Genomic DNA, 111,604 nt, shown 5'->3' with positions numbered 1-111,604 from the left:
TAATACATACTATAATATGTTGTATAGTCCCGTGGGGTAGTGGTAATCCTTCTAGGCTTTGGACCCGGAGACGGCGGTTCGACTCCGCTCGGGACTATCAATTTTTTTAGAGGATAATTATAACACTGTTATATATTTTATGGCTATTTTTTATTATTATAAATTATTTTTTTAAAACTAGTTTTTTAAGTAAAATTTAATAAGTTCTTTTATGATATATTATATTGTATTCAATAAAGTTTTAAAATGGTGAAATTATGAGAAGAGACCCAATTCATCAATTTTTAAGAGATCCTGACAATAAGGCAAAATTATTCATGGGGATTACTGGTGCTATGATTATAACTACTTTCCTGGTGGTTATTGGTACTATCATGCTTATTTTAATATTAGTAGGAGTAATCTAATTTTAGATTATTTTACTTTTTTTAATTATCTCTTTCTTTAATTCAATTTTTTTAATTAGTCAATATTTTTATAAACTTCATCTTCCGCTATTTTTGCATCATCAATTGCAGTTTTCAAGTCTTCATTTGAGCTGATGATGGTTACTAAAGGCTGGTCTTTTTCTATTTTAACTCCTTCATAAGGAATGTCATATACATTTGGAATATTCAGATTTCCTATATTGACTTGTTTTCTTGCATAAATGATTTTCTTGATTGAATATTTGCTGGGATTTGGAATGTCAATGATTTCTCCTTCACAAGCCTGGATGTGTGCATTCAAGAGATTTATGCCAAGCACATTTTCAACCAATTCATATGTTCCTTGGAATCTTGGATTGATTTCAATGACTTCCAGTTCCCCGTCCTTATCTAAAATGTAGTCAACACCATTTGATCCGATAAGTTTGAATTGCCTTATCAAATCTTCAGATGTATTCTTCATCTCATCATTTAGTTCATTAAAATTAATGTTTTTAGTATTTCCATCATCACTATTTGTTTGATTATCATTAAACATTCTAAAGCTATTTTCATCCAGAGGTAAAATATTTCCAGAATATTCATATGATTCATTTCCCAAGTCATGTTCAGTTATCAATCTTGAATTGATCAAATTTTTTCTATCATTGTGACTTGACAATACTGATGATGACACATTAGTTCCTTCAATATGTTCCTGAAGTATATAGTTTTCAAGTGAAATATTTTGACAAATCTCATTCACTTGTTTTAATTCATCACAACTTTCATTATTTAGCAAGAAAATTCCTAACCCTCCACTTCCTTGAAGGGGTTTTAAAATAAATTGATTGTTGGTGTATTGTTGTAAAATTTCATTGAGTTCCCATACATCAGATGGTTGAAATGTAAGTGGAACGTTAAATTTGTTTTTCAGCTTATTGAAAAATTTGAATTTATTCTCAACACATTCAGTGTTCTTATTGCTACGAACAATTTTTCTAAATTTTTTAAATTCTCCAGAAAAATTTTTCGCATTTATTCCAGTGGTAAGTACAATCTTGTCAATTTCATTTTCATCATTATTTTGAAGAAGAAAATCCTTTGATAATTCAAGAAGTTTTTCCGGTGAATAATTTTCTTCAAACCTTCCACAGGATATGACACTTTCTTGATCTAAAACATGTTTCTCAGCATAAGGTACTTTAAAGTCTACAGTTTTAAAATAGCTTATAGAAAATGTTTTGTAATCTAATTTTAATGCAGAATTAACCATTGGTCTTGTGTCAATTCCCATAAGAAGCAAATTTTCCATATTATTCAATCCTTAATTCTTATTTTTCAAAATTCTAATTTTTATAAAATTTTCTAAGATTTCTAAAATTGATTTTCCTGTTCTCTTGCTTGATCATATACTGTTTTGATTGTGTCCATGTCTACACTGGTGTAAATCTGAGTTGTAGAAAGACTTGAATGTCCAAGGAGCTGTTGAATTACCCTTATGTCCACTCCATTCTTTAAGAGATGTGTAGCAAATGAGTGTCTTAATACATGAGGGGTGACTTTCTTTTTGATTCCTGCTTCATCTGCATATTTCTTAATCATCATCTGAACATATCTGGGAGTGAGACTATTTCCATTCTTATTTACAAAAATATATTCTGAATCCTGTTTATCCACTTCAAGGTAGTCTAATAAAAGCTTTTTTGTATGTTCATCAAAAAGAACAATCCTATCCTTATCCCCTTTACCTCTAACTCTAATGGTTCTTTCATCAAAATCTATGTCTCTTTTCAATAGCTTTACAAGTTCTGAAATACGAAGCCCTGTAGAGTAAAGCAGTGTTAGGATAACCTTATCTCTTCTTTTTGACTTTTGTTTAAAAGGAGTGTCATTTTCATCAATAGATACAGCCTCTATCAAATCCTTCACTTCCTTTTCATTTAAGGATTTAGGCAATGACTTTGTTCTCTTTGGATTTTTAATGTCCTCTAAAAAATAGATGTCATTGAATTCAAGGAATTTCTTTGAAACGACTGTAGTTAGGTAAATGTAATTTTGGGTAAGGTACTTGTCCCTTTTCAAGTCACGGATATACTTTCTGAAACTAGCTAAAAATCTTTTTCCATCATATAGGTTTTCCTCTTTTTTCATATAATTGATTAGGTTATGAATGATGGAACTGTATGTTTTTATAGTATTTTCTGAATAGTTTCTAATCTCTAGTTCAATTAAATAGTCTTCGAGCATGCTTTCAAAATCAAACACTTCCATCAAATGCTTTTTATCTCCATTTTCATCGATAACCGGCAGTTTGATTGGAGACTTTTGGATAGGTTCATTTGATAAGTTCAATTGCTCTGTAAAAAGATTCATGTTAATTCCTTCTTTAGATTCTTTCCAAACCCATTAATCTAAATTTAGGATAATTCTTTAAAAAATTTCTTTTCTTAAAATTGATTATTCAATTTTTTAGTATTAACTAATTAATTTATTAATTTTACTTCGTTATACCTAATTATATTCATGGTTTTATTTAAATATTTTTAAAATTAGTTTATTGAATCAGTAAAATAAGTAAAATAAGTTAAATAAGTTAAATAAGTAAAATAAGTTAAATAAGTAAAAATAAGTTAAATAAGTAAAAATAAGTTAAATCGTAAATTGTAAAAATTCGTAAAAAAATTAAAATTGTTAAAAAATAAAAAAAGAAAAAATATAGAAATAAAATAATTTATTTCTATTTGAATTTGGAATTAAATAGTCGAATAATCCATTTAGTTTAAAGTAACTATTCTGAGTTTGTCAGGTCTTTTAATTACTCTGCTTGATTTAAAAGCAACTAAGGTTTTGATTCCTTTGGAGTATGCAATGTCGACTAATCTTTGGCTGATTACACCATCGAAAATAACGGTGTCTGCATCAGGATTGTCTTGTTTTAAATCTTCGTAAAGGGTTTCAACATTAGTTTCTTTTAATAAGTTTAAAGAATCATCGTAGATTTCACTGTTTCCAGTTCCTTCTAAATCTTTTAACATGTTCTTTAATAATTTTATTCTACTATCTTGGATTCTGTCGTTTTGTCTGTCTCTACGGCCTCGGGAATTTCTATCTTTTCCTCTGCGATCGTTTCTTCCGTTTTTTCTTTCGAATTTGTCTTTACGATCGTTTCTGCCGTTTTTGTTTCCGTGAAATTTATCGGATTTGTTTAAGTTTTTTGCTCTTCTATCACTAGTTTTGCTAGTTCTGTTGATTTTGTTTTTTCCCACTTTGCCTTGAGTGTCTAAATTGAAATCAAGGTTGTTTATTACTTGTTCAGTAGGAGCTTTGTCTCTTAAAGCAATTAAAACTTCTTCTTTTTCTAAATCTTCAACTTCTTTGCCTCTTGGAGCTCTGGTAATGTAGTCCACATCTCCAACTTGCAAGAGTTCTTTTAAGATTAATTCTCCGCCACGGTCACCATCAACAAATGCAGTTACAGTTCTTTTTTTAGTTAATTCAGCTACACTGGTAGGGATATTAACTCCTTCAACTGCGACAGTGTTTTTAATTCCGTATTTTAATAAATTTAAAACATCATTTCTTCCTTCAACAACGATAATTGCATCGGAAGTGTGTACATTTGGACCTGCAGGAAGTCTTTCTGCTCCGAATTCAGAAATTTCATGAACTCTCATGGATTCTCTGATTTCTTCAATCATTTTCATGCTTTCAGGAGAGACAGTTTCCATCATGCCCATATAAATTTCTTTTGCACGATTAATAACTTGTTGTCTTTTCACAGCTCTTACGTCTTCAACTCTAAGAACTTCAATAGAAGCTTCACAAGGACCTACACGGTTAATGGTTTCTAAGGATGCTGCAAGGATAGCAGTTTCGATTCTATCTAAGCTAGATGGAATTACGATTTCACCTTTTGCACGTCCGCCATTTGAGTGAATGATAACTTGGATTCTTCCTATTCTTCCGGTTCTTTGGAGCTCTCTTAAGTCTAAATCGTTACTTAAAAGACCTTCAGTCTGTCCGAAAACCGCACCTACCACATCAGGTTTTTCTACGATTCCGTTTGCATTGATTTGAGCGTGAATAAGATATTTAGTTGTAGTTAATTCTACACCTTTTCCCATAATAAGCCTCCTTTGAGCTTTGTAATAGGATAATTTAAGGCTAGTTATTCGTAGAATTGTTATCATAACCAATATCTATCATGATAATTTAAAACCTTTGATTTTTATCCATAACACATGAATAATCTTGTTTTTTTTACATTCAGTTTTAAACATTTATAATTAATAATACCTCATTTTCTTAATTAAGCTCATCTTGAGCAATGATTTAAAATTAATTAGTCTAATTAAGATTTAGCATAATAACAATTTTACTACTAGCTTAATTATAATTAATTTTAATTAATAAATTGTAATCTATAATTTGTTAATTTATAATTGATTATAATTTTAAATTATACTGTAATTTGTAATAAATTGATTAATTAATTTTATAAATTAATTGATAAAAGCAGATACTAAGATTTATAGAATTCTTGAATTCAAATAGGCATTAGCTATTTAAAAACTTTGAAATATTCTATGATCAAATTCATATAAAAAAAGATATTTGTTTGATTAAAATTTAAAGAAAATCATTTAAATCCATAAATGGAATCAATGTTACCATTTTAATTTAGATTTGTTTTTTGTTTCTAAATTTGATAATGATCTTTTAATTAATCTCATGATTTTAATGATTGGTAAAAGTAGTTGAATATAATAGTTTAATTTATTTTTATATAAGCTAATTCAAATAACTCAATGAATAATTGTTCTTTTTATCTTATAATTAATGTAATCGTTTATTTAAGTAAAGATTTATTCTGAATTTATTTTATGATAATTAGTTTAATTTAATTAATAATAATCTATTTTCCTTTCACCTTAAGTCTTTAATTTTAATAATAATTGTAATAATCGTAATTAATAATGAATTAATTAATGTTTAAATTAATTAATAATGTAATTATAATTTCTATTATAATTTAATATCATTTTTATATGATTTTAGTATCCACATAATAATATCTTTATTATAATATATAAATTATTTTATATTTTTCTAATGAATTGAAAAATTTTTAAAATTTTTAGAAATATTTATTACATATCCTTTAGAAATTTAAGTGTAGGTAATTAATAATTGCATAATAATTTATTAATAATTTATTAATAATTTTATTTTTAAAAGAGGTGTTAAATTGGCTAAAATCACTCCTAAGACTTTATTGAAAAAATCATCCAAAGTGATTGACTTAGATGATGTAGATATTAGCAAATATGATTTTTCCATAGATGATTTGGATAATGAAAAAAGCAAGAATCATGCTTTATTGAAAAAGATTTTGGATTCAAGTTCTGCTTGTCAAGTGTCAGATGCTTACTCATCTGTCTCTGGCCGCAGTGGTGTTATAGATGGATTAAAACCTATGAATGACAATAAGGTTTATGGTAAGATATTCACTGCAAAGACCAATACTGATGATTGGGGAACTTCATTGATGGCTATGGACAATGCAGAAAAAGGTGAAGTCCTATTCATTTACACTTATGGAAAGCCTGCTTCAGTTTGGGGAGAGCTTGCTTCAACCTGTGCAGGTGAGAAGGGAATCGCTGGAACTGTTTTATACGGTTGGGCAAGGGATATGGATGCCCTTGTTGATTTGGATTATCCTGTATTTGCCCTTGATTACCTTCCAAATGCTGGAAAGGCATTAGGTCTTGGTGAAATTAACGTTGATTTGGAAATTGATGATGACATTATAAAACCAGGAGACTTCGTATTTGGAGACCAAAATGGTGTAGTGGTGATTCCTAATGAACTGTTTCATGAAACAATGGTGGCTACCTTTAACGTAAAGGTAAAGGAAAGCCATATCATTAAGGAATTGAAAAAAGGCAGATTATTATCTGAGATTATTGGTTTAAATAGATAATAATCTTTTTCTCTATTTTTTAAAGGCAAATTTTTCATTATTTTTTTATTTTATTTAATTTATTTTCTATTTTTATTCAATTATTATTCTATTTTCGTCTGTTCTAAAGTTTCTCCAATAGCGTCATTAATGACTAAACTTGCTAAATTGTCATAAGGGGTTTCGCTTTTATTGATTAAAACCAATTTTGAGCCATTGAAGTAATTTACCAATCCTGCAGCAGGATAAACGACTAGTGAAGTTCCTCCGATTATTAATGTGTCTGCATTAGCTATGTAATTGATGGATGAGCTTAAAACATCATTGTTCAGCGGTTCTTCATAGAGAACGACATCTGGCTTGATTATTCCACCACATTCACATCTAGGAACTCCATCGCTTTTTAAGATGAAATCCAAGTCGTATTCACTTTTGCAGAACTCGCAATAGTTTCTATGGATGCTTCCATGAAGCTCCAGAACATTCTTGCTTCCTGCCTTTTGGTGCAAGCCATCAATGTTTTGAGTGATGACTGCCTTTAGTTTTCCTGCTTTTTCTAGTTCAGCAAGCTTTAAATGAGCAGGATTTGGCTTTGCATCCTTGAAAATGAGATTTTCCTTGTAATAATTGAAGAACTCTTCGGTATGGCTTAAGTAGTAACTATGAGAAACAAGATATTCTGGACTGTGCCCATATTTTTCCAAGCTTTTAAACACTCCATTTTCAGATCTGAAATCAGGTATTCCACTTTCTGTTGAAACTCCTGCCCCTCCGAAGAATACAATATTATCGCTATTGTCTATAATTTCCTGTAACTCGCTAATTTTATTCATAATTTTATTTATGTTTTTGTTCACTATTATTTCTTATTATTCATCATTATTCTGATTATTGTCATTATTTCCTTTATTATCATTATTTCTTATTATTCATCATTATTCTGATTATTGTCATTATTTCCTTTACTATCATTATCTCTTTTTATTCTCTATCCAATTCCATAATCTTTATATATTACCCAATATAACTATTATTAATCAATTGTTTGTTGATTAGAGAATGAATATGGGATATATAAAGAGTTTTTATTAGGATTTTTTAGTAATCCTTTTTAAGAAGAAATTTTTTTATATATAAAGGCATCGAAATATTTATATACTATAATGTCATTATATTAAGATGTACTAATGTTTATTTTTAAGGTGATTTGATGAAATTTTTAGGAAACATCTCACACCTTGCCAATTCTGGAAAATTAATTGTCAAAACCACAAAGACTCCTCCTGCAGGAGCTTTTGTTTTTACTAATGATAAGCAGAAAATAGGTAAGGTATATTCTATTTTTGGCCCAGTTAAAAATCCATATGTTTCCGTAAATATTTTTAGGTCAGTAAATAGAAGAGATCTTGAAAGTAGACATGGTGAAAAGCTATTTGTTTCCACTAAAAGTGAAATGGAAAAGATGAATAGAAAAAATAAGAACTCTAAGTCTAAAAAGGGTTCAAAAGCTAATTCCAAAAATTCCAGGAATTCAAAAAATTCTAGAAGTAGGAAATCTTATTCAAGAAAAAGAAGAAACAAATAGTTTAATTTAAAAAACTTTTTTCTCTATTTATTTCTTAGAGAAAATTAAAAGTTTTTCTCTATTCATTTCTTAGAGAAAATTAAAGGCATTTCTCTATTTTTAGGGATAAAACTTAGTCAAATTGATATAATAGGAGAGATTAACACGAAAGAAGGATTATCTGATGAAGTTCTTCAAAATTCCAAAAGAACTTCAAGAAGAAGACAAAAAGATGACTCTGAGCCAGAAAAACAAACCGTATGTCCACAATGTGGTTCAACTGAATTAATTGGAGATTATGAAAGGGCAGAAGTGGTTTGTGCTAACTGTGGATTAGTTATTGATGAAAACCTTGTAGATATGGGTCCTGAATGGAGAGCATTCGACCATGAACAAAGAGACAAACGTACAAGAGTAGGTGCTCCTATTACTTACACTATTCACGATAAAGGTTTAAGTACAATGATTGATTGGAGGAATAAGGACATCTATGGTAGAGATATTCCTGCAAGAAACAGAGCTCAATGGTACCGTTTAAGAAAATGGCAAAGAAAAATCAGAATTTCCGGTGCTACTGAACGTAACTTGGCTTTTGCATTAAGTGAATTAGACAGAGACTCTTCAAGATTAGGTCTTCCAAGAAGTGTAAGGGAAGCTGCTTCTGTTGTTTACAGAAGTGCAGTGGAAAACAAGCTTATCCGTGGAAGAAGTATTGAAGGAGTTGTAGCTGCTTCTTTATATGCAGCTTGTAGAAGATGTAAAGTACCTCGTACTTTAGATGAAATCGCTGAAGTTTCTAGAGTAAGTAAAAAAGAAGTTGGAAGAACTTACAGATTCTTAACAAGAGAATTGAACATTAAATTACCTCCTACATCTCCAGTAGATTACGTTCCAAGATTCGCAAGTGAACTTGGTCTTTCTGGTGAAGTACAATCCAGATCCATTGAAATCATTGAAAAGGCAATGGAAAAAGGATTAACTTCCGGTAGAGGTCCAACTGGTGTAGCAGCAGCTGCATTATACATTGCATCTGTTTTATTAGGTGAAAGAAAAACCCAAAGGGATGTTGCAGAAGTTGCAGGTGTAACTGAAGTGACTATCCGTAACAGATACAAAGAACTTACTGAACAATTAGAAATGGGTGTAACTTTATAACACTCAATTCTTTTCTTTTTTTATTTCGATCATTTCATTTTTCAAGCTTTTTTTATCACATATATTTTTATTCGTATATTATGAAACTATTAAAAAAATTAAAATCATTTCTTAAAAAATTAATTAAAAAAAATTGATTTCATGTAAATCATGTAATTACATGAAGTATAAAAATAATAATTAAAAAATAGATTAAAAAGACTTATTTTTCAATTCAAGAGTTAATAAAGCTTTGAATATTTTTCAATGCTTAAGTCAAGATCTTTTAGGATTTCAGTATTGTCCCATGGTTCGACCTTGTTTAGATTTTCCTGATACTTGTCAAGATTATCTAAAAAGCCTTCAATCTTATTGACATCCAAGTCATCATGGGATTCTCCAAATCCTAACTTTTCAACATAGAAACCATTCAATATCTGTTCAAAGTTCTTATGGGCAGGAGTGCAGTAGATAGGCTTTTTAAGATATATTGCCTCTGAAATCATAGTAAACCCTCCGTTCACTATAATTGCCTTAGCTGTTCTCATGTCCTCAAAGATCTGCTTTTCATTAAATGACCTGTAAGTCAAGTTCTCATCGACATCATCCTTGTTGAAGCCATAAACGATGAATTTGTAATCAAGTTTCTTAAGCTCTTCCATAAGGTTTATGCTTGATTCTGCTGTTTGATAAACCAAAACATGGTCTCCTCCAACAGGTTCCAGTTTCATTATCTCTTCCCTTAATACTGGAGGGTAAAGTGCAGTCATGTTAGGATGCTTTAATGGAGGATAGAAGAATGTTGTGATTATGTGCCTTTTTGGTCTTAATATGTATGATTTGGTAACTGCCTTTGCAGTTAGCATATCCGCCCTGTGATGTGGAGGATAATCATATTCGCATTGGGTCAACATATGGATGTTGTCAAGACTGATCAATGGGATGTTCATGAGCTTGCTTAGCATACTTGCATAGTTCTCAAAGTCGGATATGATTATATTAGGCTTTATTCTCTTGCATTCCTTATATAAAACATTGTATCCTTCCTTTAAGTTTGTAGGATTTGCCTTCAATGCCTTAAAGAATGTTTTCTTGGTTCTAACCACGTTGTTCTCATAGACAGTATTGAATCCTCCAATCTCAAATACATTATCAAATTTATTGGATAGGAATTCATATGCCCTTTCACTGGAAAAGATATAAACATCATATTTTTTGGTTAAATGCTCTAGAATGACGCTGCTTCTGATTGCATGCCCCATTCCTTCTCCACAAACAGAATAGAAAATTCTCTTCCTGCCTTCAGATCCTGCTGCCTCTTTTATCACAAGGCCTGTTTCCTCTTCAGTGACTTCAATAAGTTCATTTTCTTTGATTTCTCTGTCCTTGAATTTATTGATTCTGTCTTTTAGCTTTCTGTTTCTGGATTTTTCAGCAATCTTTTCCATTTCCACACTATCAAGTGCAGATATTGGATCATGTCCAAACTCATAGCCTAAGTCTTCTGCTGTAGTTCTTTTTCCTCTAAAGTCATTTACAGTGCTTTTACCATATTGCTTAAGCAAGGTGTAAAGCCCTTCCTCTTCAAGCCTTCTGGTGGAAACCCCAATTCTTGCATTTCTAAGAACTTTAAATTCACTGATTTCAGCAACACGTTCAATATAATCAGTGTCTTCTCCGAAGTTCAGGTTCTCATCAAAACCTCCAACTTCATCATGCAATTCCTTTTTAGAGATTATTCCATAGCATCCCGCTCCATGGGGCTTTATGTTTTCAACAGCTATCATAAACCAGTTTGCAAGGTCATGAAGATACTTGTCTCTTTTCTTTTCAGAAAGGGGTGTCATTTGGGTAATTGCTATTCCCAATTCCTCAGACTCAAACTCTTCAACTACATTGCTTAAGTAATTTTCTGTCAATTCCAAATCAGAATCTAAAAATAGTAATATTTCACCTTGGGCGACTTCTGCACCTCTATTTCTTCCAGGTCCAGGAAGTCCTCCTTCCACAACAACACAACCATATTCCTTAGCAATCTCTCTAGTATTATCATTGGATTGTGCATCTGCGACAATAACTTCATAATCAGTAAAATCTTGGGATTTTATGCTTTCAAGCAATTTAGGAAGATATTCCTCTTCATTGTATGTGGGTATGATAATACTAATCTTCATTATAATCATCTCTGAATAATTAGATATGGTTGAATTGTTTTGTTTTTGTTATATATTTATTTAATAAAATTATTGTTTATAAATAATGATGATTTTTTTCATAATCTATTTATAAGTATGAATATATGTTCCAGCTAAGTGAGTACCAATCACATTTTCCATTCAAATCAATGGCTAAGTTATTTAACAATTCCATCTCATTATATTGATTTGAAAGATAAACTGTTGTTTTATTTTCATGATCTGTTAAATTTAATACATCGTATTGATTTAATCCATCAAGATCATGTGGGTAGCCTACATCTAATTCATAAGAATCAGGACAAGCTCCATAAAATGCAATTGAAAACCTTAAGATGATGATTAGAATCAAAGCGATATGTGGAATCAAAATCTTCAAATACTTTTTAACTGATTTTCCATTATCTCTTATTTTGCCTGTTAAAACATATTTAAGTACAGTCAATTCTTCACTCAATTGGCTTTTTATTTGATCTCTTTTTTCCTTTTCAGTAATGTAATCTGAAATTCCCTCTAAAATTTCATTATTATACATCAATATGAGTATTCCATAAATTCCTCCAACTGTTGGAGTTGCAAATAATCCCCCATCTATGAGTCCAATTATGCCGATTGTGCTTGTAACTGCTAAGAAGATTTTTGGTGCTGCTTTTCTCCTTTGCATTGAAATGATCATAGATAGATATGTGATAGGAATCAATATGAAGAGCAATCCAATCAAATCTGGAGTGTAAGCACTTAAAGAGCTTCCTGTATGGATTCCAGATGGGATGTAAGTTAAAAGCATTCCAAGAATCATTCCAAATATTCCTTTGTATAAGTGGGAATGGAGGATGCTTGTGCTTGTTTCACTTGGATTCATGATTACAAGGATTGTGTTCCAGTCTATTCCAAGTGAATTCCTTAAGTAGAATTCCATAACTATTCCTGCTATTGCAGTAAACAGTAGCAATATTAAAGATAATTTTAAGTAAAAATCCTTATCTTTTAGCATTTCTGGAATATGGAGATTTTTAAAATATCCATATATCTTTTCATTGTCTCCAAGTGTAGATATTATTATTGTTATTCCCAAAAGAACAAAAAAGAGAATGTCTTTTCCTTTTGAAGATCCCATTAGGATTGGTTGGGTAAATGGCCTTATGAATTGGTCTATTCCACTTAAGAAGAATAGCATTGCTCCAAAAACGATTAGAATTATTCCAAAAGGAATGTATTTGTTTATTTTCATAAGAATTTCCCCATATCAATTCATTTAATTTTTTTAATTTCTAATTTTGATATTAGTATCAATATTTTATTTTAATAATAATTAATTATTTATATTTTATTTTAAATATAAGTTTTTAGAGATTATTAATAAAAATGATTTTTTTTAAATATAAGTTTTTAGAGATTATTAATAAAAATGATTTTTTTTTAAATATTTGATGTGTAATCATGTTTCCAATTAGCTTTTATATAGGTTTGATTTTAATAGGAATATTTGCTGGATTCGCTTCAGGATTGCTTGGTGTAGGTGGGGGCTTCCTCATGGTTCCTCTCCAATTTTTCTTATTCAATTCTGTAGGGGTGGACCCTTCACTTGCTATGATGGTATCATTAGGAACCAGTTTGGCAATTATCATTCCAACTGCATCCTCTGGAGCTTATCAGCATCAGAAAAAGAATAAGTCCATTGTAAAGCCAGCTATCAGATTAGCTATTTTTGGAATCATTGGAGGATTTTGTGGAGGCCTTCTTGCAAATGTGGTTCCTTCAAGAATCTTGCAGATTATCTTTGCATGCCTGCTCTTTATTGTAGCGTTGGATATGCTCTTTGGCTCTAGAACTGATGGCGAAAATGCATTGATTGATTTCAATATATTTAGTGCAGCAATTGTAGGTTTTTCAATAGGAATTGTCTCTGGCTTGCTTGGTGTAGGTGGTGGAGTGTTCCTGATTCCAGCACTTTGCATATTGTTTGGATTCAGCCTGATTCAAGCTATTGGAACATCTTCAGTTTTCATTGCATTGACCGCTATTGGGGGGCTAATTTCATATATTTACACTGGTTGGTCTGTTAACCCAATGCATTATTCTTTAGGGTATGTAAGCTTGGTGAATTTAGTTCTTATTGTACTGTTTTCAGTTCCTATGGCAACATTAGGTGCAAAATTAGTTTATAAGGTGCCTAAGGAAAGATTAAAACAGATATTCTCCATAATCTTGATTTATATGGCAATAAAAATGATTGGATTTGACCCAATAGCTATTCTATTGGGCTTATAAAAATAGATATTTTCTTAATTTATTTCTTATTCTTTTTAGTAATTATAAGGAACTTACATCCTCTTTTTCTTCAAATATGACTCCAGTTCCTCTCATAACTACATGAGCTAAGTTTTCTCCCTTGCTTGGACCTAATGTTTCAATTGACATATTCAAGTTCAATAGGCCATTGCATCCATCTGCCCTTAATTGCTTGATTAATTTTAGCAATGCCTTGTCTTCAGCAATTTTTGTACAAATAAGCAATTCCTTTTCCATTGAGTCTTCAATTCCAGACCTTATTTCTTCTCTTCGTTTAACGGAAAAGATATGTGTTGATTCATAGACTCCTTTATATTCAATTATGTTCAATTCTTTAGGAGAATCTTCCATAGTCAATATCAAGACTCCTAAATTATTCATATCAAGTTCCCTGTCATAAAAACTGTGTATCTTTTTGGTTTGCTTTTCGTTATATATCTCTTTAGTTTTTGGCTCTTTCTTGAAGATTTTCTCATATGTATTCCATATGAAACGTGTAATCTTCTTGAAGACACCTGTAACATGGGAGATAATAGCTAAAATTGTTGCGATAAGGAAATAATTCACAGCAATAGGAAATGCAGCTTGAAGGATTATGACTATGCTTCCTGCTGTAATGACATTGAATCCTAAAGTTGGGTTTGCTATGATGAATCCATAGATAACTGTAATTAAGAAAAGAATAAATGCACTGATTGCACCGGTACTTTCTTCAAGATACCTTTTTGCAGCTAGGCTTTCAGCATATCCTGCAAAAAGTGGAGATAAGACCAATCCGAAGTTCCATCCGTAAATGTCAAAGTGAGTGTATAGGCAAATTACATAGGTGACTATACCTACTATTATCCCTATATCAATGCATCCTAGCTCTTTTAGGAATACTTTTCTCTCCTCTTCATCCTTGAGACGTTTAGAGATGGATAAATCGTTAACTTTCTGTTTGATTTTATTAAGCATTTATTCACTCATTAAAAGTTGGTTTGAAAAAAAGTTTAATGGATTATTTGTAACTTACAGCGGTTCCGTATACAGTTACTAAAATGGTGTTTCCCATGGTACCTCCGAGGTTGTTGTAGGATATCTTAAGTCCTATGATTCCATTGGCACCAAGTTCTTTAGCCTTGTTTTCCATAGTTTCGAATGCTTCATTTCTTGCTGATTCAAGCTCTTCAGCATAAGTGCTGGTTCTTCCTTCCACAACGTCTCTAACTCCAGAGAATAAGTCTTTATATATGTTGGATCCAATTAATGATTCTCCATTAACCAATCCATGATATTTTACAATGGTTTTGTTTTCTAAAGTACTTGTTGAGGACAATAACATTTTATCACTTAAAATTGTCTGATTTTAAAAAAATAATTATAATTTGACTTTTTGTTTTAAAAAATATTGTTAGCTATTAAGTTTAATTAATAGCTATTTACTTGTTTTTTAATTTTATTTATTAATAGTTAATTTATTTAAAGAACATGAAATATGCCCATACGAGAATAAATACTACAATTACACCAAAGAGCATTATTCTGCTTTTTCTGATGTTTTTCTGGTTTTGTTCTAATACTTTTTGACAATCTGCAGAGCAGACTCTTTCTTTCATTGGTATTGGGGTGCCGCATACTGGGCAATGTTTATGTGGTTCTACCATATTTCTCACCTTTTTATTTTTTGATATTTAATTAGTTTAATAGTTTAATTAATTTAATTGATTATTAATTTAAATTTTAATTAATTATGTTCTATTATTTTAATATTAATTTAATATTATTTAAAAATTGTCTAAATTTAGTTTAAACTTAGATATTAAAGAATTTTCTTGTTGTTTCACTTACCTTTTTGCCAAGCTCTTCACTATCCATTCCTTTGTACTCAGCTATTGTATTTAGGATATGTGGCAAGTATTCCGGTTTGTTTTTGTTTGATTTTGGCTTTTTAGGGAAGTTCCTTGGAATCAGGAATGGTGCATCAGTTTCTATCATCATCTTTTCAGGAGGAATCACGGTAACAGCTTCCTGCAGTGACTGGCCTCTTCTTTCATCGCAAATCCAACCTGTCACTCCAATGGAGCAGCCTAATTCTAGGTATTTTTCAGCTTCCTCTTTAGTTCCTGTAAAGCAATGGACACAAGCCTTTTCACACATATTTGGGTACTTTTCGAGTATTTTAACCAAATCTTCATGTGCTTCACGTTCATGCAGGAATAGTGGCATATCCAATTCCTCTGCAAGCTTCACTTGCTCTTCAAACCATTTTCTTTGAACATCCTGTGGTGAATAGTTTCTGTTATAGTCAAGACCGCATTCTCCAATAGCAACCACACAGTCCTCTTTTGCAAATTCCCTTAAAGTTTCTATTGTGTTTTCATCACAGGTCTTAGCATCGTGAGGATGAACTCCTGCAGTTGAGAATAGAACTCCTTTAAACTGGTCTTGATTTGCGAAATTGAGAGCTGTTTCGCTTGAGTGGATATTGGTTCCAGTAATGATGAACTGGCTTACTCCAACATCATTTGCATTTTTTATGATCTCTTCTCTGTTTTTATCAAAGGATTTGTGCATTAAATTTAATCCTATATCAATTAACCCAGTCATTTAAATCACTCAAAATAAGAATTAATAAAAAATAAAGTTGTTTTTGTTAGTTTATAAGAGATATTTTTAGAATAAAAAATATTAAAAAAAGTAAATGTGTTATTTATTCAGAAATAACACGGGTTCCTATTTTTTCACCTTTAATGGCTCTTATTAGGTTTTGAGGTTCATTACCATTAGCTATTACGGTTTCTAAATCAGAACGCTTAATCATTTGAATTGCAGTTGTATCGATGAATTCATAGGTTCCTGCCTTTACATCATTTCCGCTGATGATTTCCATCATGTCAGAAGCTGTGATTTCCTCAATCAATTCCGCATCATCATATTTTTTAGGATCTTTAGTGTATAATCCGTCTACAGCGGTTAGGTTAACTAAAAGGTCTGCTTGAACGTATTCTGCCAAGATTGCAGATACTGCATCGGTACTGTGTGCAGGTTCAGTTCCGCCCATAACAATTATTTTTCCGCTTGCAGAAAATTCCAAAGCTTCCTGGAAGTTATGGGGAACCCTTTGATAAGCTGCATCACCAAGTGCAAGCAATAAGAGCTTTGCATTCACTCTAGTAACTTCTATTCCAATATCATCACATTTAGCTTCTCCAGCACCGAGGTCCCTTACAACTCCTATGTATTCTCTTGCAGGTTTTCCTCCACCTACAACAACAAATATTTCATGCTCTTCACTTTGTTCCTTCAAGAGCTTTGCATATTCCTTAAATCTTTCAGCGTTGTAATCCTGTAATAATATTGATCCTCCGATAGCAGCTACGATTCTCATAAATTCACCTTTTAATTAAGTTTTAATAGTTTAGTTAGATTAAGTTTTTTTAAATAAATTTAAATTTAGTAGAAATTTAGTTAAATTACTTAATTTATTACTTTAATTTATCTATTTAATTATATTTAAATTTACTATTGTATTGCTCTAAACCAACTGAAATTTTCTCCACCAAAATAGCTTACCAAAATTGATGTGATGATTGCGAGAATCAATATTATGAGTGCTGATTGAGGAGCAAGTAATATGAAGAATATGATTGCTAAAACACATAATGCATAGAATATTGCTTTTGTATTTCCTTTTCCATTATCATTTAGGATTGTTAGAATTCCTAAAACTATTGGTGCAAAGATAAGCCCAAGTATTATCCATAAGCATTCTCCTAATGGAACCAAATTGTAAACCGGCATATTAAGCAAATCCATATAAAGATAAGCTTCCAATACAGTCATTATTAATCCAAACACTCCACCCGCTATTGCTTGAGCCATTGTATGCTTTTTAAGTGTGAATCTGCTCCAAATGAGTATTGGATAAAGCAATCCAACTAAAGCACCGATAGGTCCAAGAAGCATGATTAGAGCTGCTACAGGGCCTGTAAGTCCAGTTGTGTGGATGCTGATTTTCCATTTAGTGGTAATTAGCATTACAATGAATGTGTTAACAGCATAACAAAGTATTAGAACAATCAGGAAATTGGAGACTCCAAGAATCCATGCAATTATAAAACCTATTAAGTAAGACACGACTCCAACAATAAGTGGAACGAAACGGTCTTCCCTATTTGAAATGTCTTTGTCTGTGTCTAATTTCCTTGCCCAATGAAGGATGATTGCCATTGGCAATATGGATGCAAAGATAAGTGAAATCAATTCTGTTATGATGAATTGGGTCCAATTAAAACTGAATCCACTTGTAAATGGAGTTCCATCACATGCAAGAATTATACAAATAATTAAAAACAAAGGGATTGTAATTATAGGAGGATTTGTAAAAATAGAGATTGTATCAGCTATTTTAAGTTTCTTCTCATCAGTTTCATCATATCTGTTTTCAGTATTGATGTCTTTCAAGCCAAACAATTGTTTTCCTCCTTGAAGTTCAAAAAAAGTCTTATTTAAATAATCTTATATCATTTCAATTATTAATATTTTCTTAAAATATTTTGATTTTCATCATTACTTATATAAGTAACTTATACCAATATATAATATATTATATCAATTTAAGGTTATTATTATGGTTTGACAAAAATTTCTATTTTAGTGAATAATTTTCTTTAAAAGTTACGTTTTTAGTAATTTTTCTATGAATATTTTATTTTAAAAGTTTTGAATAATCTTAAATTATATTGTTTTATTTTAATTTTTTATATTAATTACTTATCAAAAAGTTATTTATCATTTTTATCAGGTGTTATAAATGAGTGAGGTATCCTCAAAGGAATTATATGAGTTTAAAAAGTCATTGAAGGAATTGGCGGAAAAGAAAGGAAAGGGAACAGAACTCGTTTCCATGTACGTTCCTCCAACTAAACAATTAAGTGATATCATCAAGCAGATGAGGGATGAATTGGGACAAAGTGCTAACATCAAGAGCAAAACCACTCGTAAGAATGTTCAATCAGCTATTGAGGTAATCATGCAAAGAATCCGTATGATTACAAACGACAACAAGGAATTGCCGAATGGTTTTGTATTGTTCGTTGGTATGATTCCTAAAGGCGGTCCTGGTACTGAAAAGATGGAAACTGTAGTTATCGAACCTCCTGAAGAGATCCAAACTTACAGATACATTTGTGACAGCACATTTTTCCTTGAGCCATTAGAAGACATGATTGCTTCAAAGGAAGTTTACGGTATTGCTGTAATTGACAGAAATGAGGCAACCATCGCTACTTTGAAAGGTAAAAGAATCAATGTTGTAGCAAACTTAACCAGTGGTGTTCCTGGAAAGCATAAGGCAGGGGGACAATCACAAAGAAGGTTCGATAGGGTCATTGACCAATTGGCTCACGAATTCCTGAAAAGGATAGGCACTCACATGGATGATGAATTCCTTCCAATCAAGGATGACTTGAAGGGAATTGTTCTTGGTGGTCCTGGAGGAACTAAAGAGGATTACTATAATGGAGATTACATGCATTATGAGCTTAAGGATAAGGTAATCACCACTGTAGACACTTCCTATACTGGAGAATTCGGTATCAGGGAAACCATTGACAAGGCATCTGGTGCTTTAGAGGAATTAGGAGTTATCCAAGAGAAAAAGCTAGTCCAAAGATTCCTTGCTGAGCTTAGGGATGACCATGGTTTATATTCTTATGGTGAAAAGGAAGTAAGAACCAATTTGCAAATGGGTGCTGTAGACATTCTTTTGCTTAGTGAAGACTTAAAATCCAAAAGGTTAACCTTGGATTGCCAAGCTTGTGGCTTCCATGCCGAAGTCACTCAAAAGGAAGGTCAAAAGGTAGAGGATTTAACTTGCCCTCAATGTAATGAGAAAATGAAAATCACTCAAGAGGAAGATCTAATCGAAGATTTGGCTAATATCGCTGAGGATTTAGGTTCTAGTGTAGAAATCATTTCCACTGAAACCGAAGAGGGAAGCCAATTGTATAGGGCTTTCGGTGGAATCGGTGCTATCTTAAGGTATAACGTAAGATAATTTCCGGGGGTGTTTTTTATGAAAAATGAAAATTTCGGTTTGGTTTTAAGCACTAAAGACAGTGATGAAAAAAAGACTGCCCGTATTATTGGAACAGATTACTTCATATTGATGGATTTGGACTTGAATGATGATGTTGAAGTTAAGGTTCAAGACAAGATTCCTCTTGGAAAGGATAGTGAATTTGTCAAGCAGGAAAGAGCTCATTTAAGTTATGATGACTTAAGCAAGGAACAGGAATTCGAAACTGAAAAGGCTGTTCACAGCATTGTAATTGCCAATGAACCTAAGTATGTAAAGTTCTTCAATGAGCAAAGCAAGGAAGCAAGCAAATTGCACTTCTTAGATGGAATCAGCAGAAAGTTAGGATCTAAAATCTTAACTGAGAAAGAGCTTAACGGTGACTTTGAAAGCTTTGAAGACATTGACAATAGAATCAGTTTCATTGAAAGCTCTGAGGAATTGATTGTAAAAAGAGTTCTTTATGAATTGGCTGAGCTTCCTAAAGAGAAAAAGGGAAGGCCTTCATATCTCTTTACAATTGTCAAAAGATCCAATAAAAAAGAAGTTCAAGAGTATGATGAATTCGTTACAGATGACAGTCGTTTCATTGAAATGATTAAGGAAAAAGGACTTCTTGAAAAAGAGGGAAAACGTATCAGATAATTGTTTTTCTCTTTTATTTTTTATTTTTATTCTATTTTTAGATATTTTTTATAATTCAACGGTTTTTTTTATTTAATGCTATTCTTGTCTGTTTTTTTATTTAATGCTATTTTTTTATAATTCATGGCTGTTTTTTTTTTATTTAATGCTATTTTTTTATAATTCTTAAACTATTTTTTAATACTATTTATTATTTTTTTAATTTTCAAAATTAGTCCTCTTTTTAATAGGGGGTGTGGGGATTAACAAATATATTGAGTTTAGGGTTTTTGTCAAATATGTAATTATTGAGTTTGATTCATTGAGTGAATAAATGCTTAATAAGTTGTTTAGTTTAAAATTCTTTAAAGGTATTTTATAAATGTTAATCCCATACCTTATTCTGTCATTATTCTAATTTAAATCTTTCTATTTGATTTCTAAACGATTATAATTTCTTCTTTTTGTCTAAAAATTAATTTTAATTTGTTATTTTTATTTTAATTAGCATATTGATTTTATTTCATTATTTTTATTCAGATTATTATATTGATGTCATTTTGTAAATTATATTGATGTCATTTTGTAAATTATGTTGATGATTTAGTAAATTGTGGATGTTATTAGTAAATTTTGATTTGATAAAATTTATATTTATAAAAAATTATAAAAAGATATATAAATTCAATATAAGAGGCTTTTTATGTCTAATCTAAACACATGTTCTAATGAAAAGTTATCATTCAAATACAGCGATGAGTGGGAATTGGAAGAAGTCCCATTGGAAAACAATCCTGATTGCATAGCTACTTTAAGCTATGAGGATGGCAGTTTATTGAATGTAATTGCATTCCAATCTGAGATGCCTTCACTTGAGGATTTCAAGGAAATCATTGAAGAAAGCCTATTGAATGATAACGCTCAAATAGTATCTTCTGAAATTGCAAATGTTGGCAAAAGGAAAAGCATTCAGACACATTCAAGGATTTCAATTCCCGAAATTGATTTTGAAATGTTTTCAGTTGTATTTTTAGAGGATGGTTTTGTTTATATATTTGAACTTAGGACAGTTAGTGATATAGTTTCCAAATTTATGGAAATAGTCAGAACTTTTGAAATAATTGAATAAATCTGTTTTTTTAAACAATTGGTTGTGGTGTGATTATGAAAAGATCAAATAAACTTATTTTGCTTATAGCTGTAGTGATTGCAATACTCACATTATTGATTGCTGCAAGTGAAATGGGATTATTAACTGATACTAATAATTATAATGTTAATCTCACAGAGTTGAATGATGAGTTAACCATTGATATGTCCAATTGGAAGTATGATGAGAAAAACAATATCTACTATCAAATTGGGCTTGTGTACTGTACAGACCCTGAAGCTACTGAATATGAGTCTTTAGGAATTTATGTTCCTGGAGATTACTTTAAAAGCGAACGGAATGATAATGGAACTTATACCTGTACAGTAATAGACGGTCATGTTGGAAATTATTCTGCATCTAATGCACCTATTGTAATGCCTATCAACACTGCAGGATATTCCGCTCAAAAAGCCCCAACAAGATATAATGCGAATGAGGTGAAAGATTACACAGATGCAGGTTTCATTTATGTTAATGCAGGTTGCAGAGGTAGAGAAAAAGGAGGAACCTACTCTGGTGGGGCTCCTTGGGGAGTGACTGATTTAAAGGCAGCAGTGCTTTACTTGAAATTCAATGATGATACACTTCCTGGAGACAGCCAAAGGATCTTTTCATTTGGTCATAGCGGTGGCGGTGCACAAAGCGCTATCTTAGGTGCAAGTGGTGACTGTGAATTGTACACACCCTATCTTGAATCCATTGGAGCGGCTCTTATAGACAGAAATGGAAACAAGTTATCTGACAGCATCTGCGGAGCAATGTGCTGGTGTCCTATCACTTCTCTAGATACAGCTGATGAGGCTTATGAATGGGCTATGGGACAATACACTACAGATGGAACACGTGGAAGCGGCACTTGGACTGGTGCGTTATCCGATGATTTGGCTAGTGCATATGCCAATTACATTAATGATTTAGGCCTTAGAAGTCCTAATGGAAGGCCTTTAAGTCTTGAAGAGTCTGAAGATGGAATTTACACAGCAGGATCATATTATGATTATATGCTTAAAACTGTAGAGGATTCCTTAAACAATTTCTTGAATGAAACCAGTTTCCCATACTCTCCAAGTTCCGGAGAGGGCATGGGCATGGGGCCTTTACCTGATGGTGTCTCTCTTTCAAGTGATGTTACTGGATCAAGTTCAGGAACTTACAGAACTCCACAGGAATATATTGATTCATTAAATGGTGATGAGGAATGGATCATTTATAACAGTTCAACAAACACTGCAGAAATCACAAGCCTTGAAGCATTTGTTAAACATTGCAAATCCCCAACTAAAGATGTTGGCGCTTTTGATGATTTGGGAAAAGGCCAAGCTGAAAATGAGTTATTCGGTACTGGTGAATATGGATCATTGCACTTTGATAGCATTATGGCAAATGTCCTAAATGAAAATTCAGACAATTACTCTGCATTCTCTGATTATGACTCATCTAAATCAAGCAGCTATGCAAATGATTTGAAAATATTGGACATGCTCAATTACACAACTCTAAACCGTTCCAATATGTATAATCCTTTGTATTATGTTTCCTCTTACTATGATGGAGTGGGATCATCACATCCTGCAAAATATTGGAGAATAAATGCTGGAATTGAACAGACAGACACTTCATTTACTGTTGAAACCAATTTGGCTCTGGCTTTGATGCAGATTGGTGATGTGGAAAGTGTGGAATTCAATGAAGTTTGGGGTCAAGGCCACACCCAAGCTGAAAGATCAGGTTCCGCTAATGGAAACTTCATAAATTGGGTCAATAAATGCATGAGCAATGAATCTGATTTCTTCTTAATAGATTTTTTTAATTAGGTTTTTAGAAATAATTTTATTTTTAATTATTTCTTACTTTATTTTTTAGTTATTTTTTAGTTATTTTTTAATTTTTCTTTTTTAATATTTTTTTAAATTCTTTCAATAATTTTTTATTTTTTTTATTAAATTTTTTCACATCTTTTTTTAGCAATTTTCATTACATGAATTTATTGCATGAAATTTCATGTTCATTTCATGTACTTTGTTTTAATTTATTTGTTTTTAGCTATTTTTTTCAAATTATTGTTTATTTTTTCATTTTTATTTTAAAATCGCTTTAATTTTTATATAATTTTTTTAAATTAAATAATAACCTTTATAAAGGCATAAATCATATTATTAAATATGATTATCAAGACTGGGAAAATTAATAAATCAAGAGGTAATATAAGTCTCACTATCGGTAAGGAAGATGTGAAAAAACATAATCTTGAAGAGGGAGATTTTGTAATCTTGACTCCTCAGGAATATGAGGAATTGAAAACTTCTTCTGAAATCGAAGTGTCCACTATGGAAGTAATCCCAGATGATGAAGCTGTTGTAAAATTAGAATACGATCTTAAGGAAGCAAAGTCTAAGGAAAAGATTCTTTTCTCAAAAGTGGAAGAGTTGGAGAACATTAATTTGGAGCTTACCACTAAATTGTCTCAACTTGAAAAAGCGAATTATATAAACAGCAGTGTTTTATCCGATTCTGAATCTAATTCTCTCATTGACGAAGTTAAAAAGTTAAATGGAGATATCGATGATTTGAATTCTGAAATCAAGCAATTGAATAAGGATTTGAATGAATCAAATGAAGAAAGAATTGAATTATTGCAGGATATGAATGTCTTGAAGACTAAAATGAGTTTTGATGCTGGAGAATTGTCAAGACTTAGAGAGCGAGAAGACAAGCATAGGGAAATCTTGGAGATAATCCTAAGAACAAACAAGAACATGCTTGATGAGGTTGTAAACAAGACATTGACTGCCACTATCAATGAGATAAATAAGGAATTAGGTGAAACCAGCATATTAAGAAGAATTAGAGGGTTGACCATTGTGAAAGAACCTGAAATTCACAAGTCCGCTATTTCAAGCAAGGCTTACACTCAATTGGAAGAGTTAATTCCAGATGAATATTTGCTTGAAAGTGGAGAATAAGTTTCCTTAATTTTTTAAATTTCTAATTTGCCTAGTCTATCTAATCTAAAATTTTTCAAAAATTTTTAATATTAAGCATTAATTCATATTATTCAATTATTCATATATTTCATATTTATATAGTTTATTGGGTATCAATTAAAATGGTGATTCTATGGATGAAATCCAATTTGATGAAGAAGGAATCAAATTCAGATATTTAAGTAATTGGAAAGAACAGAATAAAGAAATGATTGGTCCAAATTGTATCAAGGCTTTAGTGAAAGTGGTGGAAGGAAATCCATCCACCATTACAGTTTATAAAAATGATGCTGGAGAAGCCGAAGCAGTTGCACAAATTGAAGAGGCTTTTAAGGAAAGCTTTGAAGCTCAAGGTTGGACTATAGTCGAATCCAGAATTCTAAACCTTAATGGCATGCCTGTTTACAATATCATTACAAGTGCTGACGAAGGTGGAAGAACTTTAGAAAACAATACTTCTGCATTGATCAATGATGGAAACATGTATGTGTTTGAATTGATGCACTTCAAGGAATTCCCATATGCTTACAATGATTATTTAGCTATTATGGATTCCATTGAATTCGATTAATATCTATAATTAGATAATTATTCTTTTTTCTATTTTTTTATTTTACTTTTTAATTTATTTTTATTTTACAATATCTTTTTTAAAGGAGTTTAACATGTCCAATATATTTAAAAACTATGAATTAAGTTTTAAGTATCCAAATAATTGGAAATTGCTAGAAGCAGATGATATTGAAAATTGCATAGCAGTACTTGACTGTGACAGCAAATTCAGCAGAGTTATGGTGTTCAAATATCCTCAGGAAGGATTGTCTATGGAATATCTTAAGAATGCAATTGAAGACATTCCAAGGGAAGACAGCCTAATTGTTGAAGATTCTCATTTAACTATCATTGGAAACAAGGAAACCCACGAGCTCATAGCAAAGGATACAAGCCATGAACCTCCTTTGAATACTCATTCTCTCTCAACAATCAATGATAGGGATGCATACAGCTTTAATTTCTTCGGTTTTGGAGAAGATAATCCAGATAAAGAAGGATTCATGATGATGTATAGGACTTTAGAATTTTTATAGTGATTTTTTAGTTATTTTCATTTTACTTTATTTTACTTATTTTTATCTTATTTGATATTATGTCTTTAAAGGAAGAAAAGGATTCTATTAGAAAATCAATTTATGATAAATTGTTTAAGGAAGGCCAGTCTCTTAGACCTAATGGAGATTATGGCAAGATTCCTGATTTTAAAGGATCAGATATTGCAGCTGAATTGCTGGCGGGCACTGATGAATGGATAAATTCAAAAACTATTTTTTGCAGTCCGGATTCTGCTCAGATTCCAGTCCGATATCTTGCTTTAAAGGAAAATAAGAATCTTATCATGGCAAGTCCTAACCTTGAACATGGATATCTCTTTCTTGAGGGAAACCGGTTAGATGGAAAAGAAAGAGAAGCATCAACAAAGGAGTGGGCATTCGATCATTGCTCTAAGTTTTTTGATTTCGGTAAAGGAAGTTCATTTGACATAGCTATTGATATGGTAGTTGAAGGATCAGTTGGTGCAGATAGATGCGGAAATAGGATTGGAAAAGGAAAGGGATATGGAGATAGGGAAATCGAAGACCTTTTTAATAAGAATCTCATTAATGAAAAGACTCCTTTAGTCACCACAATTCATCCATTTCAATTGATTGATCATATTCCAATGGAAAGCCATGACAGAAGATTGAATATGATTGTAAGCACTGATGAAGTTATCAGGATTTGATTTTTTTACTCTTTTCAAAACCCTCACTTTTTTTTAGTCTTTTAACTCTTTTTAAAACCCCCATTTTTTTAACTTTTTTAACTCTTTTTTTAATTTTTTATTTTTTTCATTATCACTCATTTTTTATTATATATAAAATATTTTAGAAATATTTATTAACATTCAAAACTAAAATAGTTTTAAGTAGTTTAAACTACTACTGAATTCTTATTCATTTAAGAATTAACACATGTGTTAAAAAAATTTAGGTGATTATAATGGCAGATTTAAAAGGTACTAAAACCGAAGCTAACTTAGCAGCAGCTTTTGCTGGTGAATCTCAAGCTCATGCTAAATACCAATATTTCGCAAGTAAAGCTAAAAAAGAAGGATACGTACAAATCCACGATATCTTTATGGAAACTTCTAAAAACGAAAAAGAACATGCAAAAATTTGGTTCAAACTTTTACACGATGGAGAAGTTCCAGACACTATTGCTAACTTAAACGCAGCAGCTGATGGTGAAAACGAAGAATGGACTGCAATGTACAAAGAATTCGCAGAAACCGCAAGAGAAGAAGGTTTCGATGAAATCGCAGGTTTATTCACCATGGTTGGTAACATCGAAAAAGAACATGAAGAAAGATACAGAGCTTTACTCGCTAATGTTGAAGGCGAAACTGTATTCAAAAAAGAAGAAGAAATTGAATGGAAATGTATTAACTGTGGTCACATAATTAAAGGAACCGATGCTCCTGTAATTTGCCCAGTATGTAAACACCCTCAATCTTACTTCGAAGAAAGAGCAACCAACTTCAAATAAGTTGATTGATTTTCGCTATTAATGATTTATTCATTAATAGCATTTTTTTATATTTTTTAGCTATTTTTATTAAATTTCATTTAACATTTAAAAACAGTAATTATTTTAAAATTATTTGGGATCATTTAAGATTATTTTAAATCTATTTTTTGGTGATGAAAGTGTCTAAAGATGATAATTGTCAAATTGATGAGAATTGTTCCAATGGTACTTGCGCACCAGTAAGTCCGTTTTCAAAAGAAGGGGCTTTATTTTTAGTTTTCATTGCTGTTTTATTAGTAATTCTATTTTTTGTATTATCTGTTAGTGGTTACATTTAATGAATTTAACATGGTACATGTATGTAGTGTTCATTAAATTAAAAATCAGATATTTCATTTAAGATAATGGATTAATCCATCCATTAAATAATGATTTTTTAAGGAAAATATATTTTTAATTAATCAATAATTTGATTATTTTATATGTAATTTTTCATCCATTAATCCATATTTTCATCTTCAAGCATTTCCTCTTCAATCTCTTTCATCATGTCTTCAAATTCCCTTTCCTCATCAAAGAGACTTAAGAAGTCGTCAATGCTTATCTTGTATTCGTTTTCTGCACTTGGATTAATGATGATTTGATCAAAGTTATCTTGTATTGGAAGTATAGACTTGTACAAGTCTCTCATAAACAATGATCCGACTGTTGTGTTCATTTGAACATCCTGAATGTTTTCCTCATCTGTAAAAATAGGTATGACTTTAATCTCATTTGGGCCTATAAATGACTTTAAGTGAAACTTGACTTCCTTATTGATTTCATTCAATCCTTCCAGATTCATGTTTTCAAGGTCTAATGAATCAAGTTCAATTTGAAGGGGAACCAATAATTCTGATTTTCTGAATTCATTCAAGAAGTGTTCATTTTCCTCTTCGCTCATTTCTGATTGTATTTTCATTAATGATTCAAGTTTATCATTATAGAGTATGCTCATTTTTATCACGGAAATTAAGAATAATTTTAAAAGTTATTTTTCTCTAAAAATTCATCAAAGTCTATCTTATATGAATCAACGCTATATGGATTGATTACAATATAATTGAAATCAATGTCAAACTGTGCCAATATGAGAGATAATTCCATCACATTTACAGCTATTGACTTGATTTGGTATCCTGCCTTTTCCAATTCGTTTGTATCTGTAAACAGATAGATATTACGGTCTCCATTTTCCTCATCAAAGAAGCCAATCTGCAAGTCAAGTGTGTCTCCATCGCTTAATGATTCCTCATCTTTCATTGCAATAACTGGAACAAAGACTTCTGATTTTAGAAATTCCTTATAGAACAAGTCCGGATTCTGTTCTATTTTGACTCTTGACTTTGATTTTAATAGTTTCTTTAGCTTTTTATTGTTTAGTGTAGTCATCTAATCACTTTTGCTTATTCTTCACCCTCATCTTCTTTTTCAATATTATCATAAAATGGCTGTTTAATGCATCTCCATACTGAAGTGTCTCCATCTTCATCATAGAACTTTTGGAATTCGCATCCTGGAGCAATCATTACATTGAAATCAGTCACTTCCTCACTTTTCCCAGTGTACAATATTTTTTGCCCTTCCATCATCATTATCTTATGCAATATTGGAAGATTGGATTGGAAATTAGGGTCAGTGCATGCTCGCAGTGGCATTTTTGCTGTAAATATTCCATCTACAGCCTCATTTTCCATGAATTCATATTCTGATCTGATAAAGAACATGTAATGTTTGTCAAGTTCCACGGAATTGCTCTTCAATGTAGCTAATGTTTGTTCAAGTGAAGCGATAAATGGATTTTTTGCCTTTTCCTTAAATAGGTCTATAAGTGTAGAAGCGTTGACTATAATTGAATGCTCAGTTTGAGGGTTTATGATGATTGATGAGAAGGTATCGCCAAATCCATACAAGATCTTGGCAAGATCTCTCATATTCATTATGATATGGTCTTTCTTAAGCTTGATTTCCTTCATGATCTCTTTTCTGGTGAATGCTACAAGTGCTCTTTCATTGTCATTGACACTAAGTGAAATGAAATTGAATCCAAGTGGAGGCACAGGCTTAATAACATCTACAACACTTTGATCTTCAATATTAAATACCTCTTCCTTTTCCCAATGTATTGGAATGAATAGTTTAGCCTCTTTGAGTAGTCTGAAGAATTCCTCTTCATCTGCTATTGTCATCATGCCAGGTTCTATTAGCATTATGTCTTCAAGTTCACTGTTGTCTATTTCAATTTCTGCATTAACATTATAGTTGTCTATGATTTCATTCATTGCATTCACCTTTTCCACTTCTGATTAATGATTTGTATTTTTTATTAAAAATAGTTTTTTAAAGTGTTTAGGTGATTTAATTGAAAAGTAGATTAAAAATAGATTAAAAAATTATAAAAAAATAGATCGATAAGGTATTTTTAATTTGAAAAAATAGAAAAAAATAATAAGAGTAAAGAATTATTTTTTTTTTTTTAATCTGCAATTTAAAAGGAGAAAGGAAAAATGATTTTATTAATAAATTAAGATGAATAATTAAGAAACCTTTTAAATAACTCTTTTACTCTTATTCATTGAAATTTATATCTTGCCAGTCAATGGAGAGAAATCGTCTTCCTCAGAGGTGTCCCTGATTCTGAGAGTCTTTTCAACATCCATGGCAAGTGCATCACAGTCTGATTTGATTGCATTCATATGCATAAGGATTCTCATTCTTTCCTGATTGATCTGCTTGGTGTTTGTGTAAGGATAAATGCATTCCTTAAACATTTCGTAATCAATGGTTGCATATGGATATTTTTCAAGTTCACTACATACATCCACTAGGATGCCATATAGGAAATTATTCATTTCCACCTTGACTCTTTCCTTGATGTGTCTTTCTGGAGAAAGATTATCCTTCATTAAACGAATGATTTCCGCTTTAGCGAATGGCAATTTTTCTTCTTTCTTGTCTTCTAAATTTTTGTCTAATATTTCTTCTGACATATAAGTCCCCCTTTACATAAATCTAGAAAAGCAATGGGCTTGATGTATGGCGTTTTTTGCCCCTTTGCTTCTACAATATAATATTTGTTTTCGTAGTATATAAAAGTATCGATAATAATTAAAATATTGATTAATATTTTAATAACTTACAACATAAAGTATTAAAAATATTTAGTGATAATTCAATAATTTTAATACTTTATCTTAAATATTAATTTCCAATTTCATATATGTAGATAAAGAGCCAATATTTTTATCATAATTTCTATACCTATTTCATTAAATTTAACTTTCAATTAATTATTTTTATACTTTTGATATGAAATATGATTTTAAATGAGTATTTTTAAGTTTCATTTTTTTAGATAATTTTGAAAGTTTAAAAATAGATATCATAGTAAATACTTTTTTTAAAATTAGAAACTTTTTTATATATGTCAAAAATAGAGTATATTTGTGGTTTTAAAACCACAGAAATATCGGAGTTAATCATGTCTTTTTTAAACACAAAAACTGGTAAAAAGTACAGAGTGGTTGAATTAGATAAAGGCATATACTGCCTAAGCGATATTTTAGGAGGAAGAAAGACTTAAAGTCTTGTAGTTTGTTAGGTGATTATCAAGATCTATGCATCTTGCCCTAATAAAATTAGAAATGAAAGTCAGCTTAATGCTGTGCTTCAAGAGATTTTAGGCGAATCATTAATGGAATGGATATATAGAAAAGATTTCTTCAAATCTCTAAAGAAATTGGATAAAAGCGTTTTATCTCAATTATTGAAGAAGATTAAACAAATCTTTCAAAATCCTGATGTGGGCAAGCATTTGTCTTCTAACCGCAAAGGTCAGCAAGAAGTTTATGTTGCAGATTCATTCAGGTTATATTATTCATTCTGCAAAAAAGAGAATAGAATTGAGTTTCTTGAGTTTTCTCATAAGAAACATCAATGATATTTTTCTTTTTATCTTCCTCTTTTTCTCTTTTACAAGCTATTTTTTTCTAAAAGTGTATATCTTTCATATCTGAATATCTTTTAACATTTTTTAAATGACTGGAATATCTTTTACTTATGTCTCTATTATTGCCCATAAATACATCATAACATTTATATCCGTCTTCATCTACAAAGCAGATTAAGTCAGTATCCATTCTTGTCGATACATGGACATACAATATCGGCTTTTCATCTTCAATGACTAAAAAATAGGATAAGTATCCGAAGTGTATGTGAAATGCTTCCTGCTCTTCTAACAGTTCTTCAGTTATTTCAATTCCATTTATATCAAATTCTTTTTCGTTTATGCCATCCTTTAGGAATTCATGAAACTTTTTCTCTAGCTTTTTCAAATCATGCATCATATCACCCCTTTTTAAAAGTTTTAATGATTTTCACTTAATGCCAAATGAAAATCTTTAACTAATTCTTCAATATAATCTAATTTAGCCAATTGATTTATCCAATCATTAGGAATGTCCTCATAGCCATAGTAAATTCCAGCCAATCCTCCGACAATACAGGCGGTGGTATCAGTATCATATCCAAGATTTACTGCCTGAAGCAAAGTGTCCTTATAGTTTTCATTATTCAATAAACACCAAATGGATGCTTCAAGAGAAGATATGCAATATCCTCCACTTTTGATCTCATCTCTTGGAAGATTCTGAATATTTAAAGAGAATACTCTATCAAAATGATGCAATTCCCCTTTGAAGTCATCATTGTTGAAATAGTATTCCTTTGACTTGTTTATTCCATTTGCTATCAATTCCTCTAAACCTAAATTGCACTCATTTTCATAGTCTTCTATGAATTCAAGAGCAATGTTCACATAGATTCCACAGCATAACTGGGTTCTTCTATGCCTATGGGTAAGTGAAGACAAGTTATGGATAGCAGTCATCTTCTCATCTTCATCAAATGAGTATTTTTGAGAAAGATAATGGATGAAGAATGCTATTGGCAATATTCTCATGAGTGATCCGTTTCCATTGTCCCCTTCACCTATTCCTCCAGATAATATTGGCTCAGTGCCGTTATCATATCTTTGGATTCCATCCATGGTGGCACCACCTATGTCATAGGCATAGCCATATGGTGTGAATTCCCCTTCATTAAGCCATTTAGAGAAGTTTTTCATGATTATTTCATAATCGATAATCTCATTTAAGATTGAATCCTTTTCCTTTTTATTTTCCAAGCATTTGTTCAGTCCATCGATTGTTGCAAGAATTAATGAAGAGTCATCTGTCCAGCTTCCTGCTGGTTTGTCAAATACCCCATGTCCTCTCATATCAGTTACAGGGTCTCTGTCACGGTATTCCCTTGGTTCAAATTGCACAGCCAGTCCAAGTGCATCTCCTACAATCGCTCCAATTATCCCTTCTTTAATGCAATCCATATTATTCTCCCCCGTTTCGTTTTTTAAATTTATCAAATCTTGATTTGCTCTTTTTAATATTTTTCAAGTGAGCAAAGTACTTGTCCTCTATTTCAGAAGGATATCCGTCATAAATATCATAGCAATCATATGAATCTTCCTTAATTACATAAAGGTCATCTGAGCCCATTCTTGAAGCCATTTCAACATATAGTACTGGTTTTTCATCCTCAAGAGCTAAGAAGTATATGATTGATCCGAATGGAATTTCAATTATTTCTTTCATCTCAAATAGTTCTTCCCTTATCAATTCCTCATTTTCATGAATATTATTTGCTTTTAAGACTTTTTCGCTAAGTCTGCTCAATATAATCTCATTAAATGTTTTTTGAATATTTGTCAAATCATGCATCATATCACTCCTATTTTTACATATCTATTTATATTTGTTATTAGTATTAGAATTTTCCAATTTCAAAAGAAATTAAAGATATTGGATTTCAGGCCTATCTTTCTCTTCAAATCTGTACCTTGGATACTTCATCATAGGATATCCAACTCCTCCTTTTTTCCATTCAAATTTACCTGAAAAAATCAATTTTCCCTCTTCATTATATAAATTGCCTATATTAGGAAAATTAGGCCCATAGCCACTGTTTGCAAACATAGTTCCTTCAAATTTAAGCTGTCCATTTGAATAAAATTCCTTTCCTTCAAGCAATCCTTTTCTACCAAACACCCCTTCTCTGTATTTGTTGCCATTTGAGTAGTAAGCTGTTCCAAGCCCATAAGGTTTTTCAAGTACAGTATATCCTTCATAAATCAATTCATCATTATCTGAATATAATTCTTTGTGAATGGCGTATTGGCCATAATTGATTTTATCCAAAAACTCTTTTTCAGAAAGTTTCTGTGCGGATGGCAAATAGTATTTGTCAATTCTGAAGTAAATTCGATGAATGACATTAATTACAATCAGATAGTCTCGGCCCAATGAATCATTTTCAAAATACTTTTCATATTTGAAACCATTCTTTTTAAGAAAATTTATTAAGCAATTCTCATCTCTAATGCATGTTGGTAAAACTGCATAATCACCAGCTTGCATCATATCACCTCGATTGTATGCTAATTAGTTTAAAAAAAGTTTAATAAAATTAACCTTCTTGCAATATGGCAATGCATTTGCGGCCAACATATTTCTGACCTAATGGTATTCCGCTTGAATGATCGTTTTCAGGATGAATTCCCTTATTCAATATTTCATCTACTGCTACGATAACACCATCTTCAGTGTTTTTGCGATACATAGGAAATATTACATATACGCGTTTTCCAAGCATCTTATCCTTGAAACGAATGATTCCTTGGCCTCCGTAGGTCATTTTAACTTTACCGTCGTAGATGATTTCTTTTTTGTTAATTTCTAAATTTATAAAATCAACCATTTTAACAGCTCCTTCGTTTGTTTATTAAGAAATTTTCATGTAAAAGGAGTGAAGAGTATAAAATCTCTTTTTAAAAACACTGAGCTTCATTAAAAAAAATTATTATAATATATGGTAGTGGTTATTTCGATGTATGGTGAATAATTTTTTATATGGTGGCTATGTTTTTTTTAAAAATTCCCTTTACATTTTGTAATCATAATTTTGTAATATGTTATATATAAAGTTTTCCATAAATTATTACAAAATTGATTTTTTTTAATTTTTATAATTTTTTAAATTTATTAAATTAATTATTTTTATTAAAAAATAATTAATTTTACTTATTTTTTACTAATAACTATAATTTATTATTTTTTATTAATTATATTAATTTTAAATCATTATTTTTATTTTTTAAAAATTATAATTGATTATTACATATCTAATTTTTCATATTCTTGTTCCTTTTCATTGTTTTCACGAGATTCCGTGTGGGAATTCAAATAATAAACTTTATAAAAAACCATTACATAATCTTAATTATAACGTTAAGGGGAAAATCATATGGAATTTGTCGGAAATCAAAAAGATGTAATTGAATATGGTAAGGGAACTTTATTGGTTGAAGCAGGACCGGGTTCCGGTAAGACAACTGTTATTGTTGAGAGAATAAAACATTTAATCAATAATGAAGGAGTTAAGCCCGAATCTTTTTTAGTTATCACTTTTACAAACAAGGCTGCAGATAATTTAAAATATAAGTTGAGGAAAGAGCTTTCAAGTGAAGATGTCTTGAAAATGCAGATTTCCACAATTCATTCATTCTGCCTTGAGTATCTAAAGAACCATTGCAGAAATAAGGAATATTACTCCTCATTGACCTTGATTGATGACGATACTTCTGAAAGAAAGTCATTGTTTATTCAAAAATTTAAGGGAAAGCTTGGTTTTAAAGGTTATTCCACTATCCTTGATTATCAGATTTCAGATGTTTTGAAAAAATTCGGTGAATATACCTGCTTTAATGTTGATAGTCAAAAATTATTTAATGCTGTTTCAGATTCAAGAGTGATTACTCAAGAGTACATTGATTTCGTCCAATCAATGGATTATTTTTCAAAAAAGCGCATTGACGATTATGACAAGCCACTTAAAAATGAAAGAAAGAAGAATCCTGAAGAATTTGATGATACAAGATTATTCGGCAAATCCTGGTATAATGCAAGGTTCTTAAAAATTATTGAGGCATATCCTACATATTTGGAGCTATTGGATGAATATCATTATGTTGATTATGATACCTTGCAGAAAAAAGCATTGAAAGAACTTGAGGAAGATCCTAAAACTCCATTTAAAACAATTTTTGTTGATGAGTTTCAAGATACAGATCCTCTACAATTCAGAATCTTTCAGGAATTGAGAAAAACTTGCGATTACTTTACAGCAGTGGGGGATGTTGACCAGCATATCTATGCATTCAGAAGCTCTTTCAATGATTTCTTTGATGAATTAATAAGGTTGGAAGGTCTTAAACCAATACCTTTGGATGTTAATTTCCGTTCTACTGAGAATATTGTTAAGCTAACAGAAGCATTCATAGACCCTCAAAGAAAGGAAACTTCTGAAAAAGAAATGGTGAGCAATGGTAAACCATATAACAATCCTAATTTTTTAGTCGGAAGTGAAAACAGTGAAGAAGAGGCTTCCAAAGTTTATCAAATCATTAGCACTTTAATCGATAATGGTGTTAAAGAATCAGATATTGCAGTTTTATATAGGAAGCATAGTGACAAAACCATTGCTGATTTGGTTGAAAGATTCAATGAGGGAGGCATAAGCTTTTCAATTAAAGGTCAAAGTGACTTATCCAACCAAGCTGAGGTAAAGTCAATCATGACTTTGCTATGGTATATTGCCAGAAACATTGATGTTGGGCACATTCCATCAAAGGATGAATTAAAAGAGTTAAACCTTAAGGCATTCTGTGGAGAATACTTTGAAACATCACTTTTCTCACTCGATGATTCAACTAAAGAGTATCTTTGCAACTTGCAGGATGCCTATTATAATGATGTTCTTGATAAGGAATTTGCTGTTGCAGGGAAAAAAGGTGTAATTCATAATATAAAAAAAAGACGAGACCAAGATACGCTCTATGAAATATTTGAAAATCTTCAAATGCCTATTGTGGCCATTGAAGAAATCACTGACCCAACTGATAAGGAATTCTTCAGGCAATTGGAAATCATTAGAGATGAGATAAATTCAAATGATGAAAGTGAATTGGAATCATTAGTTGGTTCTGATGATGAAAGTGAAGAAAAGAAAGAACCCCTAACAATCTTAAAGGCGTTTTATAAATTGCTTGCATTAAGCAATCTTTATGATATTGAACTTTCTTATAAAGAGATTGCAAATCTTGCCTTATTGACTCAAACAATATCTAATTATGAGTCTTTTATTTACGAGACTGATTTTAGAGGAGCGCTATTCTTCTTAAGGAGAACCATTGGGGATTATGATTCCTATCACAAGGAAGGAAATGGTGTTCAACTAATGACAATTCATGCAGCTAAAGGTCTTGAGTTCCCAGTAACTATTATCACATCACTTGAAAAGGAAAAATTCCCTCCAATCGCTAAAGACCCTTATCGTGAAAAGGACTATATCTTCCCAAGTGATACTTATTACACTCCAAATGATTGTTTAGAATACAAAACAATATTAAAAGAAAATAAAAATGGTAAGTGGGTTCATAAAACCATTACACTTGATGAGGAAAATAGGTTAAATGAGGAAGAGGAAGATAGGGTTCTCTATGTTGCGATGACAAGGGCAAAAGATGTGTTGATATTGTCAACCATTGGAGAAGTCCCAGATCAAGTAAACTGGATTAGGGAGCATACCACCCCTTTAAGCCTTGATGGTTTAAGTCAAGTTGAATTTGAGAAAAAAGATGAATATGAAGAGGAATATGCAGACGAGCTTGAAGGTCTTGAAGAACCTGTTGTGCTCAATTACTCAAAATACACCCAATATCTTTCCTGTCCATTCAAATTTGATCTAAGCTTTAATTTAGGATTTAGACGTACCGGGTCTGCTAAAGCTGCAAATATGGGAACTGTTTTTCATGAGATTATGGAGGACCTTAACCTAAAGCTTTTAAAGGGCAAAGTTGTAGAGAAGAATGAACTGGAGGAAATCGTAATAGATTATTATAAGCCAATGTTTGACATTAAAGAGGATGATGAGGCATTTGAGGAATTTAAAAATAATGTTGAAGATTATTATTACAAATACTCAATAAATAGGGAAGTTTTAGAATCAGAATTTAATTTTGAGCTATTTAGGGACAATTATCTTCTAAATGGTGCAATTGATTTGGTTTATAAGGATTCTAATGATGAAGTGGTGATTTTAGATTATAAATATGCAGAGTATGATGAAGATCATATTGGAGGATATGAAAAGCAATCCTACATTTACACTTCAGCCCTTAGGGAAATTCCAGAATATAAAAAGTATGATATCAAAAAGGCAATCATTCATTTTGTCAAAAGCGATTATCAGCATGTAGTTGATATTGATGAAGACTTAATGGAAAAGGAAAAGGAGAATTTGACTGTTGTAGCTGATAAGATTAAGGATGAGGTATTTGAAAAAGAGCCTGAAAAACTTAAAAATTGTGAAAAATGTGCATATAGGACTTTCTGTAAACCAAAAGATTTCGCTCAGGAGTTGTATGATTAATTAAATTTTTGATTTCTAGTTTTCCACTATGTTATCTACACAATTGAAATTGCTTAAATTTAATACTAATTAGAAAATTAGTGGAAAATTATTCTTTTTTCATTTTTTTTAAAAAATTTAATTTTAATTAAATCTTAACCAAAATCTTCATCGCACATGTCTTTATAAAAGCAATATCTGCACAAAAATCCTCTTTCTTTCTTATAATAATTCCTATCAATTGTCTCATATAGGTTATCCACTACTGCATCCACATAATCAAAGTCACCATCATCAATATCCCCTTTTGACTGTGACTTAAAGTAATCCCCACTACGAGAACCAAAATTAGCTATTCTATATGCAGCAGAACCTGTAAAGTAAATCCCTGCGGATACAACATTTAAATCAGGATACTTGGATTCCAACAATATCTTATAAACACACAATTCCAATTTATACTTGCTTATGTTTCTTGGCTTTCCAGTCTTGTAATCAAATATGATAAGTTCATTATTCTCTTTATTCTTTATGACTATATCAACGATTCCATTCATATTGCTCTTATCATCAACAATGTACTCTTCAACGCTAAAGATCTCATAGCCATTTGAATATATGTCCTTGAAGAATTTCTCCAATCCCTTTATATGGTCTTCCAGTTTCTCATCATATTCAAGGTTTAAGAACACATCATCAATCTCGTTTCCTTCCATTAATTCAATAGCTATTTCTTCAGCTATTTCATGAACTTCTGTTCCAAGGAGCATGTATTTATTTGCTTCTTCAGTAATCTCATCAATGTACCTATATTTGAATTTACGAGGACATTCGATGAATGTGTTGATTTTGGATTTGGATAAAGTCAATTCATTAGTCATAAGTTCACTCCCTTTAATTATACTATTGTTTTTATTTTTAATAAAATCTATTATCCCTAACTTTTATATGTAAGTATGTATAAGTAAAATACGGGGATGATAAAATGAAATGTCCATTTTGTGGTGAAAATGTAAACAATGGAGACTTGATCTGCCCACATTGTGGAGCTGATTTAAGCTCCTTCGATGAGGATTGTCCATTTTGTGGAGCACTTGTGGATAGTGCTGAAATTGTTTGTCCTCTTTGTGGAGCTGACTTATATGAATATTGGTATGGTGAACGCTAATGGATAGGAAAGACATAATAATCATAATTCTCTCACTCATAATAATAGCGCTTCTAGCTGTTGGCGCATATAATCAAGCTAGAGAAGAGCAGATAATATACCACACTGTAAACATAACAGATACATTTTCATTGGATGTTCCAATATCTGACAATGTGACAAAGACACAAGTAAGTCCAGATATGCATATTGTGAATGATTCCCAAAATGGAATCGAGATAACATCATTCAATATGGGAAATGAATCTACATTTGACCTGATAGAGGATGGGTCCCAATACATATACACACAGGAATCATATAAGCTTGGAGCTGAACAGATCACCTTGTCCAATCATACCGTATGGTACAATAGAAAGGACAACAATTACATTGCATTCTTTTCTCCAGAGAAGACAAATGACAATGTAATAATTGTATGCAAGGACAATGAAACCATGGCTCGCATGATTTCAACTGTAAAATATTAACTTCTTTTTTTATTTTTTTAAATTATATTAAAATCAAATTCAAACTTTTTTTAAATTACTTTTCACATGCTCTTGTTTTTCATTTATAAGCAATCAAATCCAACTTTAATTTACATATGGTTAACTTTTTTTAAAATGGGTTAATTTATTTAGGAGGCTTTTTATGAGAAGAATAGATGAATTAACTGCAGAAATCAACGAATCCACTCTTGAACTTCAAAGAATCAAAGATCAAATGAGCAGGCAATTCAAGGAAATCTGGAAACTTCAATGCAAGAAGGACATGGGGCATGATTATGATAATGACAGATATGAATCATTGATGTATAATCATAAGCTGCTCCAAATGAAAAGAAGGCAATTGATTACCCATATCAATTATTTAAACAAGGAGTTTTTTGAAATTTTAGTTTAAATCAATATTTTGTTCAGCGAGTTTTCAATTTAAAATCAATATTTTGTGCAGCAATTTTTCAATTTAAAATTAATATTTTGTTCATTGGTCTTTCAATTCCATAAAACAATAATTTATTTATCTATCTTAAAATAGAATAATAATAAGGAAGTGAAAGATTTGAATTATATTGAAAAGCTGGATGCAACTCTCACAATACTGGTCATTATAGACATTTTGCTTATATTATTGTCTGTCCTATTTAACTTAAGCACTCGGTATGTGTCTTTTATTTTGCTCTTTGACACAATACTTTGTATTATCTTAATAATCAATTTCATAATGAAAATGCGCCGTGAGAGAAATAAAAAGCTTTTCTTTAATAATAACTGGCTGGATCTTTTCGCATCATTGCCTCTTGGAGTACTGGCTTTGCCTTTCCTATCCCTCACATTATACACTTATCCAATGATTATACTAGTTAGAACCTTAAGATTGATTCTATTATTAAAGCTATTTTCAAAGTTCTTTAAAAGATTTATGGAATCCACTTACCTGGATAAGATCATGGCTGTTTTCATAGTCATAATTCTAGGTTCAACCTTGGCATTATATTACTTTGAACCGAATGTGGGAGACATCTTTGATGCTCTATGGTATGTGTTCCAGACAATAACTACCGTGGGATATGGGGACATAATTCCATCAAGCCCTATAGGCAAGTTTGTTGGTCTGCTTCTTCTTGTGGCTGGTGTGCTGATGTTTTCAATATTCACTGCAAGCTTTTCATATGTCTTCACTGAAAAGGTATTCAGGCAGGAAAACGATGAATTCAATAAAAAGATGAATTTCCTTAAGGACAATTTATATAATACAAAGGTATCAATTGATGAAATCAGGGAAAATGCATCTTCCAACAATGAGGATTTGGAATTAATCAATAAAAGGTTGGATAAATTGGAAGAAAACACTGATAATTTATCAAAGAGTATGGATTACATAATAGAAATTATTGGGAAAAAGTAATTGTTTTGTTTAAATCTAAGAATTGCATAATTAAATTAATCAATTGATATAAATTATATAATTTAATTAATTATTATTTCATTTATTTTGCATCAAATTTTAGGGTCATAAAATGAATGATTTTTACAATGGTTTACATTAAGTTTTAGGGTCATAAAATGAATGATTTTCACAAGATAGCAAATGAAATTGCAAGGATTCCTGATGAAAACCGGTCTTGGGAAGAGAGGTTAAATGAATTAGTCAAATTCAGGGCTTATCTTAAAGAGTATTATGGTTCATACAATGACGACTATGTCTCTTTTTTGGAAAAAATAGGAGATGAAAAGGATTTGGAAGACAAATACATTTTGGAATATGACTTCAAGAAGGAAGTTTTAAGCAAGGACTATAATCTGGATGGATTGAATTACCTTCTTGTAAATATCCTATTCAAATACAAATTGACTATTGGAGACTATAATGAATATGTGAATCTGCTTAAGGAAAAGTATGATGTGGAACTTAAGGCAGATTGGGAGAAAATACTCTCAGAAAAAGATTTGGATTTGCTTGAAGCCTTAAGTTTGCTCAGCTTTATTCAAAGATCTGACTATTGGGATTATGAGCATATGCCTCTTTCCTATGCTATTTTTGATGGAACTGTTGATAATATTCTAGAATCAATTGAAAATCATATTGATAAGGAAAACATAGAGTTTTTAGAGATTTTTGTAAAATAATTACTTTTTTTAATTTGACTATAATATTCTTATTAAACTGTATTTTACTAAATAACTTTAATATTACTTTTATTTTAGAAAATAAGTCTTTAAAATTTGTTATATTTATTAATAAAGTCTAATAAATCTAATTTTGGGTTTTTGCCACCTAAAAAAATTATTTGGTCAAAACTTTTAGGGGGTGATACAATTAAAAGGGACTATAAACTGGTTTTAGATTTCGTCTTAGAAATTTTAAAAATAGTTTTATTATTCTTAGCTTAGATGTATTGCCTTGTAGAACTTTATAAAAAAATTTAGGTTAAAATTTTTCCTTAGGTGGCTTTTTCATCCCTTTCTCATATTTGATTATAATATTGATTTTAGTTTTTAGAAAAACTTTATATAATATCAAATTAATATTATAATTGAAAAGGATTTATTTCCTTTAAAATACAAAACCTAAAAGTTTTGGCCGAATAAATTGTTATTTGAATTCTTTTTAGAATTCATTTAACTTTTTATAAATAATTTACTATTTTTAACTTTTTTTAAGCATTTTTAACTTATTTTCAAATAGCATAATTTCATTTTTAACAAACTTATTATAACATTAAAAAAATAACTATAAGATAGCAAATATTTATAAACAATCAAATGTATAAACTTTGTATTAAAATATGGGGTTATGTAATGGAAGAGGAATATATTTCAGTATCAGAGCTTACAGACAATATAAAAAGATTGATCAATTCAGACCCTAATTTGAAAAATGTCTGTGTAAGGGGAGAGATATCTGGTTTTAAGCGTGCTTCATCAGGCCATTGCTATTTTAATCTGAAGGATGAGAATAGTGTGATTCCTGCAGTGATGTTCTATGGCCCTGCTTCCAGACTAAAATTTGAACCTGAAAACGGCATGAATGTTTTGGTTAGAGGATATGTGGATGTTTATAAATCACGTGGAAACTATCAATTGTACGCTCAAAGGATTACTGAAGATGGATTAGGTGAATTGCATATTGCATTTGAGCAATTAAAGAAGGAACTGGAAAGCAAGGGCTATTTTGATGAAGATTTGAAAAAGCCAATACCTAAGTTTCCTAAAAAGGTAGGGGTTGTCACTGCTGCTACTGGAGCAGCCATTAGGGATATTGTAACAACAATAAAGAGAAGATGGCCTTTATGCGAAATCATTTTATTCCCATCTCTCGTTCAAGGAAATTTGGCAGCGAACAATATTGTAAGGCAAATATTTGTTGCTGACAATGAATTTGAGCTGGACACTCTTATTGTAGGGAGAGGTGGAGGAAGCATAGAGGATTTATGGGCATTTAATGAAAGGATTGTTGCAAAGGCAATACTTGCATGTAAAACTCCTGTAATAAGTGCGGTAGGACATGAAATCGATTGGACCATTGCAGACTATGTTGCAGATAAGAGGGCAGCAACTCCAACTGCCGCTGCAGAAATTGCTGTTCCGGACATTAGAGAGATAAGTTCAAAAGTGGATGATTTTAATTCAAGAGCAAACAATGTGATGGCCAAGCAACTAAATGATAATCTTGATAAATTCGAAAGGATAAAAAATAGGCCTTTATTCAAGAATCCATATATGATTCATGAAAGGAAAGTGATGGATTTGGATTTTATTAAAGGTAGATTAGTCTCTTCTTCAAAAGAAATGATTCATTCAAATCAAATGAGATTATCTAAAGTCAAGAGTTCTAATGTTTTTAGAGATCCCCAATCAATTTTAGATGAGAAAACCAATACCTTATCAAGGAATATTGATAAATTAAAGGTTTTAAATCCTTTATTGACCATACAAAGAGGATATGCAGTGGCAAGATCTAATGGAAGGGTAGTGTCTTATGCAAAAGACTTAAATAAAGATGATGAAGTGGAACTTCAATTCAAGGATGGCAAAGTGAATACAAGAGTTTTATAATTTTAGAATTGATATTAAAAAAGATTAAATCAAAGGTGATATGATGGTAGAAGAAAAGGAAAATTTTAGCTTTGAGGAAAAATTGGCAGAATTGGAAAAAATCGTGAACAACTTGGAAACAGGTGAAGTTTCTTTAGATGATGCAATAGAGGAGTTTAAGAAAGCAATGGTTTTAGTCAAGGAATGTGACGAAAAACTAAACAGTGCACAGGAAGCTATTGCAAAAATAGTGAGTAATAATAAAGAAGTAGTTGATTTTGAAATAAAAGAATAATTTTTAAAAATAGAAATAAGAAGATATTAATCTTCTTTTTTTAATTTATTTTAACTTTTTTTAATAAACTTAAACGACACCTAATTAACATATTTTATAGATTTTTAATAGACTTGAGTATACTCCAATAAATACTCAGAGTAATTCTTATCAAGTATCCTTAGTGCAGAGGCATACTGTGGGCTTGTAGCAGACCTTTCCTCTACAAGGTTTCTCAAGCTGCTGTTTTTCATGTGTTCCCTAACTTCCCTTAAGACGAAGTCAATTGTAGTCTTATTGTATGCTTCAAGCTCTTCCCTACTCATTTCATAAAGATTGTAGCTTTCTAAATCATAGTTCTTGGTTGGGCTCATAAGCACATTGATATAACTGTAATACTCTCCTATGTCATCGAAGAAAGCATCCACTCCCATATATGCAAGAAGTGGGATGAATTGGGCTTCAGCAAATGGGAATATCAGATAACTGGATGGTTTCATGTTTTGCCTTAGTGCAACAATCAAGTCAACCAAATCCCTTGGATGAAGAAGGAGATCATCTGCATTTGCTATAATGAATCCATTGTATCCAAGTTCCTCAAGTTCCTTTAGGCATTTGATTCTCAAGTCAATGTACTTGCTTCCTTGTATGACAGCTATTTCCTTATCTTCAACTAGCTTTGCTTTTTCAATGGTTTGATTAACGCTCCACTGTGCTATTTCCTTTTCAACATCATAAGCTGAGGATTCATCATCAGCTATGGAAAAGTCATTCTTGTTGATTATTGCTGGAGTTTCCAAATCTCCAAGTTTCCCATATCTTCCAGGTCCGTCATGGCTTTTGATCTCAAATTGTTTCATTTTATCCTTGATTCCTTAATTTTTAATGATTCAATTAATTATCTATATCTTTTTATAATTAATGTTTTTGTAAGTTTTCTTAGATTTTTTTATTATTTCGCAATTGCACATACATTTAAAAATTTTTAAAATTTTTATCGCAATGTTTAAAATCAATACTTAATTAACTTAAATTGGGTAAACTTTTTATATATTAAAAAATAAATTATCTTTAATACATATTATATGCTTACTACAAAATGATTCCCTTAAAGGGGGGATTTTTATGAATGAAAATGAAACAATTGTTCCAGAACACATAAATTACTTAATGAACCTATTGAAAAGCTATGAACTGTTTTTTAGAAAAAACATGGAAAATTTGGATATTAACATTGGTGAAATACCAATCCTTATGGAAATTTATACAAATGAGGGCCTTAATCAAATAGACCTTGTAAGGCAGTTCCATGTGACTGAAGCTAATATAAGCAAAACAACTAAAAACCTATTGATTAAAGGTTTAATCACTAAAACTATTGATGCTGAAAACAACACTAAAAAAATATTATTGTTGACAGAAGATGGAAAAGAAGCTTGTCAAATTTTACTTGACATATTTGATCAATGGAAAGAAGCAATAAGGGGAGACCTTACTAGTGATGAGATGATTGCATTTTCCAAAACTTTGAAAAATCTTTCCGATAATTCAGCTGATTTATTATCTTAAAAAAGCTAATATTTCATTTAATTTTTCTAATTTTCTTATTTTATCTATTTTTTAATTAAATTCTATTTTTAAATTCATTATTTTCTATAGCTTTCATTTTATGAAAATCTATTTTTTTTAAATTTTCCTGATTTTTTATCTCTATTTTAATCGATTATTTTTTTAATTTAAGGCTAACCTAAACTTTATCAAATAGTGTAACCTTTTAGGTTACACTTTCAAAATTTTTCAAAACCTTTATATACTATTCTAATATAATTATAATTAAGGACGTGAGGTAAACCTATGATTGTCCTAGGTGTGTTTTTCAATGTCTGTGTTAGATACTCTTAAATCCCTCATTGGTAGGGCAAATAAAGATATAGAAGAGAATTTATCTAAAGAAGCAGAGTCTGTTGAAGAAGCTGCTGATGCTATACAGACATCTTCAGAAGAGGAAATTGAAATAAAATCTGATTCTGAAACTATTTCTGAAGAAGAAGTTGCTGAAGTACCTATAGAAGAAGCAGCTGAAGCTGAAGAAGAAGTTGAAGCTGAAGAGGCTCCTGTTGAAGAAGAAGCTGTTGAAGAAGCAGTTGAAGAGGTTCCTGAAGAGGAAGTTTCTTTAGATAATGACGATAAACTTTCAGAAGATGAAGCTCCTGAAGAGGAAGCTTCAGAAGAAAATGAAGAGAGCGATAATATGACTTTATTAAAAGAAAATGATATATATTCAATGGATGATATTGATAAAGAATTTACTCAAAAATTCGTTGATGCTGGAATTGAAACTGTAGACCACTGTTTCCAATGTGGTACCTGTGGTGGAGGATGTCCTTCTGGTAGAAGAACTCCTTACAGAGTAAGACAAATTGTAAGAAAATGTTTATTAGGACTCAAAGAAGAAGTAATTTCTGATCCTGCATTATGGATGTGTACCACCTGTTACACCTGCCAAGAAAGATGTCCTAGAAGTGTAAAAATCGTAGACATCATCAAAATGGCACGTAACGAAGCAGCTAAAGCTGGATACATGGCAGATGCTCACAAAGCAACTGGTTCCTATGTAATTAAATTTGGTCACGGTGTACCAATTAACGACAAAACCAAAGAATTAAGAAAAGCTATTGGACTTGACGAATTACCTCCAACTGTACATGCTTTCCCTGAAGCATTAGAAGAAGTACAAAAAATCTGTGCAGCATGTGAATTCGATAAATTAATCGGTTTCAACATGGAAACTGGAGAATTAGAATAAACATATTGAAGGAGTTATTATTATGGAGATTGCATATTTCTTAGGTTGTATTATGAACAACCGTTATCCTGGTATCGAAAAAGCAACTAGAATCTTATTCGATAAATTAGACATTGAATTAAAAGACATGGAAGGAGCTTCTTGTTGTCCTGCACCTGGTGTATTCGGATCCTTTGACCAAACCACTTGGGCAACTATTGCAGCACGTAACCTCGCTATTGCAGAAGAAATGGGTGCGGAAATTATGACCGAATGTAACGGTTGTTTCGGTTCCTTACGTGAATGTGACCACTTATTAAAAGAAAACCCAGCTAAAAAAGAAGAAATTAACGCTATTTTAGCTGAAACCACTGACAAACAATACAAAGGTGAAACTAAAGTAAGACACATGGCGGAAATTTTATACAATGACGTAGGTCTTGACAAATTATCTGAAATGTTCACCAAAGATTTAGGTATTAATGTAGCTGTACACTACGGATGCCACTTCTTAAAACCTACCGCAGAAGTAGGTATTGAAGAATCTGCAGAAAACCCAACTATCTTAGATGAATTAGTAGAAATCACTGGTGCTAAATCTGTACCTTACAAAAACAAAATGATGTGCTGTGGTGCAGGTGGAGGTTTAAGAGCTAGAGATATTGACGTAACCTTAAGTTACACCAAAGAAAAACTCGATGCTATGGCTGAAGCTGGTGTAGATGCTATTGTAGAAGTTTGTCCATTCTGTCACTTACAATTCGATGTAGGTCAAACTGAAGTAAACGCAAAATACGGAACTGACTTCGCATTCCCTGTAATGCACTTAGCTCAATTATACGGATTAGCTATGGGATTAAGCGCAGACGAATTAACTTTCGACGCACAATTAATCGACGCAACTCCAGTTCTCGAAAAATTAGAATAAGTAGTTTAATTACTACTTATCATTTTCTTTTTTTTTAAACAATTTTTTTAGTTCGTATATTTACTAATTATTTTAATTATTTTACTAATTATTCAAACTACTATTTTTTAAATTTTATTTGCCCATGTGATCAAAAATTATTAGTATATTACTAAACTGATTTAATAAAATTGAATTATTACATTGTATAAAAATTATTAGTATAATAATAAACTATATTAATTACTATAACTAAAAATATATTCATATAATTTAATAATATGAAAATTATATGAGATTTGGATAATATTAAACTAGTTTTGCTGGTATGATTACTGGTCTCACTAGAAGATTTTAATAAATTAAGAATTTGGAGAAATAATATGTTTATTGCAATTTTAGGCGGAATATTTAAATTTAAAGACCTTCCTGAAGAATACGGTCCTTATGTACAATTTAAAGCAGCTATTGAAGGTAGAGATGAAATTGATGATAATGATGAAATCGCTATTTTAGACATTACCGGCACTGGTAGTCATCATGTTCTCTTTTTAGACAAATACAATAATCTTAATGAAATCAAAAGAGAGTTAAGAGAAGCAGACGCAAAAGTTAATGTTACTACCTTAAAAATATTGGAAGGACATTTATGAGTACATTGCCTATAGAACAATCCTGGTTAGTTATCGCTAACCTTTCTTCTGAGTTACACAAGAAAGGCATTCCAATTCCAAAGGAATTGAATAAGGACTTAGGTTTGGTAAAATCTCAAATTGGGTTTTATAAGAAAGACCCTTCTCATCCAGATATGATTAATGAGATGGCTAAAGCGGATATGTCCTTAAATGAAATTCAAGGAGTATTGCTATCTATTGCAGAAAGTTATGACAAGGACTTTTATGAGGAATGGTTAGATAAGCTTCAAAGAGCAAATAGGGGAGAAGAGATCTTTAAGATTTCAGATACCCAATCTAGATTCATTCAAAATGTTCCTCCAGGATTATCATATGCAAAGATTACTTTAAGAAATCCAATTGCAGAGGATAGAGTGCAGGAAATAGCTGAATATTATGGACTTATAATGGAATTTGACACCGATTCAACAATAGCATTGTATGGTGAAAAATCAAATATCCAATTGGCTTTAAAGGAAATGGCTCCATTTTTCGCTGAATAAACATAATGATAAAAAAATATTCTTTTTTTTAAATTTATTTTTTTATAATAATAAATGATATAATTATTTTTTTGAATTTTAAAGTTTTAAGGACGTTTTAAAATGAAAATTTTAGCAATTAGTGATGTACACGGTAAAAAGAGTGAAAGCTTAATCAATTACTTAAAACAAAATGATGATATTTCTTTAGTATTGATTGCTGGAGATATTACAGATTTCAGCATTACTGAATTTGAACCTTTAAGTTTTGTAAAACCATTCATCGATGAAATTGTTGAAGAATGTAATGTGGATGTATTTGCAATTCCAGGTAATTGTGACCCTGCAGGAATCTGTAATGCAATTAAGGAAAGCGGTCCTGACGAAAGGCCTGCATTCTGTTTGCATGATCAATTGATCGCTTATGAAAATGTAGTTATCATGGGTTATGGAGGATCCAATCCTACTCCATTCGACACTCCTGGAGAAATTGATGATGACAAGATTTATCGCCATGTATATGAGCTTTTAGCTGAATATGACTATATTGGAAACGATGAAGTTCCTAGAGTAACCATTTTACTTACTCATGCACCTCCATATGACACTAAAGCGGATACCATTGAAAGTGGAGCTCATGTAGGAAGTCAAGGTGTTAAAAAGCCTATTCATGAATTCCAGCCTAACATAAACATCTGTGGTCATGTACACGAAGCATGTTCCATTGATATGGTGGGAAATACCACTGTTGCAAACCCTGGAAGACTTGAAGATGGACATGCAGTTTTAATCGAAGTAGATGAAAACGCTATGTACACTATAGGAATTGTTTCCTTGGAGTAAATTTACTCCTTTTTCTTTTTTTATTATTTTAAACTTTTTTACTATTTTTTACTATTTTTAAATTATCTTTAATTATTTTTAGACTATTTTTCACTATTTTCACTATTTTTAAATTATATTTAATTTTAGATTATTTTTCACTATTTTTTACTATTTTTAAAATTCAAATTTTTCATACAAAAATCAAATATAAAAATTTATAAAATGTTAATAGTAAATATTATTAATAATTAAAGACATATCTATATTTTCAAAATTTAACTATTTTTGCTTTTATTTAGTATTGGCTTTAAATTAAATGATTTATGGCTTATTTTTCAATTTATTAGTTAATTAATAGTTAAATGGAGAAAAGACAATCTATAATTCTTTGCATTATGTCAATTAAGGTGTGATTTTATGATTCTAGTTCGCAGAGAACTCAAAGGGAAAGTCTATACGGAACCTTTTTCAAAAGGGATTCTATCACGAACTCTTATTCGTGCAGAATTAAATCCCAGCAGAGCTTATGAAATAGCTAATAAGATAGAATCAGATTTGATAGAAAATGATATTTTTTCAATTTCCACCGAAGATATAGTTAAAAGAATTGTAGATTTATTGGAGGAAGAAGATCCTTTAATTGCTGAGAATTATCTGAATTGGAGAAAGATACGGAAGACAGATGCTCCACTAATCATTTTAATTGGTGGTGTTTCTGGTGTCGGAACTTCATCCATATCATATGAGATATCCAGAAAACTGGGTATTGAAAGTATGATGAATACTGATATGATTAGGGAAGTAATGCGTAAGATTGTATCTAAGGAATTAAGCCCTGTAATCCATCAATCCTCATTCATTGCTCATGAAGCCTTAAGAGTGGCTCCTCCACCTGAATTCGATTATGTTTTGGCAGGTTTTAAAGATCATGTTGGAACAGTAAGCGTTGGTGTTGAAGCCGTTATTGAAAGGGCATTGACTGAAGGAATAAGCATTATCATTGAGGGAGTGCATATAGTTCCGGGATTTATCCGTAAGGACTTGATGGAAAAGGATAATGTTTTGATGTTTGTATTGTCTCTTGAAGATGAGGAAATGCATAAAAGCAGACTTTATTCACGTTGCAGTGATGGCTGGGCCCATAGGTCCCTTCAGAAGTATTTGGATAACTTCGATGCAATTAGAAAAATCCAAATGTATATTAAAGACCAAGGAAATAAGGAAGGAGTTCCCGTAATTGAAAATATAGACAGAATAACAACTATAGATTTTATAATTAATTCAATCGCTGAAACTTATGGAGGTTTGAATAATGTTAGAAAAGACAAAAGTTAAAGATTTAATGACAAAAGATGTTTTAACAGTTGAATGTGAAGAAGCAACTGTTTTCGCTTTTGAAAAGTTAATGAAGCATAAGATAAGTGCAATGCCTGTTGTTGACAATGGAAAAATGGTTGGTATCGTAACTGCTACAGACTTAGGTCATAACTTGATTTTAGATAATTATCAATATGGTACCAAAGTGAAATCCGCTATGGTTAAGGATGTTGCATGTGTGTCTTCTGAAGATACCATTAAAGATGCAGTATCTGTAATGTTTGATAAGGCTCCTGGAGATAGCATTATTAACCAATTGCCTGTTGTTGATGATGGTGAGCTTGTAGGTATCATATCAGATGGGGATATTATTAAGATATTAAAAGAATACTTATAATTTCTTTTTTGTTTATTTCCTTATTTTAATTATATTTCTATTTCTTCTTATCTTTAATTAATTCTATTTTTATAAATTCTATTTTATCAATCCTATTTTATTAATTCTATTTTTATTAATTCTATTTTATCAATCCTATTTTATTAATCATATTTTTATCAATTTCATTATTCTAATTCAATTTTTTTAATCTATTTTTCGCTGTTTTAGTGTCAATTTTATTTTAATTTTTATAAGACTCCCATTATGCTACTGTTTTTTTAAATAAAGCCATTTTAATTGAAATATTTTTTAATTAATAAACTTTATATAAGATTAATATAATATATTATAATTGGCTAGACTGGAGGGTTAGGAGTCCTCTGTAAGCACAAATCTCCTTTGGTGCAGTCGAAATGAAGGAGGCGGCATTTGGAGCCAATCATGGCCTGTGAAGCTGATGTCGAAGCCTCGTCCTGCAGGATCAATGGTGTCAGGGATATTACTGGAGGGTAATATTTAATTGGCTTTATTGTGGGAACGTGTCAGGCCTGGAAAGGAGCAGCTCTACCGCTTACAGCTGATGCTTGTAGAACCGCGGGGTGGAGTTAGTTTTTCAGATAACTATGCTTGATGAAGGATGTCCACTCCTTTATGTGCCACTTAAATGACTTTTTTTAATATTTTTAATCAATTCGACTAAAGATAAAAATATCTAATTCTTAAAAAGAAAAAGTTTATATAATAAGTAAATATAAAATAGTAATGTTGTATTTTATACACAAGTTTATAACTTTTTTTTAATTTATAGTCGGGATGGCCCAGCCTGGTACGGCGTCGGACTGCTAATCCGATGATCAATAGATCGCCGGGGTTCAAATCCCCGTCCCGGCGCTTTTTTAAACTTTTTTTATTTCTATTATTTTAAAAAAACTTTCAATTATTTTAACAGAACTATTTTAAATAAATTTTTATTAAAAAAATAAGAGTTTTAATCAATTATTATGCTTAATAATCAATTAAAACTTAAGATTAATATTTTTAACAGGAGATCTAAAAGTTTATGGAACTGAACTGCCCATATAACTTATAGTTTTTTGTATTCCAATTTTTTATTTTTCCCAAACTGTTCCTATGGCTTGTTGTATCTGCAACCACCCATTTATTGTTTATATACATTTGAGTCCATATGTGGCCGGAAACATAGCCATTGCTAAACTTGCAATTGCCTCCCTTGACATATCTTGCAGGAATTCCTGACGCTCTTGATAATGCAATCAATAAATGGCTTTGGTCAACACAATTGCCTTTTTTTGTTTGTAGAGTCTTTACAGCACCTCTTCGAGTGTTTCGATATTTTTTGTATTGGATGTTGTCACGGACCCAATTGAATAGCTTTTTGCCCTTTTCATAATCTGATTTGAGTTTGGATGTAAGTGTTTTGGCCAAATCCTGAATAGATTTATTCTTCACTTGGCAGTTTTTACTGCTTGAAAGATATTTCATTAAGGATTCAGTAATTGAAGCCTTATTCGAATTCACTGTCTTAGTTTTAGCCTTTGAAACGCTAGATTTTGTTTTATTTGTTTTAGCTTTGCTTGCAGTGGATTTCTTACTTGTTGCCTTTGTTGCATTTTTAGCAGAAACCTTGACATTGACTGTTGATTTTCCATTTATGTCAACATTGATTTTGCTGGTATTTAACTTAAGGTTAGCCTCATCAGATTTGGTCAGATCCAATTGGTATTTGCTGGGATCCAGTCTATAGAGAATATTATTTAAAATATTATTGATGCTATTTAGAGTCCTTTCAACTAAACTGGAATTTTTTGAAGACTTATCATCTTTATTGGGTGCTGTATTTGTTGTTGTGTTCCTTGTTTTATTTGTATTGGTCTTTACAATATTACTTGTGGTTTTATTCACTGTTTTGTTTGCTGTTTGTTTTTTTATTTTTACACTAGCATTTGAGGGGTTTTTGGTTTTATTCCTATTTAATTTAGAATTTATTTTATCCAAATCCAGATCATCAAGCCTTATTGAGTTAGGCAATCTATTGTTCTTATTGAAATAATCTAGACATTTGCTGTATGAAAGAATCAATTGATTGTAAGGAATGTTTCCCTTTGATGATGAAACCCAATTTGGGGCTCTTTTGTTTTTATCGATAAATTTTCTGGTTTTGCTGGCTATCTTGACATACTCTGTCTTGTTCAAAGTTCCTTTTACAGATTTTGAATTTGTATTATTGTATCTTTTAACTAAATTCCTCTTTATTTCAATCTTTGAATTTGAGTTGTTTTCAACAGCCTTCGTCATCAGATACAAGTATTCTGTATTTGAATAATTCTTATTGCTGATTTTCACTTTAGGGAATTTTCCATTCTTTTCCACATGGTTCATAAAGCTTGTAGATGTTTTTGCCAATGTTTTCCTATTAATTGTTGTTGTATTCGCTTTTGTTTTGCTTGTGCTTATTTTATTATTGCTTGTTTTCTTTGTAGAATTTGCTTTGGCTTTTATGCTAATATTCTTATCAGTTGCATTTTTGCTTAAAGAGCATGATTTAAGAATCTTCTCATCCAAATCATCAGAATCATTTACACTTTGAGCGCTGATGCTGCTTATGCTAAAAAATAGCACTACAAGTAAAGCCAAAATAATCATTTTGCTTCTAATGTTAACACCTCATTTTTCTTTATTCTCCTCCTTTTATTCTCTAAACTATCTTTAAAATAACTGTTTTTTATTTTAAGGATTAGTTAATTCTTATTTAACTTTTTTAATTTAAATATATTTTCTAAATGTGATTTTGTGCAATATCACAGTTTTATTTCCATAAAAAAGCTTATATATTACTTATATTCTGATATAAATATGAAAATGAGATTTAAATTTACCTTATGGTTATTAAATTGATTTTATTTCGTAAATTTGATTTAAAAAAAGATAGAAGTTAGATTTTATTCAATGTTCAAAGCCATAGTAAAATTTATTATATTTGTATAAACAAACTTTATATTGATTTTAATAAAAACAAGTATTTTACAAGGATTAAAGCATGTTTAAAGAAAGAAATATAATTATAAAAAATCCACTTAGGGCAGATATACGTTTTGGGTTAGTCTATCCCAACGTCTATAAAACTGCAATGAGTTCCTTAGGCTATCAGATTATTTATAATTATATCAATGAAAGGGAGGATACATACTCTGAAAGAATAATCTATCCTTCTACAAGAAGTTTGGAGACAAACAGTCCATTGGCTGACTTTGACATTGTCTCATTTTCCCTTCAATATGAACAGGACTATTTCCATGTATTGGAAATCTTGAGGGAAGCGGGTATTCCACTCAGAAGGGAAGACAGGACATCTGATGATCCTTTAATCATTGCTGGTGGTCCTTGCGCTAGTGCTAACCCATTGCCATTATCTGACTTTATTGATATTTTTGTTGTTGGAGAGGCTGAAGCTGTTCTGTACGACTTTTTGGATTTGTATTCCTCATTGAACCTGTCTAAAAAGAGTAAAAAGGATAAAAGCAATAAAAGTAATTGGAGCAATAGAACCAATATAAGCAATAAAATCAATAAAAATGATGAATTCATAGATTATGAAAAAATTGATTTGTCTCCCTTTTTAGACATTGAAGGTTTATACATTCCTGAATTCAACAATCAAACAAATATAGTGCTATCAGAGAATATGGAAAGCATATATCATTTAACTTGTCCAATCGTTACAGAAACCGATGATAAGGATTTCATTCCGGCATTTTCAAATTCCATTCTATTGAATGTTTCAAGGGCATGTACAAGGGGATGCAGATTCTGCATGTCCAGCTATTTATACAGGCCTCTTAGGGAAACTGATTTGAATGATCTTTTTTCAATTGCTGAAGAAGCTAGAGAAAATACCGGATTGAATAAGATATCATTGATTGGTGCAGCTGTATCTGATTACTCCAGAATAAATGAATTGACAGAAGGATTGGAGGAAAGGGGCTTTCAGGTATCAACCCCCTCCATGAGAATTGAATCAATTACAAGGGAAACCTTGACTGCCCTTAAGTCAAGCGGATTGAAGACATTGACAATAGCTCCTGAATCAATTTATTCCCTAAGGCGCAGAATCAATAAGGACATCAAGGATGAGGAAGTACTTAGGGTAATAAGTGATGCTGTTGAACTAGGTTTTAATATTAAATTATATTTTTTAATCGGTTTGCCCTATGAGTCCGAAGATGATATTAAAGAACTTGCAAACATGATGAAGCAAATTGATTCTATGAAGTATGAAATTGATTCAAATTCAGTATCTTCAATTAAATTAAACGATAATTCAATTAAATCAATGTCTAATTCATTATCAGAAAATGATAGTCTTTCAAGCGAATCAAAATCCAAAAAATCCAAGAAAAATGATAAAAGAATCAAGTCTAGAAGAAAACCTAAAGTTTCAATCAGCTTCAGTGTCAATCCTGTCATTCCAAAGCCACATACCCCTCTTCAATGGGAAAGTTATGACATGAAGGAAATCAAGTCAAAGATAAAGTATCTCAAAAAGAATCTAAAGGGATTGGACATTAAGTTTGACAGTGCTAAGATGGGACTCATACAATATGTTCTATCCTGTGGAGACAAGGATATTGGAAACCTGATTGAAAGGTCCTTAAATGAGAAGATAAGTATTCGTGAGTGGGCTCAAAATGCTCCAAGTTATGATTTGGATGATGAATTGCCATGGGATTCAATAGATGTAAGTGTAAGCAAGGAGTTTCTAAAATCAGAATATGAAAAGATAAAGACAAGTGAGCAAACTCCATGGTGTGAAGATGGCCCATGCTACAATTGTGGAGCTTGCAATTAAATTTAAGTAAATTAAATATATAAAATATTAATTCCAATATAATAATGTAAATATAGAATTTATAGTTAATGTAATTATAGAATTTATTTTTCAATTGTTTATTTCATAACAATTCAATATTTGATTCAAAAATTATTTTATATTGCTTATTATCAATTATTTTTATTTTAAAAGGTGTTATTATGTTAAATTCTGCAAAAAGAGTTGAAACTATAGAATTGTCTCTAATTAGAAAAATGTTTGAAGTCACTAATCCTGATGCAGTCAATTTAGGAATTGGGGAACCTGACTTTGATGTTCCTCAAAATATCAAGGATGCAATGAAAGTAGCTATTGATGAAGGATACACTAAGTACACTTCCAATAAGGGCTTGATTGAACTTAGGGAAGCTATTGTAGAAAAGCTTGCTAAAGATAACAATATAAAGACTGATGCCGAAAACGTCATAGTCACTTGTGGTGCAAGTGAATCCTTATACGCTGCTGCACAAGCTTTGTTTGAAAAAGGAGACAATGTGCTTGTTCCAAATCCAGGATTTTTATCATATTACACCTGTGTGCAATTAGCTGAAGCCAATGTTGTTGAAGTTACCACCCCTATGGAAAACGAGTTTAAGATGAAAGTGGAAGATGTTCAGGAAAGGATTGACAAGAACACCAAAGGTTTGATTATTAACTCCCCTTCAAATCCAACTGGTGCAGTGATGGATAAGGAGGATATCAAGGGAATTGCTGACTTGGCAACAGATCATGATTTCTATATCATTTCAGATGAAATCTATGAGAAGATTACCTATGGAACTAAAAACCACTCTCCTGCTGAGTACTGTGACAATGTAGTTACAATCAACGGTTTTTCAAAAACTTATGCTATGACTGGCCTAAGAGTTGGGTATATGGTTGCAAATGATGATGTGACTGAGAATTTGCTTAAAGTGCACCAGTACTGTACTGCAAATGCACCTTCTGTTTCTCAAGTTGGAGCTATTGAAGCTCTTACAGGCCCACAGGATTCAGTTAAAAAAATGGTGGCGGAATTCTCTAGAAGAAGAGATTTAATAGTTTCAAGCTTAAACGATATGGGATATGAAACTGTAGACTGCAAAGGTGCATTTTATGTTTTCCCTAAAGTTGATAGGCCTATGGAATTCGTTAAGGCGGCTGCAGAAGCAGGGGTAATTTCAGTTCCAGGATCTCCATTTGGAAGCTTAGGGCAAGAGCATGTTAGAATGTCCTATGCTAACTCATATGAAAACATTGAAAAGGCAATGGATATCCTAAAGGATTTGGATTATTAAATTTTTTAATGGCTTAGTTTATTTTAAGGATTCTATAATCAAAATCTTTAATTTTTTCATTCTTTTTACTTTTTTTAATAAAAAATATATATTAAAACTGACAGAATAGTATATAGTAATAAGAATATTTATTTTTGTATTACTGATGTTGTATTTTTTAAAAGATTAGTATTATTTTTATGAATAATCAATTATACGTCAAAAACCAATTATTTAACGCATGATAATATGAAAAAGGAAGATAGGGAAAGATTAGGAAAACGAGCTGCTACTGTAGCGATTGCAGGAAACATTTTTCTAACTGTTTTCAACATTGCTGTAGGGATAATGGCTGGAAGTTATGCGCTCATATCTGAAGGGGCTCATACAATCTCTGATATAGTGACTTCAGTTATAGCTTATGTCGGATTTAGGATAGGCAGCAAGCCGGCAGATGAGGAGCACCCATTAGGTCATGGAAGAGCTGAAGCCATTGCAGGTTTAGTGATTGTGGTGTTTTTAGCAATTATTGCTTATGAAATCATTACAGGAGCTATTGAAAGATTGTTCTTTGGAGGCACACCTGCTATTCCAGAACCTATAGCTATTGTTATGGCAATTATTGGTGTTTTCGTTAACTTTGCAATGAGCCAGTATATTATAAACTTAGGTGAAAGGGCAAACAGCCCAGCTATTGTTGCTGATGGAAAGCATCAAAGAGTTGATATTCTATCTTCACTTGCAATATTGTTTGGTATTCTGATTGCGCAATACGGTTACCCTCGTTTGGACCCATTGATTGCATTGATAATCGGTTTATTGATTGTTAAAACAGCATTTGATGTTGCCCGTGAAAATTTAGACAATATTATGGGAAAGGTTCCATCTCCTGAATTGGTTGATAAGATTATAGATGTTTCAAATTCTGTTGACAAGGTTTGCGGCACTCATGATGTAAGGGTGAACTATTTGGGATCTTATGCCACAGTTACTTTGCACATTGAACTTCCTCCCGAAATGAGCTTGGATGAGTCTCATAAGGTTGTTCATCTAGTTCAAAATAAGATTATTGATGAGGTTGATGTTATTCATGGAGTAACTGCACATGCATGTCCATTCGGTTTGGAATATGACCATGATCAACAGCTTGATGAGTGATTAAAAATCTTTTAATCTTTGCATAATGATGGTGCATAATAATGGATTAAAAATTTTTCACATTTTCTTTTTTATTTTTAAAATTTTTCTTGAAAATTTCAACTTTTTTACTTAATTATTAATTATTTCAATTATTTTTCTTTTTTTCGTTAAATAAGGTTTATTTTTCAAATAAACTCAAATAAATTGAGTATAAATAATATAAAGGATTAATATTATTAGTTTTTTTCATTATTTAAATGATTTTAATTGATTTTTATTATAAGTTTATAATATTTGGATTAATTTACTTTTTAAGTATAATAATTGTTCTTTTTAAAGTTAAATAATAAATATTTGTTTATATTTTAATTATTCAATTATTATCCTATTAAATTTTAATAAAATAATTAATTTTAGCCATTTATTTATCTAAATTAGAATTATTAGGCAGTTTTTATTGTTATTTGTTGAGAATCTTTATTTTCAACTCTTTCAATTAATTTTACTTTAAAAACTTTATTATCTGTGTGTAATATCTTTTAAGAGAAAAATAATGCTATTCAGTAAAGTATAAATGATTTAAAGATTAAAAAATCCTTATTTTTTAAAATTTTTATGGGAAAGATTTATAAGGTATTATACCTTAATTATACATAACATTAAAAAAATATTATCTAAAATTAGTTGAATTATCTTTATTTTTAGTATTTCATTGAATAAATTTTCAATAAAATACTATGAGTTTTTATTTCATATAATAAAGATTTTTTAATAAGATTTTTATATTTTAGAAATTTCTAAAATATTGAATTTTTTAGATTTTTATTAAGGAACTCATATTTTTTATTGCATTAGTAAAATAAAAAATAATTTTAAAGATATTTTGATTTTAAGAGTATTTTTTAAACTTTTAAATTTGTATTTTTTTAGTGTATTGAGGTGAAAAAATTTCGTTAGAGAAAAGAGCATTGCTTTTGGCAATATTCTGCTTATTCTTCATTGCAATAGGTGGAGTATCCGCTAGTGATGCCGTCGATATGTCGAATAATCCAGATAACAATAATCTTCTAAGTGATTCTATTGATTCAGAATCTGAAGAGTCAATTGGTAATTATGATGCAAATCAATTATCTAATGAAGCAGATTCCAGTGTAAATCCAAGTACTGGGGATAATAGCCATGAAGCTATTTTTGAGGATACTCAAAATAGCAAAAATGCTAGCAGTAGCCCAACTACTAAAAGTACCACTAGCTTAAAGGTATCCGGCACTAAGATATATTCTGGAAATATCATTACCATTACATTAAAAGATAATAATGGTAAACCCTTAAAGGGTAAGAAGATTTCACTTAAAGTACCTAGCAAGGGAAAAGTTTTTACTAAGACAACAGACTCAAATGGGAAAGTAAAATACACTTTCTATGATGTTGGCTCTTTCAAATCCTATGCTAGCTTTAATGGAGATGATTCATTTAAGTCATCAAAATTAAATTTCACATTTAAAGTTTTAAAAAGTGGAACTAGTCTAAAGATTTCAAATAAAACTGTACCTAGATCCACTGCTGTAATTGTGACTTTAAAAAATACAAGGAGTAATAAAACTTTAAGTGATAAAAAAGTTAGATTTATAGTCCCTTATTTGAAAAAAACTTATGTTAAATACACTAATTCTAAAGGTCAAGCTAAAATTTGGTTAAACCCTAAGCATAGTTATCGTATTGTCATTAAGTATGATGGAAACAAGAATTTATATAAATCCAACACTAGTGGCACTATAAAACCTATAGATTGTAAAACAAAATTTGTATATTCAACTAAGAATTTACAATATAACCAAAATTTTGTTGTTACCTTAAGGAAACAATGCAATAATTGGTATGTTGCAAACCAAACTGTTAAAGTGAATATAACCAATAAGAATAAAGTGTATACTAAGAAAACTAATTCAAAAGGTCAAATTAGCATCCCTATGAATTATCTTGGGACCGTAAATATGAAAATTAAATTTGCAGGCAGTGACAAATTTGTAAAATCCTCTGCAAATCCAAAAATAATAGTTACCAAGGCCAAAACTTCATTAAAAGATTCTGGCAGTTCTGTAGGTAAAGGATTTGATTATGTTGTTACCTTAAAGAATTCTGCAGGTAAAGTTTTAGCTAATAAAAAAGTGGTTATTAAGTTTAATAATAAAACTTATAATAAAACTACTAATTCAAAAGGTAAAGTTAGTTTACCAATGAACTTTAAAAAAGGATCTTATTCCATTGAAGTTAGTTATGCTGGAAATAAGTATTATAATTCATCCAAATTGAGTAAAACCATTAAAATAGTTGATCCTTCAATTAGCATTTCCAAGATTATTACTGCAGCTAAGGATTTGAAAGTCCGTGTAGAATACATCAATATTCTAAATAATGCTTATAGTGTCAACATTGATGGTAGAAAATACACTGTGGATGAATTTGCATATCTTATGGCTGGTGCATTAACCAACATTAATGGCGGTTCAAAAGCAAATGTAATAATTAAGGATCTATCAAATAATTATAATTCCTCTGGAAGTAAAATTAGTGGTAAGTTACCTAAAGAGGAATACCTTAAATTAGCGAAGAATTTAACAGCTTATGTTAAATCAAATAATAGTATTCCGAATAGCCTGCCTACTAATTTAGGTAAAATGGAAGCAAACCTTTATATTTATGCGTTTACTTCTGCATTGAATTATTATAGCAATTATAAAAAATTACCTTCTTCTGTTACCGTTAAAACAAGCACTGTTAGAGGAGGATACTCCATTGCACTTAGTCAAAGTGGTAAAATCCTGAACTACAGACAGATATTTGATTCAGACGCATTTGCAAAATACTTGAAAACAGGAGGTAAGTCAGCACTTAATGATGCTATTAAAAAGAAAGCTAAAGAATTAACTGCTGGTTTATCTAGTCCAAAGGCTAAAGCGAATGCTATCTTTGAATTTGTAAGGGATGATATTAAATACAGTTTCTATACAAATTCCTTAAAAGGAGCAAAAGGTACTTTAAGTTCCAAAAGCGGTAACTGTTGTGATAAGGCTAACTTGATTGTAGCAATGTGCCGTTCTGTAGGTATTTATGCAAGATATTCCCATGCAAAGAACTGTCACTTCGCTAGTGGATTAAATACAGGGCATGTATGGGCTCAAGTTTATGATCCAATATCCCAAACATGGTATACAGCGGATGCAACAAGTCGCAGAAATGAATTAGGTAACATTAAGAATTGGAATACCAAATCTTATAGTGAACCTAAGAACTATGCTCTCATACCATTCTAGATTGATTATTTGATTGGAAAATAGAATAATTCTTTTAAAGTTTTATTCTATAATTTTATTTTTTTTAAATATTTTTTAATTCTATTTTTATTTATTTTAGTTTTTTTTAATTCTATTTTTATTTATCTTAATTTATTTTTAATATTGTTCATATGTGGTTATTCTTTAGATTTTTAAATTATTTTCATTAAGTTTATATAACTTTAAATTTAAATTTAAATTGTAGATTAATTGATTTTTTTATTAAAACTGTTTTTAACGAATATTTGTTGATTATTATGGCAAAATATAAACGAGTAGCTGTCGGAGGAACATTTGATAAATTTCATTATGGCCATAGGAGCTTGATTGCCAAGGCTTTTGAAATTGGTGAAAATGTTGAGATAGGTGTCACTTCCAATGTTTTTGCATGTAAAAAGGAGGGGGATGTAGACTCTTGTGATGTCCGTATGGCCAATTTAAACAAATTTTTAGGTACAAAATATAAAAATTTCCACATTTCCCGTTTGGATGATCCCTATGGGCCAACCATTCATGATGAAGATTACGATGCCATTGTTGTCAGTGAAGAAACAGAGCCTAATGCAGTAAAAATCAATGAAATCAGAGTTAGTAAAGGTATGAAGCCTCTTGATATTGTTGTCGTAAGCTTTGTTTTGGCAGATGATGGAATACCTATTTCTTCCACTCGTATACGTCAGGGAAAAATTAATCAAAAAGGGGAATTAATTTAAAAATTCTATTTTTTTATTACTAAACATTTTTTATTTCTTTTATTTTTCAATATCTTTTATTTTTTAGTTTTTTATTACTTTTATGGGTTAAGTAAGCTATTTTTTATTACTAATTTTTTCGAGTTTTGGCTTTTATTTTTAATTTAACCTATTATTTATTTTTATTTATTTATTTAAATTGTTTTAATCGAATATTTTTAAAAAATTAAGAGAAATTTCAAAAATTTTTAAGAAGACCTTAAAATTAAATCGTTATGTTTATATATTCATGTCGACATATATGTTATTAAATATATCAAAATTTTTTAGTATAATTTATATTATATAACAATTAGATATTTATTTAAGTGTGGGATTGTTATGATTTTTATTCAAAGAGATGGAAGCGAATCTAGAAAATTATCTTATGATAATAATGTATGTTTAGCATGTGGAATATGTGCTGACTCTTGTCCAACCAGCTCCTTGGCTTTAGGGGATGTTTTAGGTATTGCAAGAGGTCAAGTGGAAGGAAACAAGCTTGCAATTGATGAGGATACTTGTGTAATCTGTGGTTTATGTGCATCTGCTTGTCCATTTGGCGCATTGGACTTTGAAATTGACGGTTCAAGTTCCAAAGACTTGGCTAATTACCCAACTTGGACTCATGAATCTGCAATTGATGATGAAGCATGTGAATTCTGTGGAAGATGTACTGTAGCATGTCCTCAAGATGCAATTTTGTTTAAAAGAGAATTGCCTGATAGAAATGACTTGCTAAAAGGTGAAATTTCAATTAATGATGAAGAGTGTATCTACTGTAGTGCTTGTGCAGAATTATGTCCTGCGGATGCAATCACTGTTGTAAATGCTGCTGATGCTTGTTCCATTGAAGTGGATGAGGATAAATGTGTTTACTGCGGAGTATGTAAGAGAGTATGCCCTCAAGAAGCGATCAGAACTGTATGTGTCACTTGTATGCACAGTGATGAAATTGAAAAACCTCAAATCACTGGTGACATATTTATTGGATCCGATTGTATTAACTGTGGATGGTGTAAGGAAATCTGTCCTGTAGATGCAGCAGAAGTCACTAAACCATTTGATGGGGAAATAACAACTACTGATGAAGAATGTGTAGGTTGTGGATCCTGTGTAGACCTTTGTGCATGTAATGCAGTTGTACTTGAAGACAATGTAGCTAAATTCAATCAGGAATACTGCGTTTTATGTGGTGCATGTACTAAAGTATGTCCTCAAGAAAGAATTGTTGTTCAAAGAACTGATATGAAATTAACTAATGTTTCTTCAGCTTCTTGGAAAGCAGCTTTAGAAAGATTACTTGATTAGATTTAAAAAATCATTTTATTCAAAATTTAGATTTTTTAATTTAATCAATTTTTTTTAATTTTTAATTTTTATTTTTAGTATTCATATTTATAAAATAATAAATCTCCATTTAACAATTAGTTTGCGGGGGTTTTCTATTTAGTTAGAAAGATTTATTATTTTTACTTTTTTTTACTTTTTTAGTCATTTAAGTTATTTAGCTACTCTTTAACTTTTAGCTATTTTTACTTGGCATGAGATTAATTTTTAGGATTTTTACCAGGAATTTTATTTAGTTTAATTTATTAAATAAAAAAAGTCTTCCTTTAGAAAGTGTTTGATTGAACTGGGCATTGATTTCCAAATTAATCTTATAGATGTAAGTTCCGCAAATGATTGAAATCACTAAAATGGAACCTATCAATAATATTACTTCAACACTTGTTTGTCCTTGATTGTCCCATTTAAGGTATTTTAGTTCTTTCATATGATTTACCATTCAGATACTTTTTTGCGATTTTTTATCTATTAATAAATGCTAGTTACATTATTTCTGATGGAACTTATGTCTTGGGTTGCATTCAATCCACTTGCATTATTGCTAAAGTAAGACCTGTAAATCAACAATCCTGCTAAAGCTATCACTATCACTCCTCCAAATAATAAGATATATTCTGCAGCTCCTTGGCCAGAATTATCATTTGAAATAGCTTTAAGCTTGTTTTTCATATTTTCTTTCATGTATAAAATCTCATTTTCATTTTTTTCTTTTTCAAAAATCATAATTTCACCTCATTGTTTCTAATTTTTTCATTGTTCATTATTTAAATATTATCTTTTTTTCTAATTTAAGTAATAATTTGAGGTTAATATTCTAAATAAAGTGTAATTTAATTGTTAAATTTAAATTTAACATTATTTTTTAATTTTTTATTCTTTTTGAATATTAAAATCATTTTGATTTTTTAATTATAATTCCATTTTTCACATTAAATTTTTAGATTAATGAATTTTGAATTCTTGAAATTTCTCATCAAATTATGCTGATAAAATATTTCATTAAAATTCTTTATTCTTTCAAATTTTATGGTATTTTGTTTTTATTCATTTTAGACTAAAAAATTATCATATATTTTTCAATTTAATAGATTTTTTATTATAATTTAGTTTTTTTACTAATTTTTAGGCCTTTTTTCATTCATTAAAAACAAAATTATATAAATGATTAATATTATATAAATATATTAATAATAGTTAATTTTTTAATAATAGGCTTTATTAACCAAACTTTTATTTGATTATTTACTTGATATTTTTAAGGTGGGTATTCGTGGCAGATTCGTTAGATATATTTACTGGTATTTTATTAACAGTCATTGGTTTAGTTCTTGTTTATGGAAGTATCGTTTACCGTCTAATAGATTTAATTCTAATTATAGGTATTTTAATTACCGTTTTCGGTTTATACAAATTACTTCAAGCATTTGTTTTAAGAATTTTGGATTCAAGAAGTTTGAATAGGAATTCAAGACGCAATAGATTGAATCAGAAATCTAAAAATGACACTTTGTCCCGTGTAGTGGAAAGTGCTAAAGAAGTTGAAGATTTAGTTAATTCTAAATTGGATGGTAGTTCCAATTCCAATTCAAAATCCAAATCAATTCTTAAACGTCATGATGATTCTGCTTCCATGACTCTTGATGAGTACTTAAATAGCACCCAACAAGTAGAATCTAAATCAAGATTCAGTGAACCAGTTGATCAATCCAAGCAGGTTCTCAAGACTAAACCTGCAAATGAAGAAAAGCCTAAATTCAAACTCCCATCCATAAGAAAGTCTAACAAGCCAGAAAAGAGAAGTTTTGGTTATTTGGAAGATCAAGAGGAAGCAAATTCGGAAACAGTTTACTTCACACCTAATTATGAAAAACCTATGAAAGTGACCAGAAGGCCAAAAAGAAAATCTAAAGAAACAATTAACTTGGCTAATGCTCCTAAAAGGTCTAGTGAAATTTCAAAGGCTTTAGCTAGTGTAGGGGATGCTGAAACAGTTTATGATAATGAAGTGTCTGATGAAAGCTACAGTCTAATGCCAAAAACCATGGATGAGGAAATCATCATGCCTATTGATGAGATAGATTTAGATCCTCAAGATGTACCGGTTTACAATTTGTCACAATCTGAAAATACTCATTATAATAATGTAATATATGATGAATCCACTGATGAGGATTTCATTACTCCTATCTATGCAGATGAATCTTATAGAGAGGAACATGGTATCGCTTATGATGATTATGAAGATGAAACAATTGATGATGGTTTAACAGTTGGTGTTGAAGGCATTGATGATTTAGGATATATCACTCCTGATTTGGCTATTGATGTTGAAAACTTGCCAAGACCAACATCCATTGCTTCAACAAATCCAATAGCTTCTAAAAAGGACACTAATGCTAACTTGTCTAGGCCTCATAAGAAATCTTCTATTCCTGATGCTTCAAAACCTAAAGTTAATCTTGATGAAATTCCAAGGCCTGCTCCAAAAGTTCACACTCCAGATGTGTCTGAAGAGCTTGCTGTGGCACCGGTTTCTTCTATTGCAGGAGGTCATGAAGATACCATTACAATAGATCCTAATAATCCGGAATCCATTCCTATTCCAAAACTATTGAATAGTTATGTCATTTGTGAAAAAGGTATCTTAACTTCTCAAGAGGCGTTTGAAGAAGTTGCAAGTCATTCAAAAGAAGAGATACTATTGGAAGCTCCAACAATTAAGGATATGGGAGATAGGTTCTTGTCAAGTCTTTCAAAAATCAAATCAAGGGTAATAATTGAAGAATTTGATTTGGAAGACATTTCATATGTTCTATTATTAAGTTCTCTTATTAAAAAAGGAGTTGAAATAAAGACTTTGGCTTCTGTAGACTCATTTAACTTAATTGGAGATACATCTCATGCATTATTGATATCCAATAGTTTGGATGAGGAAGATTTCGAATATGGTGCAGTTTATGATGATGAGGATTCTGTTAAAAACATTAAGGTCCTGTTTGAATCTTCTTGGAAATTAGCTAATGATTTGGATATTAATGCACTTCTTGAAAAAAATAATTAAAAAAACTATTAAACTTACTTTTTAACTTTTATGAAATAAGAAATTGAAAAAGGTGAAATTTATGGAAATTAGATGGTTAGGTCATTCTGCATTTGAATTGATTAGTGATGAGGGAGTAAAGATATTGGTTGATCCATTCATTAGCAATAATCCTGCTTGTCCTCTTCCAGTTGAGGAGTTGGAAGCAAATATTATTTGCATAACTCATGGACATTCTGACCATTTCGGAGATGCAATGGAAATAGCTAACAATACAAATGCAACTCTTGTTGCAAACCATGAAATCTCTTTATTCTTAGGAGAACAAGGTTTTGACTGTGTCAGCATGAACACTGGAGGTTCTGTTTCCATTCAAGGAATTAAAATCACCATGTTGGATGCAAAACACTCTTCTTCTATTGATTTCACTGAAGAAATCCGTCCTGCTGGAGACCCTGGAAGTTTCCTATTCACTTTTGAAGATGGAACAAAAGTCTTCCATGCTGGAGACACTGGATTGTTCTCTGATATGGAAAATGTCATAGGAAAAATCTATAAGCCGGATATTGCAATGGTTCCAATCGGAGATAAGTTTACCATGGGTCCATTTGAAGGGGCACTTGCAGCTATGTGGTTAGCTCCAAAGGTTGTAATTCCAATGCATTACAACACTTTCCCTGTAATTGAACAGGATCCTGCTATATTTTCCAATTTCGTAAATCAGCTTCATCCTAATGTTGAAGTTGTCATCATGAATCCATTGGAATATTACAAGCCTGATTTTGAAAAAGAAGAATAATTCAAACTTTTAAAAGTTTGAATATTTTTTGATTTATTTTTATATCTTATTTTTATATTTTTTTTAATATTCTTATTTTTTTATATTTTTTTAATATTCTTATTTTTATATTTTTTTTAATATTTTTTTATATTTTTATTTAAATATTTTTATTTTTAAGCTATTTTTAGAGTTCTATTTTATAAAAAAAGTATGGAAAAATGGATTTAAACAAAATCACATTTTCCACTAGGCAATACTCTTACAACATCATCTAAACTTAATATCTCATCTTCATTAATTCTAGACAATATTTCCTTTGCTATTTTTTCCTTTTTGGTATAACCTGGTTTTATGGTTACAAATTTACTTGCATGATGTTTCATAGCATCAGTTGGACCTGCCATTATGCGCTTATCACCATCATAGTCTACCAGTCCAATTGAGATTTCAAGTTTTGCTCCCCTAATATAGTTTCTATGTCCACGAATGATAAATGCACCCTTAGGCACAAACTCTCCTGAAACTGGGGTTTTTGAAACTTGGTCTGGCTCTACCCAATAGACGTCTTGAGATGTGAAGTTTTTCGACCAAGCACTTGAAAAGGAAGCTGAAAACTCACCTAATTCTTTAAGCAAATTGTCATTTAATGAATCGGATGGAACTTTTGCTACAACTGAAGGAGCACCATGTATATCTGCATGCAAATAAATATCATTTTGTTCTAAATATTTCTTTACAACTGCTTCATTGGTACCTGCATCTCTACCGCAGACCACTAAAATTCCATCACTTGATACAAACCATCTCAATTTTTCATACCACTTGAGATTCTTCTGGACCCTTTTCTGTGGAACCATTATATTTGACATGGCCTTTTCCTTTTTGGCTTCCATATCTGCAAGTTGTCTTTTGGTGTTTTCAATAGCTATCAAAGCACCTTTAATCTTTCGCTTAGCTTTTTTTGCCTTTTCATAGTATACTTCAGCATTATCAGGTATGGATTTCTTTGAGTCAAGGGCAATGCTTACATCATCTATTTTCAATGTAATGTTTCCTAAAGGATCCATGGATTCAAATATCTGTGCATCAGTCATTCCGGATTTCTTGGCGTCCTTCAATGTCTTTCCGATTTCCTTCCATCCATAGTCCTTTTCTCTTGCACCTTTGATTACATTTAAAATGTTATCAACTTGAACATAATTTGTAAAGAGGAGTTCCCCTTTCCTTTGGGAATCTTCAATGGTATTTTCAAAGTTATGCAATGTCTCTTCCTGCTTTTCAAGCCTTTTGGAAAATTTGGAAACCTTTTTATTCCATGCAGCTTCCTGAATGCCTGTTATTTCATTTTTCACTTTGGAAGAGTAGAACTCATCGCATGCCTCATTAAAGCTTTCAAAGCTTTCAACTTCAAATCCTTCGTATTGGTTTAAATTAATTGAAATGACATCCTCTTTGGATTTGTATTTCTTGTCAGGATTTTCCTTCTTCAATTTTTCTACTTCTTTTTTATTGTTTACAATCATCGGATTGAACTGCCTTTTTTCCAAAGGTTCAAAAACTGATTTCAATGCATTAAAAATGGTGCTTATCTCTTCAGCACTTAAAGATGAACATGACGCTTTCTTGCTTATTTCAGTATTTGCCATTATCTCTTCAGCATATAGGCTACCAAGACCGTTTGTAGCAAGAACCCTCACTATCTCCTCATCTTCTCCACCAGTCACAATATCTTTAAATTCTTCGATAGTCAATGTGATTGGATTGATTCCATTTTCAATAGGGAATACATATTCCTTTTTGGAGCTAATGTCCCTATCGCTCCAATGCTTTCTCTTTAGAGGCAATATGATTTCATTGGATTCATTCAAGAGAATTATGTTTCCTTGTGAAAATAGTTCAACAATAAGGGTGTAGGTTTGCTCTTTTTTCATTTTAATTTCCATAACCCTGTCAAAATTATGTTGCTCTACGCTAACTACATTTGCTCCCTTCACTATTTTTCTAAGAAGCATTGGAAAACTTGGTGGGTTTTGAGGATTTGTTAAAGGATATTGGCTTAAATGGATTCTTTTTCCAGCTTGTATTACTAGATCCAATCTTCCAGTACCTGCCTTATGGAATCTCATAACCACAGTATCCTTAGTAGGCTGGAATGATTTATCCACTCTTGCTCCAACCAGTAAATCATTTAATTCTTGACATATTGTGTAAATGTCAACATTTGTCATTGATTTCATATTTTATCACTTGAATAATTATTAATAATTTAATTATTTTTTAATTTTTTTTTTAAAATTTATTTAAAATATTTTTAAATCTTATTTTCAAATTTTTTTTTAAGATTTTATTTAAAAAGATTCCTAGAATCTTTGATTTTAGTAATTTTTTAATTGTTTTTATGCAATATTTTATATATTATATCAACTTATATAATTATAGTTATAGTTTTTATATGATTTAATTATATTTAAAACTTTAAAAAACTTTTATTTAAATCAAAATAAAAAATCAAAATTTATTTATATTTATTTTTATTATTGGAGGAAAAATTAATGGATGTCACTGTTAAAACTGTATCAATTCATCTTGTTGCTGCAATAGTTGCAGCTCTCATATCCACTGCGTTTACAATTGGAATGTTTGGATTCACAAATCATGTATTTGCATTTGTAGTAGGTTTAGTAATTCTTTATTTCGTAGGCAAATTATGTGAAAATTTGTTTGGTGAAGAAGTTAAAGGATTTTCAACTTGGTTATGGGATGGAATCCTTCCATTCGGATTCTGTTGGTTCATTTTATGGACTATTTTAACTAATTATTTATAAATAATTAGTTTCTTTTTTTATTTTTTTACTATTTTTCAAATAAATCATATATCTATTTTTTTAACGTTTTTTAACTATTTAAGCTATAATTTTAGTATTTTTTAACATTTTTAATTTTATTTCATTCAATATCAATTTTTAAAAAGAGCAATCTGTAAAAATGTTTTATGAAAAATAGTTAGTTATAATATTTAATAAAAAAATAAAGAAAAAAGAGAAAGAGTTTTTTTTTAATAAAAAACTTTAATAATATTCATCATCATCGAATCCACCTAAATCTGGGCTGTCAGAAAGGTCAGATCCGCAGTTTTCACATATTAATGCACCAATGGGATTCAAGTGTCCACATACATTGCAAGTAATCATATTTTCACCTCAATAATATAATGAGAATTGTATTGCTTATTAGTCAATACTATTCTAATAATATTTAATTATAATACAAATATCCAAATGATTACAAAGATAATTGCTACAATAAATGTTAATGGAGCAATGATCTTACTGACTGCTACGATGGAACTGATTGTGGAAATAAGTTCAGTGGAATTATTTGGACCAAATGTTTTAAGATTTAGGATTCTTTCAGTATTTGTTCCAGCTTCTACAGGCTCTAGGTCTTTAATTGCCTCATTGATTGAAAGTTTCACAAACTCTATGATTTTTTCTTTCTCTACAGTTCCAACTGGATTGTATCCTGCAGATAATGTATTTACAGTATGTGTGTCTGTGGTCATAACTTCAATCTCATCAATATCCAAGTCTTTCACAGCATTGAAAATGGTTTCCCTATATCCTAATTCCATATTGTTTGAATCGAACAGTACATAAGCAGTTCTTTGTCCATTCACTTCAACAACCATGGTTTTCAAACCGCTTTCACCAATTCCTTGATGCTTATCGAATCCTCCAAGGTCGGTATAATAACAGCCAACTTTAATGTCATGTTCCAAGTCCTTTGGATTAATTAATTTGATTGTATCGAGTAATTGGAACAATTCAGGGTTTCCTGGTAGAACCCCACCTTTTTCCTCGTTGAATGAATTGTGGCAATCAACTAGGATATTGTTTTCTGTTCCTAACAGCTTTTGGCTTTCTATCATTGCTGCAAGTCCTACAGCATATTCTATGTCATCACTTCCAGATGGAGCAAATGTTGAGAGCATAACGGTTCCATTCTTAAAGAATTGAACTCCAACGTTTGCCTTTTCATGTGAATATCTTATGAATTCACTTGCCTTTGGAGAGTATTCCATATTGTCTAAAGCTTTTCTAACTGCATCTTCTATCTTAACGATTTCATCACTTGAAACCGGGTTGAAGTCATGGGTTGATGGACCATGTGCAACCATAGTGAATGCATCAAAGCTATTTGCCAATATGGTAGGCATATTGGAACCTCCAATGTCTCCGAGAGGTCCTGGATGGACACAAGGGCTAATGAATAATGCTTTAATACTGCCGTCAAACCTTCTAAAGCTTGCAACACCTACAAGGGTATCAATAGCTTCTCCAGCATTATCAAACAATTGTTCAATTGTATTGGTTCCCTCATTCATATGCAAGATGAAATAACTTAGGATTTCCATTGCACCGAATCCTAAATTCTTTTTCATCGGAGACTCTACAACACTGATGAATGCGTAAATTGCAATTAGGAAGATTACACTTGCTATAATCACTTTAAAGAATGTACTGATATATCCTAATGCAAATATGTCTTCAATATTGTTTAGGAAACTTGTGATAATGAGCATTCCAATCATAAGCAATGGCTGGATAATTGCAATTAAAAATGAATTGAAGAGTTTTATTCTAGTTGTAGCTAAGATAACAAGAATATTGAATCCAAATGCAATAACACAACCGAATAAGATGGAGTTAAAGAATAGATCCATATTGAAAATAAGTCCTACTGCTGTTCCAATTATACTTACAATTCCTGCAAGGGACATTGAGACCAATGCTAAAAACATGGAGTGCTTTGCCTTAAGGTTGATTCCATTAAGGGATTCCACCCATAATTGATCTGTAGATCCGACTATGATTGCAGGCAATCCGAATACAACAAAACCGAATGCCCCTCCGTAGAAGAAGTCTTCCAATCCGTTTCCTACACTAACCGGCTGTAATAAAAATAGGAGAACTCCTGTTATAAAACTTAGTATAATTATCATTAGCACTGAACTTTTAGCATTAGGCAATGTTCTAATCCATTTAGATAATCCTGCTACATTACTCATACTGGACATTAATAATCAACCTTACTCTTCATTAATTAAAATAAATCAATTTAATTTAAATTATTTGATTTAGATTATTTTTTATATCTAAAGATTCAGATTATTTTTTTCATATCCAAATATTTAGATTATTTTTATATACCTAAATAAATAAATTAAATAATATATTATATAATATATGAAATTTTTTATATAAAACTTATTCTATTTGTTTTTGAAATTTTTAAAAATACCTTTTTTAATGTTTCAAAATTTTATAAAATTTATTTGGTGAATTCATGATAGAATTAAAAACCCCAATTACTGATGAGGATATTAACAAATTAAAAGCTGGAGATGTTATTTCAATCTCCGGTCAAATATTGACTGCAAGAGATCAAGCTCATAAAAGAATCTTGGAAGAAGGGGCTCCAATGGATATTGAAGGAGCGGTTTTATTCCATGCGGGACCTATTATTCAAGAGGAAGATGATTCCAACGGCCCTAAATACAAAATGGTTGCTGTAGGTCCGACAACTTCCATGAGAATGAATCCATATGAAGCGGATGTTTTGGATATGGGTGCTAAGATTATCATTGGTAAAGGTGGAATGGATGATTCTGTAAGGGAAGCCCTCAAGAGAAATAATGCAGTTTATGTTGTAGCGACTGGTGGTTGTGCAGCATTGTATGTTGATAAGGTAAATGAAATAAAAGGAGTAAATTGGCTAGACCTTGGAATGCCTGAAGCCATTTGGGATTTGGATGTAGATTCATTTGGCCCATTGATTGTGGCTATGGACAGTGAAGGAAACAGTCTTTATGATTGATTCTGTTTTATTAAAAGAAATGAATTGTAGTAAATATTTATATACTAATGATTTTAAATATGATAATAATCTAAATTAATCTTAGAAATTAATCTTAGAAATTAATCTTAGAATTATTGTAAAAAATTATGTTAAAATTATGTTAAATTTGTATTTATAAAATTTAGTATTATAAATTTAGTATTATAAAATTATTTGATTAAAAATCATGATTATTTTGGTGATATCATGGCGGATATTGCAGAAGCATCACAGAAGAAACTTAAAACCAGAATAAGTAAATTTAGAAAATGTAATAAAGATGAACAAGAAAAAGAAAAGTTCTTCAATAAATTAGGTATTTCTTTCACTATAAACGTGCCTGATGAAAATTCTGAAAATGAAAAGATGATTAATATTTACTCCAATCCTGATGGAAATATTACATACTCAGAATACATTTATGCTGATGAAGAAAACTTTAGTCAAGAAGGCATTTCAAATGAAGAGTTAGAATCAATCGTTGATGATTTTTCCGATTTCAAATTGAAACTTGATAATGATGGAGAAATAGATGAGGATTCTTTAGATTCATTCTGTTCTTTCACTATAAACCTATTTAACAAAAATCCTGAGAAGAAGGATGATTTAATCACAATATACACCACTCCTGATGGAAGTGTATTGTTTGCTGAATATGTTTATACTGAAGAGGAAAACTTTAGCCAAATTGATATTACTGAAAAGGATTTAAAAGTAATTGTTGAGGCTTTCTCTGATTATAAATTGAATATGGAATAATTTGATTATTCCTAATTTTTCTTTTTTATTATTTTTATCAGATTTATTTTTCATAAATTTTTTACTTTTTTGTTTGATTTTATTTTTATATTTTATAATAATTTTTAAATAATATTTTAATAATATTTTATAATATTTTATAATATTTTTAATTATATTTTAAAAAATATTTAATTATATTTTAAAATATTATAATGTTCTTTAATCAATTTAAGGTTATACCATGATTGTAAACAATTCATTAGATGAAGTTAAGAAAAGGGAATCCTCCTTGAAGATCATTAAATCCATTATTGAAAATGAAGGAAGAGACTCATTGTATGATGTCACTGGACTTTCCGGCGGATTTATAGCAAGTGATGAGGAATTGAATCTATTGGAAACCTATGTAGGTCCTGCTATTTTTGAAGATGAGCTCCAAATTATAGGTCGCAAGCATCTTGGAGGGGAAAAGGTCTTGGCAGTTAACAGGACAAGTTCCGGAATCTTGGCAAGTATTTTGGCATTGGTTGAAGAAGGTTCTCATGTCAGTCATTTTTTAGCTGAATTTCCAGCCCATCCATCAATTCCAAGGTCATGTGCAATTGTAGGTGCAAGTTATGATGAGTTTATTGACATTGACAAGTTCACTATTCCTGAAAACACTTCACTGGTTGTTGTAACCGGTTCAACAATGGATCATAAGGTCATTGATGAAGAATTGTTTAAGAAAGTCATAGATATGGCTCATGAAAAGGACATTCCAGTGCTTGTTGATGATGCTTCAGGTGCAAGGCTTAGAACTGCTGTCTTCAATCAAGCGAAAGCAACAGAGCTTGGAGCGGATTTGGTTGTTACAAGCACTGATAAATTAATGCCAGGCCCAAGAGGCGGATTGATGGCTGGCAGAAAGGATTTAATTGATGAAATAAAGGTTAAGGCAAATCAATTTGGTCTTGAAGCTCAACCTCCATTGATTTTGGCAATGGTAAATGGTATTAGGAATTACACTGAAGAGAACTTGGTTAAAGCTATGTCTAGAAAAGAGGAATTCTTTGATTTGCTCAGTGAAAAGTATGAAATGTTTGAAAAGACACCAACTGGTGTTATGGTAAGTGAAGATTCCTTAAAAGATCAATTAGATAAACTTAATGTTGAAACAGAGCTTTCAAAAAAGGATTGCTGTTTCTTATGGGCTATGGTTTTATTGAAGGACTTTGGAATCATTACAATCCCTGCAGTTGGCATGCCAGGTGCATCCGCTACAATCCGTATTGACTTATCCACTCATGATGTAATTGATATGGATTTAAATGAGTTATATGAAAAAGTAGATCAGTCCTTTGAGGAATTCTTGGTTTTATCTCAAGATGTTGAAAAATCAAAAGAATTGATTTTTTACTAAATAGCTATTTTTTTAAAAAGAGTGAATTTTAGAATTAGTTTTTTTAGCTATTTTCTTTTAATTTTTATTTTGATATTTATTTTTAATTTTTTAAAAAAAGAGGTAATAAAATGAAAAATTAATTTCATTTTATTTATGTATATTTTAATTTTTAATTAAAGTACTGTTTTTGTTTTATTTCAATTAAAATAAATTTGAAATAATTTTTTTTAATTTTATTCAACGGTTCTAAGTTCACCAGAGATTATTTTCTCGAGTGCACCGTCTTGTCTTTCAATGATTAAGCTACCTTCATTGTTGATTCCAACAACATAACCTTGGGTAATTTTTCCACCGGTTTGGGTAATGTTTACGTATTTTCCTATGGTATCTGCAAGATCTCTCCAATCTTTAAGAATGGTTTCAATCTCACCATCTTTATATAATTCGTAAACCTTTTCAAATTCATTTAGGAAAATTGCAATAAGCTCGTTCTCATCGACTTTAGCAGGTAATTCTTCAGTTAAAGTGGTTGTGCCTATTCTAATGTCTTCAGAGAAGTCCTCTAATTTGAGGTTGCTGTCAATTCCAATACCCACTACAATCCAGTCGATTTCATTGAAAGTTGCATTGACTTCAGTGAGAACTCCAGATATTTTCTTGCCGTGAATCAAGACGTCATTAGGCCATTTGATTCTAGCGTCAACACCTAAAGACCTGATGGATTTAGCTATTGCCACACCTGTTGCCAATGTGATTAAACCAATTCTTGCAGGAGGAACTTGAGGTCTTAAGATTAGAGACATCCATATTCCACCTTCTGGAGCTTCCCATTTCTTACCTAATCTTCCTCTTGCATTTGTTTGAATTTCAGAAATCAATACAGTGCCTTCTTTAGCATCATGATTAGCTAAAAACTTAGCTATTGAATTAGTGGAGAACACTTTTCTGAAACAAAGGATTTCATTACCTATTTTTTCAGTTTCAAGAGTTTCGCAAATTTTATCTTTTGTAATGTGTTCAGTTTTTCCGAATCCTAATTCCTTGATGGATTCTTCAATAGCTTCATCATTTATTAAGTCTAAACGTTTAGCTTCTTCTTCTGAAATTACATTTTGGCTTAGTAAAAGCTTTATCATTTCTTTTTTCATAATAATCACTTAGATATGAGTTAAATTATAAGTTTAGTTTATGAGTTTAGTTTTTTATTTTTAAATTTTATTTTATTAAAATTTATTTTATTTTTTGCTGTTTTATTTCTGTTTTTTAAGTTGTTGCGCTTGAGCAGCATTGAAGTAAGTTCCCACTGCACCAGATATTGCAGCTATTTTCTTTCCAGGCATAAATGTGGATTTCATACGGTTTACCCTTTCCAAATCCTCTGCAATAACTTTTTCCATTTCAGCGTCAATCCATTTCTTATGCACATCTACAAAGTGAGTGTGCAAGTCACCTTCAAGGAAGGATTCATTTCTGAGAATTGCCTTATGGAATGGAATAGTGGTTTTTACACCTAAGATAATGTATTCGCTTAATGCTCTTTTCATTCTATTGACTGCATCATTTCTTGTACGGCCGCTTGTGACCAATTTGGAAATCATTGAGTCGTAGAAAGTTGGAATGGTATAATTCATGTACACTCCACTGTCTAAACGTACACCCGGTCCACCAGGGGATCTGTAACCTGTAATCTTACCAGGGTTTGGTGCAAAGTCAGCAAGTGGGTTTTCTGCATTGATACGACATTCAATAGCATGTCCACTTATCTGAATGTCATTTTGCTCGTATTCCAATTCTTCACCGCAAGCGATTTTAATTTGCTCTTTGATTAAATCAGTATTAGTTACAATTTCAGTTATTGGGTGTTCCACTTGAATACGTGTGTTCATTTCAAGGAAGTAATATTCTCCATTCTCATACAGGAATTCCACAGTTCCTGCACTGTTGTATCCAATGGATTCTGCAGCTTTAACTGCACTTTCACCCATTCTTTCTCTCAATTCTTCAGTCATGATTGGGGAAGGAGCCTCTTCCAATAACTTTTGATGTCTTCTTTGGATGGAACATTCCCTGTCTCCTACATGGATAGTGTTTCCATGCTCATCAGCTAAAACCTGGAATTCAATGTGTCTTGGTTTTTCAAGGTATTTTTCAATGAATACTGTTGCATCTCCAAAGTTTTTCAAAGCTACTGATTGGGTTGCTTCAAGTGCACGTACAAGTTCATCCTCTTCATAAACTGCACGCATACCGATTCCCCCACCACCAGCTGATGCCTTGATGATTACAGGGTATCCGATTGCTTCAGCGATTTCCTTTGCCTCTTCAACATCAGTGATTCCATCAGGAGTACCTTCAATAACAGGAACACCTGCGTCTTTCATTAATTGTTTGGAAGTAATCTTGTCTCCCATTTTTTCAATATGCTCTCCTTTAGGACCAATAAGTTTGATTCCATTCTTTTCACATTGTCTTCCAAGTTCAGGATTTTCCGCTAGGAATCCATATCCTGGGTGAATTGCATCTGCTCCAGTTTCAATTGCAGCATTAATGATCTTTTCAATGTTTAAATAAGACTGGCTTGGAGAAGGGTTTCCTAAAGGAACGCTTTCATCTGCATAATTAGTATAAAGAGAAGTTTTATCAGCATCTGAGTATACTGCTACACTTTTCATGTCCAATTCACGACATGCTCTCATAACACGTATAGCAATTTCTCCTCTATTTGCAATAAGTACTTTTTCAAACATGTTATACCTCTTTTTTTAATTTAAATTATCTTAAAACTTTATGATAAAAAATATATGATTATGATTTTATCATTATATTTGTAATTATATATTATTTATCAAATATTATAATACTATATATGATTAATATTAATATTAAATTTTGTCATTATTGAGAAATGATTTTTGAATTTTAAAAAATAAAAGTTTAAAAAAATTAATAAAACGAAATTATTGAAAAAAAATTAAAATTTTTTAATTAAATAAAAATTATATTAATAAAAATAATATATATTATATAATTATATTTTTGCTTCTCGTGATTTTTATGAAAATTTCAAAAAAGAAACATCTTGAAATGATTTTGGAAAATGTTCCGAATCATCCAAATCCAAAGGTTGGACTTGAACAGTATTCCACTCCTGCAACAATTGCTGCAGATCTAGTGTGGAATGCATATGGTTTAGGTGATATCGATGGCATGAATATTTTGGATCTTGGGTGTGGCACTGGAATATTTGCAATTGCATCCTCACTTATGGGTGCAAGCTATTCATTAGGTGTTGACATTGATGATGAATCAATAGCTTTAGCAAAAATCACTCAAAATATCATATCTGAACAATATGATGTAGATGTCAGTAATACAAATTTCATAGTTGGGGACATTAATTCATTTAATTCAATAAGTGATTTATTAAATGAAAGCAATCTTAACAAAATCAATAATAATGAAAGTTCATTAAATAGATTTGACACTTTGATTCAAAACCCACCTTTTGGATCTCAAGAGAAGGGAAAAAGGCATGCTGATAGAAAATTTATGGAATTTGCAGTTGGCAGTGCTGATGTCATTTACTCATTTCATATGAAGAATACTGAAGAGTTTGTAATTGATTATTATAGGGATCTTGGTGCAGAGGTCACTCACAAATTGGTATATAAGTTTCCAATTCCAAAAATCTATGATTTTCATAATGAAGAGTCTCGGGATGTAAAAGTTGTTGTATTGAGAGTTGAGAATTTTGATTAATTGTTATCTTAGTGGTTGTTTTGAAGGTTGAAATTTTTAATCATATGAAAACTACTTTTTTTAGCAAAACCTTTATATACTATAAATAACTTAAATATTACTAATCTATATGTCTACATTATGTAATTTATAAGAAATTTTTAAATTTTTTATTTAATTTTCATGATTTATTGGTATTAAACATCTGTCTAATGTTAAATATCAGTGTAAAGAATCAATTTTCATAGGTTTTTTGATGGTTTAGCTTGGGCTATGTTTTGTAGCTATTTAAATCGTGTTAATCATGAATATTTATTTTTTCTTATTTTACGGATTTTAGATTTAATCGGTATTTTAGCTCTTTTTGACTAAATGCTTTATTAAATGTTCAATCATGTTGCATATGGATTAAAAATTAAAATTTGATAATATGCAAAACAATAAAGTATCAGTCTTTATACCGAATTCATTCTTGGCAGAAACTAAAGACTTGAAATTAAAAACATCAAAAGTGGGTTTAATTGGTAGGGCTTTAGCTTTGTTTGAAGTTGATGAAGTCGTTGTTTATAAAGATCTTTCAATTCCAGACAGTGAACAGACAGAGGATGGAGATTTCATAGCTGAAATTCTCAATTATATGGATACTCCACAATACCTTAGAAAAAAGGCAATTCCTATAAAGCCTGAATTAAGGCATGTTGGTATTTTGCCTCCTTTAAGAGTGCCTCATCATCCTGTAGGTCAGCCTGAATTAGGCGATTACAGACAAGGATACACTGTAAAAAGGAACAAGAAGGGTACCTTTGTAGATATAGGTATGGATAAGTTGGCGTTTTGCAAAGAGCAACTTACTGTGAATAAAATATTTTCATTTAAAATCACTAAGTTTGCTAAAGAGGTAATAGTCACACCTGATGAACCAGATGACATTTACTGGGGATTTAAGACATTATCTACTAATAAAGGTCTTAAAAATAGCTTAAAATTAGTTAATCCCGACTTTGTGGTGGAAACTACAAAGTATGCAGATACAATCGATACTATTTTTGACGAATTGAAATCTAAAGTAGAAAGTTCAAATCATATAGCTATCGTGTTCGGAGGACCATATTCTTCTATTTCAGAAAATGTGGAAAGTTCCAAGTGGGAAACTATAAAGTTAAATACAATTCCAAATCAAGGAACTGAGACCGTAAGAACAGAAGAAGCTGTAATTTCAACTTTAGCTATTTTCAATATACTTTAAGTTAATAGTTCATTATTAACTTCCGCATTTACGTAGCGTTAATACGTAATATTATAAATACATTAAAAAAACATATAGATCGAAGCTTTAGCTATTGTCAGCTTTAGCTTTCAAGGATTTGCTTTATAATTAGACACTATAAAGTTTGCTCCGCAATGGAGATATTCCATAAAGACATGGAATAAGTTATGAAGTCAGATGAGCTTTATAATAAATCTTTGAGAAGTACATAAACAAGTTTGAGCTTGTTTTTCACGTTTATCTAGCTTTATTTAGCTTATATGCTGTTTAATTTTTGCCTCTACAGTCTTAATCTAGATATTTTTATTTAAAGGTAGGCTGTATGCCCTATCTAGATATGATTTAGGAGACTGTATGCTAAATTATTAACTATAAACTGAATAATCAAGTTTAAACAGTGTAGAATTTTAGCGATTTGACTAAAAGAGCAAATATAGCTATTTATTCTGAGATTTATTGATTAAGAATTTAATTAAGATTAGACAACTTAAAGCGATGATTGGATCAATGAATCAAAATTTGTAAAAAATCTATTTTAATAGATTAATAGAAATTAAAATATTTTAATAGATTAGACTGATTAATTATAGGAAAAAATTATAGAAACGGAGGAAAAGAATGGTAAGACATCACCAACCAAGAAAAGGTTCTGTGGCATTTAGCCCTCGTAAAAGAGTAGCTAAAGAAACTCCAAGAATCAAAGCTTGGCCAAGTAATGAAGAACCAAAACTTTTAGGTCTTGCAGGTTACAAAGCAGGTATGACTCATGCTATGGTTGTAGACAATGATAAGAACTCTCCATCTCACGGTATGACTGTTTTCACTCCTGTAACTGTTTTGGAAGTACCACCCCTTGTAATTATGGGGATAAGATCATACGAAAAAACTGCTCATGGACTTAAAGCTATCACCGAAGTTATTGCAGATAATTTGGATGAAGAGCTCTCTAGGAAAATTACCCTTCCTAAAGACTATGATAAATCTGAAGCTATTGCAAAAATACAAGACGCTTTAGACAAAACTGAAGATGTTAGAGTTTTAGTACACACTAACCCTAAGATGGCTAGCGTACCTAAGAAAAAACCTGAAATCTTTGAATGTGCATTAGGTGGAAATTCCGCTGAAGAAAAATTAAACTATGCACTTAACTTATTAGGCGAAGAAGTCAGAGCAAGCGATATCTTTAATGAAGGACAATATGTAGACGCTATTGCAACCACCAAAGGAAAAGGAGTCCAAGGGGTTGTAAAGAGATGGAATATTAGAATTCAATACGGTAAAGCTATGAGAAGTGGAAAAGGAAGACACGTAGGTTCCATTGGTCCTTGGTCTCCTGAAAGAACTATGTGGACTGTTGCACAAGCAGGTCAAATGGGATACCACAAAAGAACTGAATTTAACAAGAAAGTCTTAAAAATCGGAGATGTATCCGAAGTGGATGCAGTTAACCCTGATGGTGGATTTATTAGATACGGTTTAGTTAAAAACGACTATGTATTAGTTAAAGGTTCAGTCCCTGGCCCTACTAAAAGATTAGTAATTCTTAGACAAGCTATCAGACCTAAGAAAGCTGATGAAGCAGCTCCTCAAATTGAATTTATTAGTACTGCTTCCAAGCAAGGTGTATAAGAGGGGAGAGTCAAATGAAAGTTAATGTTTATTCAATTCAAGGGGAAGTAAAAGAGGAAATCGAACTTCCTGCTATTTTTAGTGAAGAATACAGACCTGACCTTATTAAAAGAGCAGTTCTTTCCGCTCAATCCGCAAGAATCCAACCTTGGGGTAATGACCCTATGGCAGGTAAAAGAACTTCTGCAGAATCTTGGGGATCCGGTAGAGGTGCAGCTATGGTACCTAGAATCAAAAGCGGTGCTAGAGCAGCATTCGTTCCACAAGCTAAAGGTGGAAGAAAAGCTCACCCTGTAAGAGCTGAAAAGAATCATCACGAAAAAGTAAACAATAAGGAAAGAAGATTTGCAATCAGATCTGCTGTTGCTGCTACTACCAATGAAGAGTTAGTCGCTGGCAGAGGTCACAAAATTGAAAATCTCGAACAAGTTCCTATTATTGTTGAAGATGATTTGGAAACTGTTAAGACTGCTAGTGAAACTCGTGAAATCTTCAAAGCATTAGGAGTTTACGATGATATCATTAAAGCTAAAAACAGTAAACATATAAGAGCAGGTAGAGGAAAAACAAGAGGACGTAAATACAAATCCAGCAAAGGACCTTTAGTGGTTGTAGCTGAAGACAAAGGCATTGGCTTAGGTGCAAGAAACCATGCTGGTGTCGAAGTTGTCACCGCAGAAAACTTAAATGCTGAATTATTAGCACCTGGTACTCATGCTGGTAGGTTAACTGTTTATACTAAGTCCGCTGTTGAAAAATTAGGAGGATTATTCCAATAAATTCGTTTTAGAATTTATTAGGTATAGTTTAAGAAGGTGGATATTTATGGATCCTTATAAAATTATTGTTAAACCTCATGTGACTGAGAAAACTATGAATTTAATTGATCAAAACAACGAACTTGCTTTTGTTGTTAGAAGAACATCTACAAAAGCCCAAATCAAAAAGGCTTTTGAACAGCTATATGACCAAGAAGTAGCAAGAGTCAACACTCACATTACTCCAAAAGGTATTAAATTAGCTTATGTCAAACTCACTGAAGAAGGCGAAGCTGAAGATGTAGCTGTTAAAATGGGAGTATTCTAAGGAGGACTGATTATGGGAAAACGATTAATACACCAACGTAGAGGAAGAGGAACTCCTGCTCATCGTGTTGCTTCTCACAGATTCAAAGATAAAATCCAATACAGAGCATACGATGATTTAGAAAAAGAAGGTAGTTTAAAAGGTAAAGTTGTAGAAATCATTCACGACCCTGCAAGAACTGCTCCTATTGCTTTAGTTAAATTCGAAAATGGTGAAAAAAGACATATTTTAGCTCCTGAAACCATTCAAGTTGATGATGATATCGAATGCGGTATTTCAGCACCAATCAGTTTCGGTAACACTTTACCATTAGCTGAAATCCCTGAAGGTACTCCAATTTACAATATTGAAAACACTCCAGGAGACGGAGGTCGTTTTGTAAGATCTTCTGGAACTTATGCTTCTTTAATTACCCATGATGCAACTCAAGCTGTTGTAGAATTACCATCTGGTGAATTAAAATCTTTCCATCCTCAATGCCGTGCAAGTATCGGTGTTGTAGCTGGTGGAGGAAGAAAAGAAAAACCTTTCTTAAAAGCAGGTGTCAGATGGCATGCTTATAAAGCTAAAGGTAAGAAGTTTATGACTGTTAGAGGAGTAGCAATGAACGCTGTTGACCACCCTCACGGAGGAGGTAACAGACAACACCCAGGTCGTCCAACTACTATTTCAAGACACGCACCACCTGGAAGAAAAGTTGGTTCAATTGCAGCTAAACGTACTGGAAAAAGAAGATAATTTAAGGAGATGTGTCATTGGCTAGAAAAATATTTAAATACAGAGGATATACTATTGAAGAATTAAAAGAAATGTCCTTGGAAGAATTTATTGAACTTTTACCAGCAAGACAAAGAAGATCCTTAAAAAGAGGATTCTTACCAAGACAACAGTCTGTGTTGGATAAAATGAGAAAATTACAAAAACAAGATAAGAAAGGTGGAAAACCTGTAGTAGTTAGAACCCACTGTAGAGATATGATTGTTATTCCTGAAATGGTAGGAACCACTTTCGGTATCTACAATGGTAGAGACTTTGTTGAAGTAACTTTCACCCCTGAAATGTTAGGATGTTTCTTTGGTGAATTCGCACCAACTAGAGCTAGAGTTCAACATGGTGACCCAGGTATGGGAGCTACTAGATCATCTATGTTTGTACCACTTAAATAAGGAGATTAAAACATGGCTAAAAATAAATACGCTTATAACAATAAAGATGCTGATGAATCCAAAACAGCACGTGCTATGGCAAGATCCCTTAAAGTTTCCCCTAAACATTGTGTGGAAATTTGTAGTGCAATTAGAGGCATGGATGTTGCTAAAGCAAAAGCATACTTAAATGATGTAATTGAAATGAAAAAAGCTGTTCCTTTCAAAAGACACAACAGAGATGTTGGTCACAGAAAAGGTATGAAAGGTTGGGCTGCTGGAAGATACCCTGTAAAAGCTTCTAAAGCAATTTTAAATGTTATTGAAAATGCAGAAGCAAATGCAGAATACAAAGGTATGGATGTAGAAAACCTTAAGATTGAACATATCTCTTCCCACAGAGGTATGGTCATTAGAGGAGCTAGACCAAGAGCATTTGGTAGAGTAACTCCATTCAACACTCCAACTACCCATATTCAAATAGTTTTAGTGGAGGCTTAAATAATGATAGAAAAAGATTTCGTTACAGAAGGTCTCAGAAGAACCAAAATTGATGAATATTTAGAAAAAGAACTCGAAAGAGCAGGTTACGGAGGAATGGAAATCCAAGTTACTCCTTTAGGAACTATGGTTATCGTTTATGCTGAAAGACCTGGTATGGTAATTGGTAGAGGTGGAAAAACCGTAAGAGCTATTACCCAAAGTCTTAAAACCAAATTTGACTTGGACAACCCACAAGTGGAAGTTAAAGAAGTTGATGTTCCTGAATTAAATGCTAGAATCATGGCTTCTAAAATAGCAAATATGCTCCAAAGAGGTATGCACTTCAGAAGAGTAGCATATTCCACTATCCGCAGAATCATGGGTGCTGGAGCTCAAGGTGTAGAAGTAACTATATCCGGTAAGATTAGAGGTTCCAGATCTGCTGTAGCTAAATTCACTGAAGGTTACATTAAGAAATGTGGTGAACCTGCAACTAGATTCGTAGAAGAAGGTTTTGCTACCGCACCTTTAAAACCTGGTGTTTTAGGTATTGTTGTTAGAATCATGCCTCCTGAAGCAGTTTTACCTGATAAAGTTGATATTCTTGCTCCTATTGCAGAACCTGTAGAAGAAATTGTTGAAGAAGAAGTGGCTGAAGAGGAAGTTGAAGAAGTAGTCGAAGCTGAAGAAGACCTCGAAAACTTAGAAGAAATTGAAGAAGTAGTCGAAGCTGAAGAAGACCTCGAAGAACTTGAAGCAGCTACTGAAGATTCCGAAGAGGAATAATCTTTAAGGAGTTGAGAAAATGGCAATTTTAAGAAGTAAAGAAATTTGGGAAATGGAAATTGAGGACATCGAAGAAAAATTGGTGGAACTCAAAGCAGAACTCGCTAAAAACGTTTCCAAAAGTGCTGCTGCAGGTGTTAATGAAAACCCTGGTAAAATTAGAGAACTCAAAAGGACTATTGCTCGTGTTCTTACAATTATGAACCAAAAACAGAAGGAGAATTAAATGTCAAAAATCTGTGATGTATGTGGTCTTCCTGAAGAACTTTGTGTTTGTGAGGAAATTGCAAGAGAAGTTCAATCTGTAAAAGTGTTTACAGTCAGAAGAAGATTTGGAAAACTTATGACTATTGTCGAAGGTATAGATGAACATGATATAGATATTAAGGAACTTACTAAAACTCTTAAAGCTAAATGCGCTTGTGGAGGAACTGCTAAAAAAGGTCAAATTGAACTCCAAGGAGATCATAAGGCAAGAGTTAAAGAAGTTTTATCTGAAATGGGATTCTCTTCCGACACTATTGAAATCAGAGATTCTGATAAGAAATACAATAAGAGAAGAAGACATTAATGTCATAAAGCATATCCTAAATTCACATACTGAGGCTTAGAATGATAAGCTCAAAAAATATATTCTATCATGAATTAATTGGGTTAGAACTTAAAGTTGTTGACAGTTCCAATCCCTCTTTGATAGGGCTTCAGGGAACAGTCATTGATGAAACCAAAAAGACCTTAAGGATTGAAGTGAAGGAAAAGGTTCAAGATGAAGACTTAAGTTCTAATCAGAATGATTTTAATTTTATTTATAAAGAGAAATTAATTCAGAAAGATGTTTCTGTATTTCAATTTAAGGTTCCGGATGGAACCATAGTTGAAATTGATGGTAAAATATTGTTGAATCGTCCTGAAGATAGGATAAAAAGAAGATATAAAAAAATTTAATGGTGATAAAATGGTTGGTCTTAATGTTAAGGAACCAGAAACTAAATGTGATGATCCTAACTGCCCTTTCCATGGTAATTTATCTGTTAGAGGACAAGTCCTTGAAGGAGTTGTTACTACAAATAAAGCAGAAAGGACTATTACTGTAGAACGTAGTTTCTACAAGTTCATTAGAAAATACGAAAGATACGAAAAAAGAAAATCAAGAATTAACGTTCACAAACCTGATTGTCTTGATGTAAAAATTGGTGACGCTGTAAAAATTGCAGAATGTAGACCATTAAGTAAAACTAAACACTTTGTATTAGTTGAAGTAAAAGGTGATGATTAGAATGAAACCTACTACATCCAGCGTAACTAAAGCTTTACCAATTGGTGCAAGACTTCAATGTGTTGACAATACTGGTGCTCGTGAAATCGAAATTATTTCCGTAAAAGGATTTAAAGGTGTTCGTAGAAGACTCGACGTAGCTGGTGTCGGTGATATGGTAGTTGCTTCTGTTAAAAAAGGAACTGCTGATATGAGAAGAGAAGTTGTCAACGCAGTTGTTGTAAGACAGAAAAAAGAATACAGACGTGCTGACGGTCTTCGTGTAAAATTCGAAGACAATGCTGCAGTAATCATTACTCCTGAAGGAGTATTGAAAGGTTCTGAAATCAGAGGACCTGTTGCTAAAGAAGCAGCTGACAAATGGCCTAGTGTAGGCAGTGCAGCAAGCATATTAATTTAAGTTTATGGTGATTAAATGTCAATTCAACCTAGAAAACAGAGAAAAGCTCTCTACACTGCTCCTTTACACATTCGTCGTAAAATCATGAGTGCTAATTTAAGCAAAGATTTAAGAGCAGACATTGGTAAAAGATCTTTACCAATAAGAGTTGGAGACAAAGTTCAAGTTGTTCGTGGTGACTTTAAAGGTCATGAAGGAAAAGTTGAATCTATTGATGCAAAAAGATACAAAGTTACCGTTGAAGGAGTTACCTTAAGTAAACCTGACGGAAATGCAGTATTACTTCCAATTCACCCATCCAACTTGATGATTATTGAAGCTGATTTAAAAGATGAAAGAAGATTAAATATGGAGGAATAAGATGGCAAAAATGGGATCTAGAAAGCATCTTAAAAGGTATAAAGCACCTAAAAGCTGGCCTATCCATCCAAAAGAAGACACCTGGACTGTAAAACCTGCTCCTGGTTCACACGCTATTGAAGATTCTTTACCTTTACTCGTTATTATCAGAGACATTTTAGGTCTTGCTGATAACTCCAGAGAAGCAAAAAGAATTATCAATACCGGTAATGTTTTAATTGATGGAAGAGCTGTAAAAGATTATAAATTCCCTGTCGGTTTTATGGATGTCTTAACTATTCCTAAAACTGAAGAAAATTACAGAATCCTTTTAGATACTAAAGGAAGATTAACTTTACACCCAATTTCTGCAGAAGATGCAAGTTACAAATTAGCTAAAGTCGTAAACAAATCTACTATTAAAGGCGGAAAAACCCAATTAAACCTTCACGATGGTAGAAACGTTTTAGTTGATGAAGATGTATATGCAGGTCAAGATGTTATTTGCATCGGCATACCTGAACAGGAAATCAAAGAAAACTTCAAATTTGAAGATGGTGTAGTTGTACTTGTTACTGGTGGTAAACACACTGGTGAACTCGGTAAAATCCAAGAAGTTATTGTAGACGAATCTTCCAAACCAAATACTGCAATTATCGAAAAGGCAAATGGTGATTCTTTCTTAACCTTAAAAGAATATGCATTTGTAATCGGTAAAGATGAACCAGCTATTGACTTATTGGAGGTTAACCAATGAACCCAATGAATGAAGTTATCATTTCCAAAGCTACCATCAACATTGGTGTTGGTGAAGCTGGTGAAAAATTATCAAGAGCTATGACTCTTATTGAAAACATGACTGGTCAAACCCCTGTTAAAACCTATTCAAAAGTAACTAACCCAGAATGGGGTATCAGAAAAAGACAACCTATTGCATGTAAAGTAACTCTCCGTGGAGAAAAAGCTGAAGATGCAATCAAAATGGTTTTAGAAGGTATCAACAACAAATTAAGACCAAGTCAATTTGATGCACAAGGTAATGTTTCTTTTGGTATTAGAGAACATATTGATATTCCTGGAATGAGATATGATCCAGATATTGGTATTTTTGGTATGAATCTTTCTATCACCTTTGAAAAACCAGGTTATAGAATTAAAAGAAGAAAAATCCAAAAGAAATCTATTCCAAAAAGACATAGAATCACTCCTGAAGAAACTATGAAATTTATGGAAGAAAAATTCAATGTTACCATTGCAGAGGAAGAAGATTACGAATAATCCTGCAAACAGGTAATTTGATATTAAATGATATGTTAAGGTGATTATATTGCCAAGAAAATACGGAAAAGCAGCAAAAAAATGTAGCCGTTGTGGAGACCACTCTGCTATTGTAAGCAGATACGGACTCAACTTATGCAGGCAATGTTTTAGAGAAATTGCTCCTAAAATAGGATTTAAAAAATATAATTAAGAAAGGTGTTTATTATGACTCTTATGGACCCTCTTGCTGATGCTTTAACAAACATTAGAAATAACGAACGTCAAGTAAATGACCACTGTACTATTTCTCCAGCATCCAAATTAATTGGACGCGTGTTAAGCACTATGCAAAAAGAGAATTATATAGGTGAATTTGAATTTATAGATGACAACAAAGCTGGAAAATTCGAAGTAGAATTGGAAGGTAACATCAACCAATGTGGTGTAATTAAACCTCGTCATGCTGTAAAGAAAGATGAATTTGAGAAATTCGAAAAAAGATATTTACCAGCAAAGAACTTCGGTATCTTAATAGTAACTACTCCTGAAGGTATTATGACTCACAGAGAAGCTAAAGAAAGAGGTATCGGCGGACGTTTGTTGGCTTACATGTATTAGGTGATTAAATATGGTATTAGCTGCAGCTATAAGGGAAGAAATTGAAATCCCTGAAGGCGTTGAAGTTATAATTGAAGATGAAGTTACTGTAAAAGGACCAAATGGTGAAACTTCCAGAAAATTTTCTTATCCTAATGTAACTATTGCAAAAGAAGATAATCTTGTTGTTCTTGAAACCGCTTTCCCTAAAAAGAAAGACAAATCAATGATTGGAACTACTAGAGCTCACATCAACAATATGATTACTGGTGTAACTGACGGTTTCACTTATCATATGAAAATTGTATTTGCTCACTTTCCAATGGCTGTGAAAGTTCAAGACAAAGAAAAAACTGTTACTATCGAGAACTTTATTGGAGAAAGACATCCAAGATCTGCAAAAATCGTTGGAGACGCTAAAGTTCAAGTTAAAGGTGATGAAGTAATCATTACTGGTGTTAACAAGGAAGAAGTCGGTCAAACTATGGCTAACTTAGAACAAGCTACTAAAATTAGAGGTAAAGATCCTAGAGTATTCCAGGATGGTATCTATTTAACTAGTAGAGAATAGTTATAATGGTGATTTGAATGAGTAAAGATTTTAAAAGACAAGAATATGCTCGTTATAAAAAATTAGGAACCAAATGGAGACGTCCTAGAGGAAAAACTAGTAAAATGAGAAGATACGAAGCAGGTAAACCTGCAATGCCATCTATTGGTTATCGTACTCCTAGAGCTACTAGAGGATTACATCCTTCTGGTTACAAAGATGTTCTTGTTAATAACATGAAAGAATTAGAAGCACTTGACTGCGAAACTGAAGCTGCAAGAATCAGTGCTACTATTGGTAAACGTAAAAAAGAATTGATGTTAGAAAAAGCATCAGAATTAGGTATAAAAGTTTTAAATAAATAAATGTAAAGAAAGAAAAATTTAAATTTTTCTCATGATAGATGATAAAATTAAGTTTTTTCATTTCCTAAAATTGTTAAGCGATTTAATTAAAGTAAATTTTTAAAATTATAAATTTATAAAGCTTACTTATAAGAAAAATAGGGGCGTTGTATAAGGTTGGTAAGGGATTATTGAATACGTCTTTAACCTCATACCACAACATATATGACAATGATTCTAATCAATTAATTGATTCGGGGATTTAATATACTAAATTTCTGGATAAAGGTGAAATAATTAATTGTGTGTAATTTAATGAGTAAATTTATGGAAAATTTATTTTTTAAATATATTGGCCAAAAGTCAAGCAAAAGAATCTTTTTTCTTATTAAAAGCTAACAATTAAATTAAAACAACTAAATTAAATGAATTTTAATTTATTTGAATAAAGGGAAACTTGAAGAAATTTTATTCAAGTTTATCAGCTAACTATATGGAGGATTATTAATGAATCTTACTACACAAAAAAGATTAGCTGCTAGTATACTTAAAGTTGGAGTAAACCGTGTATGGATAGACCCTAATGAAATTGAAGAAGTTTCTAGAGCTATTACAAGAGACGGTATCAAACAACTTATAGATCAAGGTATTATCAAAGCTAAACCAAAAACTGGTATTAGTAGCTACAGATCTAAAAAAATCAAAGAGCAAAAGAAAAAAGGTAAACGTAAAGGAAGAGGTAGTATCAAAGGAGCTAAAAACGCTCGTACTCCTAAAAAACAAGTTTGGATGAAAACCATTCGTGCTTTAAGAACCGACTTAAAAGACATGAGAGACGCTGGTGAAATTGACCGTACTACCTACCGTAAATTATACAAAATGGCAAAAGGTGGAGCTTTCAGAAGTAAATCTTACATGAAAACTTACGCTAGAGACCATGATTTAATCAAATAGGAGGAATGGACTTGGCAAGCGGATCAAATTATAAAGTAGCTTTCAGAAGAAGAAGAGAAGGTAAAACTGATTATGCTACTAGAGCGAAATTAGTTGGTGTAGATAAATCCAGATTAGTTGTAAGAATTTCCAATGCTAACTGTATTGTTCAAGTGATCAATGTTGGTAAAGACGGTGATGAAACTGTTGTATCAGCTCACAGTAAAGAATTAAACAAATTAGGATGGTTAGCAGGAAACAAAAACACTAGTGCTGTTTATTTAACTGCATACTTATGTGGTAAAAAAGCTGTTGCAGCAGGTATTGAATATGCTGTTGCTGATATTGGTTTAAAATCTCCTATTAGAGGATCAAAAGTATTTGCTGCTGTTAAAGGTGCTGCAGATGCTGGTTTAAATGTACCATACGGTGAATCTATTATCCCTACTGAAGACAGAATTAATGGTGAACACATTGCAGAATATGCAGAAAGCTTAGATGAAGAAGAATTAAACAAAAAATTCTCCCAATACTTAGCTAAAGGTCTTCAACCTACTGATTTACCTGAACACTTTGAAGAAATTAAAAATAAAATTGACGAGGCTGAATTATGAGCTTTAATATGGATGACTGGGAACCTAAAACCAATTTAGGTAAAGAAGTAAAAGCAGGAAATATCACCGATATTGACGAAATCTTCGAAAAAGGTCTCCCTATAATGGAATTAGAAATTGTAGATGCATTACTTCCTGATTTAGAAGAAGAAGTAATGGATGTAAATTTAGTTCAAAGAATGCACAAATCTGGTAGAAAAGTAAACTTTAGAGTAATCGTTGCAGTAGGTAACAAAAATGGTTATGTAGGTTTAGGACAAGGTAAAGCTAGAGAAGTAGGTCCTGCTATCAGAAAAGCTGTAGATAATGCTAAATATAACATTATCAAAGTAAGAAGAGGTTGTGGAGACTGGGGTTGTGTTTGTGGAAGACAACACACTGTACCTTTCAAAGTAACCGGTAAAGCAAGTAGTGTAAACGTAACCTTAAGACCTGCTCCTGCAGGTGTAGGTTTAGCTATTGGTGATGTTGGTAAAACCATCCTCTCCCTTGCTGGTATCAAAGACGTATGGTCTCAAGCAAGTGGACAAACCCAAACTACTGTAAACTTTGCTAATGCTGTATTCGAAGCTTTAAAAGAAGCAAGCAGAATGAAAGCTTCAGAACAAGACCTTAAAAATATGGGAGTAATCCAATAAACGGTGGTATCATGTATTTAGTAATTAGAATTAGAGGTACTACTGGTGTTAAACAAGGCATTGCTAGTACTTTAGAAATGTTAAGACTTAACAGAATTAGTCATGCTGTATTAGTTGATGAAAACCCAAGTTACAAAGGTATGCTCCAAAAAGCAAAAGACTACATCACTTGGGGAGAAGTTGATTTAGAAACTCTCACTGAACTTGTTGAAAAAAGAGGAAGATTAGTTGGTGGAGCTCGTCTCTCTGAAGAATACTTAAGCGAAAACACTGATTACTCTACCTTTGAAGAATTAGCTAATGCATTACTCAATGGAGAACTCAAAGCTCAAGATATTGATATGAAACCTGTATTCCGTTTACATCCTCCAAGAAAAGGATACAAAGGAATTAGACATTCTGTAAACGAAGGAGGATCCTTAGGTTACAGAGGCGAAGATATTAATAATCTTGCAAAAAGAATGGCTTAAGGTGGATTATTATGATTAGAAAAGGTAAAAAGATTAATAAGATGAGAGGTTCCAGATCTAACGGTGGAGGCTCTGTCAAAAGGAGAAGAGGAGCAGGTAACAAAGGTGGTAAAGGTAAAGCTGGAGCTGGAAAACACCACTGGTCCACTACCGTAATTGAAAACAGATATTACTTCGGTAAACACGGTTTCAAAAGACCTCAAAAAACTATCCACAAATCTTATCCTGTCAACTTAAACTTCTTGAATGACAAAGCTGAAGAGTTTGTAGAACAAGGAATTGCAACTAAAGAAGACGATGTTATTGTAATTGATGTAACTGAATTAGGTTACAACAAAGTTTTAGCAACCGGATCTCTTGACATTCCTTTAGTAGTTAAATCTCCTGCATTCTCTGAAAGCGCAATCGAAAAAATAGAAGAAGCTGGCGGAGAAGCTGTAGAACTTTAGACCCACCTTTTACTGGCCTTCGGCCAGCAAAAGCTGGACCAAAATTCTTTTCACTAGTTTGGGAGTGTCATGCTCTTTAACTAGTTTTAATTTTTTATTTTTTTTTAAATTATTCTTAATATTTTTTATGTACTTTTTTTTAATATTTTTTTAAATTTTTTAAATCATTTTTTAATTATTATTCTGTATTCTTATTTTAAAATTTTTACAAATTCATTAAAATTCAATATTAATTTAGTTAATTTTTGTATTATTTATCGAATAGTTTATATTATATAAAAATTATATTTATTATTAATCTAAAATATTATAATATTATATATAATATATAAGGCGAATTTAGATGATTTTTAATCGCTAATCTTGATCACTTTTTGTGATTTATTTCTAATATTTTGGATTTACATTAAAAATTTATAAATTAATAAATTCAAAGTTGGAATTTAATTTATTCTTATTATAAATAATTAAAATCTGATTTGAATTAATAGATAATAATTAACGGGGAAAAAATGATTTTAGAGAATTTTAAGCCTATATTTAAGTTACTTCCTGAGGTCAAGACTCCTATTCATAGGCAAGACTTTAGTGAAAAGCTTAAATGGACCGCTATAGTTTTAGTTATATATTATTTCTTAGCTCAAATTCCTTTATATGGTTTGAGTCCAGCTGCAGTTGACCAATTTGCCCAATTAAGAGCTGTTATGGCAGGTAGTTTTGGGTCAATACTTACTTTAGGTATCGGACCTATTGTAACTGCATCCATTGTATTGCAACTATTGGTCGGTGCAAAAATATTAAATCTAGACTTATCTCAACATGAACATAAGGCTATGTTTCAAAGTACTCAAAAATTATTAGCTATTTTATTCACAATATTCGAAGCGGCAGTTTTAGTGCTTACTGGAAGTTTAGTGCCTATTGATAATTCTTTTTATGGTATAATGATTCTCCAATTGGTTATTGGAGCAATTTTAATCTTATATCTTGATGAAGTAGTATCCAAATGGGGATTCGGTAGTGGTGTAGGATTGTTCATTGCTGCTGGTGTAGCACAAACCATTATTACTGGAACATTTAACTTCTTGCCAGCTACTGCGGCATCTACTACTGCTTCAGGTATTCTTCCTGGATTTATCCAATCCATTATCGGAGGATCTCCTAACTTCGCTATATTGATTCCATTGATTGCAACTATCGTTGTATTCCTTATGGCTGTATATGGTGAAAGTATGAGAATAGAAATTCCTATTTCTCACGGTCAAGTCAGAGGACATGGTAGAATTAGAGGAGCTGTAGGTAAATATCCATTGAAATTCATTTATGCAAGTAACATGCCAGTTATTTTAACAAGTGCACTTCTTGTAAACATTTCACTTTTCGCTAGTGTGTTCCAAAAACTTGGTTTCCCAATATTAGGTCAAGTTTCCGGTGGTAGGCCAATCAGCGGTCTTGCATTATGGTTAACCACTCCGAATAGTTTAAGTGTATTGTTTACAAATCCATTGAGAGTAATATTCTATGGTATTTTCTTCTTAGCTTGTTGTGTGCTTTTCTCCTGGCTATGGGTGGAAATCAGTGGTTCCTTAAATGCGAAGGAAGTTTCCAAGCAACTTTATAACTCAGGTATACAAATTCCTGGTTTCAGAAGCAGTAAAAGACAACTTTATATGATTATGAAAAAGTATATTCCAGCTCTTACAATTCTCGGTGGTTTGTTTGTAGGTATATTGGCATTTATTGCTGATTTGACTGGTGCTCTAGGTGGAGGTACTGGTGTATTGCTTACTGTAGGTATTGTATACAAGCTTTATGAGGAAATTGCTCAAGAGCAACTTATGGAAATGCACCCAATGTTAAGAAAAGTATTTGAATAATTTTGATTGAAAATTTGATAATTGATTTTATCAATGGCATTGATCAATTATTCAGATGCATATAATTAGAAGAATTTTGGAAATGATTAATCAATCATTCCTTTATTTTTTTTTTTCTTTTGTGATTATTATTAGTTAATTAAAATTAAAATTTTAATGTTTAATGTGAGAGGGATTTAAATGAAATTAGTAGTTTTAACTGGAATTCCAGGTTCTGGAAGTACAACTATACTTAAAAAGACATTAGAAGAAGTGGATTATCTTCATTTAAACTATGGAGATATCATGACTGAAATCGCTGTAGAAAAAGGTCTTGTTGAAAATAGGGATGAGTTAAGAAAATTACCTGCAGACACTCAAAAGGAAATTCAAAAAGAAGCAGGTCTCAGAATTAAGGAAAAATCCGAATCTGAAAATGTTATTGTTGATACTCATTGTACTATTAGCACACCTGCTGGTTTCTTGCCAGGTCTTCCTAAATGGGTTTTAGAAGGATTAAATCCAGACACTTTCATTTTAGTCGAAGCACATCCTGATGAAATCATGGTTAGAAGAATGAGTGATGAAACCAGACAAAGAGATGCTGAAAAGGCAAAGGATATTCAATTACATCAAGAAATGAACAGAGCTGCAGCTATGGCTTACGCTACTTTAACTGGAGCAACTGTAAAAATTATTAATAACCATGATAATCATTTGCCATCAACCGTTAGAAAAATGGTTGAACTTTTAAAATAATCATGCATATGATTGACTTGTAATGAAAATTTTTTAATAATTAGATTTTTTCTAATTATTTTAAATTTTTATCATGTTATTAATCATTTTGATATTAAATTAGCTTATGCTTTAAATTATTAATTTATAAATTTGTAAAAAATTTATAACTTAATAGTTTATTGTATTTTTAAAGAATTTATGAAATTATGAATCGCGCATAATTATTTAAATTATGCAATGTTTAAAATTTGTAAAGAAAATAAAATTATAATTTACTATTAAAAATTATTAAACATGTGAGGAATGAAATGGCGTATCAAGGTAGTTTTTTATTAGGTATTTCCTGGCTTCAACCAGTGTTTGATGCTATGAATGCTGTTCTTAATCCATTAGTTCAAATGGATCCTACCCCTAATAACCCTGTGCTTACTGTATTTGTGATATCATTAATCATATCCCTTTTAACAGTAACTGCTCAAAAATTATTAGTGGATCAGGACAAGATGAATGAAATGCAAGCTAAATCAAAAGCTTTGCAAAAAGAGTTAAGAGAAGCTCAAGCTAGTGGAGACTCTAAACAAATGGCAAAGGTTCAAGCTAAACAAATGGATATGATGTCAGACCAATCTGAAATTATGAAAATGTCATTTAGACCAATGATTGTTACTATGATTCCAATATTGTTAATCTTTGCTTGGATGTGGCAATCTTCAATAAAAGATATTATTGTTGTATTTCCTCCAGCTGTTTATTATTGTACTTTAACTCCGATTTTCCACTCATTAGGGCAAATGCTTTATGGTGGTAACATAACTACAGTTCCATATGGAATCGGTTGGTTATGGTGGTACTTCATTTGTACATTTGGAATGTCACAAATCATTAGGAAATTTATGGGATTCAAAAACGGTTTCTAAATTTTGAAAAATTCATTAAAATTTCATTTTTTGAAGTGAAAAATTTAGCAAATCTTTTTCTTATTATTTAATAAGAATAAAATTCTATTAAATTGAAAGTTTTCAATAACTGTTCAATTTAATTAATCGTAAAATTAATTTAATTATACTTAGTTGCTACTATTTATTTAATGACTTGTTGATGGTATATAACTTTCTGAATATTCATCAATCTAAGTTATTTTTAGATATTTTATCTAAATTATTTTCTAGTTTCAATTAAAAAATTAAAATTTTAATAAAATTTGAATTAAAATCATAATCCCAAAAAGTACGATATATGTAATACTAAATTTTGGTGAATTTTTAATGATTGGCATGTTAAGTGGGATAGCCTACTTAATTTGGGTTGTTGGAAATTGCCAGGATTTTAAAATTTAATTTCTGTAATTTTTCTTACTTGGGATTAAGCTTTGAAAGTTTGATCTTTTGATAAGTTTAATTCTTAAGAAAAAGTATAGAAAACAGTAAAGTATATATTAGTTAAATATCATATTAAATAGTGTTAATCATTTAACTAAATGAATTTTAATAATTTTTAAATTCATTCTATTTTATGATACTTTTTTCATGATATTTTTCAAAATATCTTTTATTCAAAATTTCAGTATTTTAAAATATTAAGATATTTTAATATTATTATGTATTTTACTTCAAATCTACAGATTAAGACAATTTGATATTTGATTAAATAAATTCAATATTTAAAAAAATTATTTAATCTATTAAATTTGTAGATATTTTTAAAAAAACAAATTAGGTGAGAACATGCCTGCAAATAGATTTAGATCAAGATCATATAAAAGAGTAAACACAAAAACTCCTGGTGGAGTTAATGTTTTAAGATATAAAAAGAAAAAACCATCTAAGCATGTATGTGCTGAATGTGGTGCTGTATTACATGGTGTTCCAAGAGGACGTCCTTACGAGATTGGCAAATTAGCAAAATCTCAAAAAAGACCTAACCGTCCATTTGGTGGATACTTATGTCCAAAATGTGCTCGTAAACATTTCAAAGATGAGGCAAGAAAATAATGATAATAACAATCGGTGGGACAGCAGGTAGTGGAACTACAACTGCTGCAAAGGTATTATCTGAAAGATTAGAGATTCCATTCGTTTCTGCTGGCGCAATATTCAGAGAAATGGCTGCAGAGAGAGGAATGACTCCCGTAGAATTCGGCAAATTTGCTGAAAATAATACTGACATCGATAAAGAGATTGATAATAGACAAGCTAAACTTGCGCTTGAAGCTCAAGATCTTATTGTTGAAGGAAGACTTTCTGCATACTTCATTGATGCGGATTTAAAAGTTTGCTTTACTGCTCCTTTAGAAGTTAGAGCTAAAAGAGTATGTGAGAGAGAAGACAAATCAATTGAGCTTGCAAAAGAGGAAATTCTTTCCCGTGAAGAAAGTGAAGCTTTAAGATATATGGATATTCATAATATAGATATTAGAAATATGGATATTTATGATTTAATTATAAATACTGACAGCTTTGATCCTGACAGTATTGCGGAAATTATTTTAACAACATTAAAGGTGATATAATGGCAGCTATAGAAGTTGGTAGAAAATGTATTAAAACTGCTGGAAGAGAAGCAGGTAAAGAATGTGAAATTGTTGCAATCATTGATGAAAACTTCGTAGAAGTAAAAGGAGACGAAGTTAAAAACAGACGTTGTAACATTAACCATTTAGAACCTATCATGGAATAAGTTTATTCCATAATTCTAAATTCTAGTTAGTTTACATTTTACTTTTTTAACTTTTTATATTAAAATTAAAGCACATTTTTGTGTATTAGATAAGAATTCATCATCCAAACTTTTAAAAAAAGTTTGATCAAAATCCTTTTCAAGGTTTTTTTTCTGATGAGTTCTAAATTTTTTCTTTTTTTAAATTACTTTTTTTTATTTATTTTACAATTTTTATTATTGTTATTAGCTATTTTTTTAGTTCTTTAGTTATTTTTATAAATTATTAAAATTAAAATAATATTATTAAACTTATTTTGAGGAGTATTATGTCAAGAAGGTTTGCAGTTATAGACACAGAAACAAATTGGAAAGATGAAGTGATGTCCATAGGTGTTTTAATTGCAAGATCCAAGGATTTTGAAAGAACTGATTCTCGCTATTATATCTTGCCTAGAGCTGAAAAGATAGGTGGGATGTATTCAAATTCAATGAGAATGACAAAACATGAAATCCTTATTAAACATAGGCCTGACGCTATTGATGACTTAAAGGATTTGTTTGATTCAAATGGTGTCAAGGATCTGCTTGCCTACAATGCCTCTTTTGATAAACGTCATTTGCCTGAACTTCATGATGGATTTTCTTGGAGAGACATAATGAAGGTTGCTGCTTATAAACAGCATAATCCACATATTCCAAATCATATGCCTTGTTGTGGGACTGGCAGATTAAGAAGAGGTTATGGTGTTGAGCAAATGCTTAGAATATTGGGAAAAAAGGATTATAGTGAAACTCATAATGCGATTGTGGATGCAAGAGATGAATTGATGATTATGAAAAAATTAGGATATGAGATAGATTACTATCCTGAAATCTAATGATTCCATTGATATAAAAAATTAGTAAAAATAGTATAATAAACTCTCTTTTTTTTAAAAAATAAAAAAATAAAAAATAAAAATAGGTAATGAAATTAAAAACTTATTATTGAAGTGGATAGCGAAGCTTCAAAATTCCTTTTTTGCTTACTATCTTGTCAATTCCTGAGTTCTTTATCATTCTAAAGCATATTGGGCAAGGTTCTGCATCTTCTATTTCTACCCAATCACCATCAACAGACATTTCTCCTGCAAGATAAATGGTTGCTCCAAGCATGTCTTTCCTTCTTGCAGAGATCATAGCATTCTGTTCTGCATGTACTGAAAAGCAGTCATTGTAGTTTCCTGAATTTGATGGAAGGTTCATTCTTTGACAAGTTCCTCTGTCACAACAGTTTTCTTCCCCTCTTGGGTTTCCATTGTAACCTGTACTGATAATTTCATCGTTATTTACTATTACAGCTCCATAGCGTCTTTTTAAGCAAGTGCTTCTTTTTGATACAGCTAGTGCGATTGCAAGATAATATTCAGTTTTGCTCATACGGTTTGATTCATTTTCAATTTTGGATTCTTCATTAACCATAATATTTCTCCATTTCTTTACCTATTCTTATTATTTATTATCGTTTATTATTATAGTTTTTTGTAGAATGATTTTTTAAAATTCATTATTAAATTTTTAATCATAAATTTAATCATAAATTTAATCATAAATTAAAATATTAATAAATCATTAGTTAAATCATAAATTAAAATCATTAATTAAATTTATTTATTATAAAAATCTTATTTTATATTATATAAAAATTCTATTTTTAAAAACTTTTAGCTATTGGAGAATAAACTATGGAAGATTATTTAATTAAATCAAATGTTGAAACCAACCCGGAATATGGATGCAACCCATATGAAAGGCCTATAGAAGAACATATGGCTAAAGGTATAATCAATTTGGACAAGCCATCTGGCCCTACTTCTCATGAAGTGGACTCTTGGGTAAAGAGAATACTTGGCTGTAAGAAGACAGGTCATGGAGGAACACTTGACCCTAAAGTTACTGGAGTGCTTCCAATAGGCATTGACAATGCTACAAGAGTCAGTCAACTTCTCCTTCCTGCAGGTAAGGAATATGTATGTCTCATGACTCTGCACAAAGAAATTCCAGAGGATCAAATAAAAGAGATTTTCGATGAATTTACTGGCAAGATATATCAAACACCACCTGTTAAATCAGCCGTTAAACGTGAATTAAGGGTAAGAAATATTTATTACTCCACCATTTACGAAATTGATGGCAAGGATGTTCTATTTAGAATTGGATGTGAGGCAGGAACCTATGTCAGAACCTATTGTCATGATATTGGTGAAGCATTAGGCTGTGGAGCGCATATGGCTGAGCTTAGAAGAACAAGGGTTGGTCCATTTGATGAGCGAAACAATGACCTTGTAAACCTTCATGACCTTACAGATGCATATCATTTTTACATTGAAGATGGTGATGAATCATACATAAGGCAAGCTATTCAGCCAATGGAAGTTGCAAGTTCTCACCTTCCGCAGATATTCATCAAGGATTCTGCTGTTGAAGCAATTTGCCAAGGTGCAAAGCTTGGTGCAGGAGGAATAGCTAAATTGTCCAAGGACATTCAAAAGGGAAATCTTGTTGCTATTAAGTCATTGAAAGGAGAATTGGTGGCTGCAGGAACTTCATTGTTCTCTTCACAAGAGATAATGAATGCAGATTCTGGTCTAGTTGTTGATACAAATAAGGTATTTATGGATACTGGAATTTATCCAAAAGGATGGTAACTAAGATTTATTTTAAAAATAGGATTATTTTAATGATTATTGATTTTCAAAATTAAAATGGTGATAAAATGTCTGATAAAGATAAAGTTATTGAAGCATTTAAAAATTCTGAAGAACCTTTAAACGCTAAAAAAGTAAGTGAACTTTCTGGTGTTGAAAAGAAAGAAGTCGATAAGATCATGAAAGAATTAAAAAAGGATGAAACCATTGTTTCTCCAAAAAGATGTTATTGGACTCTTGCAGACAAATAGTTAGTTTTCCATCTCTAATTTTCATTCTTTAAATTTTCATATTTTAATTCTTTTTTTATTCTTATTTTTTTCATTTTTTTTTTAATGGAGGTATTGATTAAATTTTAATCATTTTAATTTTTTAATTTTTTTATATTTTTTATATTTTTTATTGTTCCGACTTTCCGATTTTTTTTAAAAAATACCTTATTTTTTTAAATTTTCCTTCAATTAATCTATTTTTGTAAATTACTCTTCTTTTCATTTTTATCGAACTTATTTTCATTAAATTAATTATTTATTGAATAACTATCTATTTTAACTGATATTAAGTAAAAATAACATGATAATATTGAAAATATTTATTTAAATCTATTTTTATTGTTCATTTTTTATTCAAAATATTTATATATTAATAGTGATAAATTATAGTAGGAAGGAAGTTTCCTTCCGACTATGAATTCATAAAATTTTTAGTTGAAAGGGGTTCCAATTTCCATTTTTTCAAGAATGGATGATATCTCAAAAAAGGAAGTGAAAAGATGTCAGTTAAAGACGAAAAATTAGACCAAATTATTAAAAAAGTCGAAGCATATGATATAAAATTTTTGAAATTGCAACTATCAGATATTCATGGATTGCCAAAAAGCATGGCAGTTCCTCTTAAAAAAGCTGATGACATTGAAGATATCGTAAATGATGGATTATTGTTTGACGGTTCATCAGTAGCAGGATTAGCTTCAATCAATGATAGTGATTTACTTGCAAAACCAGATATCAACACCTTCTCAACAATCCCATGGAGACCTGAATCAAAAGGAACCAGCAGATTCATATGTGATATTTTCACTACAGAAGGAAAACCATATGATGGAGATCCAAGAGGAGTGCTAAAAAAAGCATTGGAAAAAGCAGAAAAAAGAGGATATCAATTCAATATGGGTCCTGAACCAGAATTCTTCATCATCAAAGAGGATGAAAACGGAAATTACATCCCTGCAGATGAAGCTGAATATTTTGATGTAGAGCCATTGGATCAAGGTACTGACATTAGAAGAGAAATCGTATTTGGTTTAGAACAATTAGGTTTTGATGTTGAAGTAAGCCACCACGAAGTGGCAGCAGGACAGCATGAGGTGGACTTCAAATATGCTGATGCTTTAAAAACAGCTGATGCTGTAATCACATTTAAGGAAGCTGTAAAAGCAGTAGTTCACAACTTAGGATTTAAAGCAACATTCATGCCAAAACCATTCTTGGGAATCAATGGTAGTGGAATGCATTGTAACCAAAGCCTATTCAAAGACGGCAAAAACATTTTCTATGATCCAAACACTGAAAACCAAATTTCACAGGAAGCATTATACTTCATTGGAGGATTATTGAAACATGCACAGGCTTTATCAGCAATCCTATCCCCAACAGTTAACTCTTACAAACGTTTAGTTCCAGGTTATGAGGCACCATGCTACATAGCTTACGGATTTAAAAACAGATCAACTTTACTAAGAATTCCTGCATCCCGTGGATTAGGTACAAGAATCGAGTGCAGATCACCTGACCCTTCATGTAACCCATACTTAGCATTTGCAGTATTGCTTGAAGCAGGTTTAGATGGTTTGGACAATAAGATGGATCCTGGTGAACCAACTGAAGAAAACTTGTTTGCATTAACTGAAGATGAGATTGTCCAAAGAGGCATCAGTAACTTGCCAACAAGTTTATGGGAAGCATACCATGCTTTAGAAAAGGATGATGTAGTTAAAAATGCTCTTGGAGAAAAAGTGTTCAATCAATTTTACACCATCAAAAGAGCTGAATGGGATGCTTACAGAATACAAGTATTCGATTATGAAAGAGATCAATACTTAGACGTTTAGACTATTCCTTTTTTGAATATTGGTGGTCAATCTAAAGATTTTTCTTTATTTAAAGATTTTTCTTTAGTTTGACCACCTCTCAAAAAGTTAAATGGTTTTTGAAATTCAGAATTATTTTTTTAAGGCATATTGTAATTTTAAACAATTAAAAGGCATATTGTAATTTTAAGATTATTTTTTAAGGCATATGTAATTTTAGAATTACTTTTTTTAACATATTCGGATTAACATATTCGGATGACATATCAGATGATTAGTATATATTAGGCATATGTACGTGTATTCACCGATTATTTTATTGGAGGTAGAGAAATGTGTGGAATAGCAGGTGTAATATACAAAGATAAAAAAACTCACCCTGTAGGAGAAGCATTGACATCAATGCTTGAATCATTACAGCATAGGGGTCCGGATTCCGCAGGTTATGCAATCTACGGCAGTTTGGATTTTCCTGAAAATTATTATCAATTAAACATTGAAGTAAAAAGAAGAAGAGGAGCATTAGACAATTTAAAATCATTATTAAATCAAATAAGTCCAATATTTGAAGAGCAATTGATCGAGTCTGTAGGAGACTCAGATGTATATAAATGCAAAATAGCATTGGATGAATTTTCCCTTTTAAAACCATGCATTAACGAAATAGATGATTTGGAAAATGTAAGGGTTATCAACGGTTCACATTCATTCGAAATGATTAAGGATACAGGAAAAGTAAAGGACATTGCTGAACGTTTCAATGTTCAAAGCAGAATGGGAACACATGGAATAGGACATACCCGTTTTGCAACAGAAAGTGGTGTTGACCGTTATCATGCACACCCATATCAAAGCTATATCATACCTGACATAACTGTGGTGCATAATGGGCAAATAACCAATTACTGGAAAATAAGAGATCCATTGGAAAGGAAAGGACACACTTTCGAATCATTTAATGATACAGAGTGCATTGTTCATTATATGGCAGATAAGCTTGACCAAGGCTACAAATTGGAAGAGGCATTGGATCAAGCGGTGATTGATTTGGATGGTCCATTTTCCATATTGGTTGGAACACCTAACGGTATTGGAATTGCAAAGGACAAGCTTGGTCTTAGACCTGGTGTGATGGTGGAAACCGATGAGATCTTTGCAGTAGCTTCAGAAGAGATGGCATTGCACGATGTCACCGATTCAGATGAAATAGAACAGATAGCTCCAGGAGAAACAAGAGCTTACACTATATGATAAGGGGTTTTTTCTATGAAAGAATATGTGATTGATGCAAATGGTATGAATGAGAAAGAATTGAACCGTACCATAAAGGAACAAGCTAAATATTATGATAAGCTCATTATCGACAATCCTGATTCAAAACACAACATCTGTGCTGGATTAACTGAAGATGTGGAGATAGAAATCAATGGTTCTGCTGGCTATTTCGTTGGAACAATGGCTCATGGACCAAGGATACACATCACAGGAAATGCAGGCTGGTTTGCTGGAGACAATATGACAGATGGTGAATTGGTCATTGAAGGTACAGCTGGTGACGGTGCAGGACAAGGAATCTATGGTGGAACAGTAATCGTTAAAGGAAATGTAGGTTCAAGAACTGGAGAAATCATGAAAGGGGGAACCGTAATCATTGGGGGTAACAGCGGTTTCATGACTGGTCTTTTAATGATGGGAGGAAAGCTCATAATACTTGGTGATGTAACTGAGGATGTTGGGGAATCCATTATGAGAGGAACCATTTTTGTTCTTGGAAATGTGAAAAGCTTAGGAAAGAATGCTGTAATGGAAGAAACCACTTCTGAAGACCAAAATGAACTTAAGGAAATCTTGACAGCATATGGTTTCAAGCTTGCTGATAAGGATTATGCAAACTTTAAGAAAATTGTTAACATGCAATAGGAGCTGAAAAAATGAGCGAACATAGAATAGCTATGGTGGGAACACCATGTGAAATTATGGCTGCATCCAAACTTCAATATTATACCGATAGCCCTATTGATGTTAAATTGGGCTTATTCTGTATGGAGAATTTTTCATACAAGTACTTTGTTAATCTCTTGAAAGAATATGACTTGAAAATGGATGACATTGAAAAATTCCAAATAGAGAAAGGATTTGTATTTTTACTTTTAAAAACCAAGGAAACAGTGAAAATACCACTTTCTGTGGCTAAAAGGATTATTAGGAAAAACTGTAATATATGTGTTGAACTGACATCAGAAACCTCTGACATTTCAATAGGTTCAATCGGATCTGAGGAAGGTTGGTCAACACTCATAATAAGAACTGAAAAAGGTGAAGAGATAGTAAATGGAGCAATAGAACAGAAATTCATTGAAGCTAAAGATTTTACAGATTCACAATTCGGATTGTTGAATAGAATTGCTGAATCTAAAATAAACAAGAATCTTGAAACTATAGAAAGAAGGGAATTTTTAGCAAGACCTGTACTGTACCAAAGGGAAAAGTCAGATGATTCAATCAATAAGGAGTTCCAAGAAGCATCATTCTTGGATTTAAGGTCAAATGTCATTGATGTAGGGGCATGTGTTCTCTGTGGAGCATGTGAATATGCATGTCCTCACAATCTGATAACAATTGACGACACCAAACCAAGAATGAAAGGAGAATGTCCAGATGATTGTCATGCATGCTTTGCAGTCTGTCCAAGAACATTCATTCCTGAAGATTTGAGAAATGAGAATTCAAAACCAATAGGGGACTTTAAAAAAGTATTGACAGTCAAATCATTAAAGCATACACAAGGTCAGGACGGATCCATCGTGACAACATTGATAGACTATCTATTGTCCAATGAGATTGTTACAGAAGCGCTTATTGTTGATAAGCAAGATCATTTGGCTTGGAAACCTTATGCAAAGCTAACAAATGCAATTGATGAGGTTGTCAAATCTGGAGGAACAAAATATTCAGTCTGTCCAGTATTCAAACCATTAAGGGATTTGAAAGAGGGTTCTCTCCAAAACATTGATGAGGGGGTAAACTAATGTCATTCACAGTAGAGAGAAAATTGGAAATTTGCAAACAGAGCAATGATAGGCCTGGATGCTGTTGGTATTTATGTGACAACCCTCACAAGTCTTCATGTAAAAACTGTTACAGTTGCTATTCAAATTGTCCTCATGGCGTATATGAGGTAATCAATGATGAGCCATTGCCTATACATCAGGAAAACTGTGTAGGATGCAAGATCTGTGAAGAGATGTGTCCAACACATGCAATATATGTCAGACCTCTTGTAGATGAGGGAAGAGGTGTATGGTCAAATTCCACTATGGTTGAAATCAAACGTAAAAGCCAAACAGGAGCATATAAGGTCAGAGGTTGTGGATTAACAAGAAGAATTCCAACATTTGATGACTTAAGCATATTGCCTGCACAGGTTTCAAGGCCACCAATAGATTCCTATAGGGAAACATGCAAGACTTCAGTGGTCCTTGGAGACAGGTTTGCAGAAAATCCTATTGAAATTGATACTCCTATTATGATTGGAGCAATGTCTTTCGGTGCATTAAGCAAGGAAGCAAAAATAGCATTAGCTATTGGGAGCAGTAAGGTTGGCTCAATTACCAATACTGGTGAAGGGGGAATGCTTCCTGAAGAAAGGCATTATGCAGACAAATTGATTGCTCAATATGCATCAGGCCGTTTTGGTGTTTCAGCAAGCTATTTAAACAATGCAGAAGCTGTTGAAATAAAAATAGGTCAAGGTGCAAAATCAGGTATGGGAGGACATTTGCTTTCCCATAAGGTAACTGCAGAAGTGGCTAGAGTTAGGAATATTCCTGAAGGAACCTCTGCATTAAGTCCTGCAAGACATATGGATATTGTTGGACCTGAGGATTTAGGTATGAAAATCAATCAATTAAGGGAAATTACCGATTGGAAAATACCTATCATTGTGAAATTTGCATCTGGTAGAGTGGAACAGGATGTAAAGATTGCAGCAAAGGCAGGTGCAGACATAATTGTGGTAGATGGTATGCAAGGTGGAACAGGTGCTGGACCTGAAGTGGTTACAGAACATGCAGGTATTCCTACAATCGAAGCAATTGTAAAGGCGGATGATGCTCTTAAGGACATTAATTTAAGAAGTGAAGTAAGTCTTGTCGCTGCAGGGGGAATAAGATCAGGTGCTGATGTGGCAAAAGCTATTGCTTTAGGTGCTGATGCTGTTTATATTGCTACCTCTGCATTGATTTCCATAGGATGTAAAGTTTGCCAATCCTGTTCTGAAGGTATTTGCCCTAAAGGAATTGCAACACAGGATAGGGTCCTCAGAAGAAGATTAGACCCTATTAGAAAAGGTCAGCAAGTAGCTAATTATATTGAAGCAATGACACAGGAAGTAACCTCCTTGACTCAACAGGCAGGAAATACTGATATTGAAAATCTTGAACGTCAAGATCTGGTTGCATTGACTATGGAGGCTTCACAATTAACAGGAGTGCCAATGGTGAGAAATTAAACAAGATTAGGAGATATTATTATGGCTGCATTCGAAAGAGTAAAATCAGGGATTCCAGGGCTTGATGAAGCTTTAGACAATATTCGTTTGGGAGACAATGTAGTTTGGAATGTTACAAATCTGAATGAATTCTCTTACTTTGTGGATCCTTATGTCAAACAGGCAAAAGAGGATAACAGGAACTTGATATACATCAGGTTTGCCAATCACCATCCATTGATTGAAATGACTGAAGAGGACTTTAGGTTGCTTGAAATGGAAGAGAATAATCCTGAAACCGAGTTTTGCATGATTGAACGTGATGGAATCAAGATATATAAGGTCAATCCATATAACCAATTTGAGACATTTACCTTAGAGGTTCATCGAATTATTGAAAAGGAAGGATTTGATGCATTCTATGTATTTGACTGCTTAAGTGACCTTCAAGCGGTTTGGTCAACCGATTTGATGATGGGAAATTTCTTTAAGGTTACCTGCCCATTCCTGTTCCAATTGGATACTGTAGCATATTTCCCAATCATCAGAGGAAGGCATTCATTTGATGCAATAGCTAAAATTCGTGAAACCACACAGCTATTCCTGAATGTGCATTCAAACTCTCCTGAAGAGGTTTATGTTTCTCCACTTAAAGTATGGAACAGATATTCTCAAACCATGTTTCTAGGACATAAGTTCAACCCAAGAACAGGTTTTGTCAAGGTTTTGCAGGATGGTCAGGAAGTAAGCAAATACTATAAGACCATCAATGATTCTGACAAGCATCAAGGCGGACAAATCTTGGACAGTTGGGAAAGATACATGCTTCAGGTTAGAATGAAGTATGCGGAAGGCAAAAATATCGATGATGAGTGCGATAAGATTTGTGAGCTGATGATGACAAAAGACGAGAAGATGCTTTCAAAAATAAAGGAATACTTCACTTTTGAGGATTATATCACAATTTATGACCGCCGTGTAGGAAGTGGATCTGTAGGTGGTAAGTCATGTGGTATGCTTCTTGCAAGAAAGATAATTGAAAAGGAGCGTCCTGACATATACAGAAATCTTGAACCTGATGATTCCTTTTACATTGGCTCAGATTTATTTTATACATATATAGTTTCAAATGACTTATGGGACCTTCGTGTAAAGCAAAGGACTCCTGAAGGTTACTATAAATATGGAAAAGAGTTAGAGGAAGCTCTTAAAAACGGTACCTTTTCAGAGGAAATCAAAAAGGGATTCATACAGATTTTGGATTATTTCGGACAAAACCCGATTATTGTCAGATCAAGCAGTTTCCTTGAGGATGGATATGGAAATGCATTTGCAGGAAAATACGAATCAGTCTTCTGTGTAAATAGGGGCAGTCTTGAAGAGCGTTTAGCTGCATTTGAAGAGGCTGTAAAAGTGGTATATTCAAGTACCATGAACATTTCCGCTTTGGAATATAGGAAAATAAACGATTTGGATGATACCGATGAGCAAATGGCTCTTTTAGTTCAAAGAGTTTCAGGTTCCTATTATGGAGACTATTTCTTCCCAACAGCTGCAGGTGTAGGATTTTCATACAGCCCATATTCTCCACTGCCGGATATGGACAACAGCAAGGGAATGCTTAGGCTTGTAATGGGTCTTGGTACAAAGGCTGTTGACAGGACAAAAAAGGATTATCCTAGAATAATCAATCTTGACAAGCCAGAAGTGACTATGGCAAAGGACATTAGGGAAAAGCACAGATATTCCCAACATTATCTTGATGTGATTGATTTAAAGAACATCAGTTTGCATGACATTCCAGTTGGTGATGGTTTGGATGTTATTCCAAGATATGCGAAAAGGGTTCTTGTAGAACATGACCGTGAAGCTGAGAGAATGTTCCGTGACAGAGGTGAACGTCGTGAAATCGTCTTTGTCAATTGTGAGGGGCTTGTGAAAAATCAGGAATTCATTGATGAGATGAAGGAAATCATGAATACATTGGAAACAGCTTACGATTATCCTGTTGACATAGAATATACAGTAAATGTTGGTGAGGATAATTCATTCAATGTAAACCTATTGCAATGCAGACCTCTGCAGGTTTCAATAAACAATGAAGCCATTGAAATGCCTGAGGACAAGAATGTATTCTTCCATATCAAGGAATCTTCTATGGGTATGTCACGTAAGAATGAGATAGACACAATCTGCTATGTTGATCCACATAGGTATTATGAATATCCATATGCCCAAAAAAGTTCCATAGCTCATGTAATCAATGATGTGAATGCCTATTGCAAGGAAAATGGAAAGACTGCTATTCTGATAGTTCCTGGTAGAATAGGTACATCATCTCCAGAGTTAGGAATTCCAGTGGTATTTGCTGATATCAGCTATTTCTCTGCAATTCTTGAAGAATCATACAGTGAAGTGGGATATATGCCTGAATTATCCTTTGGAAGCCATATGTTCCAGGACTTGGTGGAAGCGGAAATATACTATGGTGCATTGTTTGAAAATGAGAAAAAGTTGGAATTCAATAAGGATATGATTTATGATCATAAAAACATCCTAAAGGATATAAATCCTAATTTAAGCGAGGAGATTTATGATATGATACAGGTCATAGACTTTGGTGAAGACAAGGCGGAATTCTATCATGACATGAATAAGGATGAGACCTTGTGCGTTTTCAATTAAAAATTGGGAATGCAAATAAAATTCATATTTGAAAACATTAATTGTTTTCGGGCAGGTGGGAGGGACATATGCCTTTTTATTTGCAATAGTTCTTTTTGCACAAAGAAAATTTGTAAAATAAAATCAAAACATAGGACAAAATGTGATTAGTGACCCTATCTGAATTTTTAGAGTTTATTTTTTCAGTTAGGGTTATTTTTCACATTTTTTTTAATTTTTAATTTATAATTTTTATTTTTCTATTAGTTTTATCTGTTTTTTTTTTTAAAAAATAACTTAGATTAGATTCAAGTTTTTTATTTTCTAATTAAAAAAATAGTTTAAGAATTATATTCTCTCGTATGAATCTCCGTCTACTTTAAAAGCTGGTTTTAGAATCTTAAATGTTTGAATGACATCTACAAAAGACTTTACCGCCATTTGATCCCTATTGTTTTTGGTATAGAGTTCAAGAGAATATAAATTGTTGTCTTTTAAAATGGAGTATTGTTCTACTTCCAATCCTTCCGTTGTCAAATAAATCATGTCCCAAATTCCATAGTTATCAAAAGTTTCCATTCCTGACTGTTGAATTTCACATTCTTTTGCTTTTAAATCGGTTTCTACAAGTTCTTTCAATTCTTCAACAGTATTTACCAAACATGGTTGTATGGATATTTTTACAATGGAATTGTTGTTTTTGTTTAGCAATACACGGACAGTGAATTCATCTTCATCTTCGTTTTTAAGTTCCTGCCATAAGAATGGATATTCAAAGCTAACGTATCCGTTGTTAAATCCTTTTTTCATTTGCCTTAATGTCTCTTCTGCACTAAGTGTTTTAGGTTCCCCATTTTCATCATTGCCTAATTCCAATACAAATCTATCCTTGTTTCCTTTAACCATTTAAATCACAATCATTATTTTTAATCTAATATTTTTTGTAACTAATATAATTTTTATTTTGATATTTTTTATATTTAATTATTTCATAATTTAATTTTGATGAAAGGGATTTAATAAAATAAGCT

119 protein-coding genes, 2 tRNA genes and 1 other RNA gene are annotated in these 111,604 nt (G+C 31.5%); 89 read left to right on the top strand and 33 right to left on the bottom strand.

Going from position 1 to position 111,604, the window contains the following annotated elements; translation table 11 throughout:
• Nucleotides 1-25 precede the first annotated feature (25 nt).
• Nucleotides 26-97 (top strand) — tRNA-Gln (locus ACJMLB_RS07615).
• Nucleotides 98-257: 160 nt separating this feature from the next.
• Nucleotides 258-407: a hypothetical protein gene (locus tag ACJMLB_RS07610; RefSeq protein ID WP_295606583.1), complete on the top strand. Its 150-nt coding sequence runs from the start codon at nt 258-260 to the stop codon at nt 405-407.
• 55 nt (nt 408-462) lie between these two features.
• Here ACJMLB_RS07610 and ACJMLB_RS07605 read toward each other — a convergent pair whose 3' ends face one another.
• The 3 genes from ACJMLB_RS07605 to dnaG form a co-directional block, all read right to left on the bottom strand.
• On the bottom strand, nt 463-1,722 hold the full coding sequence (locus ACJMLB_RS07605; RefSeq protein WP_405324950.1) for an ATP-grasp domain-containing protein: 1,260 nt from the start codon (nt 1,720-1,722) through the stop codon (nt 463-465).
• Between the two features lie 62 nt (nt 1,723-1,784).
• Nucleotides 1,785-2,783, bottom strand: a complete 999-nt coding sequence (gene xerA, locus ACJMLB_RS07600) for a site-specific tyrosine recombinase/integron integrase (protein ID WP_405324949.1) — start codon at nt 2,781-2,783, stop codon at nt 1,785-1,787.
• A 401-nt stretch (nt 2,784-3,184) separates the two neighbouring features.
• Nucleotides 3,185-4,534 carry a DNA primase DnaG gene (gene dnaG, locus ACJMLB_RS07595; protein ID WP_296855448.1) on the bottom strand — a complete coding sequence of 450 codons (1,350 nt, stop codon included), beginning with the start codon at nt 4,532-4,534 and terminating at the stop codon, nt 3,185-3,187.
• A 1,124-nt stretch (nt 4,535-5,658) separates the two neighbouring features.
• Here dnaG and ACJMLB_RS07590 point away from each other — a divergent pair.
• Entirely contained in the window at nt 5,659-6,393 is a 735-nt protein-coding gene (locus tag ACJMLB_RS07590) for an RraA family protein (protein ID WP_296855450.1), read from the top strand.
• Nucleotides 6,394-6,476: 83 nt separating this feature from the next.
• Here ACJMLB_RS07590 and ACJMLB_RS07585 read toward each other — a convergent pair whose 3' ends face one another.
• Nucleotides 6,477-7,205: an NAD-dependent protein deacylase gene (locus tag ACJMLB_RS07585; protein WP_405324945.1), complete on the bottom strand. Its 729-nt coding sequence runs from the start codon at nt 7,203-7,205 to the stop codon at nt 6,477-6,479.
• Between the two features lie 377 nt (nt 7,206-7,582).
• On the opposite strand from ACJMLB_RS07585, the gene ACJMLB_RS07580 reads away from it, so the two are divergent.
• Both ACJMLB_RS07580 and ACJMLB_RS07575 read left to right on the top strand, forming a co-directional pair.
• Nucleotides 7,583-7,957, top strand: a complete 375-nt coding sequence (locus ACJMLB_RS07580; RefSeq protein ID WP_405324943.1) for a Gar1/Naf1 family protein — start codon at nt 7,583-7,585, stop codon at nt 7,955-7,957.
• Nucleotides 7,958-8,086: 129 nt separating this feature from the next.
• A complete protein-coding gene (locus ACJMLB_RS07575) occupies nt 8,087-9,091 on the top strand; it encodes a transcription initiation factor IIB (protein ID WP_394349913.1) in 1,005 nt (334 codons plus the stop codon).
• Nucleotides 9,092-9,312: 221 nt separating this feature from the next.
• Here the strand turns inward: ACJMLB_RS07575 and ACJMLB_RS07570 are convergent, their stop codons facing one another.
• Complete coding sequence (locus tag ACJMLB_RS07570; protein WP_405324940.1) at nt 9,313-11,244, bottom strand: MJ1255/VC2487 family glycosyltransferase; 1,932 nt, start codon at nt 11,242-11,244, stop codon at nt 9,313-9,315.
• 109 nt (nt 11,245-11,353) lie between these two features.
• Nucleotides 11,354-12,496, bottom strand: a complete 1,143-nt coding sequence (locus tag ACJMLB_RS07565; RefSeq protein WP_405324938.1) for a hypothetical protein — start codon at nt 12,494-12,496, stop codon at nt 11,354-11,356.
• 209 nt (nt 12,497-12,705) lie between these two features.
• Between ACJMLB_RS07565 and ACJMLB_RS07560 the strand changes: the two genes are divergently transcribed.
• The gene (locus ACJMLB_RS07560) at nt 12,706-13,536 is read left to right on the top strand and encodes a sulfite exporter TauE/SafE family protein (protein WP_405324935.1); all 831 of its coding nucleotides are present in this window, start codon (nt 12,706-12,708) and stop codon (nt 13,534-13,536) included.
• Nucleotides 13,537-13,578: 42 nt separating this feature from the next.
• On the opposite strand, the gene ACJMLB_RS07555 is transcribed toward ACJMLB_RS07560, so the two are convergent.
• The 6 genes from ACJMLB_RS07555 to ACJMLB_RS07530 form a co-directional block, all read right to left on the bottom strand.
• Nucleotides 13,579-14,514, bottom strand: coding sequence for a hypothetical protein (locus ACJMLB_RS07555; protein WP_405324932.1), 936 nt, complete (start codon nt 14,512-14,514; stop codon nt 13,579-13,581).
• Nucleotides 14,515-14,557: 43 nt separating this feature from the next.
• Nucleotides 14,558-14,881, bottom strand: coding sequence for a YbjQ family protein (locus tag ACJMLB_RS07550; RefSeq protein ID WP_405324929.1), 324 nt, complete (start codon nt 14,879-14,881; stop codon nt 14,558-14,560).
• A gap of 133 nt (nt 14,882-15,014) precedes the next feature.
• Nucleotides 15,015-15,203: a DUF2116 family Zn-ribbon domain-containing protein gene (locus ACJMLB_RS07545; protein WP_295607685.1), complete on the bottom strand. Its 189-nt coding sequence runs from the start codon at nt 15,201-15,203 to the stop codon at nt 15,015-15,017.
• Between the two features lie 148 nt (nt 15,204-15,351).
• The gene (locus ACJMLB_RS07540; RefSeq protein ID WP_405324926.1) at nt 15,352-16,146 is read right to left on the bottom strand and encodes a TatD family hydrolase; all 795 of its coding nucleotides are present in this window, start codon (nt 16,144-16,146) and stop codon (nt 15,352-15,354) included.
• 103 nt (nt 16,147-16,249) lie between these two features.
• Entirely contained in the window at nt 16,250-16,927 is a 678-nt protein-coding gene (gene pyrH / locus ACJMLB_RS07535; RefSeq protein ID WP_405324923.1) for a UMP kinase, read from the bottom strand.
• A 134-nt stretch (nt 16,928-17,061) separates the two neighbouring features.
• Entirely contained in the window at nt 17,062-18,012 is a 951-nt protein-coding gene (locus tag ACJMLB_RS07530; protein ID WP_405324920.1) for a hypothetical protein, read from the bottom strand.
• A 340-nt stretch (nt 18,013-18,352) separates the two neighbouring features.
• Between ACJMLB_RS07530 and prf1 the strand changes: the two genes are divergently transcribed.
• The 10 genes from prf1 to ACJMLB_RS07480 all read left to right on the top strand — a co-directional run bounded on the left by prf1 (nt 18,353) and on the right by ACJMLB_RS07480 (nt 27,282).
• A complete protein-coding gene (prf1, locus tag ACJMLB_RS07525; protein ID WP_295607674.1) occupies nt 18,353-19,597 on the top strand; it encodes a peptide chain release factor aRF-1 in 1,245 nt (414 codons plus the stop codon).
• Nucleotides 19,598-19,615: 18 nt separating this feature from the next.
• The gene (locus ACJMLB_RS07520) at nt 19,616-20,263 is read left to right on the top strand and encodes a DUF655 domain-containing protein (RefSeq protein ID WP_296855465.1); all 648 of its coding nucleotides are present in this window, start codon (nt 19,616-19,618) and stop codon (nt 20,261-20,263) included.
• A 682-nt stretch (nt 20,264-20,945) separates the two neighbouring features.
• A complete protein-coding gene (locus ACJMLB_RS07515) occupies nt 20,946-21,371 on the top strand; it encodes a hypothetical protein (RefSeq protein WP_295607667.1) in 426 nt (141 codons plus the stop codon).
• A 35-nt stretch (nt 21,372-21,406) separates the two neighbouring features.
• On the top strand, nt 21,407-23,209 hold the full coding sequence (locus ACJMLB_RS07510) for a hypothetical protein (RefSeq protein WP_405324916.1): 1,803 nt from the start codon (nt 21,407-21,409) through the stop codon (nt 23,207-23,209).
• A gap of 348 nt (nt 23,210-23,557) precedes the next feature.
• A complete protein-coding gene (locus ACJMLB_RS07505; protein WP_295608686.1) occupies nt 23,558-24,358 on the top strand; it encodes a hypothetical protein in 801 nt (266 codons plus the stop codon).
• 154 nt (nt 24,359-24,512) lie between these two features.
• The gene (locus ACJMLB_RS07500; RefSeq protein ID WP_295608684.1) at nt 24,513-24,950 is read left to right on the top strand and encodes a hypothetical protein; all 438 of its coding nucleotides are present in this window, start codon (nt 24,513-24,515) and stop codon (nt 24,948-24,950) included.
• A gap of 94 nt (nt 24,951-25,044) precedes the next feature.
• Complete coding sequence (locus ACJMLB_RS07495) at nt 25,045-25,467, top strand: hypothetical protein (protein ID WP_296855469.1); 423 nt, start codon at nt 25,045-25,047, stop codon at nt 25,465-25,467.
• Between the two features lie 59 nt (nt 25,468-25,526).
• Nucleotides 25,527-26,159, top strand: a complete 633-nt coding sequence (locus ACJMLB_RS07490; RefSeq protein ID WP_405324911.1) for a 5-formyltetrahydrofolate cyclo-ligase — start codon at nt 25,527-25,529, stop codon at nt 26,157-26,159.
• A gap of 257 nt (nt 26,160-26,416) precedes the next feature.
• Nucleotides 26,417-26,962 (top strand): rubrerythrin, encoded by a 546-nt coding sequence (rbr, locus tag ACJMLB_RS07485; protein ID WP_296855473.1) that lies wholly within the window; start codon nt 26,417-26,419, stop codon nt 26,960-26,962.
• Between the two features lie 161 nt (nt 26,963-27,123).
• Nucleotides 27,124-27,282 (top strand): hypothetical protein, encoded by a 159-nt coding sequence (locus ACJMLB_RS07480; protein WP_405324906.1) that lies wholly within the window; start codon nt 27,124-27,126, stop codon nt 27,280-27,282.
• 161 nt (nt 27,283-27,443) lie between these two features.
• Here ACJMLB_RS07480 and ACJMLB_RS07475 read toward each other — a convergent pair whose 3' ends face one another.
• The 4 genes from ACJMLB_RS07475 to ACJMLB_RS07460 all read right to left on the bottom strand — a co-directional run bounded on the left by ACJMLB_RS07475 (nt 27,444) and on the right by ACJMLB_RS07460 (nt 29,973).
• Nucleotides 27,444-27,905: an SseB family protein gene (locus tag ACJMLB_RS07475; protein ID WP_405324903.1), complete on the bottom strand. Its 462-nt coding sequence runs from the start codon at nt 27,903-27,905 to the stop codon at nt 27,444-27,446.
• A 62-nt stretch (nt 27,906-27,967) separates the two neighbouring features.
• Complete coding sequence (locus ACJMLB_RS07470) at nt 27,968-28,375, bottom strand: SseB family protein (protein WP_405324900.1); 408 nt, start codon at nt 28,373-28,375, stop codon at nt 27,968-27,970.
• 14 nt (nt 28,376-28,389) lie between these two features.
• Nucleotides 28,390-29,265 (bottom strand): SseB family protein, encoded by an 876-nt coding sequence (locus ACJMLB_RS07465; RefSeq protein ID WP_405324897.1) that lies wholly within the window; start codon nt 29,263-29,265, stop codon nt 28,390-28,392.
• Nucleotides 29,266-29,565: 300 nt separating this feature from the next.
• Complete coding sequence (locus tag ACJMLB_RS07460; RefSeq protein ID WP_405324894.1) at nt 29,566-29,973, bottom strand: hypothetical protein; 408 nt, start codon at nt 29,971-29,973, stop codon at nt 29,566-29,568.
• A 434-nt stretch (nt 29,974-30,407) separates the two neighbouring features.
• Here ACJMLB_RS07460 and ACJMLB_RS07455 point away from each other — a divergent pair, with 434 nt between their 5' ends.
• Together ACJMLB_RS07455 and ACJMLB_RS07450 are read left to right on the top strand one after the other, a co-directional pair.
• Nucleotides 30,408-30,566 carry a hypothetical protein gene (locus tag ACJMLB_RS07455; protein WP_405324892.1) on the top strand — a complete coding sequence of 53 codons (159 nt, stop codon included), beginning with the start codon at nt 30,408-30,410 and terminating at the stop codon, nt 30,564-30,566.
• An 18-nt stretch (nt 30,567-30,584) separates the two neighbouring features.
• Complete coding sequence (locus ACJMLB_RS07450) at nt 30,585-30,923, top strand: type II toxin-antitoxin system RelE/ParE family toxin (RefSeq protein WP_295606923.1); 339 nt, start codon at nt 30,585-30,587, stop codon at nt 30,921-30,923.
• A 49-nt stretch (nt 30,924-30,972) separates the two neighbouring features.
• Here the strand turns inward: ACJMLB_RS07450 and ACJMLB_RS07445 are convergent, their stop codons facing one another.
• From ACJMLB_RS07445 to ACJMLB_RS07425, 5 genes are all read right to left on the bottom strand, one after another.
• On the bottom strand, nt 30,973-31,329 hold the full coding sequence (locus ACJMLB_RS07445; protein WP_405324890.1) for a hypothetical protein: 357 nt from the start codon (nt 31,327-31,329) through the stop codon (nt 30,973-30,975).
• 23 nt (nt 31,330-31,352) lie between these two features.
• Nucleotides 31,353-32,372 carry an ADP-ribosylglycohydrolase family protein gene (locus ACJMLB_RS07440; RefSeq protein ID WP_405324888.1) on the bottom strand — a complete coding sequence of 340 codons (1,020 nt, stop codon included), beginning with the start codon at nt 32,370-32,372 and terminating at the stop codon, nt 31,353-31,355.
• Between the two features lies 1 nt (nt 32,373).
• Complete coding sequence (locus ACJMLB_RS07435; RefSeq protein WP_405324886.1) at nt 32,374-32,718, bottom strand: hypothetical protein; 345 nt, start codon at nt 32,716-32,718, stop codon at nt 32,374-32,376.
• A gap of 117 nt (nt 32,719-32,835) precedes the next feature.
• Nucleotides 32,836-33,459 (bottom strand): hypothetical protein, encoded by a 624-nt coding sequence (locus ACJMLB_RS07430; protein ID WP_405324884.1) that lies wholly within the window; start codon nt 33,457-33,459, stop codon nt 32,836-32,838.
• Between the two features lie 49 nt (nt 33,460-33,508).
• Nucleotides 33,509-33,799 (bottom strand): hypothetical protein, encoded by a 291-nt coding sequence (locus tag ACJMLB_RS07425; RefSeq protein WP_405324882.1) that lies wholly within the window; start codon nt 33,797-33,799, stop codon nt 33,509-33,511.
• A 546-nt stretch (nt 33,800-34,345) separates the two neighbouring features.
• Here ACJMLB_RS07425 and ACJMLB_RS07420 point away from each other — a divergent pair.
• Nucleotides 34,346-37,531 (top strand): ATP-dependent DNA helicase, encoded by a 3,186-nt coding sequence (locus tag ACJMLB_RS07420; protein ID WP_405324880.1) that lies wholly within the window; start codon nt 34,346-34,348, stop codon nt 37,529-37,531.
• 134 nt (nt 37,532-37,665) lie between these two features.
• Here the strand turns inward: ACJMLB_RS07420 and ACJMLB_RS07415 are convergent, their stop codons facing one another.
• Complete coding sequence (locus ACJMLB_RS07415) at nt 37,666-38,391, bottom strand: RecB family exonuclease (protein WP_405324878.1); 726 nt, start codon at nt 38,389-38,391, stop codon at nt 37,666-37,668.
• Between the two features lie 104 nt (nt 38,392-38,495).
• Here ACJMLB_RS07415 and ACJMLB_RS07410 point away from each other — a divergent pair, with 104 nt between their 5' ends.
• From ACJMLB_RS07410 to xseB, 7 genes are all read left to right on the top strand, one after another.
• On the top strand, nt 38,496-38,678 hold the full coding sequence (locus tag ACJMLB_RS07410; protein WP_405324876.1) for a zinc ribbon domain-containing protein: 183 nt from the start codon (nt 38,496-38,498) through the stop codon (nt 38,676-38,678).
• Nucleotides 38,678-39,148, top strand: a complete 471-nt coding sequence (locus ACJMLB_RS07405; RefSeq protein WP_405324874.1) for a hypothetical protein — start codon at nt 38,678-38,680, stop codon at nt 39,146-39,148. Before ACJMLB_RS07410 ends, ACJMLB_RS07405 begins: the two co-directional genes overlap by 1 nt.
• A gap of 163 nt (nt 39,149-39,311) precedes the next feature.
• A complete protein-coding gene (locus ACJMLB_RS07400; protein WP_405324872.1) occupies nt 39,312-39,563 on the top strand; it encodes a hypothetical protein in 252 nt (83 codons plus the stop codon).
• Between the two features lie 159 nt (nt 39,564-39,722).
• Nucleotides 39,723-40,568, top strand: a complete 846-nt coding sequence (locus tag ACJMLB_RS07395; RefSeq protein ID WP_405324870.1) for a potassium channel family protein — start codon at nt 39,723-39,725, stop codon at nt 40,566-40,568.
• A gap of 158 nt (nt 40,569-40,726) precedes the next feature.
• On the top strand, nt 40,727-41,290 hold the full coding sequence (locus tag ACJMLB_RS07390) for a hypothetical protein (RefSeq protein WP_405324868.1): 564 nt from the start codon (nt 40,727-40,729) through the stop codon (nt 41,288-41,290).
• 672 nt (nt 41,291-41,962) lie between these two features.
• Nucleotides 41,963-43,219, top strand: a complete 1,257-nt coding sequence (gene xseA, locus ACJMLB_RS07385; RefSeq protein ID WP_405324866.1) for an exodeoxyribonuclease VII large subunit — start codon at nt 41,963-41,965, stop codon at nt 43,217-43,219.
• A gap of 43 nt (nt 43,220-43,262) precedes the next feature.
• A complete protein-coding gene (gene xseB / locus ACJMLB_RS07380) occupies nt 43,263-43,493 on the top strand; it encodes an exodeoxyribonuclease VII small subunit (protein ID WP_405324864.1) in 231 nt (76 codons plus the stop codon).
• Between the two features lie 104 nt (nt 43,494-43,597).
• On the opposite strand, the gene ACJMLB_RS07375 is transcribed toward xseB, so the two are convergent.
• A complete protein-coding gene (locus tag ACJMLB_RS07375) occupies nt 43,598-44,332 on the bottom strand; it encodes an archaeosine tRNA-ribosyltransferase (protein ID WP_295604821.1) in 735 nt (244 codons plus the stop codon).
• 265 nt (nt 44,333-44,597) lie between these two features.
• Here ACJMLB_RS07375 and ACJMLB_RS07370 point away from each other — a divergent pair, with 265 nt between their 5' ends.
• The 10 genes from ACJMLB_RS07370 to ACJMLB_RS07325 all read left to right on the top strand — a co-directional run bounded on the left by ACJMLB_RS07370 (nt 44,598) and on the right by ACJMLB_RS07325 (nt 51,732).
• Nucleotides 44,598-45,041, top strand: a complete 444-nt coding sequence (locus tag ACJMLB_RS07370) for a MarR family winged helix-turn-helix transcriptional regulator (protein WP_405324862.1) — start codon at nt 44,598-44,600, stop codon at nt 45,039-45,041.
• Nucleotides 45,042-45,351: 310 nt separating this feature from the next.
• Nucleotides 45,352-46,278: a CoB--CoM heterodisulfide reductase subunit C gene (gene hdrC / locus ACJMLB_RS07365; protein ID WP_405324860.1), complete on the top strand. Its 927-nt coding sequence runs from the start codon at nt 45,352-45,354 to the stop codon at nt 46,276-46,278.
• Between the two features lie 22 nt (nt 46,279-46,300).
• Nucleotides 46,301-47,185: a CoB--CoM heterodisulfide reductase subunit B gene (hdrB, locus tag ACJMLB_RS07360; protein WP_405324858.1), complete on the top strand. Its 885-nt coding sequence runs from the start codon at nt 46,301-46,303 to the stop codon at nt 47,183-47,185.
• A 362-nt stretch (nt 47,186-47,547) separates the two neighbouring features.
• Nucleotides 47,548-47,817, top strand: a complete 270-nt coding sequence (locus ACJMLB_RS07355; RefSeq protein ID WP_292787875.1) for a DUF749 domain-containing protein — start codon at nt 47,548-47,550, stop codon at nt 47,815-47,817.
• Nucleotides 47,814-48,341: a DUF2096 domain-containing protein gene (locus tag ACJMLB_RS07350; protein WP_405324856.1), complete on the top strand. Its 528-nt coding sequence runs from the start codon at nt 47,814-47,816 to the stop codon at nt 48,339-48,341. The genes ACJMLB_RS07355 and ACJMLB_RS07350 overlap by 4 nt, the downstream gene beginning before the upstream one ends.
• A 102-nt stretch (nt 48,342-48,443) precedes the next feature.
• A complete protein-coding gene (locus ACJMLB_RS07345) occupies nt 48,444-49,163 on the top strand; it encodes a metallophosphoesterase (RefSeq protein WP_405324854.1) in 720 nt (239 codons plus the stop codon).
• A 399-nt stretch (nt 49,164-49,562) separates the two neighbouring features.
• Nucleotides 49,563-50,480: a 2-phosphoglycerate kinase gene (locus tag ACJMLB_RS07340; protein WP_405324852.1), complete on the top strand. Its 918-nt coding sequence runs from the start codon at nt 49,563-49,565 to the stop codon at nt 50,478-50,480.
• Nucleotides 50,458-50,859: a CBS domain-containing protein gene (locus tag ACJMLB_RS07335; RefSeq protein WP_405324850.1), complete on the top strand. Its 402-nt coding sequence runs from the start codon at nt 50,458-50,460 to the stop codon at nt 50,857-50,859. Before ACJMLB_RS07340 ends, ACJMLB_RS07335 begins: the two co-directional genes overlap by 23 nt.
• A 331-nt stretch (nt 50,860-51,190) precedes the next feature.
• An RNA gene (ffs, locus tag ACJMLB_RS07330) (signal recognition particle sRNA) lies at nt 51,191-51,504 on the top strand.
• Between the two features lie 144 nt (nt 51,505-51,648).
• Nucleotides 51,649-51,732: transfer RNA gene (locus ACJMLB_RS07325), tRNA-Ser, on the top strand.
• A gap of 159 nt (nt 51,733-51,891) precedes the next feature.
• On the opposite strand, the gene ACJMLB_RS07320 is transcribed toward ACJMLB_RS07325, so the two are convergent.
• Nucleotides 51,892-53,496, bottom strand: coding sequence for a transglutaminase domain-containing protein (locus tag ACJMLB_RS07320; RefSeq protein WP_296855518.1), 1,605 nt, complete (start codon nt 53,494-53,496; stop codon nt 51,892-51,894).
• A gap of 403 nt (nt 53,497-53,899) precedes the next feature.
• Between ACJMLB_RS07320 and ACJMLB_RS07315 the strand changes: the two genes are divergently transcribed.
• The 6 genes from ACJMLB_RS07315 to fwdF all read left to right on the top strand — a co-directional run bounded on the left by ACJMLB_RS07315 (nt 53,900) and on the right by fwdF (nt 63,502).
• On the top strand, nt 53,900-55,708 hold the full coding sequence (locus ACJMLB_RS07315) for a radical SAM protein (RefSeq protein WP_405324847.1): 1,809 nt from the start codon (nt 53,900-53,902) through the stop codon (nt 55,706-55,708).
• A gap of 182 nt (nt 55,709-55,890) precedes the next feature.
• A complete protein-coding gene (locus tag ACJMLB_RS07310; protein WP_295604800.1) occupies nt 55,891-57,006 on the top strand; it encodes a pyridoxal phosphate-dependent aminotransferase in 1,116 nt (371 codons plus the stop codon).
• A gap of 228 nt (nt 57,007-57,234) precedes the next feature.
• Nucleotides 57,235-58,143, top strand: coding sequence for a cation diffusion facilitator family transporter (locus ACJMLB_RS07305; RefSeq protein ID WP_405324845.1), 909 nt, complete (start codon nt 57,235-57,237; stop codon nt 58,141-58,143).
• A 956-nt stretch (nt 58,144-59,099) separates the two neighbouring features.
• Entirely contained in the window at nt 59,100-61,439 is a 2,340-nt protein-coding gene (locus ACJMLB_RS07300; RefSeq protein WP_405324843.1) for a transglutaminase domain-containing protein, read from the top strand.
• Between the two features lie 278 nt (nt 61,440-61,717).
• Nucleotides 61,718-62,173, top strand: a complete 456-nt coding sequence (locus ACJMLB_RS07295; protein WP_394350198.1) for a phosphopantetheine adenylyltransferase — start codon at nt 61,718-61,720, stop codon at nt 62,171-62,173.
• Nucleotides 62,174-62,533: 360 nt separating this feature from the next.
• Complete coding sequence (gene fwdF, locus ACJMLB_RS07290; protein WP_405324840.1) at nt 62,534-63,502, top strand: tungsten-dependent formylmethanofuran dehydrogenase subunit FwdF; 969 nt, start codon at nt 62,534-62,536, stop codon at nt 63,500-63,502.
• 271 nt (nt 63,503-63,773) lie between these two features.
• Here fwdF and ACJMLB_RS07285 read toward each other — a convergent pair whose 3' ends face one another.
• Both ACJMLB_RS07285 and ACJMLB_RS07280 read right to left on the bottom strand, forming a co-directional pair.
• Nucleotides 63,774-63,968, bottom strand: a complete 195-nt coding sequence (locus ACJMLB_RS07285) for a class III signal peptide-containing protein (protein ID WP_405324838.1) — start codon at nt 63,966-63,968, stop codon at nt 63,774-63,776.
• A 41-nt stretch (nt 63,969-64,009) separates the two neighbouring features.
• Nucleotides 64,010-64,210, bottom strand: a complete 201-nt coding sequence (locus tag ACJMLB_RS07280; protein WP_405324954.1) for a class III signal peptide-containing protein — start codon at nt 64,208-64,210, stop codon at nt 64,010-64,012.
• 601 nt (nt 64,211-64,811) lie between these two features.
• Here ACJMLB_RS07280 and ACJMLB_RS07275 point away from each other — a divergent pair.
• Together ACJMLB_RS07275 and ACJMLB_RS07270 are read left to right on the top strand one after the other, a co-directional pair.
• Nucleotides 64,812-66,602 (top strand): hypothetical protein, encoded by a 1,791-nt coding sequence (locus tag ACJMLB_RS07275; protein ID WP_405324836.1) that lies wholly within the window; start codon nt 64,812-64,814, stop codon nt 66,600-66,602.
• Nucleotides 66,603-66,663: 61 nt separating this feature from the next.
• The gene (locus ACJMLB_RS07270) at nt 66,664-67,380 is read left to right on the top strand and encodes a metal-dependent hydrolase (protein ID WP_405324834.1); all 717 of its coding nucleotides are present in this window, start codon (nt 66,664-66,666) and stop codon (nt 67,378-67,380) included.
• Between the two features lie 206 nt (nt 67,381-67,586).
• On the opposite strand, the gene rqcH is transcribed toward ACJMLB_RS07270, so the two are convergent.
• Nucleotides 67,587-69,599, bottom strand: a complete 2,013-nt coding sequence (rqcH, locus tag ACJMLB_RS07265) for a ribosome rescue protein RqcH (RefSeq protein WP_405324832.1) — start codon at nt 69,597-69,599, stop codon at nt 67,587-67,589.
• Between the two features lie 315 nt (nt 69,600-69,914).
• Between rqcH and ACJMLB_RS07260 the strand changes: the two genes are divergently transcribed.
• On the top strand, nt 69,915-70,187 hold the full coding sequence (locus ACJMLB_RS07260; RefSeq protein WP_296870252.1) for a hypothetical protein: 273 nt from the start codon (nt 69,915-69,917) through the stop codon (nt 70,185-70,187).
• A gap of 243 nt (nt 70,188-70,430) precedes the next feature.
• Here ACJMLB_RS07260 and ACJMLB_RS07255 read toward each other — a convergent pair whose 3' ends face one another.
• Nucleotides 70,431-70,553 (bottom strand): hypothetical protein, encoded by a 123-nt coding sequence (locus tag ACJMLB_RS07255; protein ID WP_296855531.1) that lies wholly within the window; start codon nt 70,551-70,553, stop codon nt 70,431-70,433.
• A gap of 68 nt (nt 70,554-70,621) precedes the next feature.
• On the bottom strand, nt 70,622-72,439 hold the full coding sequence (locus ACJMLB_RS07250; RefSeq protein ID WP_405324829.1) for a DUF2070 family protein: 1,818 nt from the start codon (nt 72,437-72,439) through the stop codon (nt 70,622-70,624).
• Between the two features lie 269 nt (nt 72,440-72,708).
• Between ACJMLB_RS07250 and ACJMLB_RS07245 the strand changes: the two genes are divergently transcribed.
• From ACJMLB_RS07245 to ACJMLB_RS07235, 3 genes are all read left to right on the top strand, one after another.
• A complete protein-coding gene (locus ACJMLB_RS07245; protein ID WP_295604780.1) occupies nt 72,709-73,239 on the top strand; it encodes a FumA C-terminus/TtdB family hydratase beta subunit in 531 nt (176 codons plus the stop codon).
• Nucleotides 73,240-73,467: 228 nt separating this feature from the next.
• Nucleotides 73,468-74,019, top strand: a complete 552-nt coding sequence (locus tag ACJMLB_RS07240) for a hypothetical protein (RefSeq protein WP_405324827.1) — start codon at nt 73,468-73,470, stop codon at nt 74,017-74,019.
• Between the two features lie 223 nt (nt 74,020-74,242).
• Complete coding sequence (locus ACJMLB_RS07235) at nt 74,243-75,403, top strand: TIGR03576 family pyridoxal phosphate-dependent enzyme (protein WP_405324825.1); 1,161 nt, start codon at nt 74,243-74,245, stop codon at nt 75,401-75,403.
• Between the two features lie 215 nt (nt 75,404-75,618).
• Here the strand turns inward: ACJMLB_RS07235 and ACJMLB_RS07230 are convergent, their stop codons facing one another.
• Nucleotides 75,619-76,533 carry a biotin--[acetyl-CoA-carboxylase] ligase gene (locus ACJMLB_RS07230; RefSeq protein WP_405324823.1) on the bottom strand — a complete coding sequence of 305 codons (915 nt, stop codon included), beginning with the start codon at nt 76,531-76,533 and terminating at the stop codon, nt 75,619-75,621.
• Between the two features lie 102 nt (nt 76,534-76,635).
• Nucleotides 76,636-78,132, bottom strand: coding sequence for an acetyl-CoA carboxylase biotin carboxylase subunit (locus tag ACJMLB_RS07225; protein WP_405324821.1), 1,497 nt, complete (start codon nt 78,130-78,132; stop codon nt 76,636-76,638).
• Between the two features lie 307 nt (nt 78,133-78,439).
• Between ACJMLB_RS07225 and ACJMLB_RS07220 the strand changes: the two genes are divergently transcribed.
• From ACJMLB_RS07220 to ACJMLB_RS07060, 33 genes are all read left to right on the top strand, one after another.
• Nucleotides 78,440-79,144 (top strand): METTL5 family protein, encoded by a 705-nt coding sequence (locus ACJMLB_RS07220; protein ID WP_405324819.1) that lies wholly within the window; start codon nt 78,440-78,442, stop codon nt 79,142-79,144.
• 409 nt (nt 79,145-79,553) lie between these two features.
• Nucleotides 79,554-80,369 carry a putative RNA uridine N3 methyltransferase gene (locus tag ACJMLB_RS07215; RefSeq protein WP_295604764.1) on the top strand — a complete coding sequence of 272 codons (816 nt, stop codon included), beginning with the start codon at nt 79,554-79,556 and terminating at the stop codon, nt 80,367-80,369.
• 639 nt (nt 80,370-81,008) lie between these two features.
• The gene (gene rpl3p / locus ACJMLB_RS07210) at nt 81,009-82,019 is read left to right on the top strand and encodes a 50S ribosomal protein L3 (RefSeq protein ID WP_295604762.1); all 1,011 of its coding nucleotides are present in this window, start codon (nt 81,009-81,011) and stop codon (nt 82,017-82,019) included.
• A gap of 14 nt (nt 82,020-82,033) precedes the next feature.
• Nucleotides 82,034-82,798 carry a 50S ribosomal protein L4 gene (gene rpl4p, locus ACJMLB_RS07205; RefSeq protein WP_292788489.1) on the top strand — a complete coding sequence of 255 codons (765 nt, stop codon included), beginning with the start codon at nt 82,034-82,036 and terminating at the stop codon, nt 82,796-82,798.
• Nucleotides 82,799-82,844: 46 nt separating this feature from the next.
• Entirely contained in the window at nt 82,845-83,105 is a 261-nt protein-coding gene (locus tag ACJMLB_RS07200; RefSeq protein WP_295604758.1) for a 50S ribosomal protein L23, read from the top strand.
• A 12-nt stretch (nt 83,106-83,117) separates the two neighbouring features.
• A complete protein-coding gene (locus ACJMLB_RS07195; protein WP_295604757.1) occupies nt 83,118-83,843 on the top strand; it encodes a 50S ribosomal protein L2 in 726 nt (241 codons plus the stop codon).
• Nucleotides 83,844-83,860: 17 nt separating this feature from the next.
• The gene (gene rpsS, locus ACJMLB_RS07190) at nt 83,861-84,271 is read left to right on the top strand and encodes a 30S ribosomal protein S19 (protein WP_295604755.1); all 411 of its coding nucleotides are present in this window, start codon (nt 83,861-83,863) and stop codon (nt 84,269-84,271) included.
• Between the two features lie 12 nt (nt 84,272-84,283).
• Complete coding sequence (locus ACJMLB_RS07185; RefSeq protein ID WP_295604753.1) at nt 84,284-84,751, top strand: 50S ribosomal protein L22; 468 nt, start codon at nt 84,284-84,286, stop codon at nt 84,749-84,751.
• Between the two features lie 3 nt (nt 84,752-84,754).
• Nucleotides 84,755-85,519: a 30S ribosomal protein S3 gene (locus ACJMLB_RS07180; RefSeq protein WP_295604751.1), complete on the top strand. Its 765-nt coding sequence runs from the start codon at nt 84,755-84,757 to the stop codon at nt 85,517-85,519.
• Nucleotides 85,520-85,538: 19 nt separating this feature from the next.
• A complete protein-coding gene (rpmC, locus tag ACJMLB_RS07175) occupies nt 85,539-85,745 on the top strand; it encodes a 50S ribosomal protein L29 (protein ID WP_012955660.1) in 207 nt (68 codons plus the stop codon).
• The gene (gene yciH / locus ACJMLB_RS07170) at nt 85,746-86,090 is read left to right on the top strand and encodes a stress response translation initiation inhibitor YciH (protein WP_012955661.1); all 345 of its coding nucleotides are present in this window, start codon (nt 85,746-85,748) and stop codon (nt 86,088-86,090) included.
• Nucleotides 86,091-86,131: 41 nt separating this feature from the next.
• On the top strand, nt 86,132-86,464 hold the full coding sequence (locus ACJMLB_RS07165; RefSeq protein WP_296855550.1) for a ribonuclease P protein component 1: 333 nt from the start codon (nt 86,132-86,134) through the stop codon (nt 86,462-86,464).
• Nucleotides 86,465-86,474: 10 nt separating this feature from the next.
• The gene (locus tag ACJMLB_RS07160; RefSeq protein ID WP_295604746.1) at nt 86,475-86,795 is read left to right on the top strand and encodes a 30S ribosomal protein S17; all 321 of its coding nucleotides are present in this window, start codon (nt 86,475-86,477) and stop codon (nt 86,793-86,795) included.
• A gap of 1 nt (nt 86,796) precedes the next feature.
• Nucleotides 86,797-87,195 (top strand): 50S ribosomal protein L14, encoded by a 399-nt coding sequence (locus ACJMLB_RS07155; RefSeq protein WP_012955664.1) that lies wholly within the window; start codon nt 86,797-86,799, stop codon nt 87,193-87,195.
• A gap of 15 nt (nt 87,196-87,210) precedes the next feature.
• The gene (gene rplX / locus ACJMLB_RS07150) at nt 87,211-87,555 is read left to right on the top strand and encodes a 50S ribosomal protein L24 (RefSeq protein ID WP_295604744.1); all 345 of its coding nucleotides are present in this window, start codon (nt 87,211-87,213) and stop codon (nt 87,553-87,555) included.
• Nucleotide 87,556: 1 nt separating this feature from the next.
• Nucleotides 87,557-88,291, top strand: coding sequence for a 30S ribosomal protein S4e (locus ACJMLB_RS07145; RefSeq protein ID WP_295604742.1), 735 nt, complete (start codon nt 87,557-87,559; stop codon nt 88,289-88,291).
• The gene (locus ACJMLB_RS07140; protein ID WP_295604740.1) at nt 88,288-88,812 is read left to right on the top strand and encodes a 50S ribosomal protein L5; all 525 of its coding nucleotides are present in this window, start codon (nt 88,288-88,290) and stop codon (nt 88,810-88,812) included. Before ACJMLB_RS07145 ends, ACJMLB_RS07140 begins: the two co-directional genes overlap by 4 nt.
• Nucleotides 88,813-88,852: 40 nt before the next feature.
• Nucleotides 88,853-89,005 (top strand): 30S ribosomal protein S14, encoded by a 153-nt coding sequence (locus ACJMLB_RS07135; RefSeq protein ID WP_295604739.1) that lies wholly within the window; start codon nt 88,853-88,855, stop codon nt 89,003-89,005.
• A gap of 14 nt (nt 89,006-89,019) precedes the next feature.
• Entirely contained in the window at nt 89,020-89,412 is a 393-nt protein-coding gene (locus tag ACJMLB_RS07130) for a 30S ribosomal protein S8 (RefSeq protein ID WP_012955669.1), read from the top strand.
• Between the two features lie 10 nt (nt 89,413-89,422).
• Nucleotides 89,423-89,962 carry a 50S ribosomal protein L6 gene (locus ACJMLB_RS07125; protein ID WP_295604736.1) on the top strand — a complete coding sequence of 180 codons (540 nt, stop codon included), beginning with the start codon at nt 89,423-89,425 and terminating at the stop codon, nt 89,960-89,962.
• A 17-nt stretch (nt 89,963-89,979) separates the two neighbouring features.
• On the top strand, nt 89,980-90,306 hold the full coding sequence (locus ACJMLB_RS07120) for a 50S ribosomal protein L32e (protein ID WP_295604734.1): 327 nt from the start codon (nt 89,980-89,982) through the stop codon (nt 90,304-90,306).
• A 486-nt stretch (nt 90,307-90,792) separates the two neighbouring features.
• Complete coding sequence (locus ACJMLB_RS07115; RefSeq protein WP_295604732.1) at nt 90,793-91,239, top strand: 50S ribosomal protein L19e; 447 nt, start codon at nt 90,793-90,795, stop codon at nt 91,237-91,239.
• A gap of 11 nt (nt 91,240-91,250) precedes the next feature.
• On the top strand, nt 91,251-91,832 hold the full coding sequence (locus tag ACJMLB_RS07110; protein WP_304086008.1) for a 50S ribosomal protein L18: 582 nt from the start codon (nt 91,251-91,253) through the stop codon (nt 91,830-91,832).
• On the top strand, nt 91,829-92,470 hold the full coding sequence (rpsE, locus tag ACJMLB_RS07105) for a 30S ribosomal protein S5 (RefSeq protein WP_292778384.1): 642 nt from the start codon (nt 91,829-91,831) through the stop codon (nt 92,468-92,470). Before ACJMLB_RS07110 ends, rpsE begins: the two co-directional genes overlap by 4 nt.
• A gap of 11 nt (nt 92,471-92,481) precedes the next feature.
• Nucleotides 92,482-92,940 (top strand): 50S ribosomal protein L30, encoded by a 459-nt coding sequence (locus ACJMLB_RS07100; RefSeq protein ID WP_295604727.1) that lies wholly within the window; start codon nt 92,482-92,484, stop codon nt 92,938-92,940.
• 11 nt (nt 92,941-92,951) lie between these two features.
• Nucleotides 92,952-93,389: an uL15m family ribosomal protein gene (locus ACJMLB_RS07095; RefSeq protein WP_295604724.1), complete on the top strand. Its 438-nt coding sequence runs from the start codon at nt 92,952-92,954 to the stop codon at nt 93,387-93,389.
• A gap of 512 nt (nt 93,390-93,901) precedes the next feature.
• Nucleotides 93,902-95,266, top strand: a complete 1,365-nt coding sequence (gene secY, locus ACJMLB_RS07090) for a preprotein translocase subunit SecY (RefSeq protein WP_405324809.1) — start codon at nt 93,902-93,904, stop codon at nt 95,264-95,266.
• A gap of 180 nt (nt 95,267-95,446) precedes the next feature.
• Complete coding sequence (locus ACJMLB_RS07085) at nt 95,447-96,004, top strand: adenylate kinase (RefSeq protein WP_295604720.1); 558 nt, start codon at nt 95,447-95,449, stop codon at nt 96,002-96,004.
• A gap of 290 nt (nt 96,005-96,294) precedes the next feature.
• Nucleotides 96,295-96,903 (top strand): DUF106 domain-containing protein, encoded by a 609-nt coding sequence (locus ACJMLB_RS07080; RefSeq protein ID WP_405324807.1) that lies wholly within the window; start codon nt 96,295-96,297, stop codon nt 96,901-96,903.
• 807 nt (nt 96,904-97,710) lie between these two features.
• Nucleotides 97,711-97,977, top strand: coding sequence for a 50S ribosomal protein L34e (locus ACJMLB_RS07075; protein WP_295604715.1), 267 nt, complete (start codon nt 97,711-97,713; stop codon nt 97,975-97,977).
• The gene (gene cmk, locus ACJMLB_RS07070; protein ID WP_405324806.1) at nt 97,977-98,495 is read left to right on the top strand and encodes a (d)CMP kinase; all 519 of its coding nucleotides are present in this window, start codon (nt 97,977-97,979) and stop codon (nt 98,493-98,495) included. The genes ACJMLB_RS07075 and cmk overlap by 1 nt, the downstream gene beginning before the upstream one ends.
• Nucleotides 98,495-98,662: a 50S ribosomal protein L14e gene (locus tag ACJMLB_RS07065; protein ID WP_012955682.1), complete on the top strand. Its 168-nt coding sequence runs from the start codon at nt 98,495-98,497 to the stop codon at nt 98,660-98,662. Before cmk ends, ACJMLB_RS07065 begins: the two co-directional genes overlap by 1 nt.
• A gap of 308 nt (nt 98,663-98,970) precedes the next feature.
• Nucleotides 98,971-99,522, top strand: coding sequence for a hypothetical protein (locus tag ACJMLB_RS07060; RefSeq protein WP_405324804.1), 552 nt, complete (start codon nt 98,971-98,973; stop codon nt 99,520-99,522).
• Nucleotides 99,523-99,628: 106 nt separating this feature from the next.
• Here ACJMLB_RS07060 and ACJMLB_RS07055 read toward each other — a convergent pair whose 3' ends face one another.
• Nucleotides 99,629-100,105, bottom strand: coding sequence for a deoxycytidylate deaminase (locus ACJMLB_RS07055; protein WP_405324802.1), 477 nt, complete (start codon nt 100,103-100,105; stop codon nt 99,629-99,631).
• Nucleotides 100,106-100,368: 263 nt separating this feature from the next.
• Here ACJMLB_RS07055 and ACJMLB_RS07050 point away from each other — a divergent pair, with 263 nt between their 5' ends.
• The 8 genes from ACJMLB_RS07050 to ACJMLB_RS07015 all read left to right on the top strand — a co-directional run bounded on the left by ACJMLB_RS07050 (nt 100,369) and on the right by ACJMLB_RS07015 (nt 110,594).
• Nucleotides 100,369-101,331, top strand: coding sequence for an RNA-guided pseudouridylation complex pseudouridine synthase subunit Cbf5 (locus tag ACJMLB_RS07050; RefSeq protein WP_405324800.1), 963 nt, complete (start codon nt 100,369-100,371; stop codon nt 101,329-101,331).
• A gap of 68 nt (nt 101,332-101,399) precedes the next feature.
• Nucleotides 101,400-101,582, top strand: coding sequence for a MarR family transcriptional regulator (locus tag ACJMLB_RS07045; RefSeq protein ID WP_295604705.1), 183 nt, complete (start codon nt 101,400-101,402; stop codon nt 101,580-101,582).
• Between the two features lie 521 nt (nt 101,583-102,103).
• The gene (gene glnA / locus ACJMLB_RS07040) at nt 102,104-103,441 is read left to right on the top strand and encodes a type I glutamate--ammonia ligase (protein ID WP_405324797.1); all 1,338 of its coding nucleotides are present in this window, start codon (nt 102,104-102,106) and stop codon (nt 103,439-103,441) included.
• Between the two features lie 312 nt (nt 103,442-103,753).
• Nucleotides 103,754-104,671 (top strand): glutamine amidotransferase, encoded by a 918-nt coding sequence (locus tag ACJMLB_RS07035; RefSeq protein WP_304085988.1) that lies wholly within the window; start codon nt 103,754-103,756, stop codon nt 104,669-104,671.
• A 15-nt stretch (nt 104,672-104,686) separates the two neighbouring features.
• Nucleotides 104,687-105,340, top strand: coding sequence for a tributyrin esterase (locus ACJMLB_RS07030; protein ID WP_405324795.1), 654 nt, complete (start codon nt 104,687-104,689; stop codon nt 105,338-105,340).
• 11 nt (nt 105,341-105,351) lie between these two features.
• Nucleotides 105,352-106,449, top strand: coding sequence for a Coenzyme F420 hydrogenase/dehydrogenase, beta subunit C-terminal domain (locus ACJMLB_RS07025; RefSeq protein ID WP_405324793.1), 1,098 nt, complete (start codon nt 105,352-105,354; stop codon nt 106,447-106,449).
• Complete coding sequence (locus tag ACJMLB_RS07020; RefSeq protein ID WP_292788962.1) at nt 106,449-107,930, top strand: glutamate synthase-related protein; 1,482 nt, start codon at nt 106,449-106,451, stop codon at nt 107,928-107,930. Before ACJMLB_RS07025 ends, ACJMLB_RS07020 begins: the two co-directional genes overlap by 1 nt.
• A gap of 21 nt (nt 107,931-107,951) precedes the next feature.
• Nucleotides 107,952-110,594, top strand: a complete 2,643-nt coding sequence (locus ACJMLB_RS07015; protein ID WP_405324791.1) for a PEP/pyruvate-binding domain-containing protein — start codon at nt 107,952-107,954, stop codon at nt 110,592-110,594.
• A gap of 327 nt (nt 110,595-110,921) precedes the next feature.
• Here ACJMLB_RS07015 and ACJMLB_RS07010 read toward each other — a convergent pair whose 3' ends face one another.
• Nucleotides 110,922-111,479 carry a PsbP-related protein gene (locus tag ACJMLB_RS07010; protein WP_405324789.1) on the bottom strand — a complete coding sequence of 186 codons (558 nt, stop codon included), beginning with the start codon at nt 111,477-111,479 and terminating at the stop codon, nt 110,922-110,924.
• Nucleotides 111,480-111,604 lie beyond the last annotated feature (125 nt).

Origin of the sequence: Methanobrevibacter sp. (assembly GCF_045114555.1) — an archaeon.
Lineage (GTDB): Archaea > Methanobacteriota > Methanobacteria > Methanobacteriales > Methanobacteriaceae > Methanobrevibacter.
Note: the sequence above shows the minus strand (reverse complement) of the source record. Positions and strands in the feature narration are given on the sequence as shown.

What these genes read in the sequence shown, in the direction of transcription:
- ACJMLB_RS07610 (WP_295606583.1), top strand. Translation starts at nt 258, where the DNA reads ATGAGAAGAGACCCAATTCATCAATTTTTAAGAGATCCTGACAATAAG.
- ACJMLB_RS07605 (WP_405324950.1), bottom strand. Translation starts at nt 1,722, where the DNA reads ATGGAAAATTTGCTTCTTATGGGAATTGACACAAGACCAATGGTTAAT.
- xerA (WP_405324949.1), bottom strand. Translation starts at nt 2,783, where the DNA reads ATGAATCTTTTTACAGAGCAATTGAACTTATCAAATGAACCTATCCAA.
- dnaG (WP_296855448.1), bottom strand. Translation starts at nt 4,534, where the DNA reads ATGGGAAAAGGTGTAGAATTAACTACAACTAAATATCTTATTCACGCT.
- ACJMLB_RS07585 (WP_405324945.1), bottom strand. Translation starts at nt 7,205, where the DNA reads ATGAATAAAATTAGCGAGTTACAGGAAATTATAGACAATAGCGATAAT.
- ACJMLB_RS07580 (WP_405324943.1), top strand. Translation starts at nt 7,583, where the DNA reads ATGAAATTTTTAGGAAACATCTCACACCTTGCCAATTCTGGAAAATTA.
- ACJMLB_RS07570 (WP_405324940.1), bottom strand. Translation starts at nt 11,244, where the DNA reads ATGAAGATTAGTATTATCATACCCACATACAATGAAGAGGAATATCTT.
- ACJMLB_RS07565 (WP_405324938.1), bottom strand. Translation starts at nt 12,496, where the DNA reads ATGAAAATAAACAAATACATTCCTTTTGGAATAATTCTAATCGTTTTT.
- ACJMLB_RS07560 (WP_405324935.1), top strand. Translation starts at nt 12,706, where the DNA reads ATGTTTCCAATTAGCTTTTATATAGGTTTGATTTTAATAGGAATATTT.
- ACJMLB_RS07555 (WP_405324932.1), bottom strand. Translation starts at nt 14,514, where the DNA reads ATGCTTAATAAAATCAAACAGAAAGTTAACGATTTATCCATCTCTAAA.
- ACJMLB_RS07550 (WP_405324929.1), bottom strand. Translation starts at nt 14,881, where the DNA reads ATGTTATTGTCCTCAACAAGTACTTTAGAAAACAAAACCATTGTAAAA.
- ACJMLB_RS07545 (WP_295607685.1), bottom strand. Translation starts at nt 15,203, where the DNA reads ATGGTAGAACCACATAAACATTGCCCAGTATGCGGCACCCCAATACCA.
- ACJMLB_RS07540 (WP_405324926.1), bottom strand. Translation starts at nt 16,146, where the DNA reads ATGACTGGGTTAATTGATATAGGATTAAATTTAATGCACAAATCCTTT.
- pyrH (WP_405324923.1), bottom strand. Translation starts at nt 16,927, where the DNA reads ATGAGAATCGTAGCTGCTATCGGAGGATCAATATTATTACAGGATTAC.
- prf1 (WP_295607674.1), top strand. Translation starts at nt 18,353, where the DNA reads ATGAGTGAGGTATCCTCAAAGGAATTATATGAGTTTAAAAAGTCATTG.
- ACJMLB_RS07520 (WP_296855465.1), top strand. Translation starts at nt 19,616, where the DNA reads ATGAAAAATGAAAATTTCGGTTTGGTTTTAAGCACTAAAGACAGTGAT.
- ACJMLB_RS07515 (WP_295607667.1), top strand. Translation starts at nt 20,946, where the DNA reads ATGTCTAATCTAAACACATGTTCTAATGAAAAGTTATCATTCAAATAC.
- ACJMLB_RS07510 (WP_405324916.1), top strand. Translation starts at nt 21,407, where the DNA reads ATGAAAAGATCAAATAAACTTATTTTGCTTATAGCTGTAGTGATTGCA.
- ACJMLB_RS07505 (WP_295608686.1), top strand. Translation starts at nt 23,558, where the DNA reads ATGATTATCAAGACTGGGAAAATTAATAAATCAAGAGGTAATATAAGT.
- ACJMLB_RS07500 (WP_295608684.1), top strand. Translation starts at nt 24,513, where the DNA reads ATGGATGAAATCCAATTTGATGAAGAAGGAATCAAATTCAGATATTTA.
- ACJMLB_RS07495 (WP_296855469.1), top strand. Translation starts at nt 25,045, where the DNA reads ATGTCCAATATATTTAAAAACTATGAATTAAGTTTTAAGTATCCAAAT.
- ACJMLB_RS07490 (WP_405324911.1), top strand. Translation starts at nt 25,527, where the DNA reads ATGTCTTTAAAGGAAGAAAAGGATTCTATTAGAAAATCAATTTATGAT.
- rbr (WP_296855473.1), top strand. Translation starts at nt 26,417, where the DNA reads ATGGCAGATTTAAAAGGTACTAAAACCGAAGCTAACTTAGCAGCAGCT.
- ACJMLB_RS07475 (WP_405324903.1), bottom strand. Translation starts at nt 27,905, where the DNA reads ATGAAAATACAATCAGAAATGAGCGAAGAGGAAAATGAACACTTCTTG.
- ACJMLB_RS07470 (WP_405324900.1), bottom strand. Translation starts at nt 28,375, where the DNA reads ATGACTACACTAAACAATAAAAAGCTAAAGAAACTATTAAAATCAAAG.
- ACJMLB_RS07465 (WP_405324897.1), bottom strand. Translation starts at nt 29,265, where the DNA reads ATGAATGAAATCATAGACAACTATAATGTTAATGCAGAAATTGAAATA.
- ACJMLB_RS07460 (WP_405324894.1), bottom strand. Translation starts at nt 29,973, where the DNA reads ATGTCAGAAGAAATATTAGACAAAAATTTAGAAGACAAGAAAGAAGAA.
- ACJMLB_RS07455 (WP_405324892.1), top strand. Translation starts at nt 30,408, where the DNA reads ATGTCAAAAATAGAGTATATTTGTGGTTTTAAAACCACAGAAATATCG.
- ACJMLB_RS07445 (WP_405324890.1), bottom strand. Translation starts at nt 31,329, where the DNA reads ATGCATGATTTGAAAAAGCTAGAGAAAAAGTTTCATGAATTCCTAAAG.
- ACJMLB_RS07440 (WP_405324888.1), bottom strand. Translation starts at nt 32,372, where the DNA reads ATGGATTGCATTAAAGAAGGGATAATTGGAGCGATTGTAGGAGATGCA.
- ACJMLB_RS07430 (WP_405324884.1), bottom strand. Translation starts at nt 33,459, where the DNA reads ATGCAAGCTGGTGATTATGCAGTTTTACCAACATGCATTAGAGATGAG.
- ACJMLB_RS07425 (WP_405324882.1), bottom strand. Translation starts at nt 33,799, where the DNA reads ATGGTTGATTTTATAAATTTAGAAATTAACAAAAAAGAAATCATCTAC.
- ACJMLB_RS07420 (WP_405324880.1), top strand. Translation starts at nt 34,346, where the DNA reads ATGGAATTTGTCGGAAATCAAAAAGATGTAATTGAATATGGTAAGGGA.
- ACJMLB_RS07415 (WP_405324878.1), bottom strand. Translation starts at nt 38,391, where the DNA reads ATGACTAATGAATTGACTTTATCCAAATCCAAAATCAACACATTCATC.
- ACJMLB_RS07410 (WP_405324876.1), top strand. Translation starts at nt 38,496, where the DNA reads ATGAAATGTCCATTTTGTGGTGAAAATGTAAACAATGGAGACTTGATC.
- ACJMLB_RS07405 (WP_405324874.1), top strand. Translation starts at nt 38,678, where the DNA reads ATGGATAGGAAAGACATAATAATCATAATTCTCTCACTCATAATAATA.
- ACJMLB_RS07400 (WP_405324872.1), top strand. Translation starts at nt 39,312, where the DNA reads ATGAGAAGAATAGATGAATTAACTGCAGAAATCAACGAATCCACTCTT.
- ACJMLB_RS07390 (WP_405324868.1), top strand. Translation starts at nt 40,727, where the DNA reads ATGAATGATTTTCACAAGATAGCAAATGAAATTGCAAGGATTCCTGAT.
- xseA (WP_405324866.1), top strand. Translation starts at nt 41,963, where the DNA reads ATGGAAGAGGAATATATTTCAGTATCAGAGCTTACAGACAATATAAAA.
- xseB (WP_405324864.1), top strand. Translation starts at nt 43,263, where the DNA reads ATGGTAGAAGAAAAGGAAAATTTTAGCTTTGAGGAAAAATTGGCAGAA.
- ACJMLB_RS07375 (WP_295604821.1), bottom strand. Translation starts at nt 44,332, where the DNA reads ATGAAACAATTTGAGATCAAAAGCCATGACGGACCTGGAAGATATGGG.
- ACJMLB_RS07370 (WP_405324862.1), top strand. Translation starts at nt 44,598, where the DNA reads ATGAATGAAAATGAAACAATTGTTCCAGAACACATAAATTACTTAATG.
- hdrC (WP_405324860.1), top strand. Translation starts at nt 45,352, where the DNA reads ATGTCTGTGTTAGATACTCTTAAATCCCTCATTGGTAGGGCAAATAAA.
- hdrB (WP_405324858.1), top strand. Translation starts at nt 46,301, where the DNA reads ATGGAGATTGCATATTTCTTAGGTTGTATTATGAACAACCGTTATCCT.
- ACJMLB_RS07355 (WP_292787875.1), top strand. Translation starts at nt 47,548, where the DNA reads ATGTTTATTGCAATTTTAGGCGGAATATTTAAATTTAAAGACCTTCCT.
- ACJMLB_RS07350 (WP_405324856.1), top strand. Translation starts at nt 47,814, where the DNA reads ATGAGTACATTGCCTATAGAACAATCCTGGTTAGTTATCGCTAACCTT.
- ACJMLB_RS07345 (WP_405324854.1), top strand. Translation starts at nt 48,444, where the DNA reads ATGAAAATTTTAGCAATTAGTGATGTACACGGTAAAAAGAGTGAAAGC.
- ACJMLB_RS07340 (WP_405324852.1), top strand. Translation starts at nt 49,563, where the DNA reads ATGATTCTAGTTCGCAGAGAACTCAAAGGGAAAGTCTATACGGAACCT.
- ACJMLB_RS07335 (WP_405324850.1), top strand. Translation starts at nt 50,458, where the DNA reads ATGTTAGAAAAGACAAAAGTTAAAGATTTAATGACAAAAGATGTTTTA.
- ACJMLB_RS07315 (WP_405324847.1), top strand. Translation starts at nt 53,900, where the DNA reads ATGTTTAAAGAAAGAAATATAATTATAAAAAATCCACTTAGGGCAGAT.
- ACJMLB_RS07310 (WP_295604800.1), top strand. Translation starts at nt 55,891, where the DNA reads ATGTTAAATTCTGCAAAAAGAGTTGAAACTATAGAATTGTCTCTAATT.
- ACJMLB_RS07305 (WP_405324845.1), top strand. Translation starts at nt 57,235, where the DNA reads ATGAAAAAGGAAGATAGGGAAAGATTAGGAAAACGAGCTGCTACTGTA.
- ACJMLB_RS07295 (WP_394350198.1), top strand. Translation starts at nt 61,718, where the DNA reads ATGGCAAAATATAAACGAGTAGCTGTCGGAGGAACATTTGATAAATTT.
- fwdF (WP_405324840.1), top strand. Translation starts at nt 62,534, where the DNA reads ATGATTTTTATTCAAAGAGATGGAAGCGAATCTAGAAAATTATCTTAT.
- ACJMLB_RS07285 (WP_405324838.1), bottom strand. Translation starts at nt 63,968, where the DNA reads ATGAAAGAACTAAAATACCTTAAATGGGACAATCAAGGACAAACAAGT.
- ACJMLB_RS07280 (WP_405324954.1), bottom strand. Translation starts at nt 64,210, where the DNA reads ATGAAAAACAAGCTTAAAGCTATTTCAAATGATAATTCTGGCCAAGGA.
- ACJMLB_RS07270 (WP_405324834.1), top strand. Translation starts at nt 66,664, where the DNA reads ATGGAAATTAGATGGTTAGGTCATTCTGCATTTGAATTGATTAGTGAT.
- rqcH (WP_405324832.1), bottom strand. Translation starts at nt 69,599, where the DNA reads ATGAAATCAATGACAAATGTTGACATTTACACAATATGTCAAGAATTA.
- ACJMLB_RS07260 (WP_296870252.1), top strand. Translation starts at nt 69,915, where the DNA reads ATGGATGTCACTGTTAAAACTGTATCAATTCATCTTGTTGCTGCAATA.
- ACJMLB_RS07255 (WP_296855531.1), bottom strand. Translation starts at nt 70,553, where the DNA reads ATGATTACTTGCAATGTATGTGGACACTTGAATCCCATTGGTGCATTA.
- ACJMLB_RS07250 (WP_405324829.1), bottom strand. Translation starts at nt 72,439, where the DNA reads ATGTCCAGTATGAGTAATGTAGCAGGATTATCTAAATGGATTAGAACA.
- ACJMLB_RS07245 (WP_295604780.1), top strand. Translation starts at nt 72,709, where the DNA reads ATGATAGAATTAAAAACCCCAATTACTGATGAGGATATTAACAAATTA.
- ACJMLB_RS07240 (WP_405324827.1), top strand. Translation starts at nt 73,468, where the DNA reads ATGGCGGATATTGCAGAAGCATCACAGAAGAAACTTAAAACCAGAATA.
- ACJMLB_RS07235 (WP_405324825.1), top strand. Translation starts at nt 74,243, where the DNA reads ATGATTGTAAACAATTCATTAGATGAAGTTAAGAAAAGGGAATCCTCC.
- ACJMLB_RS07230 (WP_405324823.1), bottom strand. Translation starts at nt 76,533, where the DNA reads ATGAAAAAAGAAATGATAAAGCTTTTACTAAGCCAAAATGTAATTTCA.
- ACJMLB_RS07225 (WP_405324821.1), bottom strand. Translation starts at nt 78,132, where the DNA reads ATGTTTGAAAAAGTACTTATTGCAAATAGAGGAGAAATTGCTATACGT.
- ACJMLB_RS07220 (WP_405324819.1), top strand. Translation starts at nt 78,440, where the DNA reads ATGAAAATTTCAAAAAAGAAACATCTTGAAATGATTTTGGAAAATGTT.
- ACJMLB_RS07215 (WP_295604764.1), top strand. Translation starts at nt 79,554, where the DNA reads ATGCAAAACAATAAAGTATCAGTCTTTATACCGAATTCATTCTTGGCA.
- rpl3p (WP_295604762.1), top strand. Translation starts at nt 81,009, where the DNA reads ATGGTAAGACATCACCAACCAAGAAAAGGTTCTGTGGCATTTAGCCCT.
- rpl4p (WP_292788489.1), top strand. Translation starts at nt 82,034, where the DNA reads ATGAAAGTTAATGTTTATTCAATTCAAGGGGAAGTAAAAGAGGAAATC.
- ACJMLB_RS07200 (WP_295604758.1), top strand. Translation starts at nt 82,845, where the DNA reads ATGGATCCTTATAAAATTATTGTTAAACCTCATGTGACTGAGAAAACT.
- ACJMLB_RS07195 (WP_295604757.1), top strand. Translation starts at nt 83,118, where the DNA reads ATGGGAAAACGATTAATACACCAACGTAGAGGAAGAGGAACTCCTGCT.
- ACJMLB_RS07185 (WP_295604753.1), top strand. Translation starts at nt 84,284, where the DNA reads ATGGCTAAAAATAAATACGCTTATAACAATAAAGATGCTGATGAATCC.
- ACJMLB_RS07180 (WP_295604751.1), top strand. Translation starts at nt 84,755, where the DNA reads ATGATAGAAAAAGATTTCGTTACAGAAGGTCTCAGAAGAACCAAAATT.
- rpmC (WP_012955660.1), top strand. Translation starts at nt 85,539, where the DNA reads ATGGCAATTTTAAGAAGTAAAGAAATTTGGGAAATGGAAATTGAGGAC.
- yciH (WP_012955661.1), top strand. Translation starts at nt 85,746, where the DNA reads ATGTCAAAAATCTGTGATGTATGTGGTCTTCCTGAAGAACTTTGTGTT.
- ACJMLB_RS07165 (WP_296855550.1), top strand. Translation starts at nt 86,132, where the DNA reads ATGATAAGCTCAAAAAATATATTCTATCATGAATTAATTGGGTTAGAA.
- ACJMLB_RS07160 (WP_295604746.1), top strand. Translation starts at nt 86,475, where the DNA reads ATGGTTGGTCTTAATGTTAAGGAACCAGAAACTAAATGTGATGATCCT.
- ACJMLB_RS07155 (WP_012955664.1), top strand. Translation starts at nt 86,797, where the DNA reads ATGAAACCTACTACATCCAGCGTAACTAAAGCTTTACCAATTGGTGCA.
- rplX (WP_295604744.1), top strand. Translation starts at nt 87,211, where the DNA reads ATGTCAATTCAACCTAGAAAACAGAGAAAAGCTCTCTACACTGCTCCT.
- ACJMLB_RS07145 (WP_295604742.1), top strand. Translation starts at nt 87,557, where the DNA reads ATGGCAAAAATGGGATCTAGAAAGCATCTTAAAAGGTATAAAGCACCT.
- ACJMLB_RS07140 (WP_295604740.1), top strand. Translation starts at nt 88,288, where the DNA reads ATGAACCCAATGAATGAAGTTATCATTTCCAAAGCTACCATCAACATT.
- ACJMLB_RS07130 (WP_012955669.1), top strand. Translation starts at nt 89,020, where the DNA reads ATGACTCTTATGGACCCTCTTGCTGATGCTTTAACAAACATTAGAAAT.
- ACJMLB_RS07125 (WP_295604736.1), top strand. Translation starts at nt 89,423, where the DNA reads ATGGTATTAGCTGCAGCTATAAGGGAAGAAATTGAAATCCCTGAAGGC.
- ACJMLB_RS07120 (WP_295604734.1), top strand. Translation starts at nt 89,980, where the DNA reads ATGAGTAAAGATTTTAAAAGACAAGAATATGCTCGTTATAAAAAATTA.
- ACJMLB_RS07115 (WP_295604732.1), top strand. Translation starts at nt 90,793, where the DNA reads ATGAATCTTACTACACAAAAAAGATTAGCTGCTAGTATACTTAAAGTT.
- rpsE (WP_292778384.1), top strand. Translation starts at nt 91,829, where the DNA reads ATGAGCTTTAATATGGATGACTGGGAACCTAAAACCAATTTAGGTAAA.
- ACJMLB_RS07100 (WP_295604727.1), top strand. Translation starts at nt 92,482, where the DNA reads ATGTATTTAGTAATTAGAATTAGAGGTACTACTGGTGTTAAACAAGGC.
- ACJMLB_RS07095 (WP_295604724.1), top strand. Translation starts at nt 92,952, where the DNA reads ATGATTAGAAAAGGTAAAAAGATTAATAAGATGAGAGGTTCCAGATCT.
- secY (WP_405324809.1), top strand. Translation starts at nt 93,902, where the DNA reads ATGATTTTAGAGAATTTTAAGCCTATATTTAAGTTACTTCCTGAGGTC.
- ACJMLB_RS07085 (WP_295604720.1), top strand. Translation starts at nt 95,447, where the DNA reads ATGAAATTAGTAGTTTTAACTGGAATTCCAGGTTCTGGAAGTACAACT.
- ACJMLB_RS07080 (WP_405324807.1), top strand. Translation starts at nt 96,295, where the DNA reads ATGGCGTATCAAGGTAGTTTTTTATTAGGTATTTCCTGGCTTCAACCA.
- ACJMLB_RS07075 (WP_295604715.1), top strand. Translation starts at nt 97,711, where the DNA reads ATGCCTGCAAATAGATTTAGATCAAGATCATATAAAAGAGTAAACACA.
- cmk (WP_405324806.1), top strand. Translation starts at nt 97,977, where the DNA reads ATGATAATAACAATCGGTGGGACAGCAGGTAGTGGAACTACAACTGCT.
- ACJMLB_RS07065 (WP_012955682.1), top strand. Translation starts at nt 98,495, where the DNA reads ATGGCAGCTATAGAAGTTGGTAGAAAATGTATTAAAACTGCTGGAAGA.
- ACJMLB_RS07060 (WP_405324804.1), top strand. Translation starts at nt 98,971, where the DNA reads ATGTCAAGAAGGTTTGCAGTTATAGACACAGAAACAAATTGGAAAGAT.
- ACJMLB_RS07055 (WP_405324802.1), bottom strand. Translation starts at nt 100,105, where the DNA reads ATGGTTAATGAAGAATCCAAAATTGAAAATGAATCAAACCGTATGAGC.
- ACJMLB_RS07050 (WP_405324800.1), top strand. Translation starts at nt 100,369, where the DNA reads ATGGAAGATTATTTAATTAAATCAAATGTTGAAACCAACCCGGAATAT.
- ACJMLB_RS07045 (WP_295604705.1), top strand. Translation starts at nt 101,400, where the DNA reads ATGTCTGATAAAGATAAAGTTATTGAAGCATTTAAAAATTCTGAAGAA.
- glnA (WP_405324797.1), top strand. Translation starts at nt 102,104, where the DNA reads ATGTCAGTTAAAGACGAAAAATTAGACCAAATTATTAAAAAAGTCGAA.
- ACJMLB_RS07035 (WP_304085988.1), top strand. Translation starts at nt 103,754, where the DNA reads ATGTGTGGAATAGCAGGTGTAATATACAAAGATAAAAAAACTCACCCT.
- ACJMLB_RS07030 (WP_405324795.1), top strand. Translation starts at nt 104,687, where the DNA reads ATGAAAGAATATGTGATTGATGCAAATGGTATGAATGAGAAAGAATTG.
- ACJMLB_RS07025 (WP_405324793.1), top strand. Translation starts at nt 105,352, where the DNA reads ATGAGCGAACATAGAATAGCTATGGTGGGAACACCATGTGAAATTATG.
- ACJMLB_RS07020 (WP_292788962.1), top strand. Translation starts at nt 106,449, where the DNA reads ATGTCATTCACAGTAGAGAGAAAATTGGAAATTTGCAAACAGAGCAAT.
- ACJMLB_RS07015 (WP_405324791.1), top strand. Translation starts at nt 107,952, where the DNA reads ATGGCTGCATTCGAAAGAGTAAAATCAGGGATTCCAGGGCTTGATGAA.
- ACJMLB_RS07010 (WP_405324789.1), bottom strand. Translation starts at nt 111,479, where the DNA reads ATGGTTAAAGGAAACAAGGATAGATTTGTATTGGAATTAGGCAATGAT.